The organism is Paenibacillus sp. MDV22-iso6, from assembly GCF_058408365.1.
The window spans coordinates 57,672-155,226 of sequence record NZ_JBZVDZ010000013.1 but is presented as its reverse complement, the minus strand read 5'-3'; the positions used below and the strand labels follow the sequence as shown (position 1 = coordinate 155,226).

The 97,555-nt window shown below is 46.1% G+C and carries 82 protein-coding genes and 1 riboswitch (1 of these 83 running past the window's edge); of the genes, 59 read left to right on the top strand and 23 right to left on the bottom strand.

Annotated features, from left to right (window positions below):
- Positions 1 to 186 precede the first annotated feature (186 nt).
- Positions 187 to 741, bottom strand: a complete 555-nt coding sequence (locus tag AC4PM4_RS28110) for an NADPH-dependent FMN reductase (RefSeq protein ID WP_090811715.1) — start codon at positions 739 to 741, stop codon at positions 187 to 189.
- Positions 742 to 1,040: 299 nt separating this feature from the next.
- On the opposite strand from AC4PM4_RS28110, the gene AC4PM4_RS28105 reads away from it, so the two are divergent.
- Positions 1,041 to 2,051, top strand: a complete 1,011-nt coding sequence (locus AC4PM4_RS28105; RefSeq protein WP_491615077.1) for a ketoacyl-ACP synthase III — start codon at positions 1,041 to 1,043, stop codon at positions 2,049 to 2,051.
- A gap of 111 nt (positions 2,052 to 2,162) precedes the next feature.
- Here AC4PM4_RS28105 and AC4PM4_RS28100 read toward each other — a convergent pair whose 3' ends face one another.
- Positions 2,163 to 3,359, bottom strand: coding sequence for an S-layer homology domain-containing protein (locus AC4PM4_RS28100; RefSeq protein WP_090811719.1), 1,197 nt, complete (start codon positions 3,357 to 3,359; stop codon positions 2,163 to 2,165).
- 173 nt (positions 3,360 to 3,532) lie between these two features.
- Positions 3,533 to 5,467 (bottom strand): amidase family protein, encoded by a 1,935-nt coding sequence (locus tag AC4PM4_RS28095; protein WP_090811721.1) that lies wholly within the window; start codon positions 5,465 to 5,467, stop codon positions 3,533 to 3,535.
- A 383-nt stretch (positions 5,468 to 5,850) separates the two neighbouring features.
- On the opposite strand from AC4PM4_RS28095, the gene AC4PM4_RS28090 reads away from it, so the two are divergent.
- The 22 genes from AC4PM4_RS28090 (at position 5,851) to AC4PM4_RS27985 (ending at position 32,308) form a co-directional block, all read left to right on the top strand.
- Positions 5,851 to 7,980, top strand: coding sequence for a DNA topoisomerase III (locus AC4PM4_RS28090; RefSeq protein ID WP_090811723.1), 2,130 nt, complete (start codon positions 5,851 to 5,853; stop codon positions 7,978 to 7,980).
- A gap of 58 nt (positions 7,981 to 8,038) precedes the next feature.
- Complete coding sequence (locus AC4PM4_RS28085) at positions 8,039 to 8,176, top strand: hypothetical protein (RefSeq protein WP_162842470.1); 138 nt, start codon at positions 8,039 to 8,041, stop codon at positions 8,174 to 8,176.
- A gap of 129 nt (positions 8,177 to 8,305) precedes the next feature.
- Positions 8,306 to 8,569, top strand: coding sequence for a DUF1294 domain-containing protein (locus AC4PM4_RS28080; RefSeq protein WP_063568208.1), 264 nt, complete (start codon positions 8,306 to 8,308; stop codon positions 8,567 to 8,569).
- Positions 8,570 to 8,755: 186 nt separating this feature from the next.
- The gene (locus tag AC4PM4_RS28075; protein WP_024633549.1) at positions 8,756 to 9,190 is read left to right on the top strand and encodes a universal stress protein; all 435 of its coding nucleotides are present in this window, start codon (positions 8,756 to 8,758) and stop codon (positions 9,188 to 9,190) included.
- 270 nt (positions 9,191 to 9,460) lie between these two features.
- A riboswitch (purine riboswitch) is annotated at positions 9,461 to 9,562 on the top strand.
- Positions 9,563 to 9,748: 186 nt separating this feature from the next.
- Positions 9,749 to 10,234: a 5-(carboxyamino)imidazole ribonucleotide mutase gene (gene purE, locus AC4PM4_RS28070; RefSeq protein ID WP_063568218.1), complete on the top strand. Its 486-nt coding sequence runs from the start codon at positions 9,749 to 9,751 to the stop codon at positions 10,232 to 10,234.
- Positions 10,231 to 11,433: a 5-(carboxyamino)imidazole ribonucleotide synthase gene (gene purK, locus AC4PM4_RS28065; protein WP_090811725.1), complete on the top strand. Its 1,203-nt coding sequence runs from the start codon at positions 10,231 to 10,233 to the stop codon at positions 11,431 to 11,433. Before purE ends, purK begins: the two co-directional genes overlap by 4 nt.
- Positions 11,430 to 12,728 carry an adenylosuccinate lyase gene (purB, locus tag AC4PM4_RS28060; RefSeq protein ID WP_079697172.1) on the top strand — a complete coding sequence of 433 codons (1,299 nt, stop codon included), beginning with the start codon at positions 11,430 to 11,432 and terminating at the stop codon, positions 12,726 to 12,728. Before purK ends, purB begins: the two co-directional genes overlap by 4 nt.
- Positions 12,729 to 12,982: 254 nt before the next feature.
- Positions 12,983 to 13,858, top strand: coding sequence for a phosphoribosylaminoimidazolesuccinocarboxamide synthase (locus AC4PM4_RS28055; protein ID WP_491615074.1), 876 nt, complete (start codon positions 12,983 to 12,985; stop codon positions 13,856 to 13,858).
- A 567-nt stretch (positions 13,859 to 14,425) separates the two neighbouring features.
- On the top strand, positions 14,426 to 14,671 hold the full coding sequence (gene purS, locus AC4PM4_RS28050; protein ID WP_024633544.1) for a phosphoribosylformylglycinamidine synthase subunit PurS: 246 nt from the start codon (positions 14,426 to 14,428) through the stop codon (positions 14,669 to 14,671).
- Positions 14,672 to 14,675: 4 nt separating this feature from the next.
- Positions 14,676 to 15,365, top strand: coding sequence for a phosphoribosylformylglycinamidine synthase subunit PurQ (purQ, locus tag AC4PM4_RS28045; protein ID WP_024633543.1), 690 nt, complete (start codon positions 14,676 to 14,678; stop codon positions 15,363 to 15,365).
- On the top strand, positions 15,343 to 17,586 hold the full coding sequence (gene purL / locus AC4PM4_RS28040; RefSeq protein WP_491615073.1) for a phosphoribosylformylglycinamidine synthase subunit PurL: 2,244 nt from the start codon (positions 15,343 to 15,345) through the stop codon (positions 17,584 to 17,586). The genes purQ and purL overlap by 23 nt, the downstream gene beginning before the upstream one ends.
- Positions 17,571 to 19,049, top strand: coding sequence for an amidophosphoribosyltransferase (gene purF / locus AC4PM4_RS28035; RefSeq protein ID WP_079344050.1), 1,479 nt, complete (start codon positions 17,571 to 17,573; stop codon positions 19,047 to 19,049). The genes purL and purF overlap by 16 nt, the downstream gene beginning before the upstream one ends.
- A 775-nt stretch (positions 19,050 to 19,824) precedes the next feature.
- The gene (purM, locus tag AC4PM4_RS28030) at positions 19,825 to 20,865 is read left to right on the top strand and encodes a phosphoribosylformylglycinamidine cyclo-ligase (protein ID WP_491615071.1); all 1,041 of its coding nucleotides are present in this window, start codon (positions 19,825 to 19,827) and stop codon (positions 20,863 to 20,865) included.
- Positions 20,865 to 21,482, top strand: a complete 618-nt coding sequence (gene purN / locus AC4PM4_RS28025; RefSeq protein ID WP_063568061.1) for a phosphoribosylglycinamide formyltransferase — start codon at positions 20,865 to 20,867, stop codon at positions 21,480 to 21,482. The genes purM and purN overlap by 1 nt, the downstream gene beginning before the upstream one ends.
- Before the next feature lie 335 nt (positions 21,483 to 21,817).
- Positions 21,818 to 23,365 carry a bifunctional phosphoribosylaminoimidazolecarboxamide formyltransferase/IMP cyclohydrolase gene (gene purH / locus AC4PM4_RS28020; RefSeq protein ID WP_090811736.1) on the top strand — a complete coding sequence of 516 codons (1,548 nt, stop codon included), beginning with the start codon at positions 21,818 to 21,820 and terminating at the stop codon, positions 23,363 to 23,365.
- Between the two features lie 130 nt (positions 23,366 to 23,495).
- On the top strand, positions 23,496 to 24,761 hold the full coding sequence (gene purD / locus AC4PM4_RS28015) for a phosphoribosylamine--glycine ligase (protein WP_491615070.1): 1,266 nt from the start codon (positions 23,496 to 23,498) through the stop codon (positions 24,759 to 24,761).
- A gap of 724 nt (positions 24,762 to 25,485) precedes the next feature.
- The gene (locus AC4PM4_RS28010; protein ID WP_491615069.1) at positions 25,486 to 26,823 is read left to right on the top strand and encodes a hemolysin family protein; all 1,338 of its coding nucleotides are present in this window, start codon (positions 25,486 to 25,488) and stop codon (positions 26,821 to 26,823) included.
- A 268-nt stretch (positions 26,824 to 27,091) separates the two neighbouring features.
- Positions 27,092 to 28,180, top strand: a complete 1,089-nt coding sequence (locus AC4PM4_RS28005; protein WP_491615068.1) for a hemolysin family protein — start codon at positions 27,092 to 27,094, stop codon at positions 28,178 to 28,180.
- Between the two features lie 310 nt (positions 28,181 to 28,490).
- Positions 28,491 to 29,441: a ring-cleaving dioxygenase gene (locus AC4PM4_RS28000; protein WP_491615067.1), complete on the top strand. Its 951-nt coding sequence runs from the start codon at positions 28,491 to 28,493 to the stop codon at positions 29,439 to 29,441.
- A gap of 14 nt (positions 29,442 to 29,455) precedes the next feature.
- Positions 29,456 to 30,061, top strand: a complete 606-nt coding sequence (locus AC4PM4_RS27995) for an alpha/beta hydrolase (protein ID WP_491615079.1) — start codon at positions 29,456 to 29,458, stop codon at positions 30,059 to 30,061.
- Positions 30,062 to 30,413: 352 nt separating this feature from the next.
- On the top strand, positions 30,414 to 31,706 hold the full coding sequence (ilvA, locus tag AC4PM4_RS27990; RefSeq protein ID WP_063568068.1) for a threonine ammonia-lyase IlvA: 1,293 nt from the start codon (positions 30,414 to 30,416) through the stop codon (positions 31,704 to 31,706).
- Complete coding sequence (locus AC4PM4_RS27985; RefSeq protein ID WP_491615066.1) at positions 31,706 to 32,308, top strand: GNAT family N-acetyltransferase; 603 nt, start codon at positions 31,706 to 31,708, stop codon at positions 32,306 to 32,308. Before ilvA ends, AC4PM4_RS27985 begins: the two co-directional genes overlap by 1 nt.
- Before the next feature lie 136 nt (positions 32,309 to 32,444).
- Here the strand turns inward: AC4PM4_RS27985 and AC4PM4_RS27980 are convergent, their stop codons facing one another.
- Entirely contained in the window at positions 32,445 to 33,410 is a 966-nt protein-coding gene (locus tag AC4PM4_RS27980) for a hypothetical protein (RefSeq protein WP_491615064.1), read from the bottom strand.
- A 287-nt stretch (positions 33,411 to 33,697) separates the two neighbouring features.
- Between AC4PM4_RS27980 and AC4PM4_RS27975 the strand changes: the two genes are divergently transcribed.
- Together AC4PM4_RS27975 and AC4PM4_RS27970 are read left to right on the top strand one after the other, a co-directional pair.
- Entirely contained in the window at positions 33,698 to 36,859 is a 3,162-nt protein-coding gene (locus tag AC4PM4_RS27975) for a copper amine oxidase N-terminal domain-containing protein (protein WP_063568070.1), read from the top strand.
- Positions 36,860 to 37,295: 436 nt separating this feature from the next.
- Positions 37,296 to 38,213, top strand: a complete 918-nt coding sequence (locus tag AC4PM4_RS27970; RefSeq protein ID WP_491615063.1) for an AraC family transcriptional regulator — start codon at positions 37,296 to 37,298, stop codon at positions 38,211 to 38,213.
- Between the two features lie 319 nt (positions 38,214 to 38,532).
- Here AC4PM4_RS27970 and AC4PM4_RS27965 read toward each other — a convergent pair whose 3' ends face one another.
- The gene (locus AC4PM4_RS27965) at positions 38,533 to 39,366 is read right to left on the bottom strand and encodes a DUF1129 family protein (protein WP_491615062.1); all 834 of its coding nucleotides are present in this window, start codon (positions 39,364 to 39,366) and stop codon (positions 38,533 to 38,535) included.
- A gap of 414 nt (positions 39,367 to 39,780) precedes the next feature.
- On the opposite strand from AC4PM4_RS27965, the gene AC4PM4_RS27960 reads away from it, so the two are divergent.
- The 3 genes from AC4PM4_RS27960 (at position 39,781) to AC4PM4_RS27950 (ending at position 42,055) form a co-directional block, all read left to right on the top strand.
- On the top strand, positions 39,781 to 40,017 hold the full coding sequence (locus AC4PM4_RS27960; RefSeq protein ID WP_072735716.1) for a hypothetical protein: 237 nt from the start codon (positions 39,781 to 39,783) through the stop codon (positions 40,015 to 40,017).
- Positions 40,018 to 40,256: 239 nt separating this feature from the next.
- The gene (locus AC4PM4_RS27955; protein ID WP_063568073.1) at positions 40,257 to 41,087 is read left to right on the top strand and encodes an alpha/beta hydrolase; all 831 of its coding nucleotides are present in this window, start codon (positions 40,257 to 40,259) and stop codon (positions 41,085 to 41,087) included.
- A 179-nt stretch (positions 41,088 to 41,266) separates the two neighbouring features.
- On the top strand, positions 41,267 to 42,055 hold the full coding sequence (locus AC4PM4_RS27950) for a DODA-type extradiol aromatic ring-opening family dioxygenase (protein ID WP_063568074.1): 789 nt from the start codon (positions 41,267 to 41,269) through the stop codon (positions 42,053 to 42,055).
- A 179-nt stretch (positions 42,056 to 42,234) separates the two neighbouring features.
- On the opposite strand, the gene AC4PM4_RS27945 is transcribed toward AC4PM4_RS27950, so the two are convergent.
- Together AC4PM4_RS27945 and AC4PM4_RS27940 are read right to left on the bottom strand one after the other, a co-directional pair.
- Positions 42,235 to 42,447 (bottom strand): hypothetical protein, encoded by a 213-nt coding sequence (locus tag AC4PM4_RS27945; protein WP_063568075.1) that lies wholly within the window; start codon positions 42,445 to 42,447, stop codon positions 42,235 to 42,237.
- A gap of 159 nt (positions 42,448 to 42,606) precedes the next feature.
- Positions 42,607 to 43,146, bottom strand: a complete 540-nt coding sequence (locus AC4PM4_RS27940; protein WP_064642274.1) for a DoxX family protein — start codon at positions 43,144 to 43,146, stop codon at positions 42,607 to 42,609.
- Between the two features lie 342 nt (positions 43,147 to 43,488).
- On the opposite strand from AC4PM4_RS27940, the gene AC4PM4_RS27935 reads away from it, so the two are divergent.
- The 4 genes from AC4PM4_RS27935 to corA all read left to right on the top strand — a co-directional run bounded on the left by AC4PM4_RS27935 (position 43,489) and on the right by corA (position 47,706).
- A complete protein-coding gene (locus AC4PM4_RS27935; RefSeq protein ID WP_491615061.1) occupies positions 43,489 to 44,556 on the top strand; it encodes a DUF3048 domain-containing protein in 1,068 nt (355 codons plus the stop codon).
- A gap of 216 nt (positions 44,557 to 44,772) precedes the next feature.
- Positions 44,773 to 45,390 (top strand): DUF47 domain-containing protein, encoded by a 618-nt coding sequence (locus AC4PM4_RS27930; protein WP_063568078.1) that lies wholly within the window; start codon positions 44,773 to 44,775, stop codon positions 45,388 to 45,390.
- A 14-nt stretch (positions 45,391 to 45,404) separates the two neighbouring features.
- A complete protein-coding gene (locus tag AC4PM4_RS27925) occupies positions 45,405 to 46,394 on the top strand; it encodes an inorganic phosphate transporter (RefSeq protein WP_063568079.1) in 990 nt (329 codons plus the stop codon).
- 352 nt (positions 46,395 to 46,746) lie between these two features.
- Entirely contained in the window at positions 46,747 to 47,706 is a 960-nt protein-coding gene (corA, locus tag AC4PM4_RS27920; RefSeq protein ID WP_063568080.1) for a magnesium/cobalt transporter CorA, read from the top strand.
- A gap of 361 nt (positions 47,707 to 48,067) precedes the next feature.
- Here the strand turns inward: corA and AC4PM4_RS27915 are convergent, their stop codons facing one another.
- The gene (locus AC4PM4_RS27915) at positions 48,068 to 49,159 is read right to left on the bottom strand and encodes a DNA alkylation repair protein (protein ID WP_465115209.1); all 1,092 of its coding nucleotides are present in this window, start codon (positions 49,157 to 49,159) and stop codon (positions 48,068 to 48,070) included.
- A 177-nt stretch (positions 49,160 to 49,336) separates the two neighbouring features.
- Positions 49,337 to 49,969, bottom strand: a complete 633-nt coding sequence (locus AC4PM4_RS27910) for a hypothetical protein (RefSeq protein WP_079697190.1) — start codon at positions 49,967 to 49,969, stop codon at positions 49,337 to 49,339.
- Between the two features lie 449 nt (positions 49,970 to 50,418).
- On the opposite strand from AC4PM4_RS27910, the gene AC4PM4_RS27905 reads away from it, so the two are divergent.
- From AC4PM4_RS27905 to bioC, 8 genes are all read left to right on the top strand, one after another.
- Complete coding sequence (locus tag AC4PM4_RS27905) at positions 50,419 to 50,709, top strand: YerC/YecD family TrpR-related protein (protein WP_017690665.1); 291 nt, start codon at positions 50,419 to 50,421, stop codon at positions 50,707 to 50,709.
- A gap of 2 nt (positions 50,710 to 50,711) precedes the next feature.
- Positions 50,712 to 51,491 carry a sirohydrochlorin chelatase gene (locus AC4PM4_RS27900; RefSeq protein WP_491615059.1) on the top strand — a complete coding sequence of 260 codons (780 nt, stop codon included), beginning with the start codon at positions 50,712 to 50,714 and terminating at the stop codon, positions 51,489 to 51,491.
- A gap of 330 nt (positions 51,492 to 51,821) precedes the next feature.
- Positions 51,822 to 53,180, top strand: a complete 1,359-nt coding sequence (gene bioA, locus AC4PM4_RS27895) for an adenosylmethionine--8-amino-7-oxononanoate transaminase (RefSeq protein ID WP_079697192.1) — start codon at positions 51,822 to 51,824, stop codon at positions 53,178 to 53,180.
- Positions 53,177 to 53,911, top strand: coding sequence for a dethiobiotin synthase (gene bioD / locus AC4PM4_RS27890; protein ID WP_491615058.1), 735 nt, complete (start codon positions 53,177 to 53,179; stop codon positions 53,909 to 53,911). Before bioA ends, bioD begins: the two co-directional genes overlap by 4 nt.
- 2 nt (positions 53,912 to 53,913) lie before the next feature.
- Positions 53,914 to 54,912, top strand: coding sequence for a biotin synthase BioB (gene bioB / locus AC4PM4_RS27885; protein ID WP_465115218.1), 999 nt, complete (start codon positions 53,914 to 53,916; stop codon positions 54,910 to 54,912).
- A gap of 13 nt (positions 54,913 to 54,925) precedes the next feature.
- Entirely contained in the window at positions 54,926 to 56,104 is a 1,179-nt protein-coding gene (gene bioF, locus AC4PM4_RS27880) for an 8-amino-7-oxononanoate synthase (protein WP_491615056.1), read from the top strand.
- Complete coding sequence (locus AC4PM4_RS27875) at positions 56,101 to 56,898, top strand: alpha/beta fold hydrolase (RefSeq protein WP_400349113.1); 798 nt, start codon at positions 56,101 to 56,103, stop codon at positions 56,896 to 56,898. Before bioF ends, AC4PM4_RS27875 begins: the two co-directional genes overlap by 4 nt.
- Complete coding sequence (gene bioC / locus AC4PM4_RS27870) at positions 56,879 to 57,742, top strand: malonyl-ACP O-methyltransferase BioC (protein ID WP_491615054.1); 864 nt, start codon at positions 56,879 to 56,881, stop codon at positions 57,740 to 57,742. Before AC4PM4_RS27875 ends, bioC begins: the two co-directional genes overlap by 20 nt.
- On the opposite strand, the gene AC4PM4_RS27865 is transcribed toward bioC, so the two are convergent.
- Positions 57,739 to 58,305 (bottom strand): TetR/AcrR family transcriptional regulator, encoded by a 567-nt coding sequence (locus AC4PM4_RS27865; RefSeq protein WP_063568193.1) that lies wholly within the window; start codon positions 58,303 to 58,305, stop codon positions 57,739 to 57,741. The two genes, bioC and AC4PM4_RS27865, sit on opposite strands and share 4 nt — an antisense overlap.
- Before the next feature lie 168 nt (positions 58,306 to 58,473).
- Here AC4PM4_RS27865 and AC4PM4_RS27860 point away from each other — a divergent pair, with 168 nt between their 5' ends.
- A complete protein-coding gene (locus AC4PM4_RS27860) occupies positions 58,474 to 59,397 on the top strand; it encodes a ketopantoate reductase family protein (RefSeq protein ID WP_491615053.1) in 924 nt (307 codons plus the stop codon).
- A gap of 89 nt (positions 59,398 to 59,486) precedes the next feature.
- Entirely contained in the window at positions 59,487 to 59,903 is a 417-nt protein-coding gene (locus AC4PM4_RS27855; RefSeq protein WP_063568191.1) for a DUF4395 domain-containing protein, read from the top strand.
- 67 nt (positions 59,904 to 59,970) lie between these two features.
- On the opposite strand, the gene AC4PM4_RS27850 is transcribed toward AC4PM4_RS27855, so the two are convergent.
- Positions 59,971 to 60,687 (bottom strand): NPP1 family protein, encoded by a 717-nt coding sequence (locus tag AC4PM4_RS27850; RefSeq protein WP_491615052.1) that lies wholly within the window; start codon positions 60,685 to 60,687, stop codon positions 59,971 to 59,973.
- Between the two features lie 612 nt (positions 60,688 to 61,299).
- Here AC4PM4_RS27850 and AC4PM4_RS27845 point away from each other — a divergent pair.
- Complete coding sequence (locus AC4PM4_RS27845) at positions 61,300 to 62,181, top strand: diacylglycerol kinase (protein WP_063568189.1); 882 nt, start codon at positions 61,300 to 61,302, stop codon at positions 62,179 to 62,181.
- A gap of 108 nt (positions 62,182 to 62,289) precedes the next feature.
- Complete coding sequence (gene rlmD / locus AC4PM4_RS27840) at positions 62,290 to 64,017, top strand: 23S rRNA (uracil(1939)-C(5))-methyltransferase RlmD (protein ID WP_491615051.1); 1,728 nt, start codon at positions 62,290 to 62,292, stop codon at positions 64,015 to 64,017.
- A 192-nt stretch (positions 64,018 to 64,209) separates the two neighbouring features.
- Here rlmD and AC4PM4_RS27835 read toward each other — a convergent pair whose 3' ends face one another.
- Positions 64,210 to 65,148 (bottom strand): ketopantoate reductase family protein, encoded by a 939-nt coding sequence (locus AC4PM4_RS27835; RefSeq protein WP_491615050.1) that lies wholly within the window; start codon positions 65,146 to 65,148, stop codon positions 64,210 to 64,212.
- Positions 65,149 to 65,296: 148 nt separating this feature from the next.
- Between AC4PM4_RS27835 and AC4PM4_RS27830 the strand changes: the two genes are divergently transcribed.
- Entirely contained in the window at positions 65,297 to 65,878 is a 582-nt protein-coding gene (locus AC4PM4_RS27830) for a TetR/AcrR family transcriptional regulator (RefSeq protein WP_491615049.1), read from the top strand.
- A gap of 133 nt (positions 65,879 to 66,011) precedes the next feature.
- Here AC4PM4_RS27830 and AC4PM4_RS27825 read toward each other — a convergent pair whose 3' ends face one another.
- Entirely contained in the window at positions 66,012 to 67,877 is a 1,866-nt protein-coding gene (locus AC4PM4_RS27825; RefSeq protein WP_090811782.1) for a leucine-rich repeat domain-containing protein, read from the bottom strand.
- 422 nt (positions 67,878 to 68,299) lie between these two features.
- Here AC4PM4_RS27825 and AC4PM4_RS27820 point away from each other — a divergent pair, with 422 nt between their 5' ends.
- A complete protein-coding gene (locus AC4PM4_RS27820; RefSeq protein WP_491615048.1) occupies positions 68,300 to 72,766 on the top strand; it encodes an endo-1,4-beta-xylanase in 4,467 nt (1,488 codons plus the stop codon).
- A 92-nt stretch (positions 72,767 to 72,858) separates the two neighbouring features.
- Here the strand turns inward: AC4PM4_RS27820 and AC4PM4_RS27815 are convergent, their stop codons facing one another.
- Entirely contained in the window at positions 72,859 to 73,065 is a 207-nt protein-coding gene (locus AC4PM4_RS27815) for a DUF2536 family protein (protein ID WP_090811784.1), read from the bottom strand.
- A gap of 552 nt (positions 73,066 to 73,617) precedes the next feature.
- Between AC4PM4_RS27815 and AC4PM4_RS27810 the strand changes: the two genes are divergently transcribed.
- The 4 genes from AC4PM4_RS27810 (at position 73,618) to AC4PM4_RS27795 (ending at position 77,731) form a co-directional block, all read left to right on the top strand.
- Entirely contained in the window at positions 73,618 to 74,604 is a 987-nt protein-coding gene (locus AC4PM4_RS27810) for a tRNA dihydrouridine synthase (protein ID WP_090811786.1), read from the top strand.
- A 15-nt stretch (positions 74,605 to 74,619) separates the two neighbouring features.
- Positions 74,620 to 75,189 carry an SF0329 family protein gene (locus AC4PM4_RS27805; protein WP_090811788.1) on the top strand — a complete coding sequence of 190 codons (570 nt, stop codon included), beginning with the start codon at positions 74,620 to 74,622 and terminating at the stop codon, positions 75,187 to 75,189.
- 242 nt (positions 75,190 to 75,431) lie between these two features.
- Complete coding sequence (locus AC4PM4_RS27800; protein WP_090811790.1) at positions 75,432 to 76,592, top strand: uroporphyrinogen decarboxylase/cobalamine-independent methonine synthase family protein; 1,161 nt, start codon at positions 75,432 to 75,434, stop codon at positions 76,590 to 76,592.
- Positions 76,593 to 77,023: 431 nt separating this feature from the next.
- Positions 77,024 to 77,731, top strand: coding sequence for a DNA alkylation repair protein (locus AC4PM4_RS27795; RefSeq protein ID WP_063568180.1), 708 nt, complete (start codon positions 77,024 to 77,026; stop codon positions 77,729 to 77,731).
- A gap of 217 nt (positions 77,732 to 77,948) precedes the next feature.
- Here AC4PM4_RS27795 and AC4PM4_RS27790 read toward each other — a convergent pair whose 3' ends face one another.
- Both AC4PM4_RS27790 and AC4PM4_RS27785 read right to left on the bottom strand, forming a co-directional pair.
- Positions 77,949 to 78,029: a putative holin-like toxin gene (locus tag AC4PM4_RS27790; protein WP_370739116.1), complete on the bottom strand. Its 81-nt coding sequence runs from the start codon at positions 78,027 to 78,029 to the stop codon at positions 77,949 to 77,951.
- 315 nt (positions 78,030 to 78,344) lie between these two features.
- Positions 78,345 to 78,914, bottom strand: a complete 570-nt coding sequence (locus tag AC4PM4_RS27785) for a TetR/AcrR family transcriptional regulator (protein ID WP_090811792.1) — start codon at positions 78,912 to 78,914, stop codon at positions 78,345 to 78,347.
- 201 nt (positions 78,915 to 79,115) lie between these two features.
- On the opposite strand from AC4PM4_RS27785, the gene lpdA reads away from it, so the two are divergent.
- The 4 genes from lpdA to AC4PM4_RS27765 all read left to right on the top strand — a co-directional run bounded on the left by lpdA (position 79,116) and on the right by AC4PM4_RS27765 (position 83,874).
- Positions 79,116 to 80,519 carry a dihydrolipoyl dehydrogenase gene (gene lpdA, locus AC4PM4_RS27780; protein WP_090811794.1) on the top strand — a complete coding sequence of 468 codons (1,404 nt, stop codon included), beginning with the start codon at positions 79,116 to 79,118 and terminating at the stop codon, positions 80,517 to 80,519.
- 223 nt (positions 80,520 to 80,742) lie between these two features.
- Positions 80,743 to 81,375, top strand: a complete 633-nt coding sequence (locus AC4PM4_RS27775) for a biotin/lipoyl-containing protein (RefSeq protein ID WP_090811796.1) — start codon at positions 80,743 to 80,745, stop codon at positions 81,373 to 81,375.
- A complete protein-coding gene (locus AC4PM4_RS27770) occupies positions 81,359 to 82,531 on the top strand; it encodes an ABC transporter permease (RefSeq protein WP_090811798.1) in 1,173 nt (390 codons plus the stop codon). The genes AC4PM4_RS27775 and AC4PM4_RS27770 overlap by 17 nt, the downstream gene beginning before the upstream one ends.
- Positions 82,532 to 82,701: 170 nt before the next feature.
- Positions 82,702 to 83,874, top strand: a complete 1,173-nt coding sequence (locus AC4PM4_RS27765; protein WP_090811800.1) for a DUF4317 domain-containing protein — start codon at positions 82,702 to 82,704, stop codon at positions 83,872 to 83,874.
- A 105-nt stretch (positions 83,875 to 83,979) separates the two neighbouring features.
- Here the strand turns inward: AC4PM4_RS27765 and AC4PM4_RS27760 are convergent, their stop codons facing one another.
- A complete protein-coding gene (locus AC4PM4_RS27760; protein WP_090811802.1) occupies positions 83,980 to 84,924 on the bottom strand; it encodes an AraC family transcriptional regulator in 945 nt (314 codons plus the stop codon).
- Between the two features lie 172 nt (positions 84,925 to 85,096).
- Between AC4PM4_RS27760 and AC4PM4_RS27755 the strand changes: the two genes are divergently transcribed.
- Together AC4PM4_RS27755 and gnpA are read left to right on the top strand one after the other, a co-directional pair.
- Positions 85,097 to 86,116, top strand: a complete 1,020-nt coding sequence (locus AC4PM4_RS27755) for a glycoside hydrolase family 88/105 protein (RefSeq protein WP_063567121.1) — start codon at positions 85,097 to 85,099, stop codon at positions 86,114 to 86,116.
- Between the two features lie 13 nt (positions 86,117 to 86,129).
- Positions 86,130 to 88,304 carry a 1,3-beta-galactosyl-N-acetylhexosamine phosphorylase gene (gene gnpA, locus AC4PM4_RS27750; protein ID WP_090811804.1) on the top strand — a complete coding sequence of 725 codons (2,175 nt, stop codon included), beginning with the start codon at positions 86,130 to 86,132 and terminating at the stop codon, positions 88,302 to 88,304.
- A 158-nt stretch (positions 88,305 to 88,462) separates the two neighbouring features.
- On the opposite strand, the gene AC4PM4_RS27745 is transcribed toward gnpA, so the two are convergent.
- The gene (locus tag AC4PM4_RS27745) at positions 88,463 to 89,803 is read right to left on the bottom strand and encodes a lytic polysaccharide monooxygenase (protein ID WP_491615044.1); all 1,341 of its coding nucleotides are present in this window, start codon (positions 89,801 to 89,803) and stop codon (positions 88,463 to 88,465) included.
- Between the two features lie 397 nt (positions 89,804 to 90,200).
- Here AC4PM4_RS27745 and AC4PM4_RS27740 point away from each other — a divergent pair, with 397 nt between their 5' ends.
- Positions 90,201 to 90,416 (top strand): hypothetical protein, encoded by a 216-nt coding sequence (locus AC4PM4_RS27740; RefSeq protein ID WP_063567124.1) that lies wholly within the window; start codon positions 90,201 to 90,203, stop codon positions 90,414 to 90,416.
- 143 nt (positions 90,417 to 90,559) lie between these two features.
- Here the strand turns inward: AC4PM4_RS27740 and AC4PM4_RS27735 are convergent, their stop codons facing one another.
- Positions 90,560 to 90,883: a hypothetical protein gene (locus AC4PM4_RS27735; protein ID WP_064642206.1), complete on the bottom strand. Its 324-nt coding sequence runs from the start codon at positions 90,881 to 90,883 to the stop codon at positions 90,560 to 90,562.
- Positions 90,884 to 90,995: 112 nt separating this feature from the next.
- Positions 90,996 to 91,940, bottom strand: coding sequence for an alpha/beta hydrolase fold domain-containing protein (locus AC4PM4_RS27730; protein WP_491615042.1), 945 nt, complete (start codon positions 91,938 to 91,940; stop codon positions 90,996 to 90,998).
- A 249-nt stretch (positions 91,941 to 92,189) separates the two neighbouring features.
- Here AC4PM4_RS27730 and AC4PM4_RS27725 point away from each other — a divergent pair, with 249 nt between their 5' ends.
- The gene (locus AC4PM4_RS27725) at positions 92,190 to 93,179 is read left to right on the top strand and encodes a phosphotransferase enzyme family protein (RefSeq protein ID WP_491615041.1); all 990 of its coding nucleotides are present in this window, start codon (positions 92,190 to 92,192) and stop codon (positions 93,177 to 93,179) included.
- A 96-nt stretch (positions 93,180 to 93,275) separates the two neighbouring features.
- Here AC4PM4_RS27725 and AC4PM4_RS27720 read toward each other — a convergent pair whose 3' ends face one another.
- From AC4PM4_RS27720 to AC4PM4_RS27710, 3 genes are all read right to left on the bottom strand, one after another.
- Positions 93,276 to 94,265, bottom strand: coding sequence for a DUF4003 family protein (locus tag AC4PM4_RS27720; RefSeq protein ID WP_491615039.1), 990 nt, complete (start codon positions 94,263 to 94,265; stop codon positions 93,276 to 93,278).
- Positions 94,266 to 94,476: 211 nt separating this feature from the next.
- Positions 94,477 to 94,872: a hypothetical protein gene (locus AC4PM4_RS27715; RefSeq protein ID WP_491615038.1), complete on the bottom strand. Its 396-nt coding sequence runs from the start codon at positions 94,870 to 94,872 to the stop codon at positions 94,477 to 94,479.
- 238 nt (positions 94,873 to 95,110) lie between these two features.
- Entirely contained in the window at positions 95,111 to 95,476 is a 366-nt protein-coding gene (locus tag AC4PM4_RS27710) for a DUF6713 family protein (RefSeq protein WP_063567174.1), read from the bottom strand.
- A gap of 170 nt (positions 95,477 to 95,646) precedes the next feature.
- On the opposite strand from AC4PM4_RS27710, the gene AC4PM4_RS27705 reads away from it, so the two are divergent.
- Positions 95,647 to 97,555, top strand: the 5' portion of a protein-coding gene (locus tag AC4PM4_RS27705) for a serine hydrolase domain-containing protein (protein WP_491615036.1). Its footprint extends 65 nt past the window's final position; 1,909 of the gene's 1,974 nt are visible here — the first part of the coding sequence; its start codon is at positions 95,647 to 95,649; the stop codon falls past the right edge of the window.

Below are 97,555 nucleotides of genomic sequence, written 5' to 3'. Positions count from 1 at the left end.
GCCGCCAAGCAAAGAACCACTGCCGATGTTATTCGGTGGTGGTTTTTATTTGTTTTATACGAAGTATTTAATAAGTATCTAATATAAACCGTAACAGCCCGGAGAAAATCCAGGGCTGTTTTTTTATTTCAATTTATGTGAATGTGCTAAATCTTTTATAGTCAGATTAATTTAAGTAGGTTCTTTCTATTTAACCATTTGGTTGCATGCCTCCCCTAGGCTTAAAAGTGAGTTCTCCAATGCATGCTGTGTTTCTGAATCAAGGATGACTCCTTGTTTATTCATCTTCAATGTAATATGAGGAATGGTTAGAGAGGCCTCATGTAAGACTTGAGCATTAATCATGTTTAACGTCAGCAATAGTGAAGCATGGGCTTTGTCACCGCCCATGGGGCTGGGAGAAGCAGCGATGGCAACGGTGGGTTTATTGAGCCATTCTCCTGAAGATACAATCCAATCTAATGCGTTTTTTAAGACCCCAGGAACTCCGTTTCCATACTCGGGCGTGCAGATAAGGACTCCATCCGAATGCTTCAGTTGGGCTCTAAAATTCTGCACGGACTCAGGACCTTCCTCGACATCGAGGTTAGGGTTAAAATGCGGTAGATCATTTAATCCACCATATACTCCAAACTTAAGGTTAGGAGGAGCTAGCTTAATCATGGCATGCATTAGTAACGTATTGGAGGACTGATTACGCAGGCTTCCGGAAATCGCAAGGATATTAAATTCTTTTTTCATGGGTATACATCATCTCTATTCCTTAGTAATGTAGGGCAATCTGTTTATTTTCCTCCTGTTGGAATGGACTGTCTATAGAAAACGCATTTAATTAAGGCATTCTTCATGTTACTCAGAGGATATCCACAATTCTTCATCAAAAATGCATGCGATAGTTTGCATGACTCTGGGTAATAGGATGAAGAGAGCGCTTAAAATAAACAACTGACGAATGAATCATAATAAATATTTTTAAAATTTGTACCAAGTACTAATACTTAGTGCTATAATGATAAAAAACAAACGAGGTGACTACCGGTATGAATCAATCAATGTCAACCATTACCGCAATGGGTACGTATGTACCGGATCGAATATTAAGTAATGCTGATTTGGAGAAGCTCGTCGAGACGAGTGATGAATGGATTGTACAGCGTACAGGGATGAGAGAACGGCGCATCGCAGCTGATGATCAATTTGTATCTGACCTGGCCACCAAGGCTGTAGAAGATATGATGCGCCGTTATAATGTTAGCGTAGAAGATGTGGATATGATTTTGGTTGCTACCAGCACACCTGAATATTCATTTCCCAGCACAGCATCTAGAGTACAGGCGAATCTCAAGATTCCACATACGGGAGTACTTGATTTGAATGCGGCATGTGCAGGATTTACGTATGGATTGCAGTTGGCTGATAGTCTCGTAACCAGTGGCATGTACCATAAAGTGTTGGTTATTGGAGCAGAGACGTTGTCCAAGATTACCGATTATACAGACCGTACGACATGTGTATTGTTCGGCGACGGGGCAGGAGCCTTTTTGGTAGAAAGAGCTGCTGGAAAAGGTGACTTTATGGCAGCCATCTCAGGTACGAGTGGAGAAGGCGGTATTCATCTCTATAAGAGTGGTCTTTCTTCTGAGATGAATAGTGTACCTCTGCAGGGTGAGGGATGCCTTGTCCAGAATGGCAGAGAGATCTATAAGTGGGCAGTACGCACGATTCCAGAACAATTGAGTGGGCTTATAGCCAAAGCAGAGATGAAACCGGAGCAGATTGATTGGTTTGTACCCCATAGTGCGAATCTAAGAATGATTGAAGCGGTGTGTGAACGCGGTCCTATTCCATTGGAACGTACTTTAACAAGTGTGGAGTACCGAGGAAATACCTCGGCAGCTTCCATTCCGCTCGCTTTACAGCTTGCAGTAGACGAAGGGAGATTAAAGAACGGGCATCAAATAGCCCTTTTTGGTTTTGGAGGCGGCCTGACCTACGCAGGTCTTGTGCTTAGATGGAGTGTACCGGACAGTCCTTCAGCAAATGAGGGATAAAATATATATACAGTGCCGTCCTCGAAAATGTATGAGTCCTTTGCTTTAAATATCGCTATAGTTACTAGACAAAAGGGGTACAGCTCTCTAGAAGAGCTGTACCCCATATTGTTACTGCCAAGATAAAGGTTCAATTGAATTGAAATCGACAAGTTTATCAGATACATAGTATGTTAACTGTATGCTTTCAACATCATGAACCAATTCACCAGTACTTCGCAGTATTGGAAAGATCTCAGCGAAGTAAGCTCCATCAAACGGGATGATAATAGGCGCATCCAAAATACTTAGTCGCTCATAAGTGTAGAACATAGCTTCTCCGTTTACTATTACTTTCAGATCCACAGGTGCTTTAGCGCTCAAAGCGAGATAAAGTGTTGGAACGTGATCTGCATTAACTAGAGCAAAATCATCTGAAGTACTCATTGTTGATACATCATCCTTGTACAAAAACAAGCTTGTTCCATTGGTGACATCTTCATCTTTGGATGGCTTTGGCACATAACCTGTTCCGCCATAATACTTATAAATCCGATGTAGAATCACTGTCGTTTCGGCTAAAGTTACCTTTTGATTTGGATAAAAGTATCCTTTGGAATTGGGCTTCATCACGCCCTGCTGGGAAAATCCGAGCAGAGCATCACGTTTTACATAATCAAGGTCGGAACCTAAATGATTTTCATTTTTGGATTTAATAATGCCAAATTCGGGTGCTAATGGTTGGTAAGCATATTTCCATTTTTCATAAGTATCGTAGGAATTAAAATATCTTTTGTGAATATCCTTGAATGTTTGCAGTTTGGTGAGTGATTCTTTCTCTGACATTTCATCGACGGAGTAACCGATATCCGGAAAAAGAGTATTTAGTGTAATTAATAAGTCCCAGCGAGATAAGATCTTACTAGGTTGATATGTAAATGTCCCATTGTTGTAATTGATTTTATCTGCTGCTGCAATTAATCCTGAGGGATTGCTAGGGATACTACCGTATACGTCTCTAAAAGTTTGATAATATGTACTGGTTGCAGGAACACCAGGGATTTCTACATCTTTACTGCTATCTACCCGGAACTCTTGGAATAAGAGGTAAATCATACGAGTAAGTTCTGCTTTTGATACGTTCTTGCTTAAATTCTTCTCTTCTTGCTTAAAGTTCTGCATGACCTTATGAGATGCCATAAATTCAACAGATGGTTTGGCCCATTCATATTTGCTTGAGCTTGAAGCTGCGTTTGCTAGTGACGTAGTGAACAGTGATAAACTGAGTGTCAGAATAATAATGAAAATACTACACTTTGGATATCTCATTCGAACCTCCTATGATTTTTAAAATTAGAATTACATCCTATTTATTGTAGTCGACAAATGATGGTAAGATCAATTTTAAATTGTATAACTGAGTAAACTTAATAAACGTACACCTCATGTAATCCATGAGGTGTACGTTTATGTTTAAAAATTTTCTTAATCCCATGAACGATTTATGGCGTGAGCTTTGGTGCTTGGCGGTGATGAGTCCCTTGCTCATAGCTGTAAGCCAGCTTGATCAAAGTTCCTTCATCAAAGGCGCGGCCCAGGAATTCCATACCTACCGGCAGACCTTCAGTTGTAAATCCAGCAGGTACGGTAATTGCCGGGAAGCCAGAGAATGGACTCAATCGGTTGTTACCACCGGAGTTTTGTCCTTCGCCAATAACACCAGCGGCTTGCGTGGACGTCGGATAGATGATGGCATCCAGGTTGTTGTCGGCCATAACTTTCAGCAAGGACTCACGTGTGATTTGGGTACGTTTCAGGACGATATCCTTATATTCGGCAGTCTCCAACGTTTCCCGTGCATCGCGAGTCTTCATCGACTGTTCTTGTGACTTGTCGAACTGTCCGGAAGCAATAATCTCGGACAAGCTGTGATAAGGGGCTTCGTCACCAAGAGACTCCAGATAGTCATTAAGTTGGAATTTGAACTCGTATCCACTCAAGCTTGGGTATTTGTTGATTTCCGCCAGGTTTGGAATGCTGATCGGGACTGCCGTAGCTCCCAGCGTTTTGAGTTCTTCTACTGCGTTGTTAATCACGTCAGCGACGGCTTTTTCTTCAGCTTTGGTGCTTGGAATGAGTTCGGTGGCCACACCGATCCGTGCACCTTTCAGACCGTTTACATCCAGGAAGTCTGTGTAGCTGGAAGGGATTTTGCCTACAGCATAAGCTGTAGCAACATCATTTTTGTCATAGCCGGCTGTAGCATCCAGCATAATTGCGGCATCACTTACGGTACGAGCCATAGGACCACCGACATCCTGTGTCAATGCAAGAGGGATGATTCCTTCACGGCTGGACAGTCCGATTGTTGGACGAATACCGACAAGGCTGTTGAAGCTGGAAGGGATACGGATTGATCCGCCGGTGTCAGTACCCATGCCCGCAGCTGCAAAGTTTGAGGCAATGGCGGCACCCGTACCACCACTTGACCCGCCTGGATAGTGATCCAGCGCATAAGGATTCAGTGTTTGTCCACCCAGTGAGCTGGACGTGGTAATGCCGAATGCGAATTCATGCAGATTGGTTTTGCCCAAAATAATGGCCCCGGCTGCTTTGAGTTTCTTCACTTGTTCAGCATCGTGAGCAGGTACGGAATCTTTCAGACAGATACAACCTGCGGTTGTAGGCATATCGTTGGTATCGAAGTTATCTTTAACTAAAACCGGAATACCATGTAAAGGTCCGCGGGCACCCTGAGCTGCACGTTCTTCGTCCAACGTTTCAGCGATTTTGAGGGCATTCGGGTTCAACGTCAGGACTGCGTTAATGCTCACACCCTGATCATCATATTTTTCAATGCGATCCAAGTACTTCTGCACGAGTTCTTTGGATGTCAGCTTTCCTTGCGTCATGGCAGCCTGGAGATCCGTAATGGTTGCTTCCTCCAGAACAAATGGTTTTATGTAGTTATAAATGCGGTCTTTCAATATAGCGACATCATTTTGGGTAAGTACTGCATTAGGAAGGAAGAGGGCGTCGGTATATCCTTTCATCAACCCCGCGGTGTTCAGCGCACCAACGGCACCGGCAAAGCTCGCCTGATCCGGAACATCCTTGAACGATTCTGGAGTGGACTCCAGCTTCAGCCAGGTTTGCAAAGCTAAAGCAGCATCTTTACGCTGTACTGTTGTGCCGGAAAGTTTGTCCATGGAAAAAGGAACACCTGCAAGTGTAGCCGCTTCTTCCATGGCTTGAACAAATGCTACTGCTGTGACAGGTACCTTACCAGCTGTTACGGCTGCAACCGTAGTTTTGCTAGAAGGCGTTGCCGTTGCAGCTGACGCTGAGGGAACCGTTCCTCCCCATGTTGTGACAACAACCGCTCCGGCCAGTAACAAGGCCCCACTTTTTTTCAATACAGATCCATGATAAGTCATGCATCCACGCTCCCTTCCTGTGTATCAATGATGTGTGTTGGCGAATCTGATATAGTTGCTTTTTTCACATTCTAAGTACATGTAAGGTATTCTTACAACACTCATATTTATCCAAAAAAACGTATACATACTATTTTTCCGCTATAGAACCTACCAAATGCTCCTAATTCCATGCGCGGAAGAAAAATGTCGAAGAATATTGTGTTAACTAATATGACATAAGAGCCGGAAGATAGGCATCTTATGGGACAAATCGTTATTTGTGAAGCCAAAGCAAACCAATACCATGAAATGATATAATGAAAAGATAGAAGTAGAAGAACTCTTTTAATTACGATAGAAGCAAGAGAGTCATAGGTTTATCAAAGAAAGGAAGATATGGATTGAAAACATTAGTACTCGCAGAAAAACCATCTGTGGCACGAGAAATAGCCAGAGTGATGGGAGCGCGTGATAAACATAAAAGCTATATGGAAGGCCCGAAATATATCGTGACCTGGGCGCTTGGGCATCTTGTTGGATTGGCTGAACCAGAGGACTATGACAAAAAGTATGCAACCTGGAATCTGGAGGATCTGCCGATTCTGCCTGATCGCACCAAGCTGAAGGTACTCAAAGAGACCAACCATCAATACAAAGCGGTACAGCAGCTGATGAAACGTCAGGATGTTGGTGAATTGGTCATTGCAACGGATGCAGCACGTGAGGGTGAATTGCTGGCTCGCTGGATTATGCAAATGGCCCAGTGGAAAAAGCCGTTTAAACGGCTGTGGATATCATCCCAGACGGACAAGGCCATCAAGGATGGATTTGCATCACTGAAGCCAGGCAGCCAGTTTGATCGTCTCTATGAATCGGCACGTTGCCGGGCAGAAGCAGATTGGATGATTGGTCTTAACGTGACGCGTGCATTGACGGTTCGATTTAATGCACAATTGTCAGCTGGACGGGTACAGACCCCTACACTTGGCATGATTATGGACAGGGAAAATGAGATCAACGGATTCCGTTCCCAAGAGTATGAGACGTTAACGGCCGATCTGGGAGGTTTTCAGGCGGTATGGCGCGCTGCAGGTGGGGATTCACGCATCTTTGATCCGCAAGAGACACAAGAATTGAAGAAACGAATTGATGGTCGTAAGGGTTCGATTGCCCAAGTGAAAAAAAGTGAAAAGGTTGAGCCGCATCCGCTGGCTTATGACCTGACGGAATTACAACGGGATGCCAACCGGAAATATGGTTTTTCCGCCAAGCAAACATCGAATGTGCTGCAGCGTCTTTATGAACAGCACAAGCTGGTAACCTACCCACGTACAGACAGCCGTTACCTGACATCGGATATGACGGGAACGCTGAAAGAACGACTGGATAGTGTAGCGATTGGCCCCTATGCGTCTCTGGCTCGTCCGTTGTTGCGCAAAAATCTGAATATCACCAAACGTATCGTGGATGACAGCAGGGTAACGGATCACCATGCGATCATTCCAACAGAACAGACGGTTCTCCTCAATCAGCTGAATCCAGAGGAACGTAAGTTATACGATCTGATCGTACGCCGTTTTATCAGCTTGTTCTATCCGGCTGCGAAGTACGATTCTGTTGCGATCACTGTTCAGGTGGGCAACGATTCTTTTCATGTGAAAGGCACAACGGTGAAAGAAAGCGGCTGGCGGGAAGTGTACGGCGGAGATTATAGCGATGAGGATGATGATCGTGCTGACGATTCCTCAGACCATGATCGTGCGCTTTTGCCAGACGTGCAGCAAGGTCAGTCCGTGACGGTTCAACGTTGTCATATCAAAAGTGGACGGACGATGCCGCCCAAACGGTATACAGAGGCAGCGCTGCTTTCCCAAATGGAGAAGCATGGACTGGGCACTCCGGCTACACGAGCGGATATTATCGAGAAGCTGGTCAGTTCCGACACCATTGATCGTCAAGGGAACAGCATGCATCCAACGGGAAAAGGAAAACAGCTGATTGAACTGGCTGCTCCCCAGCTGCGTTCACCGGAGTTAACAGCTCGCTGGGAAGCTGAGCTGGAACGAATCGCCCGTGGACAAGGGAAGCCTGAGCCTTTCCTGGAGAGCATCCGTTCGATGGCGAAAGAGCTTGTATCTACAGTAAAAGGAAGCAAAGCGGAGTATAAGCCGCATAATGTATCCAATAGTCACTGCCCGGATTGTAATGCCCGCTTACTGGAGAAGAAAGGCAAACGTGGCAAGTTCCTCGTGTGTCCAACGGAGGATTGCGGATATCGTCGTTCGGCAGAGAAACGATTATCCAACCGTCGCTGTGCACAGTGTCACAAAAAGATGGAAATTAAAGAGGGTAAGGCAGGTTTGTACGTGCAATGTCTGCCTTGCGGCATAACGGAAACGTTGGATAAAGACAAACAGCATGTGAACAAACGTGATCAGCAAAAGCTGGTCAAACAATATGCGAAACAGGAGTCGATCGGTTCCAATTTGGGAGAACTGTTGAAGGCAGCCATGGAGAAAAAGGGAGAGTAAGACTGTCGTATAAGATTCTCCTTTTTCAGGCAACGTAAGCCTAGGAGGTGATACGCAGATGCCACATAACAAACCAGAGAAGATTCATAATCAGCAGAACAAAGACAGCATTCAGGAAGAGAGTATCTCTGTACGTCCCGAAAAGGCAGCAAAAAGAGCACCAAACCTGAATGGTATTCCTAAACAGGAGTCATAGGTTAGGTATTCGGGATTCATTGCTTCTAAATATCTTTGCGGTTCCCTTCTCGCGTTGATCATGTTCCTTCAGAGGACTATAATGGAGGTACAGGGAGATGTCCCGGGACAGGGGGACCGCTAGAATTATATGCAAACCGGATTGATACTGTGGTTTTTATTTATCAATGTCGTAGGTTACCTGGTCATGTCGGACGACAAGAAACGTGCGCAGCGCCGTCGAGACCGTACACCCGAACGAACGCTGTTTCTGCTGGCCTTTATTGGTGGGGCATTGGGGGTATGGATTGCAATGTATCGTAAACGTCACAAGACCAAACATCCCAGTTTTACGATCGGCATTCCGTTGTTGTTATTCCTGAATGCGGTAATTTATGGTTATTTCCTGCAATAAGGTAGAATTTAATGGTTAGGATCTGCTGTACTCCAGGTGAGTGGCTAGAATGATTATGTAAAATGTTTCTTATAAATGGTTCATTTTGACCTGGGGACGTTTAAGGAGTTACATGGTTCTTGGATTTTATGTCAGACCGAAGCTGGCTTCGAATGTTCTACATATAAAGGAAGGGACGGGATTTACATGTTATTCTCCAAAATACTAGTTGCTTATGATGGTTCGAAAGCTTCAAATAAAGCACTTGATCGTGCGATTGAGTTAGCCAAAGTTTCTCCGGGTGCAGTCTTGGATGTTATTCATGCCTTTGACTTTCCACGTGTATTCATCGGGGAAGGATTGGCACCTTTGCCACCTTCTTTGAATAATGACTACTATAATCTGGCGGTGCAAACGACGGATGAAGCGAAAGAGCGGATTCAGGCTGCTGGCGTTACAGCAAACGTGGATCTGATTCAAGGAGCTGCTGCCGAGGTCCTTCTCGATTATGCCAAAGAGAACGGATCGGATATCATCATTATTGGTAGTCGTGGTCTTGGTGGAATTCGGGAATTTGTCTTGGGCAGCGTTAGTCACAACGTAGTGCAGCATGCTCAGGTTCCAGTACTTATCGTGAAATAATTATAGAATGTGTGTATACACATAATAGAGAAAAGCCGGCTGTCTTCGATAGGTTGAAGAGGGGTCGGCTTTCTTTTTTGGAATAAAAGGGATGCAGTATCTCCGAATGATCGGTTATTTCCGAACATTAAATTTGTCAATATGTTAAATGTTCGTCTTTAAGTTGACATTAGCTGTAGGGGATTGTTAGAATGTTAGATGTGTCGATCAGTTATATATAAGGTCGAGTAGGTTCGAAAGATGTGGAATTTTCAATTTTATTGAATTAATTTGTTGAAATAGATATTTGCTCGTATAACGCCGGGAATAGGGCCCGGAAGTATCTACCCGGGAACCGTAAATTTCCGGACTACGAGGAGATACGGCTGAGAGACGCATGAAATCAGATGCGGACAGCAAGCCTGCCTTTGGCATGCCCAAATGCGGGATACGTATTTCTTGGAGTCCGGTGTCCGGAGAAAATGTGATGTTTTCGCGGGTAGCGGATTTTTTCATTTCACAATAAACGAGAAGCAACAGGATGAAACCAAAACGCTCAGACGGGAGTTGGATGTATTCATGTCAGTACAGGTGGCTGTAATTATGGGCAGTAAGTCGGATTGGGAAACGATGAAGTATGCTTGTGAGGTGCTGGACGAGCTGGAGATTGGGTATGAAAAAAAAGTCGTATCCGCGCATCGCACACCAGATTTGATGTTTGAATATGCGGAGCAAGCGATTGACCGTGGATTCAAGGTTATCATTGCGGGTGCGGGTGGGGCAGCTCATCTGCCCGGTATGGTCGCTTCCAAAACGATGCTTCCGGTCATTGGAGTTCCCGTGCAATCCAAGGCGCTAAATGGTCTCGATTCCTTGCTGTCCATTGTTCAGATGCCTGGTGGCATTCCCGTCGCAACGGTAGCGATTGGCAAAGCAGGTGCAACGAATGCCGGATTGCTTGCGGCTCAGATCATCGGTGCTTTTGACCAGGATGTCCAACGTCGCAGCGAAGCCCGCAGAGAGCGAATCAAACAAGAAGTGCTCGAAAGCAGTGACGAAATATGAATAGTACAAGAATACAACCCGGATCAGCAGGCAAAGCAGAACGTGTCTTGCTCCCAGGAAAAACAACCATTGGTGTTTTAGGAGGCGGGCAGCTTGGACGGATGCTGACACTTGCCGGAACAGCGATGGGTTATCGGTTCGTTACACTTGATCCGGCAGCAGATGCTCCTTGTGGACAAATTACCGATCAGATTGAAGCGGGATATGACGATGAAAAGGCTGCACTCGAACTGGCTCGGCAGTGTGATGTAATCACCTATGAGTTTGAGAATGTAGACGCAGATGTTGCTTCTCTCCTAGAAGGGGAATCCTATGTACCGCAAGGAAGTGCGTTATTGTACACAACCCAGCATCGTTTGCGTGAAAAACGAGCCATTGAGGCGGCTGGTGTACGTGTAGCCCCTTACCGGGAAATTACAAGCAAGGACACAATGAAGGCAGCCGTGAGTGAACTTGGTGTTCCTTGTGTACTGAAGACAGTGACAGGCGGATATGACGGCAAGGGTCAGCGGGTTATACGAGAAACAAATCAGGCGATAGCTGCCTATGAAGAACTCGCAGCTACCGGTGCTGAACTGGTATTGGAGCAATTTATCAAGTTTGATTGCGAGATTTCAGTCGTTGTTGCACGCAGCACGAATGGGGAAATTAAGACGTTCCCGCCTGCGGAGAACATTCATGTGAACAACATTTTGCATGCTTCGATCGTACCAGCAAGAGTGGCGACCGAAATACAGATTGAGGCGCAGAAGTTGGCGGCAGCAGTGGCTCAATCCATCCAAGCCGTTGGATTGCTGGCAGTGGAGTTGTTTGTTGCGGCAGATGGAAGACTGTATGTGAATGAGCTGGCCCCTAGGCCGCATAATTCCGGCCACTATACGATGGAGGCCTGTGCCACATCACAATTTGAACAGCATATTCGTGCGATTTGCGGATTGCCGCTTGGAGATACTTCATTATTAAGCCCGGTTGTTATGGTCAATGTGCTTGGAGAACACCTGGAAGGTATTATTGCCAGAACGGGTCAGGCTGACGCGGAAGCGTTGGAACTCGGTGTAATTCCTAAGCTTCATATATATGGTAAGACCGAAGCGAAGACAGGACGAAAAATGGGGCATGTCAATCTGCTCTGTCAGGATGTCGAAGAAGGATTACAATGGATTGAACAAACTAATCTTTGGAGGAATACAAATTTATGATCGAACGTTATAGCAGACCCGAAATGAGAGCCATCTGGACGGAGGAGAACAAATTCAAGTCTTGGCTGGAAGTTGAAATTTGTGCATGTGAAGCTTGGGCAGAGCTTGGAGTCATTCCTAAGGAAGAAGCAGCATTGCTTCGTCAGAATGCTTCTTTTGATATCGACCGCATTTACGAGATTGAAAAGGAAACACGTCATGACGTTATTGCCTTCACACGTACGGTATCTGAAAGTCTGGGTGCTGAGCGGAAATGGGTGCACTACGGACTGACTTCCACGGATGTCGTTGATACGGCTCTCGGATATGTATTGCGTCAGGCAAACGAAATTTTGGAACGTGACATCGTGAATTTTATCGAAATCTTACGTGACAAAGCGAAGACTTATCAGCACACGCCAATGATGGGACGTACACATGGGGTACATGCGGAGCCAACGACGTTTGGTCTGAAAATGGCACTCTGGCATGAAGAAATGAAACGGAATCTGGAGCGTTTCCGCCACGCGGCAGACAACGTACAGTACGGTAAAATCTCAGGAGCAGTTGGCACATACGCGAACATCGATCCATTTGTTGAAGAGTTTGTCTGCGAGAAGCTGGGTACGAAGCCTGCACCGATCTCGACTCAAACGCTGCAACGTGACCGTCATGCAGAATACATGGCTACACTGGCATTGATCGCAACATCTCTGGACAAGTTCGCTACAGAAGTACGTGCACTGCAAAAGAGTGAATTCCGTGAAGTGGAAGAAGCATTTGCAAAGGGTCAAAAAGGATCTTCGGCAATGCCGCATAAACGTAACCCAATCGGCAGTGAAAATATCTCCGGTCTGTCCCGCGTCATTCGCGGACATATGGTATCTGCATACGAGAACGTGACACTGTGGCACGAGCGTGATATCTCACACTCTTCCGTAGAGCGTATCATTCTGCCGGATGCAACGATGCTGCTGAACTACATGCTGAACCGTTTCGGTAACATCGTGAAGAATCTGACGGTATTCCCTGAAAATATGAAACGTAATATGGAGCGCACCTTCGGCGTACCATTCTCCGGTCGAGTGATGACCAAGTTGATCGACAAAGGTTTCAGCCGCGAGCAGGCATACGATACCGTTCAACCACGTGCCATGCAGGCATGGGAAGAACAACGCCAGTTCCAGGATATCGTGAAATCCACACCGGAAATTACTGAAGTGCTGAGCGAAGAGGAAATCGCAGATGCGTTCAACCCATCGTGGCACCTGAAGCACGTAGACACCATCTTCAAAAAGCTTGGTTTGAACGACTAATATATTAAGGTTTTGAATTATTCCACTCCCTAAAAGTATAGGTTAATTATGTGTTCACGCTGGAACGGAGAAGGCAGAAAAAACCTGAAGAAGCAAAGCGCTCGCCTTTATCACCGGATTTCCCCCTTGAGAAAGGGGATCAGAAAAATCCGGGGATAACAGCGATCGGAAGGTTGTTCTGCATTCGGAGTGGCCCTGCGTGATGAGGGGAATTGGACGTATACTTTACATCTCCTGAAAGAAGGTGAGCCTCCATGGCGCTGTCCACTGCGGCAGATCTCGTTAAAGCTCCTTTGTTATATAAGGGAAAAGTACGTGAGTTGTACGATCTGGGTGAACATTTTCTCATCGTGGTTACGGATCGGATTTCGGCATTTGACTATGTGCTGGACCCAGCCGTTCCCGAGAAGGGCAATGTGCTTAATAAACTGAGCAGCTTCTGGTTTGAACTGACGGGCGACATGATGGATAACCACGTGGTGCATACGGATGTAAACCAATTGGGCGATATCATTACTGATCCTGAACTGCTCAAAGACCGCATCATGGTGACCCGCAAAGCCGAGCGCATTGATATTGAATGTGTGGTGCGTGGATACATTACCGGTGGCGGATGGAGACAATATGAGAAAAGCGGAGAGGTCAACGGCATCAAGCTGCCGGATGGACTTCGCAAAAACGCCAAGCTCGACGTTCCCATCTTCACCCCAGCAGCTAAAAACGATGTCGGTCATGACGAAGACATCCCGATGGATCGAATGAAAGAACTTGTCGGAGATGCTCTCGCGATTGAGCTTCAGGAAAAGAGCCTGCGTCTCTACGAATTTGCTCGCGACTATTGCGATCAGCGGGGAATCATTCTCGCAGACTGCAAATTTGAGTTCGGTATGGTCGATGGTAAAGTCATTCTGATCGATGAAATCTTCACTCCAGACGCTTCTCGCTTCTGGGCCAAAGAGAATTACGAACTCGACATCGAGATCGATAGCATGGATAAAGAGCCGGTACGCACATATCTGTTAGGCAGCGTTTGGGACAGGAACAGCAAACCTGATCCGCTGCCACAAGAGGTAGTGGAGGCCACAACCGCAAGGTACGTCGATATTTATAACCGTTTAACGGAAAAGTAAGTTTGAGTAAGGGACGTTTGAGTGTAGGCTACGGGAAAGTTTGGCTTTCGATCGCTGTTGCCCCCGGAATGTTTTGATTGGAATCCTTTTTTCAAAAGGAAACATTCCGGTTGCAAAGGCGAACGCTTTCGCTTCTCCAGCTCAAATCTTTCCCTCCGCCAGTTTCAAACTGGGGATGAGGCAATTAAGTGCGGAGGCTTCCCACAGGTAGGGAAGCCTGAAAAAATTACGAGAATTAAATTCATTGATTACTAAACTATGTTATAGACCATTCACTGTTTTCACGTAATGGTCAGACTAGACCATTATACACCGTGCAACGTAAAGGGTTTAGGCCTTTAAAAAACGTCGCATGGACTAGCGGAGGGGCGGAATTGTTCTTAAAGGAGCGATAGCGTTCGCCTTTGTCCCCGGGTTTTGACCGCACAGCGGTTCAAAACAATCAAAAAAACCTGGGGACAACAAGCGACCGGAAAGAACAATCTGCCCCGGAGCAAGCTCCCAAGTCACTTTTTTAACAGCGTAAAGCATTTATCCCGTTCATTACTGAGGAGGAACATAAGGATCATGATCAAAGCAACCGTCTATGTCACTATTAAGCAAAGCGTTCTCGACCCGCAAGGAGTAGCTGTTCAAGGTGCCCTGCATTCGATGGGATTCAATGAAGTGGAAAGTGTACGGATTGGTAAAGTCATGGAACTGACTCTGGATACAACAGACCGTGCGGAAGCGGAGAAACGATTGACAGTAATGTGTGAAAAGCTGCTGGCTAACACCGTTGTTGAAGATTACCGCTACGAATTGGAGGGTTAATCCCATGAAATTTGCAGTTCTTGTGTTTCCTGGCTCCAACTGCGACATCGACTGTTACAAAGCAGTAGAAGATGCGATTGGACAAGAGGTTGATTATGTATGGCACACGGCTACAGATCTATCGGCTTATGATTGTATCCTAGTTCCAGGTGGTTTCTCTTATGGTGACTATCTGCGTTGCGGAGCGATCTCCCGTTTTGCACCCGTAATGAATGAGGTAGCTAAGGCTGCTGAACAAGGTAAATATATTCTCGGCATTTGCAACGGATTTCAGATCCTTACTGAGGCAGGATTGCTTCCTGGCGCTTTGATCCGCAACATGTCGCTGAAATTCCGTTGTCACGATACGGTGTTGAAAGTAGCGAATGCAGATACTCCATTTACACGTGACTATGCACCGGGGGAAGAGATTGTTATTCCAATTGCTCACGGTGAAGGAAACTATTACTGTGACGAGGAAACACTCGCGAGTTTGCAGGCAAACAACCAGATCGTCTTTACGTATGGCAGCAACCCGAACGGTTCCCTGGGTGATATCGCGGGAATCTGTAATGAGGGTGGAAACGTGGTTGGTATGATGCCACATCCAGAGCGCGCGGTGGACTCACTGCTGGGTTCGGAAGACGGCAAACGTATGTTTACATCTATTTTGAAAGCATGGAGGGATCGGCATGACGCAGCAGCTATCCGCTAAGGAACCGACAGCAGAACAGGTCGCAGAACATAAACTTTACGCACAAATGGGCGTGTCTGACAGCGAGTATGAGCTGATCTGTGAGTTCATGGGGCGTAAGCCGAACTACACGGAGATTGGTGTTTTCAGTGTTATGTGGTCGGAGCACTGCGCATACAAAAACTCCAAGCCGTTACTGCGTCGATTCCCTACAAGTGGACCGCGTGTCCTGATGGGTCCGGGTGAAGGTGCCGGGATCGTAGATATCGGTGACAATCAGGCCGTTGTATTCAAAATTGAAAGCCATAACCATCCTTCCGCGGTTGAGCCTTACCAAGGTGCGGCAACAGGTGTTGGCGGCATTATCCGTGATATTTTCTCTATGGGAGCAAGACCGGTAGCTTTGTTGAATTCCTTGCGTTTTGGCAAGCTGGAAAGTGATCGCGTTAAATATCTGTTCGAGCACGTGGTAGCAGGTATTGCTGGATACGGAAACTGTATTGGTATTCCTACTGTTGCTGGTGAAGTCATGTTTGATGAGAGCTATGAAGGCAATCCGCTGGTTAATGCTATGTGTGTGGGTCTTATTGATCATGACAAGATCCAGCGCGGTGTAGCTAAAGGTGTGGGGAACCCAGTGTATTATGTTGGGCCACCAACAGGCCGGGATGGTATTCATGGAGCAACCTTTGCATCGGTTGAACTGACGGAAGAATCCGAGTCCCAACGGACAGCGGTTCAGGTTGGTGATCCGTTTATGGAGAAACTGGTGATGGAATCCTGTCTGGAATTGATCGACACGGGAATCGTGCTGGGAATTCAAGATATGGGTGCCGCTGGTCTGACATGTTCGAGTGCAGAGATGGCGAGTAAAGCAGGTAATGGTCTGGAACTGTATCTGGATCAGGTGCCACAGCGTGAAGAAGGCATGACACCTTACGAGATGATGTTGTCCGAGTCCCAAGAACGGATGTTGTTCGTCGTTGAGCCGAAGGATGAGGCGCAGGCGTTGGAAATCTTTGAACGTTGGGGCGTAATCTGTGCCAAAGTCGGTAAAGTAACGGATGATGGTCGTCTGAAATTGATTCACCACGGCGAAGTGGTTGGAGACATGCCGGTAACAGCACTGGTTGACGAGTGCCCTGTGTATGACAAACCATCTTCTGTACCTGCTTACTACGAGCAAAGTGCTTCCATCGACACGCTTCGTTACGACGAAGTGTCGGATCTCGGCGGTGCATTGAAACAAGTGTTGGCATCCCCAACAGTGGCGAGCAAGAAGTGGGTTTATGATCAATATGACTACATGGTGCGTACAAGCACTGCCGTTCGTCCTGGTTCGGATGCAGCCGTAGTTACGATTCGTGGTACACGCAAAGGTCTCGCGATGACAACGGACTGTAATGGACGCTATGTTTATCTGGATCCTGAAGTAGGTGGACGGATTGCCGTAAGTGAAGCAGCGCGTAACATTGTATGTTCCGGTGCAGAGCCGCTGGCGATCACGGACAACCTGAACTTTGGTAACCCGGAGAAGCCGGATATTTTCTGGCAAATGGAAAAAGCAGTAGACGGTATGGCGGAAGCTTGCCGCGTGCTGGATACACCAGTTATTGGTGGTAACGTAAGTCTGTATAACGAAAACGCCAAAGGCTCCATCTATCCAACACCAGTTGTCGGTATGGTAGGTCTCGTTCATGATACGGATCATATCACGACACAAGCATTCAAATCCGAAGGTGATGTTATCATCCTCCTCGGTGAAACGAAAGCTGAACTGGGTGGAAGTGAGCTGCAATATGCGGTTCATGGCAAAACGGAAGGCCGTCCACCGCAGCTCGACCTCAACACGGAAAAAGCACTGCTTAATACGGTACTGGAAGCAATTCAGTCCGGCCTCGTTCGCTCTGCGCATGACTTGTCTGAAGGTGGTCTTGCTGTAGCATTGGCTGAGTCTTGCATTAGCGGCAACGTGGGTGCACAGGTTAATGTTGAGACGGCATTGCGTGCAGATCATACGCTGTTCAGTGAGAGTCAATCTCGTATTCTGCTGTCGGCTTCGCCGGAGCAAGCTGGTAAGCTGGAAGCTTTTGTACGTGAACGTGGTGTGCCTGTAGCTGTTATTGGACGTGTAGAAGGAAGTAACCTGACAATTGAATTGAACGGAACATCAGCCGTGAACGAACCTGTAGGAGGTTTAGCTCAGGTCTGGGAGGATGCGATTCCATGTCTCATGAACTGACGACAGGACCATTGTGGACAGGTGATTATTATAACGAAGGGTCCGGCAAGGAAGGACTCGACAAATTAAAGGAAGAATGCGGAGTATTCGGGGTGTTCAAACACCCTGACGCCGCATCATTATCCTATTATGGCCTGCATGCCCTTCAACACCGGGGTGAAGAAAGTGCAGGGATGTGTGTAAGTGACGGTAACGAGTTTCACTACCACCGTGGTATGGGTCTGGTGAAGGAAGTTTTCACCAAAGACCTGATGCAGACGTTGACCGGGGATATCTCTATCGGACACGTTCGTTATTCAACCAGTGGTGACAGTAAGCTGACGAACGCACAACCATTGGTATTTAAATACCGCGATGGTGATCTGGCTGTAGCAACCAACGGAAATATCGTAAATGCGCCAACAATTCGGCGTGAATTGGAGCAGGGCGGGTCCATTTTTCAAACGACCAGTGATACCGAAGTTATTGCCCATCTAATCGCGAGATCTCCCAAAGGATTGGTAGAAGCCGCGAAGGATGCGTTCCAACGGATTGTGGGTGGTTATGCATTTCTGATTATGACCAACGACAAATTGCTGGTTGCTTCTGATCCCCATGGTCTGCGTCCGCTCACAATGGGTAAATTGGGAGATGCGTATCTATTCGCATCCGAGACATGTGCATTGGAGACGATTGGTGCAGAGTTGATTCGTGACATTGAACCGGGTGAACTGTTGGTGCTGGATGCGGATGGTCTTCACGAGGACCGCTTCGATCATCACAAACACCGTAAGGCACTGTGTGCGATGGAGTATATCTACTTTGCCCGTCCGGACAGTGACATGAATGGTGCAAACCAGCATGCTGCGCGTAAACGGATGGGTAGCCGGATGGCGATTGAGTCGTTTGTCGATGCAGATCTGGTAACAGGTGTACCGGACTCCAGTATTTCCGCGGCAATCGGCTACGCTGAGCAGACAGGGATTCCGTATGAGATGGGTATGATCAAAAACAAATACACCGGACGTACGTTTATCCAGCCAAGCCAGGAACTGCGGGAACAAGGCGTGAAGATGAAACTGAGTGCTGTGCGCCGTGTGGTAGAAGGCAAACGCGTGGTCATGATTGACGACTCCATCGTACGGGGAACCACTTCCCGCCGAATCGTGAACATGCTGCGTGATGCCGGAGCAACAGAGGTGCATGTACGCATTACATCACCACCGTTCAAAAACCCGTGCTTCTACGGCATTGATACGCCTGACAGTCGCGAATTGATTGCCTCCCAGCTGTCGGTGGAAGAAATTTGCCGTGAAATTAACGCGGACTCCCTGTCGTTCCTCAGCCCGGATGGGCTGATTACGTCGATTCAGGGAGATAATCAGGATGATTACAAAGGCGGGCTTTGCCTTGCATGTTTTGATAATGATTACCCAACCCGCCTCGATTTCGGCGGCGAAGAGAAATTCGGCTGCAGCTGCTAGCTGTTATCCTGCGAGACAAACGTAACTCGTAGCCCGCGCCCTTAAGCCCCGCCTTGCGGAGCAACAGGGGCCCAGGGCAGCGGTGCAAAGCAGCTGCCCCCGGGCGCAGCCCGGCCCTTAGCCCCGCCTTGCGAAGCAACAGGGGCCAAGGCAGCAGTGCGAAGCAGCTACCCCCGGGCATAGCCCGAGCCCTTAGCCCCGCCTTGCGGAGCAATAGGGGCCAGGGCAGCCAAGCGAAGCAGCTGCCCCCGAGCGCAGCCCGGCCCTTAGCCCCGCCTTGCGGAGCAACAGGGGCCGGGCAGCCAGGCGAAGCAGCTGCCCCCGAGCGCAGCCCGGCCCTTAGCCCCGCCTTGCGAAGCAACAGGGGCCAAGGCAGCCAGGCGAAGCAGCTGCCCCCGGGCATAGCCCGAGCCCTTAGCCCCGCCTTGCGGAGCAATAGGGGCCAGGCCAGCCAGGCGAAGCAGCTGCCCCGAGCGCAGCCCGGCCCTTAGCGCCGCCTTGCGGAGCAATAGGGGCCAGGGCAGCCAAGCGAAGCAGCTGCCCCCGCGGGCTTGCCCCGCAGCGCAGCCGAGCGGGGTTCGCCGACCGATGGCCTGCGGCCAGCGGAATCGGCGAACAACCACGCGAGCACACGAACGAACCAACCATAGCAAGATCATACCAGCCACCCCTGCACCGCTTGTTTGGCGGGTGTCCAGAGGGCCTGCCAAGGTCCTATGGGGTCCTCCCGGGCGGGAGGATTTAGGAGGGGCGAAAAATAAGGAGCTGATTCCACTTGTCCGAAGCATACAAAAACGCCGGCGTCGATATCGCGGCAGGCAACGAAGCGGTTGAACGGATGAAAAAACACGTGAAGCGTACCTTCCGTCCGGAAGTGATGACAGATCTGGGAGGCTTTGGCGCCCTGTTCGGTTTGAACAAAGATAAATATGATGAGCCGGTGCTTGTATCCGGTACAGACGGTGTAGGAACTAAGCTGAAAATCGCATTTGCCATGGACCGTCATGATACCATCGGAATCGACGCGGTAGCCATGTGTGTGAACGACATTGTGGTACAGGGTGCAGAGCCGCTGTTCTTCCTCGACTATCTGGCATGTGACAAAGTCATCCCGGAGAAAATCGAAGCCATTGTTGCGGGAATCGCAGAAGGATGTCATCAGTCTGGCTGTGCTCTGATCGGTGGCGAAACGGCTGAAATGCCGGGCATGTACAGTGAGGGTGAATACGATATTGCCGGATTTACCATAGGTATTGTGGACAAAGCGAAAATCATTAACGGTACAACGATCTCTCCTGGCGACACAGTGATCGGACTTGCATCCAGCGGAGTGCATAGTAACGGATTCTCCTTGGTACGCAAACTTTTGTTGGAACAAGCCGGATTGGGCTTGCAGGATGAAGTCGCTGAATTGGGCGGCAAGCTGGGTGATGCACTGCTGGAACCAACGAAAATCTATGTAAAACCACTCCTGTCCCTGCTTGAAAAGGTAAAAGTAAAAGGCATGGCCCACATTACTGGTGGTGGCTTCATCGAGAACATCCCGCGTATGCTGCCAAGCAGCGTGAATGTAGATATTGATTATGGTTCTTGGCCGATTCTGCCAATCTTCAATCTGTTGCAAGAAAAGGGCTCCGTTTCGAACCGCGACATGTTCACCACGTTTAATATGGGGATCGGACTTGTGCTGGTCGTGAATGAAGCTGACGCAGTTGAAGCATTGGAACAACTGAAAGCATCGGGTGAAGAAGCGTACATCATTGGACGTGTGACCGAAGGAGATGCGCGAGTAACCTTCACGGGAGCGGATGTTTAATGGCGAACTACCGTATTGCTGTATTTGCCTCTGGTGAAGGGTCGAACTTTCAAGCATTGGTTGATGCAGCACGGAATGGAGGGCTGGGGGCATCCATAGATCTGCTGGTATGTGACAAACCGGCTGCACGTGTGGTGCAGCGGGCGCAGGAGGCAGGCGTGGAATGCCATCTGTTTACTCCTAAAAATTATGATTCCCGCGAAGCCTACGAGGCTGAGATCGTGGAAGTTCTTGAATCCAGAAACATTGACCTGGTTGTTCTTGCCGGATACATGAGATTGTTGACTTCGGTAGTCGTGGATCGCTATGCAGGAAGATTGATTAACATTCATCCGTCATTGTTGCCAGCGTTTGCAGGCAAAGATGCCATAGGGCAGGCACTGGAATATGGCGTTAAAATCACCGGGGTTACCGTCCACTTTGTGGATGGGGGAATGGATACAGGGCCGATTATTGCCCAGCACCCTGTTCCTATTTTGCCAGATGATACGCCTGAGTCAATTAGCCGTTCTATTCATGCGGCCGAACAGCAGTTATACCCCGAGGTTGTTTCCTGGTTTGCGCAAGGTCTGGTTCAGTTAGACGGACGTCACGTCACTGTTAACAAACCGGTTTGATATAAGTTGAAAATTTTTTTACACATTAACGGAGAGGATAGAAAAAACCTGAAGAAGCGAAGCGTTCGCCTAAAAGCTTTCTGAAAGAAAGCTGCATCGGAAGCATACGCTTTATCACCGGATTTTCCCTTTAAGAAAAGGGAATCAAAAAATATGGGGATAACAGCGATTGGAGGGTTGTTCTGTCATCGGAGTGTCCCGTGTAAACATCTTGGTTCAACTTGTATAACAGAAGTCGAAAATTGGTACGCATTTTGTGATATTTCTCGGGAAATAAATCGGTTGTGTTTCGCCATGAAACGCGAAGCCATGGGACATTAAAGGAGGAGCATATTGTGAGTATCAAAAGAGCGCTGGTCAGCGTATGGGATAAAACAGGCATCGTGGACTTTTGCCGCGAGCTGTCGCAAATGGGTGTGGAGATTATTTCGACAGGAGGTACAAGCAGTCTGTTGTCGAAGGAAGGCGTACCTGTCATCGGAATTTCGGATGTGACCGGATTCCCGGAGATTATGGACGGACGTGTTAAAACATTACATCCAGCAGTGCATGGTGGTTTATTGGCTGTACGTGACAGCGAAGAGCACAAGCGCCAGATGGAAGAGAATGGACTGGATTATATCGACCTCGTTGTTGTAAACCTGTATCCGTTCCAGGACACCATCGCCAAACCGGACGTAACGTATGAGGACGCAATCGAGAACATCGATATTGGTGGTCCAACCATGCTTCGTTCTGCTGCCAAAAACCATGCTTATGTTAGTGTCGTTGTAGACACAGCAGATTATGGCAAGGTGCTTGAAGAGGTCCGCAGCAATGGGGACACCACACTCGAGACACGCAAACGGCTTGCGGCAAAAGTGTTCCGCCATACAGCGGCATACGATGCAGTTATTTCCGATTATCTCTCCAACCTGAACGGTGATCCACTGCCAGAGCGTCTGACGGTTACTTACGAAAAACTCCAGGATTTGCGCTACGGCGAAAATCCACATCAGCAGGCGGCATTCTATCGCAAACCTTTGGCAGCCCAAGATACGTTGACAACAGCCGAGCAATTGCATGGCAAAGAGTTGTCCTACAATAATATCAACGATGCGAACGCAGCTTTGCAGATTGTCAAAGAATTTGAAGAACCGGCAGTTGTGGCGGTTAAACATATGAATCCTTGCGGCGTAGGTATTGGCGAAAGCATCTACGAGGCTTATGGCAAAGCTTATGCGGCTGATCCAACCTCTATCTTTGGTGGAATCGTGGCAGCCAACCGCATTATCGATAGCGATACAGCGGCTAAACTGAGTGAAATTTTCCTGGAAATCGTACTGGCTCCTGACTTTACACAAGAGGCACTCGACATCCTGACCAAAAAGAAAAATATTCGTTTGCTCAAAACGGGTGAACTGAACGCTGCCCGTAATCGGGAGAGTAAGTTCGTAGTTACCTCCATCGACGGCGGTATGATTGTGCAACAAAGTGATGTGCATTCTATTGAAGCAAGCGAGCTCAAGGTAGTTACAGATCGTGCACCATCCGAAGAAGAACTGAAACAGCTGTTGTTTGGCTGGAAAGTGGTTAAGCATGTGAAATCCAATGCAATCGTGCTTGCAGCAAACGACATGACTGTAGGTGTCGGCGCAGGGCAAATGAACCGTGTCGGCGCAGCCAAGATTGCTATTGAACAAGCTGGAGAACTAGCCAAGGGAGCCATTCTGGCATCCGATGCGTTCTTCCCAATGGGCGATACACTGGAACTTGCAGCCAAAGCTGGAGTTACAGCCGTTATTCAACCAGGTGGTTCGATCAAGGACGAAGAGTCCATCAAAGTAGCGAATGAATACGGCATTGCCATGGTCTTCACTGGCGTTCGTCACTTCAAACACTAGAGCGAAAAAGGTTTAATAAGGGGTGTCGCCTGTCATGCTTATGACTTATGGTACACCCCTTCTTTTTTAGGATATTTCAACACGTAATAGTATTACAAAACCAGTTATACACGGAGGGGGAACAACGCTAATGGATATTCTGGTAGTGGGCGGCGGTGGTCGGGAACACGCAATCATATGGGCACTGGCGAAAAGCCCGAAGGCAGGCAAGATTCATTGTGCTCCAGGAAATGCGGGCATTGCGCAGCTCGCCGAGTGTCATCCGATTGCGGTAAATGAATTCGATAAACTGACGGCACTCGCCGTGGAGCTTAACGTGGGATTGGTTGTTATTGGGCCAGACGATCCGCTCGCAGACGGCATTGTGGACGCTTTTGATAAAACAGGTATTCCGGTATTTGGACCACGCCGCAATGCAGCAGAGATTGAGGGCAGCAAAACGTTTATGAAAGACTTACTGCACAAATACAATATTCCGACTGCAGCCTATGAAAAATTCGACAATTACGAACAAGCGCAGGCTTATCTGAATGAGCAGTCCATCCCTGTGGTAATCAAGGCCGATGGGTTGGCGGCTGGAAAAGGTGTTACTGTAGCCTATTCCCGTGATGATGCTGACCAGGCACTCCGCAGCATTATGGTGGACAAAGTATTTGGTGAAGCAGGAGCCAAAGTTATCATCGAAGAATTCCTGGCAGGTCAGGAAATGTCGATTTTGGCTTTTGTCGATGGGGAGACCGTTCGTCCGATGGCTGCTGCACAAGATCACAAACCGGTATTCGACAATGATCAGGGGCCAAACACGGGCGGAATGGGTACGTACTCACCATTGCCACACATTCCAGTCTCCATTATTGAAGAAGCGGTAGAGACGATTATCAAACCAACAGCCAAAGCGATGGTATCCGAAGGGCGCCCGTTCCAAGGTGTATTGTTTGCCGGGCTGATGATTTCACCAGATGGTAAACCCAAAACGATTGAGTTCAATGCTCGTTTCGGTGATCCTGAGACGCAGGTTGTGTTGCCGCGTCTGAAGAGTGATCTGTTCGATATTTTCTGGGCAACCGTGCACGGGAAATTGGCGGATATCGAGATTGAATGGAGCGACGAAGCCGCTGTATGTGTGGTGCTTGCGTCTGGAGGTTATCCTGGTCCGTATGCAAAAGGTGTAGTTATTGAAGGACTGGATCAAGTCGATGAAGCAGTGGTATTCCATGCTGGAACATCACGCAATGAATCTGGAGAATGGGTCACCAATGGTGGACGAATTCTAGGCGTTGTGGGTCTTGGTTCTGATATTGCCGAAGCTAGAAACAAAGCCTACGCTCAAGCGGAACGTATCCATTTTGACGATAAACATCAACGTTCTGATATTGCTGCCAAAGCGTTGGTATAACTAATTCTAATTAATTGTAACTTGATAAAGTGAAACCTAAGGGCCCGTAAAGATGTACACCGAAAAAGGTGTTTGCATCCCGCGGGTCCTTTTCAACGTATACATGATTATGGTGTAATTGCTGGACGTGTCGCAGTCCGGATACGGCAAAGAAGAATGGCTGTAAATAAAGGCCTGTAGCAGGTTTAATCGACTAAAGTAAAGGGTAGCATTTCTATAAACTGGTCTATACTAATTATGTGAACCATATCACATAAAATGAACTGTAGATGCGAGAAAGACCACATACATAAAAGTTTATTTTGTGAACTCATTTTATAATCTATATTCCAAACCATAACGTGCAACTGGATGGTTTGGCGTAGAACATGTTATACTTTTCTGAAACAGGAATGAATAAGAGGGGAGGTGGATATCTATTGGGAAGGCGATATTGTAAACTGTCCAAATGGAGAATTTTGGTGGAGTAAATCGAGAAACAATGACAGCATGAGGGGGAACCCTGTTTTTAGTGAAGTAGTTTCTATAAGTGATTGACTTCATCCTGAATTCCTGTTTTGCAATTTTACAAGGTCAAAGTACAACCTATACACACTTTATCTTTTCGATTTCATATAAGGCATACGCCATATTGAACGTCAATCAGCTGTTGAATGGTTAACGAAGTTAACCGATGACGCTGTAACTATCTCTGGAGGTGAATCCCTGAGAAGCGGGGAAATCATTGGACATAATCACCATATTAAATATTGTATTACTCATTATCTTGATTGCGTTGACCGCATTTTTCGTTGCATCTGAGTTCGCTGTGGTTAAGATTCGTACATCAAGAGTGGATCAACTGGTTGCCGAGGGGAATAAAAAAGCCATATTGGCCAAAAAAGTAGTCTCGGACCTCGATTATTATCTGTCAGCCTGTCAGCTCGGTATTACCGTAACTGCCCTTGGATTGGGAGCGCTCGGTAAGCCAACCGTTGAAAGGTTGTTATACCCGGTATTTAATTATCTGGACGTATCAGCTTCCATATCGGCGGTTGCTTCCTATGCGATTGCCTTTATCCTTGTCACGTTCCTGCACGTTGTGGTTGGGGAGATGGCTCCCAAAACGATGGCGATTCAATTTTCGGAAAAATTGATGCTGTTGCTCTCGCCGCCGCTATATTGGTTCGGAAAAATTATGTATCCCTTCATTTGGGCGCTGAATGGTGCATCCCGCGTGCTTCTTAGGGCATTTGGCGTGAAGCCTGCCGGACATGAACAGGCCTACTCGGAGGATGAGATCAAAATCATCATGAACCAGAGTTATGAAGGAGACGAGAACAACAAGACCAAGCTTTCGTATCTGGAAAACGTATTCGTGTTCGATGAGCGTGATGCCAAAGACATCATGGTTCCGAGGACAGAGTTTGTGACGCTGAATCAGAATATGACTTACGACGATATCATTCCGATATTGGATGAGCATAATTATTCACGTTATCCCGTCATCGAGGATGGGGACAAGGACCGAATTGTCGGTGTAGTGAATGTGAAAAAGATTTTGCCTGACATGGTTGCCCTTAGGGAGCACCAACTTATCGATTTTGTTCGGGAGATTCCTTTCGTTTCTGAAGTTACAAGTATCCAGGATGCGATGATCAAGATGCAGCAGGAACGCGTGCACATGGCTGTGGTCGTGGATGAATACGGAGGTACTTCGGGAATCATTACAATGGAGGATATTCTGGAGGAGCTTGTCGGCGAGATTCGTGATGAGTTCGATGCTGATGAAGTTGCTGACATTCAGGTAACCGGAGAGAACCAATATCTCATTAACGGCCGGGTGTTGCTGGATGAGTTGGAGCGGCAGTTTGGGATTGTCTTTGAAGGCAACGAAGAAATGGATACCGTGGCCGGATGGATTCAATTCCAGAAGGGTGTCGGTGTGGAACAAGGCGATACGGTAGAACACGGTGATTATGTCTGGACCGTTGTGGACGCAGAAAATTTTCACATTAAGCAGGTGCTGCTTGAACGTGTAAACGGTGCTCAGGTCGAGGAATCTTCCAGTGACCTGGCGTGATGTTGGTTCGATCATGACTGTAATCTAGGGTATGACTGCCCATTTGGCTACTGCCCTCAGAATTTAAAGTAGCAGTGTAGGGGACGGAATCGATTCTGAAGAAGCGTAGCGTTCGCGTTTGCAAACCAATTTTAAACCTTTGAAAACAACAATTAGGGGAATTTGGAGGCAATGGCGATCGGAAGAACGAGCCGTCACCGGAACGTCACTCGTGCAACCTTAATATAAATTTTACTTGGAGGTGAATCCCTCATATTGAGGGAAATCATTGGACGGAATAATAGCCTTAAACTTATTTTTAGTAGCCGTATTTATAGGACTGACCGCCTTTTTCGTTGGAGCGGAATTTGCAATTCTGAAAGTACGGATGTCCCGAATAGATCAGCTGATCTTGGAAGGGAACAAAAAAGCGGTGTTGGCCAAAAAAGTGGCTCACAATCTGGATTATTATCTATCTGCGTGTCAATTGGGTATCACGATCACAGCACTGGTATTGGGTGCGTTGGGTGAACCCACTGTTGAGAAAATGCTGCATCCGCTGTTTGAGCGATTGGAAGTCCCAGCGGCGTTGTCTACGGTACTTTCGTACGGGATTGCCTTGGCAATCATTACGTTCCTGCATGTGGTTATCGGTGAATTGGCACCGAAAACACTGGCGATCCAGTTTGCAGAGAAGATGACACTATTGCTCGCACCACCGCTGTATTGGTTTGGTAAGATCATGAATCCGTTCATCTACGCCCTGAATGGGGCTGCACGTCTATTGCTTGGAATCTTTGGTATAAAACCTGCCGGTCACGATACGGTTCACTCCGAAGAGGAACTGAAGCTGATTATGGCGCAGAGTTACGAGAGTGGAGAAATTAATCAGACAGAGCTGGACTACCTCAAAAACATTTTTGCTTTTGATGAGCGTTTGCTTCAGGAGATTATGATCCGCAAAGAGAAAATCGTTACGCTGGACAAAGAAATGCCGCTGGATCGTATGATCGAGGTTCTAAAGCAGCATGAATATACACGTTTCCCGGTGATCGAAAAAGGAAATCAGGATCACTTCGTTGGATTTATTCATACAAAGGAAATGCTTACGAGTGTTGCCGCAGGCCGGGCTTTCAACATGGATACGTTTGTACACGACATGTTGAAATTTTCGGAGTTATCGCCGATTAAGGATGTCTTGGTCCAGATGCAGCAAAGTCGTTCCCATATCGCATCAGTGCATAATGCAGAAGGGGAAACAGTTGGTCTGGTTACGATGGAGGATATTCTTGAAGAAATTGTTGGGGATATCAAGGATGAGTATGATGGCAAAGATCTGGTTCAACCGCCTAAGCGATTAAAATTAACTAAAGCGTAATACGAAGTTTCAAGGATTGATGTTGTGTGGTGGCAAGCAATTGAATAAGATTTAAGGAAAACAGGTTTCCGAGTGATCGGGGCCTGTTTTTTTGTCGATCTCAGTATACTCAGGCGGAATTCAGCAGGTTAAAAAGCATATATCTTAACTTTAAAACAAAAGCTTGCTTATTTAGTCCCAATGGATTAATATAAATTTAAAGAATCTTAATTTAAAGATAAATAACAAAAAGTGTTGCATAACAAACTGCTAAGTATAACAACGATACAAATAAAACAACGATACAAATAAAACCAAGGGAGTGGAGATTATGTTCAGAACTTCAGGAATCCATCACGTTACGGCTTTTGTAGATGATGCACAGAAAAATGTTGATTTTTATGCAGGTGTATTGGCACTGAGACTGGTGAAAAAAACGATTAACTTTGATGCACCGGATGTGTACCATCTGTATTATGGCAATGAGGATGGGGCACCGGGTACTATTATCACCTTCTTCCCGCAGCAGAATGCCAGAAGAGGAGTTATCGGTGCAGGACAGACTGGCGTAACTGTATATGCGATTCCGGTGGGCAGTCTGCCATTCTGGAAAGAACGTCTGACATCCTTCGATATTCCATTTGAAAATAAAACAAGATTTGGCGAGCAGTACATTCGCTTCTTCGATAAAGGGGGTCTCTTGCTCGAATTGGTCGAGCGTGATGGAGGCCAGCCAAGTCAGTGGGCATTCAACGGTGTGCAGTCTGAACATGCCATCAAAGGTTTTGGTGGAGCTGTGTTATTCAGCCATGTACCTGACAAAACAACGGATGTGCTGACAACGATGCTCGGTCTGGAGCAGGTAGGAGAAGAGGATGGAATCATTCGTCTGCAGGCGAGTGGTGACATCGGTCAACTGATCGACATTCAATCGACTGGAATCCAGCGGGGAATTGGCGGAGCAGGGACGGTTCACCATATCGCATGGCGTGCAAAAGATTATGTCGAGCACGAACAAATGCAGCAGGAGCTTCAAAAAGCCGGATATCATCCAACTCAGGTCATTGACCGTCAGTACTTCAACGCTGTGTATTTCCGGGAACCAGGAGGTATACTGTTTGAACTGGCTACTGATCCTCCAGGATTTGCACGGGATGAACCACAGGAGAGCATGGGCCAAAAGCTAATGCTGCCTGATTGGTATGAACCACAGCGTGAGCAGATTGAACAGCTGCTGCCACCTATTCAAGTACGTGAATGGAAAGGAGAGTCCAAATCATGACTACTACCAATGCAATGAAACATATTTATAAAGCAGGTTCTCAGCCAGAGGCACCCACCCTTTTGTTGCTGCACGGGACAGGTGGAACGGAGAACGATCTGATAGGTCTGGCCGAGATGATCGCGCCAGGAGCAGGTATTCTGGGTGTGCGTGGTAATGTATCCGAAAATGGAATGCCCCGTTTCTTCCGCCGTTTGGCGGAAGGGGTGTTTGACGAAGAAGATCTCATTGCACGGACAGCGGAATTGGGTTCATTTGTGGATGCAGCTGCTTTGGAGTATGGCTTTGATCGTGCCAATGTCTTCGCACTGGGCTATTCCAACGGAGCAAACATCGCAGCAAGTCTGATTTTCCATCAGGCTGATGTTTTTAAAGGAGCGATTCTGCACCATCCAATGGTACCGCTTCGCGGTCTGCAATTGCCAGAACTGAAGGGGCTGCCTGTATTCATCGGAGCAGGAGAGAACGATCCAATTGTGCCGAAACGAGAAACGGATGAACTCGCTTCACTGCTTAGTGGAGCAGGTGCAGCCGTGCACATGCACTGGGAGCGTCAGGGACATCAGTTGACTCGTACCGAGGCGGAAGCTGCTGAGGCGTGGTTTAAGACTCAGGCTTAAAAATTTGACTAGTTGCTTTAAATACTTCTTTTAAAAGGGATGTCCCATAGGTCATGAAAATGACGGGGATACCCCTTTTTTGCCGTTTATACGGTTTAAGGAACCGAGCAGCATGCTACTCGTGCAATTTCAACGATCCACTTTTCAATGAATCAGAGCGACGTTACGCCTTGTCCTAAAGTATGGAATAATCTATAATCAAGTAATTGATAATGATTTTCAATTAGATGCGGTTTGTTTGCGAATGGTAAATGATGCGAGCTCAGGCGCAAGAACAGAACAAAAGTGATACAATAAAAAGAAAAAGCAATGCTTGCATTGCCAACCAAGATAAGCGGAGTGTGGATAAGAGATGAAACCAGTGGAACAAGAACCAACGGGAACTGCCAATCCCGGCCGTACCGGTGTTGGCATGGAAGATATCGTGCGCGCACATCATGTGCTGCGTGAAGTCATTGTAAGAACACCGTTGCAGCGGGATGCTGTATTGTCGGCCAAATATAACTGTAATGTGTATCTTAAACGGGAAGATCTACAGGTGGTCCGTTCGTTTAAAATTCGTGGAGCATACAACATGATTCGTAGTCTGACTCCAGCTGAACTGGAGAAAGGCATTGTCTGCGCGAGCGCGGGTAACCATGCGCAGGGAGTTGCTTTTTCCTGTAACGCGCTTAGCATTCACGGGAAAATCTTCATGCCAAGCACAACTCCTAACCAGAAGGTGAAACAGGTACGTCGATTTGGTGGAGATAATGTTGAAGTTGTGCTGACAGGTGATACGTATGACGATGCTTATGAAGAAGCTATGCGTGCGTGTAATGAACAGGGTATGACGTTTATCCATCCGTTCGACCAGCCGAAGATCATTGCAGGTAATGGTACGGTGGCGATGGAAATCATGGAGAGTCTGGATGAAAAAGCGGATTATGTATTCGTCACAATTGGTGGCGGCGGTCTGGCTGCTGGCGTTGGAACCTACATGAAGACGGTTAGCCCGGAAACACGTATCATTGGCGTAGAACCACTTGGCGCGGCTTCCATGAGTGAGGCCATGTTCCGTAAGCAGGTTGTCACGTTGGATGATATTGATAAATTCGTGGATGGTGCTGCGGTGAAACGTGTTGGTGACCTGACCTTCGACATCTGTAGTGAAACGTTGGATGACATTGTGAAGGTGCCTGAGGGCAAAGCCTGCACCACCATTTTGGAGCTATATAATGAAAATGCTATCGTTGTGGAGCCTGCCGGTTCTCTAGCGGTTGCTGCACTGGAGCAGTATCGCGAACAAATTGCGGGTAAGACGGTTGTCTGTGTGATCAGCGGCGGCAACAATGATATCGATCGGATGCAGGAAATCAAAGAACGTTCGTTGATCTACGAAGGTTTGAAATATTATTTCATGGTCAATTTCCCACAACGTGCGGGAGCTTTGCGTGAATTCCTTGTGGAAGTATTGGGACCTAATGACGACATTGCCCGTTTTGAATATACGAAGAAGCATGATAAGGAAAATGGACCTGCCTTGGTGGGCATCGAGTTGATGTACAAGGAAGATTACCAGCCGCTGATTGAACGTATGAATCGTAAAGGTCTCGCGTATACCGAGCTGAACAAAAATCTCAATCTGTTCAACATGTTAATCTGATGAATCATTCCAATGTGAAGTCGGACCGTAGTGAGGCGCAGCCTCTGTTGAGACCTGCTCGCAAAGAAGATGTGGCACAAGTCATTCCTCTGCTTTATCAGGCGATTGGTGATATTGCCTATGCTCTGGCGGGTGAAGGTGAGCATGAGAAAGCGATGCAGATATTGCAGCAATTTTACGTACAGGAAGACAATCGGATCAGTTATCGCAATATAACGGTAATGGAGCAGAACGAACAGGTCGCTGGAATACTGGTAGCGTATGATGGCGGTGAAGCAGATCTTCTGGATCAGCCAATACTGGATCGGCCTGGTCGGAGTACAGATGAGAAATATACGTTGGTCAAAGAAACCCGTCCCGGGGAGTATTATCTAGATACTCTATCCGTAAGCGAAGCGTATCAGGGACAGGGTATCGGCAAGGCATTGATGGCTGCTTTTGAGCAGCAGGGGAGGGAACTTGGACACTCCCAGGTGTCCCTCATTGTTGAACGTGACAATGGTCGTGCCTTAATGTTGTACGAACGCCAGGGCTATATCAAGGATGAAGTAATTGTCATTGGTGGACATGAGTATAACCATATGGTCAAGCCAATTCTGTAGTTCTTGAATCTGAGTTAGCCTGGTATAGAGATTCAATTCATCAATAGAATCCAAAGAAAACCGACATGGGAGCGAAGCCTATGTCGGTTTTCTTTGTGTTCATTATGTGCTTTAGGTAATTAATATCATGAATTATTTAATAGCCGGCATCCGCCCCGGTCGGAACATTCTGTTCTAACCATTTCTTCACCGCAGCTGTATTCTCATACTTTGCTTCCTTAACCACATCCATAAAGGCATCCAGCTTGGTGAGGAATTCACTATCGACGGATGCAAGACGCTGCAAGACGCCGTTGTATCCTCTCTGGGCGTTCGCAACCATTTTGTTCGTTTCATAATCAAAGAGCGGTGTATTGTTCAGCCCATAAAAGGTATACAGGGTATAACTGTTCAACAGATCCTGCACCTGCTTGGCCCGATTCGATTTCGGATGCAGCTCCAAGAATCTTTCCTGGCTGAGTGCTCGAAGGAGAATTTCCTGATAGCCAATGACCAGAGCTCCGTCATCCGCAGGCAAGTTTTTCGTTTCCTTCATCATGATGATGATGTATCTTGAAATATCCTCTGTAATATCAGAGGTATATTTCACGAGTGCCGCATAATTCATAATGGGATAGAGGGAGCCTTCGAGCATGACGAGGCGATAACCGCTGTCACGGGCTTCTTTTAACAGTGCACGCAGATCGGAATCCTGGGTACGCTCCATGAGTTTGGTGAAGCTGTCGTTCGTTTGGTATGCCTTGAGCATCTTGTCCTGAACGTTAGGAACGAGCAAGCGGTCCGTCATGGAGGTTAGAGTCTTCAGGCGTGCATTCTCCAATTGAAGCACCATCAGGGTGGCATGATGTTTTGTTACTTTTTTGATATTGGATTCCAGAAAGGTGTCAGCGGCGGGTAAGCCGTTCTTTTTTTTGAGCATGGACTGAAATGTTTTATATATGGCGGTTGAACTGCTGGTGGTTACTTTGGTATCCGGGCTTGAAGGAGCGGCAGTAGCAGCTCCAGATGTAGCTGCGGTTCCTGTAAAAATTGCAGCAATGGTAAGGACTGTGATGTAGAATCGTACCCTTTTGCATTGTCCATATAAATACGATGATGTCATCTGTGTGAACCTCCCGTAATTTTAAAAATAAAAGGTTGTTATTCACTATACATTAAACGAATTTGGGAAGGATGTTGTTGCGGAATAATGACAAATTCTTCTGTTATTTTTAACCTTTGGAGGGTAGATGGTGCAAGGACATTTCTGCGAAAATATTTTTTGTGGGATTGGAAACTTTTACTGATGTTCATACGTCTTAGATATGCACAGGAAATTACAGGAATAAAATGAAATTCAAAAACGATCACAATTTAACTTAAACAATGAAGAGAATGGGGATATTGGATATGAAGAAAGCGGGAGGACGTCAAGTGAAAAAGGTGATGTCAGCACTGGCCGTATCGGCCATGTTAATGTCTGCACTACCAACGTCAGTTATGGATGCAGCTGCAAGAATCAGTATTTATATTAACGATGCGGAGTTATCCTCTGCACAGGCCCCTGTCATGAAAGGTGGACGTGTACTGGTTCCATTACGCTCCATTTTCGAAGGCTTGGATGCCACTGTAAAGTACACCAATAAAACCAAAACGATCACTGCTAACCGGGGAGATCAGGAAGTATCGCTGAAACTGGGTTCCAAAACGGCTTACATCAACGGAGAAGCGGTAGCGCTAGATGTACCTGCAAATACCATCAAGGGAAACACAATGGTTCCAATTCGTTTTGTCAGTGAAGCTTTTGGAGAGAAAGTATTCTGGAATTCCCGCAATCAGCGAGTAGATATCAAAACAACGTCCACTCCTCCTGTGGATGAGACGCAATATGCAGCATGGAACATTTACGGTGCTGTGTCCGGAAGCAATGGGGATGGTCGAGATCTGACCGTAAGCTTCACACGTCCGACGTCCGAGAAGGCTGTGTCGGCATATCGGATTATGCTGGTAAAAACACGTGATGTGAACAGCTTTACTGAGTCTGCGGCATCGGCTGTGCCTGCTTCGAACTATACATCCGTTACTCCAAATGGTAGTAACCCTAGACTGACACTTAATGCACAGACCCGAGACGTGAACGGGGATCTGTTGAATTCTAATGAAACATACCGTTTATATGTACTCACGGTGGGAAATAGCAACAACAGCTACAAAAATCTGTTGGCCTGGTCTTCCCAGTCTTTGAAATTAAACAATGTGAAAACGACGGTTCAACCTGTGACAGGTCTGCGGATTGCAGATATCAGTGACTATGGCGATGGACGTGATCTGGAAATTAACTTCACACAGCCGAGTACAACATCTAATATTACGTATTACCGTGCCTTTGTAGTCAAGGCGAAAGACGCTTCTTCATTCAACCTGACTACGGCCAACAATGTGTCTAGCTCTAATTCAACCATTATTTACAAAGGTAACAGCACAGCGGTCAAAACCCAGCTCAGTTCCTCGACGCGTGATACATCCGGGGAATTGATCAAAAACGGCACATCCTATGTCGTCTACATTGTATCCGTGAGCTCGAATGCGGCAACAGCAGACAATAAACTGTCCACAGTATCCTCTTCGCTCACGCTGGGCGTAAATACTGCAACAGCTCCTGTTATCACGCAAGTGAAAGACAATTCGGATTATGGAGACGGTCGTGACATTCAAGTGAGCTTCAACCGTTCATCCGATGAATCCAAAGTTGCTAATTATCGAATTTTCGTAGTGCGGAACTCGGTATCCAGCAGCTTTAATCTGACTACGGCGAGCAATCTGTCTTCCAGCTTGTACTATAACGTGAACAAAACAGGCAACAATATTACAACAACACTGCCATCCTCCATGAAGGACACAAGTGGTTATAACGTAACAAATCTGCAAGACTACCGGATCTATGTTATGGCTGTAGGCAACCAGCAGAATGGATATACCAATGCGTTGTCTTCCTCGTCAACGCTGCTGAGACTGACAACGAATAGTAATGCTGGAGTTGCAAGCAACATCGGTGTGGCTGATGTGAGTGACTACAACGATGGACGTGACCTGAAGGTTTCGTTTAATAGAGCTTCGGATGAAACTAACGTTTCAGCGTATCGGGTATATGTGGTACGTTCTGCTTATGCAGGCAGCTTCACACTGAGCACGGCTAACGCATCGAACAATTATTATCAGGTGAGCAAAACGGGTGGAAATCAGTCATTTACTCTTCCGAGCAGCGCGGTAGATACTAATGGATCTCGAATCTCTAATGGTGTTTCTTATCGTGTGTTCGTCCTGTCGGTAAGCAATAGCGGCAATTCCAGCCAGAATGCATTGTCATCTTATTCTTCACAAATTACGCTAGTACAGAACTCGACTGTGGCCGCTCCGACCTACGTGAATGCAGCGGACATCGGAGATAATGGAGACGGTAGTGATTTGCAGGTGACATTTAATAGATCGTCTAATGAGACGAATGTTTATCATTACCGTGTTTTCGCAGTCAAAACGGCGAATTTGGGTGGGTTCGATTTGGCAGAAGCAAATCGGAACTCAAACTTTAAGGTTGTAAATAAAGCTAGCGGAAGCGGAAATTATACTTTGACTTTAAAGGATGTAAAAGCAACAGATGGTACAGATATTCGCAATGATGAGAACTATCGTATATTTGTGCTTGCAGTAAGCAATACCAGCAACTCTTCCAATGTGCTGTCCACGGCGTATGCTGATATTAAATTGTCTGTAACAAGTGCCGTTGGAAAAGTTAAAATCACTGATGTAGAAGTTAAAAATGAAGAGCAAGCTGCTGGCGATGCAACGGATGTGACTTTGAGATATACGGAACCAGCTTCAAAAGTAGGGATCAGTCGTTATGTTGTAATGATTGCCCCGACTGGAAGCGGATTTAATCTTAATTTGGCGAAAGCTATTGCAAAAGAAAACAATTCTAACGTGATCAAGTCAGTGGACACGACAGGGGGCTATTCCATACTTCCGAATGCACTGAATGATATCAACGGCCAACCTATTGTACCGGGCAAGTCGTACACGGCTTACATTTTATCAGAATCCTCCGACAGCAAACGTGAATCAAACATAGATTCAGCTACTTTCAGAATTAATGCTAAAAAACAGTCACCAACATTTGTAGAGAAGGTAGCAGATGTGAAGGCAACGGCAACCGATACTTCGATTAGTGTAAGTTTCACCAAGCCAGGTAATGAAACAGGAATTTCTCGTTATGATGTGTACGTTGTTAAAGCTAAGAGTGGTTCAGGTGATACTGGAACAGCTTTAGAAAGAGTGAATATTGGTAGTAACCCAAGAACAGCAACTGTGAATATTGGAGTTTCCTCCAATGATTCAGACGGTTCAGTTTTTGAAGCGGGAGAATACAAAGTTCTGGTAGTTTCTGTGGCTAGTGATATTACGAAGTATAAAAACAATTCAGAAGTAGCTACATTTCCAATTCCGGTAGCTCCTACGGGTACAGACCAAGGGAGCAACAATACACCAGCAACTGCTGGAGATACACCATCTTCATAATAATAGAGAAAGTTTAACGTTGAATAAGTTGAGTTAGTTCTTTTTGATGAGCTCCAGAAGTAGTGGAGGGGACGGAATCGATTCTGAAGAAGCGGTAGCGCTCGCTTTTGTCTCCGAATTTAAACCTTATAGAGGTTGAATCAAAAAAAATTTGGAGACAACAGCGATCGAAAGAACGATCCGTAACCGGAACGGCCACTCCAAGAACCAACAATCTTATCTTTCAGTTATGTTAACAACTCAGGCTCCCTTTCCAAAAGTGAAGGGGAGTTTTTCTTAATCTCAAAGGTTGTTCTGCTAATGTAGTGAATTCTCTGAATCAAATATACTGCACTATAAAATCCTGTTACCAAAAAGGTTCCTTTGGCCTTTGCTGCAACGGGGCAACCGATGGATAATAGGAGAAAGAAGAGCATGATCCGAAAGGACTGATGGGATGCTTGCATTTCGCTTGACCGGCCTGCCGGATTCCCGGTTGCCTCTGTATCTGTATTGTGTGGGAACACAAGAAGAGAAAGTTCAATTTAGACCGGATGGATTTCCGGTGTATCAGCTTTTTTTGTTACGCAGCGGCAAAGGGGAATTGAAAGTTCCGGGTGAAGGAGTGTGGACAGTGTCGGCGGGTGAACTGTTCGTGATGGAGCCTGGGGTGGCCCATGAGTACATTCCGCATTCCAAAACACATGGGGAGCTTGGATACATCGGCATTGGTGGAGAGGCGGCGGGGGCGGTGCTTCGGTCGGCGGGACTGCTGCCGATGAGGCCATGGCGCTTGTCGGAATTTGAACAGTTTTGGTCACGTGTTACGGACATCTGGCACTCGCTGGACAATGGGATGACTGAAATGTGGAACAGCTCAGCGGTCATCTACCAGCTTGTTCTGGACCTGTCCCGGTCCATTCTCCCTCTGCGTGAGGAGACAGGGGAGCGAGTAGCACGGAGTGGATCATTAACACGTTCTGAGCGCGTGTCGGAATCGGCAAATGAAGCATTCACCCGAGCTGTGTCACTGATGCAAACGCACTACCAGGATGATCTGCTGCTGAAGCATGTAGCTGAAGCCGTTGGTTATTCGGTGCAGCACCTGAACCGATTATTTCACCAGAGGCATGGGATAACGGGACACCAGTACATGCAGCGATTGCGTTTGCAGAAGGCGTCCGAATGGTTGGACAAGCACCCACAAGCAAGTGTAAGAGAGGCTGCGGAGACAGTTGGTATGGAAGTGAACTACTTTATCCGCATGTATAAGCGAGAGTTCGGAGAGACTCCGGGCAAGGAAATCAAGCATCGCATTCAGCTCAAAATGGAGAAAGACTCTACGGGCCCTGTGGATCATCTATATGAAGTATGACAAGGTCATCCTTTCGGATATGGATTCAGTTTCAAACGAGCTACTGGCCATAATATAAGGTTACTTATGAGTTATGGTAAGTGATTATCTTTACCTATGCTAGATAAAAAGCATTATGGGGTTTACCTGAACGGTCTGAAAATAAAAAATAGCTGTCGAGAACTTCTCAACAGCTGGCTAGGGGCCATAATGGCCCCTTTTTTGAAACTCGATATTCTATCTCATCACCAAATGTCGTACTTCGTTCGTACTTTAATCTTCGCACACCACATAACTGGGATATACCCAATGCTGCTGCCCACAAAGGGCACCAACATCCTTATGCTTTCTTTTGTCCGAATAGTGGTCTCAACGTAGCCAATCCCACAATCCCGATTACGAGACTAATCCACGGAGCCAGCGTAAATACGGGAAGGCTGTCACGCAGCGGATATCCTACAAATAAGACAAGCACAACGAGAACGATATAGATGACGATTCCGCGAAGATTGACCTGTGGTCTGGCCGTCTTGTCTGCTCCCTGATCATCTGGACGCTCAGCAAGGCGGCGAAGCATTTCAACCAATGCAATACCTCCAACCGCCGCAACGATTAGGGAGAACAGGCTGATATGGCTAAATGGTTCCGTATCTCCACCCGTCCAACCAATAAATAGCCCAACTGCACCTTGAATCAGCATGACAAAAGACAAAGCTGCCCAGGAGATCATGAAGTACCATTTGGGCGTCCGTTTAACTTGATCCTTAGTCTCCGCAGGCTCGGCTTCAACTGCTGCTGCCTTCTTGGCTGACGTACTGGTTTTATTGGATTTGCTTCCGCCCCGTACGGCCGTACTTGAAGCTCTGGATGAGTCCATATTTGATTCACCAGCAGTTGCGGACGGATTATTGTCTGCTACTCCTAGTTGTGAATAGATATCCTTTTGCATATCAGGTCCATATAACTCACGAGCAGGCTTGCCGTCACGCTGAGCTTGTACGATGGCTCTTCCAGCCGAGAGAATCCATTCTTCCTGCGTTCTCTCATCGGCAGGTGCTTGACGCGCAATGGTGCTGATCTGATCAAACAGTTTTACATGTTCCGGTGTCATCTTACTCATTTCGGTCATTTGCCGATTCTGTATTTCTTTCAACTTCTTATAGGAAATCCCCAATGATTGCTCCCCCTGTCTACACACGTTCTGATCCCCGGTGAATCTGGAGACCCTGACGGTATTTTAGTATACGGGAAGGGCTCTCGTTTCGCAAAGTCATTCCTTATAAAACAACTGTTTACGATTCGACCATAGGCCTGCGCAGGCCAGAATGACACAGGTGCATAGCAGCACCAGTTTTCCGTGACTACGAATCCATTCCAAGATGTGTTCCATGAATTCAACCCTTTCGCCAGAAGGAATCGGAGGCAAATGTTGGCTATGATATATGGCTTAGGTTCTCCGTGGTCCGCCGTTAATATGCGTAAGTGCTCATCCAGTTCTAACGATTGTGTGAAGAATGAATAAAGTACAGCCGATTCCACCACAATAGTAGCATTTCCAACAGAAACCAGGGATTGGAGTGTGGCAGGGATGGATCAACAAACAGAACAATTAACAAGGAAGCTGCTGCTAAACAGCAACTCCCGCGGAGTAACGGATGAGGTTGTGCCAATGGAGGAGACGTTGGAGGATGCTGAATATGCGGAAGAGTATACAGAAGGAACCTTTCAGTCAGGGAGCTTCTGGGGGAGCTCGAATTCGGCTCATGAACATGAATGGCAGGGGCGTGTGGAGACCCATGAGATGTTCCGTCGAAGTTATGAGTAATGGCTTCAAGTATTAGGAATGATTCGAGTCAGCTGTGTTCAGCTTGGCTCATTTTTTTTGCGAAATTGCCGATAAAATGTAGACAAGGTACGTCTAGAAATGGACATTTACTCACGTTGACTTGAGGTTCACAGGATGATAATATACTAATATCATCTTAATACACATTAAACTTATCGGATTTATATATAATTAACAAAATGAACATGAGCAGGGAAGAATGGAAAGGGGAAATGGGCATGGAGCGTCAGATCAGTATTCGTCATGGGCAGGAAGAATTAACAGCCACGATACATTATCCGGTCGTCAAAGACATTAAGGAGGGAAATCACCAACAGCGCGTGCCTCTTGCTGTCATCTGCCATGGATTCGTAGGAAGTCGGATCGGTGTGGATCGTCTCTTTGTGAAGACCGCCCGTGAGCTGGCCGAAGATGGATATTTGGTGCTGCGCTTCGATTACATCGGCTGCGGGGAGAGCAGCGGTGAGTATGGAGCTGAAGGACTTGAATCCATGATTACCCAAACACGTTCTGTGCTGGACTATGCGGTAAATTGCAGTGATGTAGATCCAACCCGTGTAACGCTGATCGGTCATAGTCTGGGTGGAGCTGTTGCTCTGCTGACTGCTGTCCGTGACAAACGGGTCAAGAATCTCGTCATGTGGTCATCCGTGGGATATCCGTTCAATGATATTGTGAAGATTACCGGACGTGATGTGTACGATGAAGGGGTGAAACTGGGGTCTGCTGATTATCTTGGCTACAAGTTTACACCAGCATTCTTTGAATCACTGGCTGAACATCAGCCTTACCAGGAAGCCGTTAAATTTAACGGAGATGTTCTGGTGGTGCACGGCACGTCGGATGAGATCATTCCTGTCGATTACGCATTCCTGTATCAAAAGGTATTCTGGATGCGCCAGGAAGGCCGCTGCGACAAGGAGATTATTTTCCAGGGCGATCATACCTTCTCTTCAGGTAAAGAGCGTGAACAGCTGATTACGCGTACGAGAGAATGGCTAGGAGAGCGTCAGAAGATTGAACAGGATTGGCAGCACTGGATGATCTAAGAGGGCTAAATATCAATCTCTATGATTAGGCTGGAGCATTCTATAGCCAACATGGATCGGTCCATAAGGTAACATGCGCGTCCATATTGCATCTGATTGGGATGTTAGCTTGGAAAAGCGCCTTCTTCGGGGTAAAATAGAAGGGTAAGCATCCTATCCGTGTCTGGAGGTTGGCAGCAATGACATTACCCGCACTATTCATTGCGCATGGTTCTCCCGCTCTGGCGGTGGAGAGCAATGACTACACTCACTTTTTGAACCAGCTTGGAGACAGGCTGCCGGCTCCGAAAGCCATTGTTGTATTTACGGCGCATTGGGATCGTCCCGAACCGTCTGTGACAATGGATGATACACATCAGACCTTGCATGATTTTTACGGATTTCCCTCTAATATGTATACAATGAATTACCCGGCTCCTGGTCAGCCAGACCTTGCGAATGAGATCTGCGCTCTGTTCACTCGTAGTAATCTTCCACATCAACCGGTTCGAGGCCGGGGATTGGATCACGGGGTATGGGTACCGCTGTTACACATGTATCCAGAGGCCAATATTCCTGTTATTGCGGTATCTGTCGACTCGTTGCGTTCCCCGCAGGAACAGTATGATATAGGCCGGATGCTGGAGCAGCTGCGTCATGATAATGTGCTGATCATTGGCAGCGGTGGAACGGTTCATAACTTGCGTATGCTTGGCAGTAATGATGAACCGCCGCAAGACTGGGCAGTGGAATTCGATAACTGGATTGGCGAGCGGCTTGAGCAGTGGAATACGAGAGAGCTGTTTCAGTATGACAAAAAAGCGCCCCATGCCCGCACAGCAGTTCCATCTTATGGAACGGAGCACATTGCGCCTTTGTTCTATGCTATGGGTACGGCCGATATGTCACGATCTGCAAAACGTCTATTCCAGTCGTATCCTTACGGTACGCTCAGTTTAAACTGCTGGCAGTTTGGTGACGGCGTATAACTTGGAACAAACAAGAGTATGTGAACAAGTCTTTGAGTTTTATTTTGCAAATACACCTAGTTCATCGACCAGACAGACTTAGGTTATGAATTAGCCGAACCAAAAAAAGGTTTCTGCGGCCAGCGTAATGGGCCTCAGGAACCTTTTTCTATGACTGAGCATTCTGCATTTTAGTATAATCACTTGCGAATCTCAAAAAGCTCACATGCTGTACGCGAGTGATATGCCAGTTCACTTACACTGGACTGAATAACAACGGTATTGCTGTCAAAACGGATAATGACGCCACCGGAATCAATCTGGTGATTATCTTTAAAAACACGAACTTTATGCTTCATTTCCATGGCTTCCTGGAAGTCGGCATCGGTTTCAAGGCGGCGCTGGGTTGGCATGTCATGTACTCCTTTGATTGTAATCGATCGATATGTTCATCATAATACGTGTTTCTGTCGATGGGCAAGTCAGTTGACCTACAAGCATATATAAAAAACCAAAAAAAGTCCTGCTCTCCAGGGGGAGGGGAGCAGGACCGGAAAATGTCTATTTAATATTTAGGCTGTTTTGTGTGTATGATTTATCGTTGGTGTATCTTTAGGCTGACTGCCTTTATTGCGAGTGAACAATCCGCGAAGGTAAGGCATTACCCAATGATCCAAACCGATTTTACCAGCATTTGCACCAGCGACTACAAGGAAGATTTCCATCAGAACTAATTGAGCATTCGTGCTTACTGTTCCCGAGAAGAGGAACGCGAAGTTCATGACCATCGCCATCAGTGCTGCGAGTGTTGTAAAGCATCCAAGAATGAGACCCAGACCTACAAGGAATTCACCCAGCGGGATGATGAAGTCGAACAGTCCTGCGTTTGGTACCGCGAAGTTCTCAAGGAATGTTCCCCACCAAGCTTGAACGGTTGGGTTTTCACCCGTTGCTTTTCCTACAGCGCCTGCAAGGAATCCGCCAGCTTGGAATCCACCTGTTAATTTGCCCCATCCGTGTGTCATCCAGTCGTAACCGATATACACCCGAAGTACTGTCAAAATCCACATTGCCACTTTGTTTTCTCTAAGCCATTGGTTGAAGCTGAACATATAAACCACTCCTTCATGGAATTTAGTGTGTGTTGTTTTTTTTTTTGTTTTTCTAAGTGATCACCTTTGATGTCTTTATTGTATAGTTCAAAAGTCATTCTGTTTGTGATTATTATCACAATCTAGTTCAAATTTTAAGTAAGGTTTGAGAAGTTCACATTTAGGACATATTTTTCATCCTGTCTCAAGTTTCAAACGTAAAATGAAGGGTAGAAATTGCTCTCCATATCGAAGACAAATGGTGCTGTGTGTGATTAAATGGAAAGAAATACGTGAAATGGTCACTTACATAAGAGCAACTACAGCCTAGATTTCAGCCATATCGTCCAGGAGGTACATATATTGAAGCAACTGAAATGGAACAAAACGACATCAGTGGCGTCGCTGCTTATTCTGGCCCTGAGTCTGGTCGCTTGCCAGAGTAAGGAGATGGTCCAGATTCCGAAGCCGGAGTCCGTTCCCACACCCGTACAGGAAGAACAAGAAACGGAAGAACCTGCCACATCGCTCTACACAGCACCGCTGACGGGTCTGCCTGTTGATGAAGCAATTACGCGCCGTCCGCTGGCAGTTATGATTAACAATGCACCTGCAGCGCGGCCCCAGTCAGGTCTGAGTGCGGCAGATATTATTATTGAAGTGCTCGCTGAGGGAGGTATTACCCGTTTTATTGCCATCTTCCAAAGTGAAGGCGGGGCAGAAACGGTTGGACCCGTGCGCAGTATCCGTCCGTATCTGATCGAGCTTGGTGAGAGTTACGATGGGGTATTGGTTCATGCGGGTGGCAGCCCGGATGCCTATTCTATTTTACAAAAGCAGCAGAAACAGCATATGGATGAGATATCGAATAGCGGCCCTTATTTCTGGCGTTCCTCCGATCGCAAAGCACCGCACAATCTATATACGTCGGCGGACAAGCTGAGAGAAGGCGCGGATACCAAAGGCTATAGTCACGACTTTAAGTCCCCTGTATATACGTATAACGAAGAAGGTGCCACGTCCGCCGGAGAGTTGGTCAAGCAGTTCGATATTCATTATTTATTGGAGAGTTACCGGGTCACGTATGATTATGATGAAGTTAGCGGACGATATATGAGATTGGTGAACGGAAAGGCAGATCAGGATCTGGATAACGGCAATCCCATTGGAGCGGCCAATATTATTGTAGCGGGTGCAGATCACAAGGTGCTCGACAATGTGGGCAGAATTTCCGTTAATTTGGAGCAGGGTGGTGAAGCCATGCTGTTTCAAAAAGGCAAGATGATTCGAGGACAGTGGGTCAAAAAACCAGGTGACATTATTCGATTTGTGCAAAATGGGTCCGAAGTTGCTCTTATTCCTGGCAAGACTTTTATTAGTATCGTTCCGAATCAGCCTGATTTTGCAGGGCATGTCGAAATTGAAAATTAATCCAATTTGAAGAGAAATGTAAACGCAGTGTAAAATTTCATCATCATTTTTCCAGCCATTCCAAATAATTAAGATTCATTTCAGATTTATGTGATAAGAATATAAAAAAGGATCATGCCTTATGTACAAACCGTGAAACATTTATGATAAGATATCAAAGGTTGTCATTTCATGTTTCATCGGTTATCGGCAATTTCTCGTAAAGGGGATAGAGCTATGAAGCTTAAGAAGAAGAAGGATATATTTTTTGAGACACTAGAGAACATGGCAGATACGGTCGTGCAAGCGGCTGATTATTTCTCCCAACATGTTTCCAACCTTCAGGATGTGACTCTTTTTGCCAATGAAATGAAGAAGTACGAGTCCCAGTGTGATGATTATGTGCATACCGTCATTACAGAGCTCAACAAGACATTTATCACGCCGATCGAACGCGATGATATTATGGAACTGACAACAACACTTGATGACGTATTGGACGGGCTTGAAGCAACGGCTTCCCGTTTCTATATGTACCAACTGACTGACCCGGACGAATATATTGTTCAATTCGCTGAAATTTTGCGCCAATCGGCTTACGAAATTCAGAAGGCCATTCATTTGCTGTCTCAGAAAAAATTGCTGGCGATTCGCGAGTACACGATTCGTTTGAACGATCTGGAAAACCAGGGGGACGAAGTGCTGCGCAACTGTATCAAGAACCTTTTTGCTACCGTGCCTGATCCGATTGAATTGATCAAGCGCAAAGAAATCTATGAACGTCTTGAGACGACAACGGATGCTTGTGAACATGTTGCCAATGTGCTTGAATCCATCATCATGCGTAATTCTTAAGGAGCCAGAGAATAATGGAAACAACGATTTGGGTATTGGGTATAGTCGTCTTCCTTGCACTGGCGTTTGACTTCATCAACGGATTCCACGACACGGCGAATGCCATTGCAACTTCGGTCTCGACCCGAGCACTGACGCCACGCCGAGCTATTCTTATGGCTGCGGTGATGAACTTTGTCGGTGCCATGATGTTTACGGGAGTTGCGAAGACGATTGGGGGGAGTGTAACCGACCCCACCACGCTAGATAACGGGATTGAGGTCGTCATAGTCACCTTGATCGCGGCGATTATCTGGAACCTGGTTACATGGTGGTTTGGTATTCCGTCCTCTTCCTCACATGCATTGATTGGAGCCCTTGCAGGAGCTGTACTCGTTGGCGCAGGCGCTGATAAAGTCAAATGGAGTGGATTCATTGACATCGTCGGAGGATTGTTATTATCACCTCTGATCGCATTTGCCATCGGTTATGTGGTCATGACCATTCTCAAATATATTTTTGCCAAACGCAGTCCGCATAATGTGAACAAAGGTTTCCGTACGGTACAGATTTTCACAGCAGCGCTCCAGGCGTTTACGCATGGTACCAATGATGCGCAGAAGGCAATGGGGATTATTACTTTTGCACTGGTCGCAGCAGGCGTACAGGATCATCTGGATGTTCCGTTGTGGGTTAAAATCTCCGCGGCAACAGCGATGGCACTCGGTACTTCCATCGGTGGTTGGAAAATCATTAAAACGATGGGAACCAAAATTTTCAAAATTGAACCGATTAACGGGTTTGCAGCTGATCTATCAGCCGCATCTGTTATTTTCTCGGCAACCTTGCTCCACCTGCCGGTGAGTACAACTCACGCAATCACATCTGCCATTCTGGGTGTTGGTTCCGCGAAACGTTTCTCAGCCGTGAAATGGGGACTTGCCGGACGTATCATTATTACGTGGTTTATTACGATTCCGATTACCGGGGCGCTGGCAGGATTGTTGTACTGGATCATTTTCTAATTCGAAAATGTGTTCCGGGACAAATTCTGGGTTTCAGACAAACTGTTCATAACTATGTGAATATCGGGATATGTGGACAATTATACAACCAAAAAGAAGAGACGCCTGTGCATGAACGTGTGGACAGGCTGGATATGTGGATAGCCATCCGTGGAATGATAAACCAAAAGAAGATATTCCTGTGGATACAGAAAACTGTGGATAGGGAAATGAGAGAAGCCAACAGGGTTGGCTTTTTTTGTTGTCGCGTTTGCAGGATAACGTGTGTATAATGGGCTGTTGCAGGAGACGGTTCAGTGGTTAAAGTTGTACAATAACGTAAAGGATACAAGACAAGGACGTGGTCTATTTTATGATTCGTACACTCGCCATCTCACGGGATCATCAGGTATCTGTAAATGTACCGCTTACACAGCTGGATCTGCAGGATTACGCTTGGGTATGGGCAGATTTCAATCAGCCTTCCGAAGAGGAAAGCCAGTTGCTCGATACATATTTTCATTTTCATCCATTAGCTATTGAGGATTGTATGCATGTATTGCAGCGACCTAAGCTCGATTATTATGACAATTTGCAGTTCCTCGTGCTGCATGCACTGAATCCGACCACATTGGAAGCGGAAGAGGTGGACCTGTTTCTGGGTGCGAACTTCCTGGTATCCTTTCATCACGGGGCACTGGAGGAAGTTGATGAAGCTTGGGAGAGGTTGCTGCATCATGCGCACGAACGAACCATCTGGGCCCGAGGCCCGGTGGCAGCGGCATATACGGTGATGGACAAGCTGGTCGATCATTATTTCCCGTCTCTGTTTGCCATAGAGGATGAGCTGGCTGAACTGGAGAACCGGGGCGGCAAGGAGTCGGTGGAAGACCTGATGAATCAGGTGTTCGACTTGCGCAGTCGACTGCTGAAGCTTAGACGGACGGTAGTGCCTATGAGGGATCTGCTCTATCGTGTAGTCAATTCTCAGCATGTGCAGAGAACAGGAGAGCATACCGTATATTTTACCGATATCTATGACCATTTGTTGAAGCTGACGGATATGATTGAAGCTGATCGGGAGATGACGGCTGACCTGCGCGACAGTTACATTTCGCTGAATTCCAACCGTATGAACCAGATTATGAAGACCCTCACCGTGATAACAACAGTCTTTATGCCACTGACGCTGATTGCAGGGATCTATGGTATGAACTTTGCTTATATGCCTGAGCTGCAATGGAAGTTTGGGTATGGAGCTGTGCTGCTGTTGATGTTTATTCTGGGCGGAAGCATGGTGGCCTGGTTCGTGAAGCGGGGCTGGTTTAAGTAAGGAAGAATAGAAACTGAATAGCAAGTGAAGAGTTAGCGATCTCCACAGATCGCTTCTTTAGCCTGTGTATGATGTGCATAAGAGGGCAAATAAGAGTACATATAGATTCATTTTCGGAATAGATGTCCACATGTGGATAAAAGTAAATGAAGAAGCATCATGTGCATAACTTTATTTGAGGGGGAGTTTGGCTGTTACGAACAGGATGGAAAAAGTAATAGGCATCTTCAGTACTGAAGACGCCTTGGGGAATTTCTCAAGGAATGGATGCTATGAGCTGAATTTTAACATGGGATTTATATCATAAAAGAACCTTCCTACCTTTTTATGATAAGTTGGATGGCTACTGGCCCTTCGCAGGTTACTCTGTTTGCTCCAATACAAATGTGGCTGTAGCTGTAGGTTGTCCATTAACGACAATCGTTAGCGTATGCAAACCAGCGTAATGCTTTCTCGTCGTAATGACTTTGAACGATTGCTTCGTTGCAACCTTGGTTCTTCCGGTAGGGAAGGTTTTGTCAGAGCATTTGAACCGCTTGGGTGCCTGCTTGCCATTTGCTTTCATATATCCGATTTCATATTCGATTCGCAGCATCTGTGACTGACCACTTTCATTAACGACATCAAAGGAAAAATGGAGATCTTCCCCGATGGCCACGGTATCTCTTGCAAGCTGAAGATGCTCGATATGTGTCGCATCCTGCTCGACATAACCAAAGAGACTCAGCGCCTTCGGATGTCCCTTTTTCAGTAATGAGCGGCTTGCATGACGAACGATCCAGTCCGTATGTTCATGTTGTCCGTACCAGCTTGAGGCCAAATCCAGGACCAGTTCTGGATGGTCTTTCGAGATGTCGTTCAGGTGATTGGCTACACTTTTTCGGACATACAGGGACTCGTCCTGCTTCAATTCATGCAGAATGGGAAGTACTGGTGTTGGATCGGTGATGAATTCCCGAAGTTTGGAACCCCATGGAAGACGTGGACGGCTGCCCTCACTGGCAAGCCTGCGTATATGTTCATTGGAACTTCCCGTCCATTCCATCATGCGTTTCATCGTTTCGATCGGGTAGCGTTCAATAAACGGGCGTACCGCGAACTCGGAACTGGAATAAGGTGTGAAGAGGGTCAAGTACTTCATGGATAGTTCGTAGTTTTCCGGCGCAAGTCCGTTGACTTCAATAAAATCAGGAACGAACAAATACTCGACCCCTCGCATCTGTGGTGCTGCCTGTTCAATCACGTGTAATGCCTCTTCATAGTTGTCAGGGAGAACTTCGGTCAATGCCGACGTAATGCGGCGGATACGAGCTTTGAATTCCAGCTCTCCCCAGCCTTCGGCAAATACAAGTTCACGAAATTGCTGCTTGTCCAACTTGGGGTAGAAGTGGTGTAACCTTTCTCCTGTCCGGTCGATTAATGCGGGAGTATATTTGTCTTTAAACAGTTCCATAATCCGCCTCCTTTATCTATAACACAGTATACCTCAATTCACGGGAATAAGAACATAGGTTCTTAAGAAAAGGTTATGAATATTCTCTTATATGAAAGAATGAGTGGATTGAAGGGGAGAATAAGATGGAAGTGGATTAAGGCCCCCCCTTATGTAAGAGGGCGCCTGGGAAAAGAGTTAGAGCTTTTTGCTTTTTTTAGGACGATGTTTGGTAGAATTGGATTTATTCCGGCCAGTTTTACTATTCGTGTTCCGTTTGCGCGGAGCAGAGGTCGTTTTTTTACGGCGTTTGCGTGAGCGAGGTGGCGAATACTCTTCATAATCTTTATCCGCAACACTGCTTCCTTTTTTTCCTTTTCCAAAAGGCAGAATCCCCATCACTAGTTTCATCATGGGTGCCATCTGCTGGAAGCCGCCAACGACCTTTTGCATTTTGCCGATTCCACTCATGATGCCATCAATTCCACCGAAGCGGTCGATCATTCCTTTCAGTTCTCCGATGTTGGCCAGGGAAAAGCCTGAGGAAGACGCAGGAGCTTCCACCGGAACAGGGGGAGCAACAGGAGCTCCCCCGCCGAAAAAGTTTCCACCGGGTCCCCCGGGACCACCTGGACTATAAGGCACAAGTCCGGATGCTTCAACCTCTTGGAATTGAGGGTAGTAAGGCTCTACTCCAGGATACATGGGTGGAACCTGAGCTTCATTCAATGCCCGTGGCGGCATATAGGCAGTAGTATGGGCCTGCCGTTGCGTATGGGAAGCCGGACGCTGCCGTGGAGCGGGCTGGCGGTGATAATAATGCTGTGGCATGAACTATCACGTTCCTTCTATGTTGGATTTCGGAATTGCGTTCCTTCAGCTGCTGGACGTGCATAACAGACCGAGTTGGAACTCCCTTTTGCTATACTGTATGTCATTAGCGGAGAGACGGCGTAGGCGAGTATCCCGTAAAACGGGATATTTGCGGATTTGGGCGCAGGAGAGTATGATAGGTTCGCAGTGGAATTATATGGTTTGGACACAAATTTGTCACATTTTAAACATAACAATTCCTACATAATTAATCGGAAATATACGCGGAAAAAGGGGATAAATCGTGAGATAGAGGGGGATTGTGCGCGCAGGGAGGACATTAATGCTATATGAAAGCGGTAACATGTATTTTTATTCTGTAGTGCGTGAAATCGTTAACGCTTGAAATACCAACTCAGGCTGGGTACAATGAAGGTACACAGTAACCGCTAGGGGATGATGATGAAATGCAGCTGAAAAAGCTAAATGATAAAAGCATTGAACAATTATTTGAGGCTATTTTGACTCTGAAAGATATTGAAGAGTGTTATGTGTTTTTTGATGACCTCTGCACGGTAAACGAGATTCAATCCATGTCCCAGCGGCTGGAAGTAGCGCGTATGCTTGGCAAAGGAAATACCTATAACCAGATTGAAGCTGAGACAGGTGCAAGTACAGCCACGATCTCTCGTGTAAAACGCTGCCTGAACTACGGTAATGACGGTTATAAAATGACGCTGGAACGCCTGGGACGTTAAGGATGAAGAAACCGGGTGTACTCATCATTAGTCACGGTTCTCAGGAGAAGACCTGGGTAGAATCCGTCGATGACGCGGTCTCCCGGTTGAATCTGCCTGAACCCTTGCCCGTTGAAGCCGGGTTTCTTGAGCTTGTGGAAGGACGCCTGATCCAGGACGGTATCAACCGACTGGAAGCACAGGGCGTAACTGATATATTGGTCGTACCTCTGTTTGTTTCGTCCGGTAGTACACATGTGGATGAGATTGAGTATGCCATCGGTGCCAAAGACGCTCCGGAGCGTGAGACGGATCTGGAACCCTTCGAGGTGAATCCACAAATTCACTTCGGTTATCCTGTGGGTAACGACTCGGATATTGCGGTTATGGTCTGGGACAAGGTAAAGGCCCTGTCGCAGCAACCAGAACAGGAGACGATCCTGTTAGTCGGACATGGGAGTATTCACGATGGATTCCGTCAGCGCTGGGAAGCGGGCATTTCTTCACTCGCACAGCGGGTGCAGGAAGTAAGCGGTGTTGCTCATACCGATTATGCGCTGCTAAATCCGGATAGTGTGTACGACAAGGCGAAATACTGGAGTGAAGAGCGGGGGAGCCGGGTTATTGTGGCGCCGCTGTTTTTGAGTGCCGGTTATTTCACCATGAAGGCGATCCCGGGCCGGCTGAAGGAACTGGATTACGCGTATAGTGGTGAGGCACTGCTCCCACATCCTTTATTAGGAAAGTGGCTGGAGCGCCAAATTCAACTTTTACTGGAAAGATGTAATAAGGTTAGGTTTTAATTCAGGGAAAACAAGTCGCTGCTGGCGATTATTCCCGTTATCTCTAACAATAGCTTAAACACAAACGGCAGAGATGCCGTTTTTTTGTTTTTATATGTATTTTAGACAAAACACGCCGAATCAGGCGTGTTTTTTTGCATTAGGCCAAACCCTTTACGAGCCGAAGTTCCGGGTTCAATCCGTTCATACAGAGTGGAGGTGAGGGTTTTAACTCAGAAATGATTATCTTTACAGGAAAGTTTTTGTCTGATAAGATGTCAACATTCAATTGTTAACCTCAAAAATAATTTTGGTTAACAATTGAAATGATCTAACGGAAGGTGATATCTTGTGACACATTATGAACGGCTTGCAGCTATAAATAAGGCCCATTTATGGAACCCTTTTACGCAGATGAAAGATTACAATAACTCTGATCCTCTCATCATTGAACGAGGCGAAGGCGTCATGCTCTATGACGTCCAGGGACGTGCTTATTATGATGGCTTCTCCTCGGTTTGGCTTAATGTTCACGGACATAACATACCCGAGCTGAACCAAGCCATAACGGATCAGTTGGAACGTGTTGCACATTCTACGTTACTCGGAATGGCTAATGTGCCAGCTATTGAACTTGCTGAGAAACTAGTAGAGATTTCCCCAGAGGGATTAAATAAAGTATTTTATTCCGATTCGGGCGCAACGGGTGTTGAGATCGCAGTGAAAATGGCGTTTCAATACTGGAAGAACCGAGGAGAAACCGGTAAAACGAAGTTTATCACGATGAATCAAGCCTATCACGGAGATACGATTGGTGCGGTGAGTGTCGGTGCAATTCCGTTGTACCATGATGTGTTCCGTCCCATGCTATTTCCTACTCATGTCATTCCATATCCTTACATTTATCGACATGAGGACGGCGAGCGGGAAGCCATGGAAGCTACGTTAACCGCATTGCGTAATGTACTTGAAACCAGTGCAGATGAAATCGCGGCTATTATCGTGGAGCCGATTGTGCAAGGAGCTAGCGGCATTCTTATAATGCCAGAGGGCTGTCTACGCGAGATGGCAGCACTTTGCCGTGCATATGGTGTACTGTTCATAGCCGATGAGGTGGCGACAGGCTTCGGCAGGACAGGTGCTATGTTTGCTTGTGATCTGGAAGAAGTTTCACCTGATTTGATGGTGATAGGCAAAGGCCTTACAGGCGGCTACTTACCTGTGGCAGCGACACTGGCAACAGATGAGGTGTACAGCGCATTTTATGCCGATTATGAGGAGCAAAAAACATTTTTCCATGGTCATTCCTTCACAGGTAACCCGCTCGGTTGCGCAGTTGCTTTGGCTAACTTGAAACTATTTGAAGAGCGCAACCTAGTGGAAGGTGTAAGAGCAAAGGCGGCTTTTGTAGAGCAGAAGCTCTCAGTACTTAAAGATTCTCCGCACGTCGGGGATATCAGGCAGAAGGGATTGATGTTAGGAATTGAGCTTGTACGGGATAAAGCAACTCGGGAACCGTACGATTGGGCCGAACGTATTGGCGTTCGGGTAACGGAGCGGGCCAGAGAGCTTGGCATGCTTACGAGACCCCTTGGCAATGTTATTGTGTTCATTCCTCCTCTTGCTAGCACAGAGGCTGAGCTTGAAGCAATGATTGATATCTTGATGCAATCCATTTTTGACGTCACCGAAGGTGGTTTGGAATCATGAATGTAATTCGCGGATTATTCGTAACAGGTACGGACACAGGGGTTGGGAAAACAATCGTTACAGGGGCTCTTGTGGCTGCGCTTCGTGCTGAAAAACGGAATATAGGCGTCTGGAAGCCCGTGCAATCCGGTGCACTTCTTGGCAGCGGAGAAACCGATGCAGAACGCCTGTTGCAATACACCGGAATTCATGAGCGTGCCGAGCATGTGGCGCCATTTACATTCCAAGCTCCACTGACCCCGATGCTCGCTGCTAAGCAGGATGGGGTGGATGTTACGTTACAGGAGATTATCAGTGCGGGTCAGCAGCTGGCAGATCGATACGAATCGGTACTCATTGAAGGAGCAGGCGGTGTCGCTGTTCCTCTGACCGAAGACTCTTTTGTGGTGGATTTAATCTCGAAGCTACGGACACCGGCTCTGATCGTTGCGCGGACAGGTTTAGGTACGATTAATCATACACTTCTTACAGTGTCATACCTGCAGCAGCATAGGGTACCGATCGTAGGTTTTATTCTTAACGATGGTGAATCTGACGAGATTTATAACGATTCCAGCATCACAACAAACGCGGAGCTGATTGAACGTTATTGCGGCATACCCTTTCTTGGACGTTTTCCTCGCTTGATGGACGAAATGAATACGGAATTGTTGATCCAGGTGATTCGAGAAAAGATCCAGTTAACACCAATCAGACACGCACTAACAGTTCAATCCATGGAGGAGGAATGAAGTTGAAAACAACGGTAACTAATCTAGAATGGTCGTCGCTTGCGAATCGATCGTTGAATGGCGAATGTTTAACAATGGAAGAAGGACTTGCCGTGCTTGAAGCAAGCGACGATGAGGTACTGCCGCTAATGCAAGCGGCTTTCCAAGTGAGGCAATATTTTTACGGCAAAAAAGTGAAGCTGAATATGATCATCAACGCCAAAAGCGGCTTTTGTCCCGAAGACTGCGGTTATTGCTCACAATCCATTGTATCCACCGCTCCCATCCAAAAATACAGCTTGCTCGACAAAAAAACGTTGCTTGCAGGAGCACATGAAGCTATGGCGCGTAAAGCAGGAACCTATTGCATTGTAGCTTCAGGGAAAGGTCCCACGAATAAGGAGCTGGATCAAGTGGTAGAGGCGGTAAAAGAAATCCGTGAAACGATGCCCCTTAAAATCTGTGCTTGTCTAGGAATCTTGAAGGACGGTCAAGCAGAACGTTTAGCTGAAGCAGGTGTGCACCGATACAATCACAACCTGAACACAAGCAAGGCCAATTATCCATCGATAACCACAACGCATACCTATGACCAGCGGATTGAAACTGTGGAAAAGGTTAAAGCATACGGCATGTCCCCCTGTTCCGGTGTCATTATCGGTATGGGTGAGAGTAATCAGGAAATTGTCGAGATGGCTTTCGCGCTCCGTAAGCTTGATGCGGATTCAATTCCGATTAATTTTCTCAATGCGATACCGGGGACCCCTCTGGAAGGAGCTGGACGCACTCCGGCTATGAAGGCGCTCAAGGTACTGGCACTATTTCGGCTCATCTGTCCGTCTAAAGAGATTCGTGTTGCGGGTGGACGCGAGATCAACCTCCGTACATTGCAACCTTTGTCGCTGTATGCTGCAAATTCACTCTTTGTAGGTGATTATTTAACGACAGCAGGTCAGGAAATATCGAATGATCATCAAATGATTGAAGATTTGGGTTTTGAGATTGAGTTAAATGCACTTTAAGGCGGTACGGACTATGAATTGGATGGAAAAAGAAATTGCGTTATTGGCTGATGCCTCCAATGAACGTTACTTGCGTGATAGTGCCGTGGTTCCAGATAGCCCTGGTTATACGTGGAGAGGAAACCGGGTGCTCCTCAACCTGGCCTCCAATGACTACCTGGGACTTGCTCGACATCCCGCTATCATCGATACAATTCGCGAGACGCTTCTTACCGAAGGAGGAGGCTCGGGCGCATCTCGTCTTGTTACTGGGAGTCGACCGCCTTATGGCCGTCTGGAAGAAGCGCTGGCCACTTGGCAGCAGAGTGAAGCCGCGCTTGTTTTTGCGAATGGCTATATGGCTAATTCTGGTGTCATTCGTGCGCTCGTGGGCCGGGGTGATGTCGTTTTTAGTGATCAATTAAACCATGCCAGCATCGTGGACGGTATTGTGCTGAGCCGCGCGGAACATGCCCGGTATCGGCATAATGATATGGAACATCTGAAGCTATTATTGAACAAATATCGGGATAAACGACGTAAGCTGATTGTCTCGGATGCCGTCTTTTCAATGGATGGTGATCAAGCACACTTGGAAGAGCTCGTTGCGCTCAAACAAGAATACGGGGCAATGCTGATGGTGGATGAGGCGCACAGCGGGGGCATCTACGGGAAACGGGGCGAAGGACTTTGCTTTAAGCTTGGATTGCATCATGAAGTGGATGTGCACATGGGGACGTTTAGCAAATCATTCGGTTTATATGGAGCTTATATCTGCGGCAGCCGAACATTAATCCGCTTTCTCGTTAACAAAGCAAGGCCACTTATCTATTCAACGGCATTGCCGCCTTCTCTGGTAGCTGGTATATCAACAGCGTTAACTTTGGTACAAGCGGATCATTGGCGCCGGGAACGTCTCTACTCGGCAAGTCAATTATTTCGTTCTTCGTTTAGGGATGCCGGATTTCACGTTGGGACCGGGGACTCTCCTATTGTGCCGATAATTGTTGGTGATAACGAAAGGGCTCTTCGTTTCAGTGAGGCACTTGAAGCAGGCGGTATTGCTGGGGTCGCTATTCGACCGCCTACCGTTCCTGATGACACAGCGCGAATCCGCTTCTCCTTATCTGCCGACCATACCCCTAAGGAACTGAATGATGCCAGCGCACAAATCTGCAAAATCGGGCTGCAGTTAGGGGTGCTGAGCTTATGAATGCCTTGGATAATAGTCCACTGCAAATTGAGCAGGAGACAAGTGGAACCATACTATGGCTAACGGGATGGAGCATGCCTGATGCGATGTTTGACCGTCTTCGCCTGTTATTGCCTGAATTTCGTCATATGTCTGTAGATTATAGTGTTGCGGATTCTCCAGAGGAAATCCTGTGTTTAACTGAAACAGCAGTTAGAGACATGTTAGGTATTGAAGGGTCAGTTTGCAGGGAGAGAGTAGCACACGGTCCGCTTCTGATATCAGGTTGGTCGCTCGGAGGTTTACTGGCGCTCAGACTAGCGGCTAAAGGTTACGTGGATGGCCTTGTGCTGTTCGGTGCAACGGCTCGTTTTACCCGCTCAAAAGAAGAGTTTGACCGCGGCTTGGCAGATGCATACGTTAGGCAGATGATCAAAGGGATTTTAAAGGATCAACACGCAGTGGAAGCCAATTTTCGAAAGATTATGTTTACGGAGCAAGAATGGGAGGCGGGTCTTGCTGAACGTCTACCTCCTATGGGGGGCTGGAAAACGCAAGCGCTACTTGCAGGCCTGCAGATTTTACGAAGCGAGGAATGCTTGTCTCAATTGCCGAATATCGATTGTCCGGTTCTACTTATTCATGGGACTGAGGATAGGATATGTCCTTACGGTGCTGGCTTGGAACTTATGACTCAATTACCTCAAGCTAAGTTAATTACATTAACAGGCTGCGGGCATGCACCCTTTTTGGGAAAAGAAGTACACATCGCTGATGAATGGAGGAGATGGTGGCATGACCATTGGAAGAAGTAGTGTTGTTCAACGCCAATTTAATCGTAGTGCCACTTCTTATGATGCACATGCTCATATTCAGCGTTCTATGGCTGATCAGCTAGCAAGATCCCTCGAGGAATGGAAGAACAAAGGGGTCTTAAGTAATCCGAGCATTCTTGAGATCGGTTGTGGCACAGGGGCTTTGACTCAAATCCTAGTGAATGAATGGCCTAATGCGAATATTACTGCACTTGATATTGCACCCGAGATGATCGAAGTGGCTTCAAAACGGTTCCGATCAGCACAGCATCCAGGTGAAGGGGATTGTACAACGGATCGTTTGCGTTTTCTACAGGCGGATATTGAGACATGGGCCGTAAATGCATCGGAGTCCTCAGTGGATATCATCGTCTCTAACGCCTGTTTTCAATGGCTAAGTTCGCCGAAGGAAACACTGGGTCACCTGCGGCGAATGCTGCGCCCGGGTGGCTTGCTCATATTTACGACCTTCGGGCCTGATACATTTCGTGAGATGCATGAGGCATTTGATGAAGTTTATCGTGCCAACGGGATGGAATCACAGCGACATGGACTTTCGTTTCATTCACCTGTTCAATGGGAAATCATGCTTCAGGAATCCGGATATTCTAGTTTCCATTGTGAGCGTTCGATTCATATGGAAAAGTATGCTTCGGCAAGGGATTTTCTGTATTCGGTTAAAGGAATGGGAGCCAGCACTTCAGAAGCAGCAACGATTCCTGGGTACAGTTTACGACGTTTATTCACCAACATGTATAAGCAGTACGAGGACAAGTTCAGCATACAGGGAGGAGTCTCGGCAACATATGATCTCCTGTTTATTCAATCCGTAGCTCCTTATTAACCCTTTACCTGAGAAGGAAGAATCAGATGAAGCTCCAGCAAAGACATCAGTTCTTCGACAATCTCCTGTGCCGGATAAGGCATGGAATTCATGATCCACCATTCCAGCAGCCCAGCGGCGGCAGAAGCCAGAAATTGTACAGTGATCTCCCGATTGATACCTTTGTGAATGCCGCACGCATCAACCTGCTCTTCCACTCCCTGAATCAGGATTTTCATCAGCCGGTTTCGAAAGGCAGGAATGCCTTTTTGGGTTAATAGCGTGGTATAAACAGGGGCGTGCTGCTCCAGATAACAGAAGGTTCGGAGCATCGCCTCCTTGACGGTCATGGGCGTTGTAGGACTCTCTACCATACAGCTCTCCACCAGCTGCTGCAAATACGTCTCAATGCTTTGATCCAGCAGATCGAACTTGTCCGTGTAGTGCAAATAGACGGTACCACGGTTCACATTGGCCCGATCAGCAATCTCATTAATCGTAATTTGCTCGAAATCCTGCTCTTCTAACAACCCGATAAAGGCATCGGTTATAGCTTTTCTTGTTTTGACCACTCGTCTGTCCATGGCTCCCCCTTTGATGTTTTCAACAATATGGATCCATTCGTTGATTATTCAACAATAACGGATATTTTAGCGATTGAAGCGTTGCAGATGCTTTGTTACTCTTATTTTATCAACAAATGTTGATAAAGCAACGAATATCCATAAAAAATTGAAATAGAGGGATAACTAATGAATATATTAGTGTATGGCGCAGGCGTTCTGGGCAGTCAGTTGGCGCAGGTTCTGGTACGTGGGGGAAATGACGTTACCATTCTGGCTAGAGGGAGGCGGGCAGAGGAACTGGAGAGAGATGGTATTGTCATTCGTCATGTGTTCCAGCTTAAAACGACCGTTGATCCGGTTCGGGTAACAAGAACGCTGGAAGAGAAAGATGAATATGATCTTATTTTCGTGGTTATGAAGTACAACGATTTTCCATCAGTACTGCCTATTTTGGCAGCCAATCAGAGCAGGAACTTGGTGATCGTCGGCAACAATGCAGATGTAGGAAGCATGCAAATCTTTTTGGCGGAAAACAGCAAGGTGGAAAAAAGGATAGCGTTTGGTTTCCAGGTCAGCGGTGGGCGGCGGCAAGAAGACCGTATGTTATCCATTGGTGGAGCAAGAGGGCAAATGGTGATTGGTGGACTGGACGGTGAGATTGCCTTTAAATCGATACTGGGTCAAGCTTTTGAGAAGACGAAATACAAGTTGAATTACCTGGACGATATCGATGCCTGGCTGAAAAGCCATATTGTGCCCATTCTGATGCTTAATGCGGTGAGCTTTAATGAAAAGCGTGAGATGATCAAGCTGGACGGAAGCAGAAAGCAAATCCAACATATGATTGGGGCGATGGATGAGGGCTTTAGCGTGCTTGAGGCTATGGGCATAACGATTATACCGGAGATTCAGGCGAAACTGATTCGCAAACATCAGCGGATGTTTTACCTTCTATTAAAGATGTATAGTAAGCTTCCGATCTATAAACTGGTTGCGGGTTCTTTTGGGGAGATCGAGGCGTTAAATAATGCATTTACAGAATGGAAAAAGGCTACAGGTGTACCAACACCGCATTGGGAGATCTTGAAAAGGGACTATTCCATCTTATAAGCATGATCAAAGCAACTTCCTATTGCTCTTACTTCATTTACAGACTACAATTAAACCAACTAATAAAATGGGGATAAGGAGATATGTAGATGCGGGAAGTGCCTATGCGCTATGTCAAAGCGAACCAGATTGGGATTGTGCTATTTGTTGTCCTGTCATTTCTGTTCAACCAGCCGTTAATTCTGGGAGCATTATGGATCATTCAAGTTGTCGGTCTGGCATCCGGAGGCAAGCTTAATCTGTTTGTGCAGATTGGGAAGGCCGTGTTAACTGGAAAAGGGACAGAGACACAGGCAGTGGAACTGCAACGCTTCAACAATGTTCTGGCCGTATTGTTTCTCACGCTGGCACTTGTCTCATTCGGCCTTGGTTGGCAGGTAGCAGGTTATATTTTCTCGTCGATGCTTCTCCTCGCTGCAAGTGCCGCATTGCTCGGTTACTGTGTGGGCTGCACCGTATATTTTTGGTATAAACAGCTCCGAGCTGGCAGAAAGATTGGTTTTTAAACTACATGATTTTGCAAAAACAATCCCCTCCAAGTTCTGTATCTACTTGAAGGGGATTTTACTTTTTTTATCTAAACCAGGCCTTGTTTAAATTGTTTGTAAAATTGCTGTCATTCAACGGAACATTGGCACTGCCAAAATCAGTTGTATTCAGCGCATCGCGTGCCGCAGACGTCAGATCATCCCAGCCGATCAAAGGCTGCATTCCACCGACGGTTCCAGTAACGCCAAGCTCATGGTTTAGAGGCCAAGTACTGTTGTAACTAATCAAAGGATTCGTACCGTTCAGGTTCGTGTTACTTGGTGCAACATTCGTGAACTGCCCATGTCCTGAATAGGCGATGGAGAGGATTTGAGGATTTGGTGCTGCGGGATTGTCTACCCATACAACGATACCTTCCCAGTCATGACGATGGCCGAGACCGGAGGAAGGGGAGTCTTTCGGGAAGTACCATGCGTACATAATAGCCCATACGCCATTATGCCATGCCGAACGGGAGTACACTTGCCCTGTACTTGAGCTGCAATTTCCATTAGGGGAACCGGAGGTTTGCAAGCCTGCATTGGTATTGCCTTGTTGATCCACGGCGGGGAATGGAACACATCCATGGTAGACTTTTAAGTAGGGTTGGAAACGCTTGGCTGTTATTTGCGTGACTGTGACGGGAGTTACTTCCTGGAATCCGACAACCTGATCATGGTTAATGACTGCCGCTTCAACGTCTGTGACAAAGGGAATACAGGCCAAGAGCGAAACCATAAGCAATAATACGAGTTTTTTCATTCGGTGATCTCCTTCATGGGTATGATATTGGAATGTGTTGAGGATGCACTAAGACTATATTGGAGAAGGTTTCATTTTATTTGTCATCTCATTCGGGTTTTTGTAAATTTTTTGCAGGATATGGTTGTTCTCATGATTTGAGAAGGTATTAGACTATTTCCGGCCCAAGCGGGCAGAATGGTGATGGATGGTTATAAATGACAGGAAATCCATAGGATTAGATTCAAGAGGAGTGCTAGAGGTTTATTTTGTAAAGGATAGACAAGTTCGGAAGTGAACAGAGAGCATGCTCGTCATTGCTGGAGTGGGATAATTCTTTAGGTTTTATCGTTATCGTTATCCAGATGTAAAATTTCGTTATAATCGATATGAAAATAATTACTTATGTATTACAGGCTAGGACATCTTCACATTTGATGATATGATAGTACATAAAGGCTTTGGAATGAGACGGAATTCCTTATGCATATATATAAGTAGAGAAAAGTGTTGGGGCAGGATTAACGGACGTGAGTCATTGTGTAAAATGATGCCCGACTACGGTCACTCTCGGATAGTAAGAAAATGAGGTCGTTCAGACTCATGGATAATGTGGAATAGGTGGCGTATGAGATGAAAAAAGCTCGCTTGATATATAATCCGACTTCAGGCCGGGAAGAAATGAAGAAACGTCTGGCTGATATTTTGCAGCGTTTGGATCAAGGTGGTATTGAAGCCTCGTGTCACGCAACAACGGGTGAGGGGGATGCAACCCGGGAAGCGGAGCTGGCGATTGAACGAGGATATGACATGATTATTGCTGCTGGCGGCGACGGTACGTTGTATGAAGTCATTAACGGCATGGCCGAGCGGGAGAATCGTCCTCCGCTGGGTGTATTTCCTTTGGGAACGACGAATGATTTTGCGCGTGCGCTCGGTATTCCGAGGCAGTGGGAAGATTACGTGGATCTGGTCATTAACCAGCAGCTTCGTCCGCTCGATCTGGGCAAGGCGAATGATAAATATTTTATCAATATTGCGGGCGGGGGTTCGTTAACCGAACTGACCTATGAGGTGCCAAGCCGACTGAAAACGATGATTGGGCAACTGGCCTATTATATGAAGGGTATTGAGAAAATGGCGAGCCTGTCTCCGCAGGAATTGGTTATCCGTGCCGCGGGTCAGGAAGAAATTCATGATGAATTCATGCTGTTCCTCATTGCCAATACGAACTCCGTTGGAGGCTTCGAGAAGCTGGCTCCGGGTGCGACCATTGATGATGGTCTGTTCGATGTGATCGGTGTCCGCAAGTGTAATCTGGCTGACATGATTCGCCTCGTAACCCTTGCGCTGCGTGGTGAACATCTGAACGACAAGAAGGTCGTTCATTTCCAAACGGATTATATGGAAGTAACGTCGCCGGGCTATGTACAGTTGAACCTGGATGGCGAGCTGGGCGGCACATTGCCTGCGACATTCAAGAACCTGCGTCATCACCTGATGTTGTATCGTTAAGCGTAGTATGGATCGGGGAGAAAATGTGATTTCCTGTTGCCGTGTGCAGTGGGATCACGTATAATCTCATGGTGCCTGAAAATGAATGGAATCTCCCTTGCACAAGGGATGAACATATATGAAGAAAGAAGTGAATGTACGTTGTCTAATACGAACCGCAGCGGTCGTGGAAAAAACCGCCGGAATTCGGCTGCCTCACAGGGGCAAGGGAATGCTTCAGCATCCCGCCAGCCGAGCAAATCATCTCGTCCATCTACACGTCAGCAAGGGAAAGAGGTGCGGCCACAAGGCGCATCTCTTTCTGCCGTTCGTCCGAAGGGACGGGAACGTGAATCTGCACCAATTGAAGGACTTCCTGTTAGCAAAAATGAAGAGACCGTCATCAACATCATCGGTATGAACCATGACGGTGAAGGTGTCGGCCGTGCCAATGGATACACGCTGTTCGTGCAAGGTGCGCTTCCGGGCGAAACCGTACGCGTGAAAGTGATGAAAACCAAGAAGCAGTACGGCTACGCCAAACTGCTGGAGATTGTGAAGGCAAGCCCGGATCGTGTATCCGCGCCTTGCCCGATCTACGATCAATGCGGCGGATGCCAGATCCAGCATATGAGCTATGCCGGACAGCTTGCGTGGAAACGCCAGCTGGTGGTGGATAATTTGCAGCGGATCGGCAAGCTGAATGTGTTGGTGGAGGATGATGAACAGGCAATCCAAACTGAACAAACTTCTACTGAAGAACAAATGAACGGCAGCAATCGTATTCGCCTTCGCATGGAAGGTGTCATGATCGAAGATGACACAACGCAAGGTATCCGTGTGCTGCCAACGATGGGTATGGATGAACCATGGCGCTATCGCAATAAGGCACAGGTGCCGATTGGAGCAGCCGAGGGCGGCTTGGTGGGTGGTTTTTACGCCAAAGGAAGTCATCGGATCATCGACATGGACACCTGCCTCATTCAGCATGAGCATAACGATGAAGTGGTCGCCAAGGTCAAGGAGCTAGGCAGCCATCTCGGTATCAGTGCGTATAACGAAGAGACAGGCCGTGGTCTGCTTCGTCATGTGGTTGTGAAGAAGGCGTTTCGTACAGGCGAGATGATGCTTGTTCTGGTCACCAATGGCCGCGACATCCCACACAAGGATGCATGGATCGGTAGTATCCGTGAAGCAATTCCGCATGTGGCGAGCATCTGCCAGAACGTAAACAAGAAACAGACCAACGTTATCTTCGGCGATGAGACCCGCGTTCTGTGGGGCCGTGATGTGATCTATGATTATATCGGTGATGTGCAGTTTGCCATCTCGGCGCGTTCGTTCTATCAGGTGAATCCGGTGCAGACAGAAGTGCTGTACGGGAAGACGGTAGAGTACGCAGGACTGAGTGGTAAAGAGACTGTCATTGATGCCTATTGCGGCATCGGGACGATTTCTCTTTTCCTCGCACAACATGCGGATCAGGTGTACGGGGTAGAGATTGTGCCTGAAGCGATCGAAGACGCACGAAGCAATGCGATGCTGAACGAGATGAAGAACGTGAAGTTCGAAGTGGGTGCTTCCGAAGATGTCATTCCACGCTGGAAAGAACAAGGCATTGAAGCAGACGTCATCGTTGTCGATCCGCCGCGTAAGGGTTGCGATCCACGTTTGCTGGATACGATTCTGGAGATGAAGCCGGAGCGCGTGGTGTACGTGAGCTGTAATCCGAGCACTCTGGCGCGTGATTTGCGTGTGCTGGAAGATGGCGGGTATCGCACGGTTGAGGTAACGCCGGTGGATATGTTCCCGCACACGGTGCATGTGGAGTCGGTGACGATGTTGGTTAGGGTGTAGTGTTTTGAAGCTACATTTAACTGTTTTAATATAGCTAATTTGCCCGAGGCTTCTAAAGCTCGGGCTATAATTGTTTTATTGCAGTTATTCATTCAGCGAAGGGCATATGATGAGGCTCCCATTCGTCGGATGATAGTTTTATATTATCTTAGTTGAGTTGATGTTGGTCTGAACAATATCAAGTTTTCCAGTTTATCCGTTTTCGATACTTGTGTGTTGTTCAGTGTTTTCTAATGCCGAGTTAAGACGTGGCAAAGGTATACCTAACTTTTTGGCTTCTCTCACAACTTCAAGTACTGCAAAATTGGATGTACTATTATTGTATTCAATGAAAAGTCGTGGTAAGCTGCCCTTTGCAAAAATGACCTTGTTAAACAGCGTGCCGATAAGTGCCGGTGGGATCTTGGTCAACAGTAGAGTAATCGCGTCCATCTTTGCGCCTCTTGCTTTAAGAACAGGCTTCATTTCCCGCATACTCTTGCCGACATTTGTGAATGAGTCACTATGATTCAAGATTGCTGGGAAACTTCCCCGTTTTAACACCTCGGTCTCCATCGCCGCATTCATGGCATAGTGATTCCATAACCAGCTTTGCATATCCTTGATCCAATTGATTTTAAAATGGGCGCCTTCAAATAGTTCTCTGACCTTGTTGTTTATCTGTTCCGTGCCTACCCGTGGTTTTTCCAGAAATATCATTTTTAAAAAGCCGCCCCTAAGCTTATTGTCCTCAATGCCGCCTCCTGCTCCTGGGAACCCAAAGACAACATTGTTCATAGACAGGGGCAAGATTGATGATTTTAAATCCTTCCAAATATTATTGAATATTAGGATAGGGGTGTTACCCGCAGTAGTCGAAAGTAATTTTGCTGCTTCGGGAAGTTGCTCTGTGTTGACACTCGCAATAATGAGATCGTAATTTGGGCTTATCTCCTCATGCAGCTTGATTTTCCAGCTTTCTTGGATGAATTGTTTCCCTTTTCGTGCGTCCCACATTTCAAGCGCTATATGACTTCCGAACTTTTCTTTTCTCCCTTTTCTAACGTAAAACTCAACGGTATGCCCTGCCTTCTCTAAAGCCCAAGCGTATTGGGTCGATATTACACCTCTACCGAAAAATAAAATTCTCATCTTAGCCTCCTAATATCCATATTCATCCTTGTTAATGATCCAACAACGTGTTGTATAATGTTATTGTATAGATTCACTATACGGTCATCAACCATCAGATTTTTAATATCTGTCGTATAATCAATTGAACAGAAAATGGAGGTCAATCATGAATAAGCAACCTGAAATTACGGACAAAACAAGGCAGACATTCATAAATGTATTCTGTGATTTATATTGCCGAAAACCAATCGAAAAGATATCCATTCAAGAGATTGCTAAACAATCAGGATATAATCGGAGTACATTTTATCAATACTTTACAGATATCTATGAGTTGTTGGACTGCGTTGAAGAGCGTGTTTTGAAATCCATTAAGGAGGAAATGGCAGGCAGAGAGTTTTCTACACATACTATCCAAGATGCACTTCAATGCTTGGAAAATGCAGAGGAAATTTCAGTTCTTAAAGCTATATTGGGCGACTATGGTTCTGTTCATTTTGTGGAACGCTTGAAAAGAGAAATTCCCTTTGAGCGATTGATTATGGATTTTTCAACAGATGATGTCTTGGCACCATACATCATTGAGTTTTACATATCAACATTAATATCTATGTTTCGTCTTTGGATACACAGAGACAAAGATCTATCGTCGGAGGAATTGATCAAGCTGATCGATAGTCTATTTTCAAAGGGGATAACACCGTATCATATCTTTGGCACGGTCAATCCGCAACGCTCTGGAGTGTAGCGATGATGGTTAGAAACTAAACATAAACAGAAGGGGTTCGAGAATGTATACATTAATTCTCGAACCCCTTCTTGTCTTTGTTCCAATACCATCCATTAACTAGTCTAAAACTCCCTAACATCCCAGGCGGTTATTAATATACATGCACACCCGTACCAAGCACGGATTTGTTTTGTACGGTATTACCGGATAGATATACCTTTTGCAGATTAGGCAGCTGGCTTAGGGTCTCTATATTGGAAATGGCATTGTTCTCGAGATGAAGCTCTTCTATGGCCTGCCAATTACTCATAAATTCGAGAGAAGCCAAATTGCTGTCTTGCAGAGTGAAGGAACGCAGAGCGGACATTTTGGCAAAGTAAGGCATCATTTGGTCAATGTCATTAACAGAGGTGTTGTTTATGCTGAAGTATGGCTGCTCTAAGGTCAACTGTTCAAGCACGCTGTTCTCCGCGGCCGCTTTTTGTTCAAAGTTCAGCCTGCACTCGGAGCACATCAGAGACTTCACCTGCTTCAAACGAAATAAGGCATCGCTTTCCTTGAACAGTGACGAGTCGTAAATGCTTAGGGTCTCTAGGCGGGACAAGCCGTCCATGGCGCCTAGACGTGTGATTTCACTGATCTCCCAGAGGGAGAGTTGCTCCAGTTTCGGGAATTTCCCCAGCGTAGCCAAGTTTAAATCCCCGCTTCCGCCACGGAGCGTCAGGCTGGTTGCGGCGGGCGCCTTTAGCCCCGGGAGAAAGGAGCCTGGGACTTCCACCCGCACTACATTTGGCAATGTCAGCGCTTCTGTTTTCTCGTAGTAACCGGACAACGTTAATTCCCGTAGTGAAGACAGACTGTTTATGGTCTTTACCGAGCCAAGCTGACTTAGAGAAGCCAGGCGTAGTTTAGTAATGGAGGCCTTATCGGCCAAGCGCTCTAGGCTGGAAAAGTTTACATTTTCAATATCTAGCGTTTGTAGAGCAGGCATGTTTTGCACAAAGTCGATGGATTTCACATTCGTTAAAAAGGACAAATGAAGCTCCTGAAGCTGAGTCAAGGCGTACAGCGGCTGCAGGTCTGTGGTTTCACTGTACTGTATGGATAAGGATGACAGCCCGGTCATGGAGGACAACCATCCCAGTTCATCGACAAAGGTGAGCGACAGGGACTTGAGCGGCAGTTTATTCAACAGAAAGAAATCCGTTACAGACTCATCCACATAGGTAATGGATAAAGAGCTCAGATTAGGAAATTCCAGCAGTAGGGCCAATTCCTGATTGCTGCGAAGCTGAGTGGAGAGCTCCGTAATTTTAGACTTGTCACCAAAGTAGCCCGAAAATTTGCTGAAGGATTCGTTAAAAGCGCCTCCATAACTTTTTAATCCGGGCATATGGGCCAAAGTGGTTTGGTCCGTCTGGGAGATTTCATAGGTATTTGTCAGGTCCAATGCCGTCAGTCCCTTAAAAGCTTCAAAATCTCGCTGATCAATCCGCTGGCTATTCAGTTTCTTGTCCTGAGTAATATAAGTGATCTTCTCGGCCTGTTCATCGCTGAAGGGATCGGAGAGGCTATATGTAAACGTCCACTGATCATTCTCCGAATGCTCTACGGTTAAATAGCGAAGACGAGCCAGTTCCTCCTCTGTCGGCAAGGCAGACCCCTTATCGAAGATATCTCGCAAAAATGAGAGCAGAACCTCGCTTTCGGGCATCTTTCGCACAGGCAGATTGGCTTCTGTTTTTGGATAGGTGGAGCTGTTGCTATAATAAAAATAAGTACCGATGGCGCCAGTTAGGACTAACATCAGCATCAGCAGTAGCTTTACGGAGGCAGCCTGCTTCAGCGGTGCTTTAGGGGGCGTTCCGTGGTAATGATTAATGGTCTGGTCTACGTAATGGACATGATTTTGCTTCAATAAAAGCTCTGTTTCGCAATAGGGACACTTTAAAATCTCACCTTCTTTGTATTCAATTCTTCCGTTGCAATTGGGACAGTTTAACGGGATAAACGCCACGAATGTCCCCTCCTTCATTATGATGGTCATAAGATCATGCTGAACGGTCATCTGACTTCATTATACCTTGTGAATTTACGTTTGATGAGAGAAAGAAGTTTCACATAGCGAAGGAGCAGGGAAATCCTGCTCCTTTTTGATCTTTTTAAGTATGGCTGGTGGTAAGCATTATTAAGAGGGGATCTGTTGTGGTGCTGCGACGAATTTATCTGCCGCGGCCTGATCATCGGAACGAAGAGCATGACCATACCCGTATCAGACTTGGTAGAGTTCTGTAAAAAACTAAGATTCCCCTTTAATTTGGAGTAAGAATTCTCTTTCATGAAGTGGTATTATCTGGGGTGAAAGGAGGCTGGTCACAACAAATTATGTAAGCGCTTTATATGTTTGATGAAAAATTTGGTGTGGGGGGAATGCTTCGAATGAGGAAATCATTTAAGCAGGTCGTTTCCGGGTTACTCGCAGCGGCTCTGCTTCTTCCGGGCGGCTTGATAGCTCCGGCAGTTAACGCAGCGGATCTAGTGGCAACTAATTCACAAATTGTGTATCAGGAAACATTCCAGAATGGTCAAGGCAAGGCAACTCAATCAGGCGGTGCCCAGCTGGACGCAGTAACAGGCAAGCCGTTTGAAGGCAATGATGATGGAGCGGCTCTACATGTTAGTAACCGATCTAATAACTGGGATGGCGTGGACCTTGCTTTTGATGACCTTGGTTTGTCAGTTGGCAAAGAGTATTCTGTAACCGCTTCCGTATATGTAGAATCTGATGCTAACCCTCCTACAGATGGGAAAGCCGTTCTGGAAATTGCAAGCAATAAGGGTGTTGCTGGATCTGAGGCATACACTGGAATTAGCGCTGCTGACTTTAAAGCAGGACAAGGCATTACACTATCCGCCGATCTCTCCGTTAACAGTGTGGAGAATACAGCTCTGCGAATCAAGTCTGATGAAGCAGGTAAGGGTGTCTCTTTCTATATCGGGAATATCACGATCACCCAGACAGTAACACCCGTCGAACCCACGGTAGTCCTTAACCAAAGCTTTGAAGACGGGAATACCGGTGGATGGGGCAAACTGGGTTGGGGATCGAATGGGGACACTACGGTCGTTAACGACGTAGCCTCCGAAGGCACGAAATCTCTGAAATTCTTCAACCGGGCCGATGAGAAAGCCGTCCCTGCTCTCGTACTTACAGGCAAGATGAAATCCGACCATAAGTATGATATTTCCCTCAAGGTTAAACTCAGTTCAGGTGAAGGCCAGTTCCATCTGGCTTCCAAGATAGATTCTGAAATATTAGCCGAAGACCAGAAGTATCCTTGGCTTATAGGCAATAATGTTGTAACCGCTTCCGAATGGACGCTATTTGAAACCAAAGGCTATGAAGTACCTTCCAAAACGAATGAGGTCATCATCTATGTTGAACCATCAGACAATACGTTAACCTCGGATATTTACATTGATGAAGTCATTATCACCGATGTAACTCCTGATCAAACTGCACCGGAAATTGTAGATAAAACGGGCATCTCTGCCGATTTTGAGAATGGCCTGAATGGATTCAAAGCACGGAACGGCCGTGAAACGGTAGCTCTTTCCCAAAACGATAATCATACATCTGGCGGCAAACAAAGCTTGCTTGTGACAACTACGACACAATATGATGCAGCCTTGGTTAACGCTGATGGCAAAATGGCAAAGAATCACGAATATGAGCTGTCTGCTTGGGTGAAAATGGCACCTGGACAAGAACCCACAACACTTCGTATAAGTGTTCAATATGCGGACAGCGGCTTTGCGAACGTGTCTCCAAATGCAACCGTTACAGATCAAGAATGGGTACACTTAACGGGTAAGTATACGCTCACCACTACTCCAAGCGTACTTAATGCTTATATTGAAACAGCAAACAATGACGGCGGCAACCGTACCTTCTACTTGGATGACTTTGCTCTAAAATATCTGGGACCTGTAACTGCCGCACCTCCGATTCAAGAAAACCTTCCTAACCTCAAGGATATTTACAAGAATGATTTTCTGATCGGGAACATTGTTAATCCGGCTACCTTTGACGAGACTCGACTCAAGCTTCTGACGAAACATCACAATGTCGTTACGTTTGAGAATGACATGAAGCCGGACTATGCATATGACGCGAACAGACAATTTGATTTCACTGCAGAAGATGCTCTTGTTCAAAAAGTAAAGGATGCAGGCCTTGATTTGCACGGTCACGTGCTCGTATGGCATGCGCAGTCTCCAACATGGCTTCATACGGCGGAGAGTGGTAAACCATTGAGCCGTGAAGAAGCTCTGACGAATCTAAAAACACATGTTAAAACGGTCGTTAAGCACTTTGGTGACCAAGTTATTTCCTGGGATGTTGTCAATGAAGCGATGAACGATAACCCGGCTAATCCGGAAGACTGGAAAAATGCATTGCGTAATTCTGGCTGGTTACAAGCCATCGGCCCTGACTTTCTTGAGGAGGCATTCCTTGCAGCCAAAGAAGTCATTGATGAAAACGGCTGGGATATCAAGCTTTACTACAATGATTACAACGATGACAACCAAAATAAAGCTACAGCCATCTACAGCATGGTGAAAGAGCTCAATGAGAAGTACGCCGCAAATCACCCTGGCGAGAAACTGATTGACGGCATCGGCATGCAAGCCCACTACAATTTGGGTACGAGACTGGACAATGTTAAGATGTCGCTCGAGCGTTTCATTTCTTTGGGAGTAGAAGTCAGTGTCACCGAGTTGGACATTATGGCAGGTACCAATTCTACAATTACTGAAAAAGAAGCAAAGCAGCAGGCCTATCTGTATGCCCAATTGATGGATCTGTATAAGAAGAACAGCGAGCATATTCCGCGTGTCACCTTCTGGGGATTAAATGACAGCACCAGCTGGAGAGCCGAGCAGAATCCAACCTTGTTCGATAAGAATTTTCAAGCAAAAGAGTCGTTCTACGCGGTCGCTGATCCGGAGAAGTACCTGGCGGAAAACCCGCCTGAAGAGCTTGATTACAAGAAATCAAGCGCGCACTATGGGACACCGTCGATGGATGGATCTGTAGACAGCATATGGAGCAAAGCTCCAGAATTGAAACTGGATACGAAGCAAATGGCGTGGTCCGGTGCGACAGGAACGGCAAAAGTACTGTGGGATGACGACAATCTCTATGTGCTCGTTCAAGTCAGAGACGATCAACTGAACAAGACCAATCCAAATGTATGGGAACAGGATTCCGTCGAGGTATTCGTCGATGAAAATAACGGCAAAACGTCCAGCTTCCAGGATGATGATGGACAATACAGAGTGAACTTTGAGAATCTAGCTTCCTTTAATCCTGCGGAAATCGCTGCAGGTTTCGAATCCAAAGTCTCTGTTTCCGGTACCAACTACACGGTTGAAATGAAGATTCCGTTCAAAAAGGTTAAGCCTGCGAACAATGCCAAAATTGGCTTTGATGCGCAGATCAATGATGCCAAAGACGGCAACAGAATCAGCGTGAATGCATGGAACGATCCATCCGGTCAAGGTTACCAGGATACTTCCGTATTCGGTGAATTGACGCTCACTGGCAAACCCTCTTCTGGCGGAAACAATGGCGGAGGAAACGACGGTGGAGGCAACAACAGCGGGGGGAACAATGGTGGTAGCAGTGGCGGATCAAATTCCGGGACTACTCCGCAGCCACAACCTCAACCACAGCTTCCAGGCAGCGATTCGGCGATTGTGCCGGTAATTAAAGTCGAAAATGGAACAGCCACAGCAACCATTTCAAGCGACAGCCTGAATAAAGCGATTGAAAAAGCTTCTCCAGGTGCAAATGGCAAGAAGCAGGTTACCATCGAAGTGCCGAAGCAAGCAAATGTACAATCCTATGTTGTGCAATTGCCGACTTCAATCCTGCAAAGCAACAATAATGTTGAGTTTGTGCTTAAGACGGAGAATGCAACAATTCAAATTCCGTCCAATATGCTTTCTAATATTACGGAGCAAGCAGATCAAGTCTCTATTCAGATTAACAAAGTCTCGGCAGATCGTCTGAGCGCAGATGTTCGCGCTATTGTGGGCAGCCGTCCGGTGATCGATCTAAGTGTAAAAGCTGGTGACCGTCACCTTGCCTGGAACAATCCAGCGGCACCTGTAACGGTATCTGTTCCGTACAATCCTGCTGCACAGGAGCTTTTCAATGCACATCAGATCGTGATTATTTACATTGACAATCAAGGGCATGCAACAGCCGTGCCAAGCGGACGCTATGATGCTAAATCCGGTTCAATGGTGTTCAAAACAACTCATTTCAGCACGTATGCTGTAGCCTACGTAACCAAGACTTTTGCCGATGTGCAAAATGTCCTGTGGGCAAAACAAGCAGTCGAAGCGCTGGCTGCACGCGATATTATTAAAGGAATCTCTGATGACAGCTTCGCTCCTGCAGCTTCTATCACGAGAGCCGACTTTATCACCTTGCTTGTAAGAGCACTTGAATTGAAGGGTACGGGAACGAACACGGTAGCCTTCAGCGATGTAAAGCCAACTGCTCACTATGCACAGGCCGTGGCCATTGCCAAGGAACTTGGAATTGCCTCTGGATTCGAAGACAACACATTCAAGCCAGGCAACAGCATTTCCCGTCAAGACATGATGGTTCTTACGGCGAAAGCCCTGAAAGCAGCGGGTAAGCAATCTGCCGGCAACGGAAATCTAGCTTCATATTCCGATGCTGCAAGCATTTCCACTTATGCGATGGATAGTGTAGCTTCCCTCGTAGGAAGCGGAATTGTCAACGGCAAAGATGGCAAAATCGCACCAGCCGAACCATTGACCCGTGCTGAAGCAGCGATGGTTCTCTACCGGATCTGGGAAATGTGAAGTTTAATTAAACCAGCTAAAAAAAGACTCCCCCCGTTAATCCAGACGGGGGGAGTTCTACTATTTCATATCGAAGTAAAAGAACTCGTCTATCACTCTGCAGAAAAATGAACAACTGCACTATATAACATCTTGTTGCGAAACGGGTCGAACGTCACTTGATGCTGAACCTGCTTCACTCGAAGCAGCAATGCCTTGTTCATTCCGATTCGGTCCTCGATCGCCCGTTCCAGTTCATTGAAGTCATAAGCCTGCAAGCATTCGACTTTGTCTTTGATAATATCGAGTGAAATTTCCATGTTTGTTTCAGGCCTCCTCCATGTCACGATTTGCAGGTACAAAAGCCTGCCGAACTTTTATTGTAGAGGAGCTTGTCTGGTTCGGCAAGAGCGAACAAAGCGAATCATTAGAACGATGGAGGCTGTCTGATTTCTATACTGGGGGGGCCAAAACGAGAAGGTAAAGTTATGCTTCAAATAATCACTAATAAACCCGTGCTGAAAATCAACTAAAGACGTGGTAAAATTGGTGGAGTGATAAATGGAGAAAAGGAAAACACGGACCCATACGGCCATTAGCAAAGGGGGCATCGCCCCTCTTTTTTATGCGAGTCTATTGAAGAGTACGCTTCTCTTCGGGGTAGGATATATTCATCTTGATGTCATTAACAGATACTGATGTTTGAACGAAGTTACACTTGCATGGTATAAGTGAAGAAGAAGCAAGGACATTAAAATGTAAATTGCAACGAATCTGCTAATGTAATTGATACGATTGCAAATGTATGGCTAACGATTTTTTACTATTAATGAGGACAAAGATTGTCCTGGTATATATAGAGGAGTTCTAATATGAAAGAAAATTTTTGGCGTGATTTGCCACGACCGTTTTTTATACTGGCACCCATGGAAGATGTGACGGACGTAGTGTTTCGGCATGTCGTTAGTGAGGCGGGAAGACCGGATGTGTTTTTTACGGAGTTTGCGAATACAGAGAGTTATTGTCACCCGGAGGGGAACAAAAGTGTCCGCGGGCGTTTGACGTTTACAGAAGATGAACAGCCGATTGTGGCACATATTTGGGGAGACAAGCCGGAGTTCTTCCGCGAGATGAGCATCGGCATGGCCAAGGAAGGTTTCAAAGGCATCGACATTAATATGGGTTGTCCTGTAGCCAATGTGGCAGAGAATGGGAAGGGGAGCGGTCTGATCTGCCGTCCTGCCCTTGCAGCGGAAATCATTCAGGCGGCTAAAGCCGGAGGACTGCCCGTAAGTGTAAAAACAAGGCTTGGGTTCACCGAGGTGGACGAATGGCGCGACTGGTTAACTCATATTTTGCAGCAGGACATTGTAAATTTATCCATTCACCTGCGGACAAGAGAAGAGATGAGCAAAGTCGATGCGCACTGGGAGCTGATCCCGGAGATCAAGAAACTTCGGGACGAGATTGCACCGAATACGCTGCTAACCATTAATGGAGATATTCCTGACCGTGCGACCGGACTCAAACTCGCCGAGCAGTACGGTGTGGATGGCATTATGATTGGACGCGGCATTTTCCAGAATCCGTTTGCTTTTGAAATGGACCCAAGGGAGCATACCACGGAGGAGTACCTTCATCTTCTGCGACTGCACCTAGATCTGCATGATCAGTATTCAGATCTTGAACCGCGTTCGTTCAGCCCACTGGCCCGCTTTTTTAAAATCTACGTCCGTGGATTCCGCGGGGCAAGTGAGCTGAGAAATAGCTTGATGAACGCCAAAACAACGACTAGAGTACGCGAATTGCTCGATGAATTTGGTAATAAGGAGCATGATGGGGTAGAGGAAAATGAATAGAATACAGGAGGTCATATGTCCTGGAGTAAATTGAAGCAGCAACTGGAGAGTTTCCTTAGTCCCACGTTAGTTGGAACGGTCGAATACCGGGCAACCAGCTACCGCTATTCACCTGATAAATCAGGAAATTGTTACATTACCGTAGACAAAAAGAACGTACTCAATATGAGTGACATCACTGGCTCGATCAGATGGTATCAGACGGAGCAGGAGATCAAGAACGAACCGGATGTCCTGATTCCTGTAAGTCATGAAGAGATTGAAGCCGTCAGAAAAGAAACCAAAGGGACCGTTCCAGAGGATCGCCTTCAAGTCATAGCAAGAAGCAGAAAAAGCTCAGGACTTGCAAAGGAGCTCCTGTCAGCACAGTCATCATTAAGTAAATCCAATTTTACTGTTGTAGCGACTACGTTTTTATCTACTTCGATAGAGGATAATCTGGAGAGCAACGATATCTTATTGAATATTCTGGCTTTGATAGACAGACGAGTTGGCAAAAAGCGAATTCTAAATATGTCTGAGCAGATAAAGTTAAAGCATCCAGCTGTGCAGTATTTTTATGAATTAAGGCGCAGTACGTTGTGAGAATTAATAAATATCAATGACGGGGCACCCTTTATCGAGGGTGGTCCTACTGAACATTAGCTTAACAAGAGAAGAGATGATCAAGTAGACTTCAACCTGTGCATGTTGAAAAGTTTACTTTTTTATTGTTCAATTTCTTTTCTGTTATAGCTTTTAACTATAACTAGTTATGGCATTTAAGTATCTCAGCCAACCTCGTTCTGCATGATATGATAATGGTATACAACGAGGGGGTTTTTGACATGACTGATAAGTTCCAGATCGTAGGTAGTTTGTTGCGTCCTGAAGAGCTGCTGACATATAAAACGCAAATTGAACATCGTGATGATATCAAATATCCATTCTATGAAAGTTTTGAAGGTTATGAAAAATGCGAGACTGAGGCCATCAAACAAGTGGTGAAAAAAGAAATCGAGCATGAGCTGTCGATTATTACAGATGGAGAGTTCTCCAAATCGATGTGGCATCTGGATTTTGTGTGGGGCTTTGGTGGAGTTGAGCGTTATATTGCAGACCATGGCTATTTTTTCCGTGATGTCGATGGATCTTCAAAATATGAAACACGTAAAGATATTGGCCTGCGCATAACGGGCGAATTGAGCGGTAAAAATCATCATTTCATTCAACTGTTCAAACAACTGCAAGACACGGCGGGTGACCAGCAAACGAAACTTTGCGTTCCGTCCCCATCCCATATTTTTGGTGAACTCTCCTGGTCCGATAATATCGGCGGTACGGATGCTGTTTATCAGAATATTCAGGAGCTCAAAGCGGGTCTTGTGAAAGCATATAAGGAATTTGTGGAAGAATTCGCTGCGGTAGGCGGTAAAATTCTGCAAATGGATGACTGCTTGTGGGAGCTGTTTGCAGACGACAACCCGAACTCTCCGTTTACAGGGGAGCACATTAATCAAGAGGAAGTACAGGGTCTCGCTACCGAATTTATTGATATTAACAATACAGTGATTGACTTCGGTCATAGCCTGGGCTTGAAAATGTGGACACATAATTGCCGCGGCAATTATGATTCTCGCAACATGGGCGGTGGATCTTACGCGAAAATCGCTAACCTGTTCCTGAAGCAATTGAAATATGACCGTTTCTTCCTGGAGTGGGACGATGATCGTGCGGGTTCTATCGAAGCCTTGGAGGTTTTCAAAGATAGACCTGAAACGGAAATCGTATTAGGTTTGTTGTCATCTAAGACAAGTACACTTGATGATGAAGAGCGCGTAATCCGTTTGCTTGACGAAGCATCTAAAATTATTGATAAGGATCGTCTGTTGCTTTCGCACCAATGCGGCTTTGCATCCTGCGATGGCGGTAACGAACTAAGCGAAGCTGAGCAATGGGCCAAAATCGTACAAGGTCAAAAGATTGCCAAGCAATACTGGGAAAACTAATTCCGAATAGTAGCATTTTCAGCTATAAGAGATGACTCGTAGGACCAGCAATGGACCTGCGAGCCATCTCTTTTTTTTATACCTCTTTTCTCCCCAAAATAACGTAGTTTCTTGCTTAAGGTTGTAGGACCATACTCGAATAGCATAACTAAGTGAGCCTCACAGGATGTATCTGTTCCGCCATTGTATTGCGCGATAAGTGGCTCTTTCTCAGATCGGTGATTAAGACACTGTAGGAGAGAAAGGAGTTGTTAGCATCATTGGTGAGGTTGGAATGGGAGTGAATTTAGTGGAATCTGGATGTATAGCGTGACAACAGGCTGTGATACAATGAAAATGAAATTGTTGTACGGATCATCTTGGCAGTTGTATTCCCTCTAAACGACAAATTAGAAATGTATATATCCTATGAAAAAGGAGAGTTTTACAAAATGAATTTGGAAGAGGTTATGCATGAGCTAGAAGCGCTAGGGAAAGAACGAACAAAGAAAATATATATGTCCAATGGTGCACACGAACCGCTTTTTGGAGTAGCTACTGGAGCGATGAAACCAATCGCCAAGAAAATAAAAAAGGATCAGCCTTTGGCTGAGCTGCTTTACGCTACGGGAAACTATGATGCCATGTATTTTGCTGGTGTGATAGCCGATCCCCAAGCGATGACGGAAGCTGATTTTGACCGTTGGATTGATGCTGCTTATTTTTACATGATCTCTGACTTCATCGTATCCGTCACGCTGGCAGAGACAGATATTGCCCAAGCGGTTTCGGACAAGTGGATTGCGAGCGGGGATGAATTGAAAATGTCTGCAGGCTGGAGCTGTTATTGCTGGTTACTCGGTAGCCGACCGGATAGCGAATTCTCCGAAAATAAAATGATGGAGATGCTCGAACAGGTAAAAAAGACGATTCACGAATCTCCGGAACGAACGAAATATTCGATGAACAACTTCCTTTACACCGTCGCGACATCCTATCAACCGCTGCACGACCAGGCCGTGGAGACAGCCAAGGCCGTGGGACCTGTTGAAGTCGACAAGGACAAACCTAAGAGCAAGTTCCTGCAAGCTTCCGAAAATATTCAAAAGGCAGTGGAAAAAGGGCGAACTGGGTTCAAACGTAAATATGTAAGGTGCTGACGCTTTCGCCTTATCGTCAGTTTTGGCATAGGGAACGTCCGAATCTGTGAATTGAAATCCACAATCACCATGTTATAATAAGGACAGAAACAGCTTATAATGCAAAGAGAGCCGTGCGCTAACACGACTCACTGATGCAATAGCCGCTTTTAAGGGCGGTGGGCTTAACAAGCAGGGTAACGACCAAATAGACCGCATCCCTTAGCCAGAGGGCGGTCTATTTGTCTTTATTGGACAGCAGCGCTACAATCAGCAAACCGAAGGTAAGCATTAGCATAATTGCTTCAAATACTGTCACAAGGCATCACCTCCCTTCCGGGAGATTAGCCGACCGCCCATATAAGCCTTTCCATTGCTCTGTGAGTATACCATATTTTTCTTGGAGCTAATAGATGAACAATATTCGTTTTCATAAAAGTCTTGGCATGATAATTCCCCAGTACAGTGAATGCGAAAAGAGCATTACGGTGGCTAGTATGAAGCATTATTTAGTTGAAAACAAATAAGAGAAAACACGCCATTTATAGGCGTGTTTTTTGTGTTTACTGCTGAATAACAAAAATTAAACAGCATCAAAGTTACGCATTTTATAAGGGCCCGGAGCGTTTACTTTTTAATTACTTCTAACCATTTCTTTGGCTTGCTGCCTGCCCGCCGCGAGAAAGCTGTCGCTTAGTTCAGGATCATTAACAGAGCGTGCAAGAACAAGCGAGCCGACTAATGTACTAAACAGTGCACGACTTTTGGATACATCCATATCTGCCAGATTGGAGATAAAAGTGACCATCCGCTCCAGTTCATGAGTGAATACCTGCCTAACCTCTTCGGAAGAGCGGGATATTTCGCCGGAAAGGGCAGGGAAAATGCAGCTCATTTCCGTTTTGTCGCGGTGATAGGGACTGAGATAATAATCGATGACTGTATTGATTTTTGGGTTCTGCTCTTCCTGATCCGCGACTTTCTGAAGAAGTGCGATGGTATCGCTAATGGCATATTCACAGGCTTCGGCGACCAACTGTTCCTTGTTGTCAAAGTGTGAATAAAACCCTCCATGAGTTAATCCGGCTCCCTTCATAATGAACGGTACACTGACGTCCTGAATACCATTGGTACGAAAAGCCCGAGCCGCACTCTCAACAATTTTACCTCGTACTTTTATTTTATGGCCTTTGGGATAGGGCATTATCATTCACTCCATAGTTTCATCATTCTGCTTTTTTAAAATATTATAGTCATCATAATAAAGCCTGTCAATTTGTCGACTGGATGTCTTTTGATTTACAAAAGGGCCAAATACGGTTGTTGACTGCCTTAAAATATGATGGTTATAATATATTACGATCATCATATTTTAAATCGGCTTCAAATCGGGAGGTATCAGGACATGAGTAAACTTGAATCAGTAGATACGTTAGTTATTGGATCAGGTCCGGGAGGATATGTGGCGGCGCTTCGTTCTTCGCAACTGGGGATGAAGACGGCAATCGTCGAACGTAAACAGCTCGGCGGGGTCTGCACGCATGTGGGTTGCATACCATCCAAGGCATTAATTGCGGAATCACATCGCCATGATTTGTTCAGACAGTTCAATCAAGCTGACGCGGCAGCGACATTTAAGATTGCTCAGCATTTCAAGCAGGGGGTTGTGAATAAACAGGCAGGTGGCGTCCACTATTTGTTAAAGACTGCGAATGTGACCATTCTTGAGGGCGAGGCCAGTCTGATGGATGAGCACACAGCGATGATCCAGCAAGCTGGACAGGAGCAAATCATTTCTTTTAAAAACCTCATACTGGCAACGGGGTCTCGTCCAATTGAACTGCCAGCATTTCCAGTTGGAGGTCGTATCTTGTCTTCCACAGAAGCACTGTCTCTGCAGGAGGTTCCGAGTAGTCTGGTTGTGATCGGCGGAGGGTATATTGGTGTGGAGCTTGGACAGATGTATGCCAAATTCGGAACAAAGGTGACGATTCTGGAGGGAGGAGCACAAGTATTGCCCGGATTCGAGGCGGAACTTGCAGCACCTGTAGTCAAACAATTGAAGGCGGATGGCATCCACATCGTAACCGGAGCGATTGCTGAAAAGGTGGAGCAGAAGGCTGATTCCATTACACTGCATTATTCGAAAAATCAAGAGCAGCACCAAGTCACGGCGGAATATGTATTGGTCACAATCGGCAGGAAACCCAATACAGACGGCCAGTTAGGACTGGAACGCATAGGTGTGTCCGTAACGAACAAGGGACTGATTGAGACGGATGAACAGTGCAGGACGGTTATTCCGCACATTTATGCCATTGGAGATATTACGGCTGGTCCGGCACTCGCTCACAAGGCCTCCTATGAAGCAAAAGTAGCAGCAGAGGCCATTGCGGGTCTTACCTCCAAAGTGGATTATAAGGTGATCCCGCTTGTCGTCTTTTCTGATCCGGAGCTATCCAGTGTTGGAGTAAGTGAGACGCAAGCCAAAGCACAGGCCATTCCGGTGGTTATCGGAAAATCTTTTTTTGGGATCAACGGAAGAGCATTGGCATTAAGGGAAACCGAAGGATTTGTAAAAATTGTAGCTGAACCAACCTCGGGAATTGTCATTGGTGCGCAAATCGTTGGCGTGGAGGCATCCACACTGATATCGGAGCTCACACTTGCAATTGAGATGGGTGCAACCGTAGAAGATCTGGCCATGACGATTCACCCTCATCCCACGTTGGGAGAAGTGATTATGGAGGCTGCCGAGAACGCGGTCACCAAAATGATAATGAGAACTAAAAATACGCAGCAAATTTAACCATATAAATTGAACTAAACATTTACACGAAACGGAGAGGACAGAAAGAACCTGAAGAAGCGGAGCGTTCGCCTTTATCACTGGATTTACCATTTATAAAAGGAATCAAAAAAATCTGGGGATAACAGCGATCGGAAGGTTGTTCTGTCATCGGAGTTTCCAGTGTAAATAATTTTTAGTTCAACTTATATACACGAGGATTGGGAATGGGAGAGATGAAAGAATGAAGATAAAAGCAGGTCTGTATATGGGAATTGCGATGGTGTTTATTGTTGGAGGTTCACTTCTGGCTGTTAAAGGGAAGGATGCTGTAAGTCAGGCCGAGAGCAGGAAACAAGGCATGCTTGAGGCAGAGCAAACGACGTTGTTTTATCAGAATAGTCCTGGGGCCATTGTAGAGGCGGGTGCGTCTGCAGGTGGCTCCGTGAAGAAGGGAGAGGTGCTATTCAAAGTGAAGTCAGCTGGGGAAAGAGATGTGGATGTACTCGCACCGTATGATGGTTTGGTTGACCGAGTTGCTGTAAAGCAGGGAGATCAAGTACAAGCAGGAGTGCCGCTGGCGGTTCTGCAAAAGAAAAATTACTATACGGACCTCTACATCCAGGAAAGTGAAGTTCAAAAGCTTGAAGTGAATCAAGCCATTGATGTTCATTTTCCCTATTTGGATCAGCCAACACAGGTGAGTGGAGTTGTTACTTCCATCTCATCTGCCCCACAATTTGCGAGCTTGCGCATGTCACGGGAAAAAGGGCAAGCCGATTTAAGTATGTTTCTGGTCCGAATATCGATGGATTCGAATGCTGATTTGCTTCCCGGGATGACAGCAGAGGTGAAACTTGATGAAATCACTGATTGACGAGTGGAAGTACGTATCGGGAAGTAAGTATGTTCGATTGATTTTTATCGGCCCGCTTATTGCAGCCTTATTCTTTGGTTTAATGTTCTCGCAGAATCAAATTAGCAAATCGCCAGTTGTGGTCATTGATGAGGATCATAGCGAATATTCACGGCAGTTGATCTCCAAAATAAATGCCTCGCAATATATGAGCGTCAAAAGCGTATATGCGAGCCGAATGAGTCCGGAAACATTGCTTGCCAATGAGCAGGCTGTAGCGGTCATTATGCTTCCCAATCAATTGGGATTACGTCAACAACAAGGGAAATCGACGAATATCGGCATCTTGATGGATAACACAATGCCCTCGGGGCTAACCGGAATCCGGACCGCGATTCAGGAGATCATCCAGACGGAAAATATGACCCTTTCCATGACACGTCTAATCCAGAAAGGGATGGATGCCGAAACGGCTAAAGGAATCGTGTCGCCGATCTCGCTTCAGCAAAGGATGCTGTTTAATCCAACCTCCAGTTATGTCGGTTTTATGGTACTAGGATTTGTGAATATCGTAGTATTGATGATTACAACAAGTGCAGCGGGCTCGATTGCACCTCGGCTTCGTCAGGAAGGGGAGTTATTTACAAACGGAAGGTCACCTTTCCAGCTATGGGTTAGGAGTGTGCCGTACGCTGTGTTGAGCTCCCTATCGCTGCTCCTATCCTATGGATTGTTAAAGCAGGTGGGGGGAATGCGTTTTGAAGCGGAGCCTTATCTTTTTATCATCCCATTGGTTATTTATGCCTTCGCCTTGTCACTTCTGGGTATGTTGATTGGATACACAGCCAAAGACATATCCAAAGTCAACCTACGAACCAGCTTTGTATTGTATCCTTCCTTTCTGGCAACGGGAATTCAACTAACGCCGCTGGCGTTTCCAGAACCGTTTCAAATTTTCGCATGGGCACTACCAATGAACTGGCTTAACCGCCTGATTCGTGGAATGGCTTTTCGGGACGGAGCGCTTACAGCCTACAGTCAGGAGTTGGGGGCATTGCTAATTATTATTGGCGTTGTGTCCTTGTTCATGGGGTTACTGTTTTTGCGTGAAGGGAGCAAAGTGTCTCCCAGCCGTGAACCACTTTTGAATGCAGATATGTTGCCGAGCAGCAGTTAATTGAAAAGATAAGCAGTGAATCGAAAAACAGACGCACGGGAATCATTCCTGATGCGTCTTTCTTGTTTATTTTGTAGATGACATATAACGATAAAGGTCCTTCTAGCGAAGGTTTTTTATATCGTTTATACTTGTAAGGCCAATTTACTTGAGGAGTTGTCTAACGAATCATGAATAAAAAAGAAGTCGCGCATATACGCAAACAGTTTAAGATGGATCATGATTTACTGAATATTTACGATATTCTCAACGTGTATATTACGAAAGAAACGAACGAGATCTATCATTGGGAACGCCATCCGTTTGAGCTGGTGGATAGAGAGAAACAGGAACTGTACATGGGCAATTTCAAAAAATTGCTGACGGGTGAGCTGGATCAGAAATTGTTTGAGCTGAAGTTCCAGGAGCAAGCGGAGGAGCCGGCTCAGGTGATGCTTCACCAAGCACTGGTAACAGGAGATCCGGAGGAATGGCAGGACCTGATGTTGCTATTGGTGGAAAGAATGTTGGTGGATGCCAAGTATGAACGGGATATGGTGATCACGTTTGTTCGTGGACAGTATTACTTGCCAACCAAGGCTCGGAACGATGAAGCGGAAGAAAGCGAGAAAAACGAAGTGTTCGCACATCCATTCATTCTGTGCAGTGTGAATTCCACGGAGAAGCAGCGGAAAACGCTCTTGTTTGATTACGTGGAGAGAGAATTTAAATACAATGTCATTGTAGATCCGGTTGTCAAATTAAGCACACCGGAGCAGGGTTTCCTGTACCCGAGCGTAACGGACAACTACTCCGATGTAAATCGTGTTCTATATTGCACAGGTAAATCCAATTTCCCGGATCCGCATTTTGTCGAAAATGTATTGAATGGAGAAAGGTCTGTGACAGCACTGGAAGAACGGGCGATCTTCGAAGATATCGTGAAGGAAGTGGCCGGTGAACAGCTCGACTCAGCCACAATTGCACATGTGTACGAGGAGATCAACCGGGTCATCGAAATTAACGAAGAGTCACATGAAGAAGAACCTCCGAAGCTCGATTATAAAGATCTGGAACGTGTGCTGACAGCAAGCGGTATAGAGGACCTGACGTCGGAGAAAGTGGAACGGGCATTTGAAACCATCGTCGACAACAAGAATTATGAAATGAAAGCGACCAGTGTTATGCCGAAGTTTACGTCCAAGTCCATTAAGATTGAAACCAAAGTTGCTACGATTTCGGTTAGCCCACAAGATTTGAGATATGTGAAACAAGTGAATTTTCAAGGCAGACGGTGTATCATGATTGAAGTTGACGAAGATGTCGTCATTGAAGGGTTCACGCTTACGACAGAGGTACTGTAGTTAGCATAGTAATTAACTAAACATTTCAGTTCAAAGAAGACGCTCGAGACTCGCTCCCGAAGCGTCTTTTATTTGCCTATAAACTCTATCGCAGATATCCCTTCCCTACATCCACCCCGTAAACTCCAAAATGGAGGCTTTCGCAGATTGCACTTCGGACTGTGCGTCTTTGCGCCATTCTTTCGGCGATTTCCCCATAAGTCTGGAGAAGCAGCGGTTGAAGCTGGAAATGGACTGAAAACCGACTTGTTCGGAGATTGAAAGAATGGAAGCGTTCGTGCTTTTTAATTGCTTGCAAGCTTCTTCAATCCGTGTGCTGTTTAGGAAATCCAGAGGTGCTGTTCCCATAATGTCATGAAATTTCCTGCGAAAATGGGTGGTGCTTAGGTGGCACAGATCAGCGAGAAAATCGATGGTAATGGGCGACATATAGTTTTTGGTGATATACTCCAGAACCGGAGAAATAACAAGATCACCTTTTAGATTATGCTGCGTTTCTTGATCTGCCAAGGGTTCATTCCGGGAATGGATTCGCAGGAGTTCGATATAAAGGGATAACAATAAGCCATAGGCACTTTCCTGATAAAAAGGATTTTTCTGCTTTAATTCCTCTACCACAGATGTCGCAAGGGTATAGATCCTTGGATGTTCCTCTCTATTTAAAATGCAGTTCAATCCCTTAATTGCCCTCAAATTGGGCTCAAAGTTACTGTAGGCACTTTTTTTAAACGATTGTTGAAAGAGGTCCTCGGGCGAGAAAAAGAGATAAGACCATAAGCTGGCTTCATTGGGTGAACTATACGTTGTATGAGGAAGATATCTGGGGATAAAGGTTACATCGCCGGCTTTAAAAGGTACAGATTCACCTTTGATCTCCATAATGCCGCTATCTGAATGGCAAATACCAATCTCCAGATGGTTGTGAAAATGAAGATGTTCACTTTTGATATCGGATATTTTCCAGCGTTCACCGCTTAACAGCAGAATAGGAAAATGGATCGGCAAGCTATAGTGGCGGTATTCAATAATAGGCTGCTTTTTTCTGGGCACATTCGATAACTCCCATTCATAAATGATTGAAATTGCGCAGTTTTGTTGCGAATATGCTTAGATTGACACTATTTTACTGCGTACAATGGAATAAGTAAAGCGTTTTCAAACCAAGGACGGACAGCTCTCAAGCGCATTTGGGGGCATGTGCGCTACGAGAGGGGAATCACCGATGCTTCAAGTGAAATATGACAGGGAAGAAATTTTAAACGTTATTGATAACGTTACGAAAAAAACACTGGCGATGGATTTGACGTGGGATTGGCCTTGCGGTGTGGCATATTATGGTGTATCCAGAGCTTACCAAACGACCGGGAATCAAGAGTATTTGGACAGGCTTGTCCAATGGGCGGATGAATACATCGAGCTGGGCTTGCCGGACTGGACCGTAAATACATGTGCCATGGGCCATATGCTGATTACTTTATATGAAGAAACAGGGAACCAAAAATATTGGGATATTGTAATGAGCAAGGTGGATTATCTACAAAATCATGCGCTCAGATTCGGAGATAACGTGCTGCAGCATACCGTATCCATTTCCAATGATTTTCCCGAGCAGGCATGGGCGGATACCTTGTTTATGGCGGCATTTTTCCTGCTCCGTGTAGGAAGCAAATTAAAGGATCAGGATATGATCCAGGATGCCCTTAATCAATATTACTGGCATATCAAATACTTGCAAGATCCGAGTAGTGGTTTCTGGTACCACGGCTACAATAACGTTAACAAGGACCATATGTCTGGATTGTATTGGGGAAGAGCAAACGCTTGGGGTGCTTACACCATGTCGCAAGTAAAACCACAGTTGAAGGACTGGTATCTGTATCCACAGTGTATGGACGTGGAGTGTTCGCTGCGGGATCAACTGGCAGCTCTGAAGCTCGTGCAGACGGAGAATGGCTTGTGGCGGACAGTTCTGGATGACGAGCAGTCGTATGAAGAGGTGTCGGCTTCCGCTGGTATTGCAGCAGCCATGATCAATAATGGTAATCCGCTCCATACCAAATACGTTCAAAAGGCATTGGAAGGCATCCTGAACAACATTAGTGAAGATGGACGTGTGCTTGGTGTATCGGGTGGTACGGCGGTGATGAAGGATCGGGATGGATATCGGAATATTCCAAAAGACTGGATTCAGGGCTGGGGTCAGGGCCTGGCGCTCGCTTTCCTGTCCGACATGTTGAAATAGGGAGGGAACCAAGTTGTCCAAACTAATCAAAGGCTCCTTTACACTACCCGGCGAATCCGGTTATGAGGCACTGACTTTGGAACTTGCCGAACGGTGGGGGGCCGATGTCATTCGTGACAGTGACGGCACACAATTATCCGATGAGATTATTAACGCGGGGTATGGTATTTATTCGACCATCTGCATCATCCGGGATCATAACGAGTGGGCATCCCAAAATCAAGATAAGCTCCAGCAATGTTTTTTAATTACGAATCCGAAGGTAGCTGTACAAGATTATGTATCGTTCTATCTGATGGAGGATTTTTTTGCTGAACAATTCAAGGTGAATGATTCCAAAGAAGCCTTTAAGTATTGGCAGGTCTTTGACCGGACAACCGGGGAGGAAGTGCCAAGAGGACAGTGGAATTATGAGAGGGAATCCGGCCATGTAGTCATTACCGGCATCGTTCCTTGGCATAAATACACGGTAAGCTTCATGGCCTATCGGATCTGGGAAGAGATCTCGATGTACAATCACACCACAAACCATTGGGACAAGGAGCACTTGATGCAAATTGATCCGATCTATTCGGAAACGCAGACATATCTGCTGGAATGGATGGAGGATTGGTGTCAGCAGCATCAGGAAACAACGGTGGTTCGTTTCACCTCATTGTTTTATAATTTCGCCTGGATCTGGGGCAGCGACGAGCGTAATCGCTATCTCTTCTCGGACTGGGGTTCATACGATTTCACGGTAAGTTCGAGAGCGTTGGATCTGTTTGCTCAAAAATATGGGTATTCACTCTCGGCTGAGGATTTTGTGAATGGCGGCAAATATCGCGTGAGTCATATTCCGGCGCAGCAGCGCAAGCTGGACTGGATGGCGTTTATCAATGATTTTGTCATCGAATTTGGGAAGAAGTTAATTGATATCGTGCATAACCACGGCAAGCTGGCGTATGTCTTCTATGATGATAGCTGGGTTGGCATGGAGCCTTATAATGACCGCTTTCAGGAGTTTGGATTCGATGGGATGATTAAATGTGTGTTTTCCGGTTATGAGGCGAGGATGTGTTCAGGTGTCAACGTGGATACCCATGAGATTCGTCTGCATCCCTACTTGTTTCCGGTGGGATTAGGGGGGCTTCCGACCTTTAAGGAGGGTGGAGACCCTACGCTGGATGCCAAAAAGTATTGGATCAATATCAGGCGAGCTTTGCTCAGAGAGCCGATTGACCGGATTGGGTTGGGTGGATATCTGCATCTAGTTGAGCCTTACCCGGACTTTTGCGATTATATCGAGAAGATTGCGGACGAGTTCAGGGAAATAAAAGAGCTGCATCATGAAGGGAAGCCCTATCAAATAAAGACAAAGGTAGCGGTTCTGCATAGCTGGGGCAAACTAAGATCGTGGACGTTGTCCGGCCACTTCCATGAAACGTATATGCATGACTTGATTCATGTAAATGAAGCCTTGTCAGGCTTACCGGTTGAAGTGCAGTTCATTGATTTTGAAGATATCCGTCAGGGAGTGCTGCAACATATAGATGTCGTGATCAATGCCGGCTCTGCCGGTTCAGCCTGGAGCGGCGGAGAACATTGGAATGACCACCAATGTGTGGACCTGCTGACCCAATGGGTGTATGAGGGCGGTACTTTTATTGGCATCAACCAGCCATCGGCGGTAGAAGGGTACGACAGCTTTTTCAGAATGGCACATGTTCTTGGGGTGGATGAGGATACTGGCGCCAGGGTGGTTCATGGAAAATGGACATATGAGACTCGCGATGAGCATGGTTTGTTGCCGGAAGGGGCAAAAATAGCGCCGAAGAATAACATATACCTTACCGATGGAACAGCTGCTGTGGTGGATGAAACGGATGGTATGATTACATTGTCTACACATGATTTTGGTAAAGGGAAAGGAATCTACCTGCCTTCATTCGAATTCAGTTGGGAGAACACAAGGTTGCTGCTGAATCTGATTCGTTTTACGGGCCGTGAATCTCATGAAACGAAGTACATTACGGATAACTTATTTACAGAGTGTGCTTATTATCCGGAGAGTAAAATGTTGGTCGTCATTAACAATAGTGGTCAGGTTCAAACGACGACGATCGATACCGAGTATGGAAAACAAACCGTGGAATTAGATCCTTATGACACCAAGATCACACATATTGGCTTAATAAAATCAGTATAGAAACATAAAAAGCAAGCAATAAGACGTTCGGGACTAATTCCTGAAGCGTCTTATTTTGCATGGTGTAATACACAGCCGATCCCCTGAATATGGACCGGCTATGGTTGTAATCAGAATCTAAAAGGACTTCTTTTTAACTAATCCTCCAGTCAATCCCGTTATTGCAGCTGCCAGAGGGTTGGTGTTGCCGAAGGGATCCAATCCACTTGAGACGTGTGTGTAAGAAGGCATTTGTAAGTCAAGTTATTGTAGCTCACGATTGTACCCGCTGTGTATTGAGTATTAGCTGCCCATGCAGGTGCAGTAGAAGCAGCGGCTGTTTTACCGCTGACTGTGCTAGCAGCAGATTGGTTGCCTGCTGCATCAACAGCATAAACCGAAAAGTTGTATGTTGTGTTCGCTTCAAGATTGGTTACCGTATATGACGTTGCCGTCCCGGATGTCGTTGTAACTAAAGTAGAGCCGTTATAAATTTTATACCCTGTCACGCCTACATTATCCGTGGATGCCGTCCACATCAGTTGAATGCTGGACGCGGTTGGTGTTCCCATTACATGCAGCCCGCCTGGAGATGTAGGTGCGGTAGTGTCGTTTGCAGGAGGTGCAGTTGTGGTAACGCTTACACTATTACTGGCTGCAGATTCATTGCCTGCTGCATCGACTGCTTTGACAGTAAAGGTATAGGCCGTGCTTGCTGTCAGCCCTGTGACGGTATAGCTTGTAGTTGTGCCGGATACATTGCCGATTAAGGTAGTCCCGTTGTAAATTTTATACCCCGTTACGCCTACATTATCTGTGGAAGCCTTCCACGATAAGGATGTACTGGTCGCAGCAGTTGCAGTTGCCGCAAGTGAAGCTGGAGGTGTTGGTGCCACATTATCAACCGGGTTTGTCCCGGAGAAGTTTACGTCGATGACATTATAGAAGGCGTTGGGAGTATCCGCAACCTCCCAGACTGCTAGAATGACATGATAACCGCTACGTTCGGGTACGTTGCATGAGTTGGTGTAGCTAAATGGTGGTTGGCTGCCATTATAAGGAACTGAACAGAACGGTGTTAGGTCAAACGAATCACGGGATAGAGGTGCATTCGGATTCCAGTTCGTTTTCGTAATATAATATTTCCAGCTTGCCGTTGAATGGTTAGCTGTCAGCTTCCAAGTAAACGTATTACTGCCACTAGACATATTCACTTTCGACCAACGTGTGGCGGATTGCTCATCGAGCTTAGGGAAGACGCCGTTAGCGCTTGCAATATGGCCGTCCGTAGGTCCTGCAGTAGGGAAGCCTTTAGGTGCTTCCAGGCTTTGGGGTTCATACACGATACTGCCGCAATCTTGATTGACTCCCGAAGCACACAGTGCAGCTCGGCTCGCCGGCCCTTCTACGTAACCATGTGACAACGCCTTTGGACTGTTGAACAGCATGCTTACCGTTGTAAGCACCAGCAGACAGCAAATCAATACTAGCTTTGAAGACGGTAAAATGAATCTGAACATTCGATAGCCTCCTGTATCATTTTTTTTATATAAACTCAAGTAAGAGCTTATATCGTAATTAAGGAAGTGCTATGCCATATACCATATATGGATATCGTTTGATAAAGAAATCGATATACGGGAATTTCTAAAGTTATTGTAAAGGACCTACATTTGCTGAACAAGGATAAATTTGATAGATAATCCAGTTATTCAAGACTTAGGTAGGCATACAAAAAGGCCTTTGCGGAGAGATCATCTCTCCACAAAAGCCTTTATTTCCGACTGGATTGATAAGTAAAATGCGTATTATACATCGATTTTACAGAAAAGGCAAGAGGAAAAAGATTGCTTTTAAGTGGGGAATGGTTTATGCTAAAAAAAGGAAGTTTACTATATTTGAAAGGAGGAAGTTGAAATGGAAAATATGTGTATGAACATGATGATGAACATGTGTATGGAAGAAATGATGTGCAAGATGAAATCCATGAAGATGATGATGGAATGCATGGAAGACAAAAGCATGATGGAAGGCATGGACATGAATAAAATGATGTCCTGTATGCAAGAATGCGACGAAATGATGACCACAATGATGGGCATGATGAGCAACATGAAGAAAGCATCCATGTAATTATCGATCATTCATTTCATGTAAAGCTGGCGGGCTTTATATATGTGTGGAACAGTTGACTGTACGCATCAAAAGAATAGCAAGCCTTTAATCAAGGCGGGTTAAGCAGACGAACTGCAGACCGGCTTTTTTTCTTGTTTATTTTATTTATATTGAAGAATCTTACGAGAGACATCAATTCGCATTAGCTTTAATTTGAACCATTGCTCCTGTAAAGACTCAGTCTGGTAACCCTCTGAAGCGACTCTCAGCTTGCTGAAAATGTCTACCAGTTGTTTGTTGATCCGGTCGTAGCTTGTAAGCAGCTCACGGAGCAGTATCGCTTTTCGTTCTTCCTCCAGTAACGCGTCCTTCTGATCTTGAAGCTTCCTGAGAATATCTTCAGCCCATTCCGAGTCTTCTATGGTACGGGCATAATTATATAGGTCCAAATAATCGTTAACCCAAGTTTGTGTCAAAGAATCCATGGCGTTATCACTCCAGTCAGCTACTCTTTTCTATATACCGAGTATTATACCCGGAATAATACAATTTACAAGGGCTGAATATGATTTTTCTGGTTTTTTTTCAATAGTCGTCTCATATATGCATTTCATGTGATGCATCCTTAATAATATTAATGATTTTGTGCTCTGCATCCTTGGCTTCAGGAATAGGGTAAAGCACAAAGACATGATTCATTTTGGGATATACAAAGGTATTATGGTCAATGCCCTGGTCGGTAAGCAGTTTGTCGAGCTTCATGTTGTCGGGAAATAAACCTTCATGAGTTCCGATGAAAATGGTAATCTTTCCGAGTCTTTTGAAATCTCCATAGATTGGACTAATCAGTGGATCATCCAGATCTTTATCTGCCGCCCATATTCTCCGAATCACATCATAGCCTTCCACAGCCAGCATCGGATCTCGGGTCTCATAGTCGAATATGACCGGGTTGTCCAGAACCATATCCACACATGGAGATAACAAAATGATATCTTTGGGTTGAGGAAGAAGATTCGTCTTGATGTAATGTGCAAAGCTAAGCGAAATATTTCCTCCCGCTGAATCTCCCATAATGGTAAGTTGTGCAGGACTCTTTATCGATTCAATGATTTCACGGTATAAGTTCAAGAGTCTTGGATATGTATGCTGGTAGTTGAAATGAGGCACTTTGGGATAGATGGGTGCTATAACTTTGGCATTCAACGATTGTGCGATGCGGTCCATGAACTTCCAATGAAAGGTTAGAGGCTGGTGCGTATGAGCGCCGCCATGTATATATAGAATCACTTTTTGATCAGCAGACATCTGGTCATTCAAAGTAAATACCTGCATGTCTTCAAAGGAACGTTCATTTACTGAAGAGATTAATTTAACCTTACCCAGCTCATAAGGTTTAGTGTTCTCTACACCCATGTGTTCCAAGTGCTTCAGGGTGTTTTCTCGCGTGGATAAATTCTTCTTGCTATCTAAAGTTCCAATGTATTTTTCTAGTAAATAGCTCTTGATAGAGCGTTTTTTGTTATATATATTCACACTCATCTGTGCGCCGCCTCTCATCCATAAAGTATGATATCTATAGTATAAAGCCTGAAGTATACTTCAAGGTCAAGGCTGGGAAAGTGATTGGTGCGCATAAAAGAGGCGAAATGAATTCAGCTAAGGATTCACCCGATTAAATATATATTCTGGAAAATAAATTAAAAATATACTATGTTATAGGTTGATAGATGAAGGGATCATTTATCTGTAACTATAGTGATGATCATATCAAACTGAAGGAGCATACATATGTTCAATCAAGCGACTGCTTTACGTTCTGTGCTCAACCCTAAATATCTGGAGTTTGTATTGAGTGATCAATATGACATCGGATCGTGGGAAGAATGTTTATTTTGGCTGAGAGGGTTAAATGATACCTACCGGGTACGTACTTCTTCTGGCATGTATATTCTTCGTGTCTACCGTACTGAAATTACGGAGGTTGATGTTCAGTACGAACTCTCCCTGTTATCTCAATTAAAGGGCATTTTAGATTCATCTGTACATACCGATATTGGAGAACACATCGAGAAGAAAGATCATACTGGATATACGGTGTTGGAGGCCGCGGAAGGCAAGCGGGTTGCTGTGATGTTTCGGTATATTGAGGGTATCGAAAACAACCTTGAAGATGAAGAGTCGTGTTACGCTTTTGGTCAGTCTGCGGCTGAGCTGCATAAAGCGATGGACCAAGTGGTATTGGAGCAGCCTCGATATGAGTTGGATACGAAGTTTCTCATTGACGAGCCTCTTGAACGAATCATCAACTACATCGGTGAAAAAAATGAAGCAGCATCATTTCTAAATACGTTTGCTAGAGAGTTAAAAGAAAGAATCGGCGTCGCATCCAAACTAGGTTTGGACAAGGGGCTGTGCCATGGCGATATGCATGGGAACAATAACGCTTTTCAACAGGGGAATCAGTTCATCCATTATGACTTTGAGTGGGCGGCTAAAGGCTGGCGTGCCTACGATCTGGCGCAGGTGAAGGCTCGAAAGAGACAGTCTGGTGAGCAAAAAGAAGTGTTATGGAGTGCGCTGATGGCAGGATATCGTTCGGTAAGAAGCTTCTCTGCCGAAGATGAACAGGCTGTTGATCTTTTTATTATTGCTCGCCGATTCTGGGTTATGGGTCTTGATGTTGCTTTTATCGAAAGTGATATGGGTGCGCTGGATTATGGTTCGGATTGGTTAAATAGTTTCGTGGAAGAGTTCCGGGATACGGGAATTGTTGAGTAGTGATGGCTTAAAGCAATTGGATTCAAATGAAGAAGGCCTTCTGGATGGTTCCAGAGGGCCTGTTTTATTTTGTAAGATTCATGTCATGACCTTTACTTAGTTCGATGAAGTCGAAGCTACGACGGCAGCCGATGTTGCAGCAGCGGCCATGGCGGCCTGTTGGGCAATGATAATGTTGGTGATGCTGGTGGAGACCGTCGTGGTCAGGACGCCGTTTCGAAGATCCTCCACATATTGCACAGCCACCAGCGAGGACGAGAGCAGCAGCAATTCCTGTTTGTTAATTGACCAGGCACCAAAGCCCTTTTGTGTGCGTAACCATTCATACGTTTCCTCAACTTGTTCTACTAGCGTATCAATGTCAGCGGGCAGTAAGGAGAGGATCCCCAGAGCCGGCAGGGTGTACATTTTGTCTAATCGTATTCCCCGTCTGCGGAATGCCTCATTTAACGCTATCACATGAGCCCCCGCCTCCGGATTATCATCGCCTAGGACCAGCACCTGCGTTAATGCCTGCACACTATTGCCCGGTGAGAACTCAGGTTTTAATTCTGCATAGAGCTGCTCCATACGGGTCACACCGGATTCTACGTCGAGATCGGAAAGGGCCAGCATGGCAGCGAAAATATAGTCGTCCTGTCCGGTAAGAAAGCGGTGTTGGGCTTTCATGTGATCATAAAATGCTTTGGCTCGTTCGACCTTAAGCTCGAATTGGTCAGGCGCCGCGTGAGCTGCAATCTGATAGGCGGCAATAACCAGAAAATCGGACGTACGAAATTTCACTTTTTTCAGCAGATCATAGATAAAGAGAGTGTCTTCCAGTTTCTTTTCCTGATCTGTTGTAAGCGAGAGCAAGGTGGCGACGCTGATCGCCGAATTTCCCCTGAAGGCCGAGAAGAGATTGGTGTTTTGCTTAATCAATTCATGACTTTGACGAATAGCCTCGCCATCGGCTTGTTTATATTCCGCTGCATATAGTAGGGCCGCCAGACGGTGCATCATCACATTTTGCCACTTGAATGATTTCTTGATGATCTGAGTGTTGGAAACGAATAACTCGACTCGTGCAGCATGTTGCTCGTGCATAAGCAGACCTCCCGAGAGATTGGACCTTTTCTCCAGTTTACTATAAATGGGGCCTCACCGTTAACAGATAAAAAGCACCCCAACAGAAGTTTATGGATTCCTTGGCAGGCTCCAATTTGTACTTCTAAGAGGTGCATTTTTGATTTAACTGAAAGAGTTCATGTATTTAAATCTTCATATAAGAATAGTTACTATGTGTTCGTTCGTATTGTTAATTGAAAGAAATTGTGTAGGATACGGAAGGGTACAACGTCGTGGATGCGGGTGCGCGTTCTACCACAGTGACCAGAGTGCCAGGATTGTAGTAGCCTGATCCGCCGTTGTAATTGGTGCTATTTACGATGGCTGTCCCCAGATCGATTGTCGTATTATTGTAGCTCCAGTAGTAGTGCAGTTGAAGTGCATTGGCTGCGGATGCCGTAATTTTTACGCTCGTACCGGTGGTTTTGGCATTCGGGAGAATGTAGGTGTATCCTTGACCAGCAGTGAGCGTATTGGAATAGCTGCCTCCATAACTTACGATGGCGGGATTAGCTGATGCGGTCAGGCCAAACATAAGGGATATGCCCATAAAAAACACAAATAAGGTGCTGCTTAGTTTTTTCATCGATACCTCATCCTTTCAAAATGAAATGTTTTAAAGGGTAACCTCACTAAAACGAAAACCTTTTCGAAAATGGATGGAGACATCCTCCTTTTTTCAGTTTATGTTAGCGTTAACATTCCTGACGGCTATAATATATACCAATAAAATACAGTTGTAAATAGCGGAAAAGAGTATACAAAAAATGACCGCTTTAGGCGGTCATACGGTTTCTTATTTCTCAATGTACGATCTAATGAAATTACAATAATAACGCTAACAAATGGATGGCCCCAATAATCCCCATGGGGTAAATGAATGATCTGGAAAATGAATTCTTAAATTCATTACGAGGGTGTTTTTCGAAAAATAGGTGCAGTACCGCATGAATGATAAAAAATATATCCAGCACCCAGAACGTAATCGTTTGATATGAGCTGAAAAGCAGTGCGAGTATGACGGTGTAGAGTGGTAGGTGAACGAATGTGAAGCATTTATAGGCTTTTTCATCTTCCATATCTTTCAGCACGATAAACAATTTCCACTCAGATCGTCTAATGGCGTCCATTTCGTGCAATAGAAATAAAGATAAATTAAACAAAAACAAGACTAGTAAAAAGTCAGGCATACCCATTCTCCCTTTCTTATTCAACCTTCCCCTATCTTACTAAAGCCAATTATATTTGGCAAAATATGACTAAAAGGTTCACGCTCCGTTCATACGTTCTTGATATGCTCTCGAAAGAAAGGCGAGGAACAGTGATCAACACAAAATATACGGAGTGGTGGAGGTTTGTTATGTCATCGTCGATAAGGAAAATGGTTTGCAAAATGATGTTACTGGTATTGTTGGGTGCTACGCTAGGGGCAACTTGGTTAGGGATTAAAGCTCCCGTATCAGCAGAGGCTTACTCTTCCGGATTGAGTTCTGGTACACAAGAGAAGGGAATCCCTGTTAACCTGGATAACAAAGAACAGTTAGGAGCATTCATTGATGGGATTATGGATGTTCAAATGGATTCTTTACAGATTCCGGGTGCAGTCATTTCAATTGTGAAGGATGGGAAGATTCTACTCTCCAAAGGGTACGGACATTCGAACATCGAAGAAAATAAACCCGTTGATCCCGAGACCAGCCTGTTTCGGATTGCGTCGACAACAAAGCTGTTCACATGGACCGCAGTGATGCAGCTGGTTGAGGAGGGAAAGCTTGATCTGGACACTGACATTAACACCTATCTGAAAACGGTGAAAATACCACCAACCTATGCGGAACCAATTACGTTACGTCATCTCATGACCCATACGGCAGGCTTTGAGGAAGGCGGTGTTGGATATCAGATTACCACCGATCCAGAGAAGCTCCCCGTTTCCATTGCAGAAACAATGGCAAACCATATGCCAGCACGGGTCATGCCTCCAGGCGAGATGATGGCCTATTCCAACTATGGTGCCTCACTCGCGGGACTTATCGTCGAAGAAGTTGGTGGCATTGCTTATAATGACTATATACAGAAAAATATATTTGATCCGCTGAGCATGAAGTATGCTACGGTGGAGGAGCCTGTTCCGGCATCGTTGAAGCCTTATGCCGTACTTGGATATGCCCGAGCTAATGGCGAGTATGTAACCAAACGCCCTACGTTTGAAGGCGGCTTCCGACCTGCAGGATCAGGCAGTGTCTCGGCGAATGATATGGCTCATTTCATGATTGCCCATTTACAGGACGGACAATATGAGGATAAGCAAATTCTCAAGCCGGAAACCGCCAGGCTTATGCATTCCCCGGCATTCCAGTTTGACGAACGTTTACCCGCCATGGACTTGGGCTTTTATGAGTTGGACATGAATGGACTGCGTGTGATCTCTCATGGAGGTGCCGACGAGCTATTTAATACAGCGCTTTATCTTGTACCAGACCAACAAGTCGGCATATTTGTTTCCTATAGTGGAGGGGACGGTGGAACGGCAGCAGGAGGATTGGCGCAAGCCTTCTTTGATCGTTACTATCCTGCCCATATTACGAATCAGTCTGCTGCAACCTCTATTGAACTGGGGGAGCCTCTGGAGAAATATGCAGGTTCCTATCAATTTACACGTCGTAATCACACGAAGATCGATAAGTTTTTCAGTTTTCTGACTCAGATCAATATTGAAGTTTCGGATAACCGGTTGTCGATTGGAAGTGGTGCAGATCAGCAAGTATACACTCCGATTGGAGTGAATCTATTCCAGGAAGTCGGCGGCAAGCATCAGATGGGATTCCGTACGGATACAGAGGGCAAGGTCACGTATCTGTTTCTGGATATACTCAACCCCATGCCACTGGAACCAACCCCGTTAATTAATCAATCGAAGTTCTGGCTTCCGTTGCTCGGTATCTCGGCCGTTCTGTTCATTACCGTACTACTGGGAGCTGTTTATCGTAGACGCAAAATCAAAGCGATGCCAAGGGCGCAGAAATGGGCAGTCCTGCTGTCGGTAGTTACGTCCGTGTGGTCATTGGTGACCTTGGGAGCTACACTTCTGGTGATGAACATAGATCTGATCGATCGACTCAGTCATATTCCACTATCTCTACGTCTTTATCTGTTCATGCCTCTGATTCTTGTGGGATGGAGTGTGGCAATCGTAACAATGAACGTTCTGGCATGGAAAAACAAATATTGGACGTTACCTAAGCGTGTGTATTATACGTTCGTAACTC

Bases quoted from the DNA above. Each gene is read 5' to 3' on its own strand.
- AC4PM4_RS28110 (WP_090811715.1), bottom strand. From the start codon at position 741: ATGAAAAAAGAATTTAATATCCTTGCGATTTCCGGAAGCCTGCGTAAT.
- AC4PM4_RS28105 (WP_491615077.1), top strand. From the start codon at position 1,041: ATGAATCAATCAATGTCAACCATTACCGCAATGGGTACGTATGTACCG.
- AC4PM4_RS28100 (WP_090811719.1), bottom strand. From the start codon at position 3,359: ATGAGATATCCAAAGTGTAGTATTTTCATTATTATTCTGACACTCAGT.
- AC4PM4_RS28095 (WP_090811721.1), bottom strand. From the start codon at position 5,467: ATGACTTATCATGGATCTGTATTGAAAAAAAGTGGGGCCTTGTTACTG.
- AC4PM4_RS28085 (WP_162842470.1), top strand. From the start codon at position 8,039: ATGCCACATAACAAACCAGAGAAGATTCATAATCAGCAGAACAAAGAC.
- AC4PM4_RS28080 (WP_063568208.1), top strand. From the start codon at position 8,306: ATGCAAACCGGATTGATACTGTGGTTTTTATTTATCAATGTCGTAGGT.
- AC4PM4_RS28075 (WP_024633549.1), top strand. From the start codon at position 8,756: ATGTTATTCTCCAAAATACTAGTTGCTTATGATGGTTCGAAAGCTTCA.
- purE (WP_063568218.1), top strand. From the start codon at position 9,749: ATGTCAGTACAGGTGGCTGTAATTATGGGCAGTAAGTCGGATTGGGAA.
- purK (WP_090811725.1), top strand. From the start codon at position 10,231: ATGAATAGTACAAGAATACAACCCGGATCAGCAGGCAAAGCAGAACGT.
- purB (WP_079697172.1), top strand. From the start codon at position 11,430: ATGATCGAACGTTATAGCAGACCCGAAATGAGAGCCATCTGGACGGAG.
- AC4PM4_RS28055 (WP_491615074.1), top strand. From the start codon at position 12,983: ATGGCGCTGTCCACTGCGGCAGATCTCGTTAAAGCTCCTTTGTTATAT.
- purS (WP_024633544.1), top strand. From the start codon at position 14,426: ATGATCAAAGCAACCGTCTATGTCACTATTAAGCAAAGCGTTCTCGAC.
- purQ (WP_024633543.1), top strand. From the start codon at position 14,676: ATGAAATTTGCAGTTCTTGTGTTTCCTGGCTCCAACTGCGACATCGAC.
- purL (WP_491615073.1), top strand. From the start codon at position 15,343: ATGACGCAGCAGCTATCCGCTAAGGAACCGACAGCAGAACAGGTCGCA.
- purF (WP_079344050.1), top strand. From the start codon at position 17,571: ATGTCTCATGAACTGACGACAGGACCATTGTGGACAGGTGATTATTAT.
- purN (WP_063568061.1), top strand. From the start codon at position 20,865: ATGGCGAACTACCGTATTGCTGTATTTGCCTCTGGTGAAGGGTCGAAC.
- purD (WP_491615070.1), top strand. From the start codon at position 23,496: ATGGATATTCTGGTAGTGGGCGGCGGTGGTCGGGAACACGCAATCATA.
- AC4PM4_RS28000 (WP_491615067.1), top strand. From the start codon at position 28,491: ATGTTCAGAACTTCAGGAATCCATCACGTTACGGCTTTTGTAGATGAT.
- AC4PM4_RS27995 (WP_491615079.1), top strand. From the start codon at position 29,456: ATGAAACATATTTATAAAGCAGGTTCTCAGCCAGAGGCACCCACCCTT.
- ilvA (WP_063568068.1), top strand. From the start codon at position 30,414: ATGAAACCAGTGGAACAAGAACCAACGGGAACTGCCAATCCCGGCCGT.
- AC4PM4_RS27985 (WP_491615066.1), top strand. From the start codon at position 31,706: ATGAATCATTCCAATGTGAAGTCGGACCGTAGTGAGGCGCAGCCTCTG.
- AC4PM4_RS27980 (WP_491615064.1), bottom strand. From the start codon at position 33,410: ATGACATCATCGTATTTATATGGACAATGCAAAAGGGTACGATTCTAC.
- AC4PM4_RS27975 (WP_063568070.1), top strand. From the start codon at position 33,698: ATGAAGAAAGCGGGAGGACGTCAAGTGAAAAAGGTGATGTCAGCACTG.
- AC4PM4_RS27970 (WP_491615063.1), top strand. From the start codon at position 37,296: ATGCTTGCATTTCGCTTGACCGGCCTGCCGGATTCCCGGTTGCCTCTG.
- AC4PM4_RS27960 (WP_072735716.1), top strand. From the start codon at position 39,781: ATGGATCAACAAACAGAACAATTAACAAGGAAGCTGCTGCTAAACAGC.
- AC4PM4_RS27955 (WP_063568073.1), top strand. From the start codon at position 40,257: ATGGAGCGTCAGATCAGTATTCGTCATGGGCAGGAAGAATTAACAGCC.
- AC4PM4_RS27950 (WP_063568074.1), top strand. From the start codon at position 41,267: ATGACATTACCCGCACTATTCATTGCGCATGGTTCTCCCGCTCTGGCG.
- AC4PM4_RS27945 (WP_063568075.1), bottom strand. From the start codon at position 42,447: ATGCCAACCCAGCGCCGCCTTGAAACCGATGCCGACTTCCAGGAAGCC.
- AC4PM4_RS27940 (WP_064642274.1), bottom strand. From the start codon at position 43,146: ATGTTCAGCTTCAACCAATGGCTTAGAGAAAACAAAGTGGCAATGTGG.
- AC4PM4_RS27930 (WP_063568078.1), top strand. From the start codon at position 44,773: ATGAAGCTTAAGAAGAAGAAGGATATATTTTTTGAGACACTAGAGAAC.
- AC4PM4_RS27925 (WP_063568079.1), top strand. From the start codon at position 45,405: ATGGAAACAACGATTTGGGTATTGGGTATAGTCGTCTTCCTTGCACTG.
- corA (WP_063568080.1), top strand. From the start codon at position 46,747: ATGATTCGTACACTCGCCATCTCACGGGATCATCAGGTATCTGTAAAT.
- AC4PM4_RS27915 (WP_465115209.1), bottom strand. From the start codon at position 49,159: ATGGAACTGTTTAAAGACAAATATACTCCCGCATTAATCGACCGGACA.
- AC4PM4_RS27910 (WP_079697190.1), bottom strand. From the start codon at position 49,969: ATGCCACAGCATTATTATCACCGCCAGCCCGCTCCACGGCAGCGTCCG.
- AC4PM4_RS27905 (WP_017690665.1), top strand. From the start codon at position 50,419: ATGCAGCTGAAAAAGCTAAATGATAAAAGCATTGAACAATTATTTGAG.
- AC4PM4_RS27900 (WP_491615059.1), top strand. From the start codon at position 50,712: ATGAAGAAACCGGGTGTACTCATCATTAGTCACGGTTCTCAGGAGAAG.
- bioD (WP_491615058.1), top strand. From the start codon at position 53,177: ATGAATGTAATTCGCGGATTATTCGTAACAGGTACGGACACAGGGGTT.
- bioF (WP_491615056.1), top strand. From the start codon at position 54,926: ATGAATTGGATGGAAAAAGAAATTGCGTTATTGGCTGATGCCTCCAAT.
- AC4PM4_RS27875 (WP_400349113.1), top strand. From the start codon at position 56,101: ATGAATGCCTTGGATAATAGTCCACTGCAAATTGAGCAGGAGACAAGT.
- bioC (WP_491615054.1), top strand. From the start codon at position 56,879: ATGACCATTGGAAGAAGTAGTGTTGTTCAACGCCAATTTAATCGTAGT.
- AC4PM4_RS27865 (WP_063568193.1), bottom strand. From the start codon at position 58,305: ATGGACAGACGAGTGGTCAAAACAAGAAAAGCTATAACCGATGCCTTT.
- AC4PM4_RS27860 (WP_491615053.1), top strand. From the start codon at position 58,474: ATGAATATATTAGTGTATGGCGCAGGCGTTCTGGGCAGTCAGTTGGCG.
- AC4PM4_RS27855 (WP_063568191.1), top strand. From the start codon at position 59,487: ATGCGGGAAGTGCCTATGCGCTATGTCAAAGCGAACCAGATTGGGATT.
- AC4PM4_RS27850 (WP_491615052.1), bottom strand. From the start codon at position 60,687: ATGAAAAAACTCGTATTATTGCTTATGGTTTCGCTCTTGGCCTGTATT.
- AC4PM4_RS27845 (WP_063568189.1), top strand. From the start codon at position 61,300: ATGAAAAAAGCTCGCTTGATATATAATCCGACTTCAGGCCGGGAAGAA.
- rlmD (WP_491615051.1), top strand. From the start codon at position 62,290: ATGAACATATATGAAGAAAGAAGTGAATGTACGTTGTCTAATACGAAC.
- AC4PM4_RS27835 (WP_491615050.1), bottom strand. From the start codon at position 65,148: ATGAGAATTTTATTTTTCGGTAGAGGTGTAATATCGACCCAATACGCT.
- AC4PM4_RS27830 (WP_491615049.1), top strand. From the start codon at position 65,297: ATGAATAAGCAACCTGAAATTACGGACAAAACAAGGCAGACATTCATA.
- AC4PM4_RS27820 (WP_491615048.1), top strand. From the start codon at position 68,300: ATGAGGAAATCATTTAAGCAGGTCGTTTCCGGGTTACTCGCAGCGGCT.
- AC4PM4_RS27815 (WP_090811784.1), bottom strand. From the start codon at position 73,065: ATGGAAATTTCACTCGATATTATCAAAGACAAAGTCGAATGCTTGCAG.
- AC4PM4_RS27810 (WP_090811786.1), top strand. From the start codon at position 73,618: ATGAAAGAAAATTTTTGGCGTGATTTGCCACGACCGTTTTTTATACTG.
- AC4PM4_RS27805 (WP_090811788.1), top strand. From the start codon at position 74,620: ATGTCCTGGAGTAAATTGAAGCAGCAACTGGAGAGTTTCCTTAGTCCC.
- AC4PM4_RS27800 (WP_090811790.1), top strand. From the start codon at position 75,432: ATGACTGATAAGTTCCAGATCGTAGGTAGTTTGTTGCGTCCTGAAGAG.
- AC4PM4_RS27795 (WP_063568180.1), top strand. From the start codon at position 77,024: ATGAATTTGGAAGAGGTTATGCATGAGCTAGAAGCGCTAGGGAAAGAA.
- AC4PM4_RS27785 (WP_090811792.1), bottom strand. From the start codon at position 78,914: ATGCCCTATCCCAAAGGCCATAAAATAAAAGTACGAGGTAAAATTGTT.
- lpdA (WP_090811794.1), top strand. From the start codon at position 79,116: ATGAGTAAACTTGAATCAGTAGATACGTTAGTTATTGGATCAGGTCCG.
- AC4PM4_RS27775 (WP_090811796.1), top strand. From the start codon at position 80,743: ATGAAGATAAAAGCAGGTCTGTATATGGGAATTGCGATGGTGTTTATT.
- AC4PM4_RS27770 (WP_090811798.1), top strand. From the start codon at position 81,359: ATGAAATCACTGATTGACGAGTGGAAGTACGTATCGGGAAGTAAGTAT.
- AC4PM4_RS27765 (WP_090811800.1), top strand. From the start codon at position 82,702: ATGAATAAAAAAGAAGTCGCGCATATACGCAAACAGTTTAAGATGGAT.
- AC4PM4_RS27755 (WP_063567121.1), top strand. From the start codon at position 85,097: ATGCTTCAAGTGAAATATGACAGGGAAGAAATTTTAAACGTTATTGAT.
- AC4PM4_RS27745 (WP_491615044.1), bottom strand. From the start codon at position 89,803: ATGTTCAGATTCATTTTACCGTCTTCAAAGCTAGTATTGATTTGCTGT.
- AC4PM4_RS27740 (WP_063567124.1), top strand. From the start codon at position 90,201: ATGGAAAATATGTGTATGAACATGATGATGAACATGTGTATGGAAGAA.
- AC4PM4_RS27735 (WP_064642206.1), bottom strand. From the start codon at position 90,883: ATGGATTCTTTGACACAAACTTGGGTTAACGATTATTTGGACCTATAT.
- AC4PM4_RS27730 (WP_491615042.1), bottom strand. From the start codon at position 91,940: ATGAGTGTGAATATATATAACAAAAAACGCTCTATCAAGAGCTATTTA.
- AC4PM4_RS27725 (WP_491615041.1), top strand. From the start codon at position 92,190: ATGTTCAATCAAGCGACTGCTTTACGTTCTGTGCTCAACCCTAAATAT.
- AC4PM4_RS27720 (WP_491615039.1), bottom strand. From the start codon at position 94,265: ATGCACGAGCAACATGCTGCACGAGTCGAGTTATTCGTTTCCAACACT.
- AC4PM4_RS27715 (WP_491615038.1), bottom strand. From the start codon at position 94,872: ATGAAAAAACTAAGCAGCACCTTATTTGTGTTTTTTATGGGCATATCC.
- AC4PM4_RS27710 (WP_063567174.1), bottom strand. From the start codon at position 95,476: ATGCCTGACTTTTTACTAGTCTTGTTTTTGTTTAATTTATCTTTATTT.